The 115,343-nt window shown below is 60.9% G+C and carries 100 protein-coding genes and 8 pseudogenes (1 of these 108 running past the window's edge); 66 read left to right on the top strand and 42 right to left on the bottom strand.

The genetic code is table 11. From position 1 onward, the window contains the following. The 3 genes from AWB68_RS05130 to AWB68_RS05120 all read right to left on the bottom strand — a co-directional run. Positions 1 to 1,154, bottom strand: partial view of an MFS transporter gene (locus AWB68_RS05130; protein ID WP_087643273.1) — the 5' portion only. 184 nt of this gene lie to the left of the window's left edge; 1,154 of the gene's 1,338 nt are visible here — the first part of the coding sequence; its start codon is at positions 1,152 to 1,154; the stop codon falls past the left edge of the window. 156 nt (positions 1,155 to 1,310) lie between these two features. Next, entirely contained in the window at positions 1,311 to 3,065 is a 1,755-nt protein-coding gene (locus AWB68_RS05125) for a hydantoinase B/oxoprolinase family protein (protein WP_087643272.1), read from the bottom strand. Positions 3,066 to 3,077: 12 nt separating this feature from the next. After that, entirely contained in the window at positions 3,078 to 5,171 is a 2,094-nt protein-coding gene (locus tag AWB68_RS05120) for a hydantoinase/oxoprolinase family protein (protein WP_087643271.1), read from the bottom strand. A gap of 400 nt (positions 5,172 to 5,571) precedes the next feature. Here AWB68_RS05120 and AWB68_RS05115 point away from each other — a divergent pair, with 400 nt between their 5' ends. After that, positions 5,572 to 7,353: a Rieske 2Fe-2S domain-containing protein gene (locus tag AWB68_RS05115; RefSeq protein ID WP_200828635.1), complete on the top strand. Its 1,782-nt coding sequence runs from the start codon at positions 5,572 to 5,574 to the stop codon at positions 7,351 to 7,353. On the opposite strand, the gene AWB68_RS05110 is transcribed toward AWB68_RS05115, so the two are convergent. Continuing rightward, positions 7,332 to 8,015: a hypothetical protein gene (locus tag AWB68_RS05110; RefSeq protein ID WP_087643269.1), complete on the bottom strand. Its 684-nt coding sequence runs from the start codon at positions 8,013 to 8,015 to the stop codon at positions 7,332 to 7,334. The two genes, AWB68_RS05115 and AWB68_RS05110, sit on opposite strands and share 22 nt — an antisense overlap. A gap of 118 nt (positions 8,016 to 8,133) precedes the next feature. Further along, positions 8,134 to 9,054 (bottom strand): LysR family transcriptional regulator, encoded by a 921-nt coding sequence (locus AWB68_RS05105; protein ID WP_087643268.1) that lies wholly within the window; start codon positions 9,052 to 9,054, stop codon positions 8,134 to 8,136. Between the two features lie 113 nt (positions 9,055 to 9,167). Between AWB68_RS05105 and AWB68_RS05100 the strand changes: the two are divergent. From AWB68_RS05100 to AWB68_RS51055, 3 genes and pseudogenes are all read left to right on the top strand, one after another. Further along, positions 9,168 to 9,446, top strand: a pseudogene (locus tag AWB68_RS05100) (dioxygenase); the annotation flags it as partial. A 1-nt stretch (position 9,447) separates the two neighbouring features. After that, positions 9,448 to 9,782 (top strand): annotated as a pseudogene (locus AWB68_RS05095) (maleylacetate reductase); the annotation flags it as partial. A gap of 34 nt (positions 9,783 to 9,816) precedes the next feature. Continuing rightward, positions 9,817 to 9,930, top strand: coding sequence for a hypothetical protein (locus AWB68_RS51055; protein ID WP_327381920.1), 114 nt, complete (start codon positions 9,817 to 9,819; stop codon positions 9,928 to 9,930). 93 nt (positions 9,931 to 10,023) lie between these two features. On the opposite strand, the gene AWB68_RS05090 is transcribed toward AWB68_RS51055, so the two are convergent. Then, positions 10,024 to 10,959: a LysR substrate-binding domain-containing protein gene (locus tag AWB68_RS05090; RefSeq protein ID WP_087643267.1), complete on the bottom strand. Its 936-nt coding sequence runs from the start codon at positions 10,957 to 10,959 to the stop codon at positions 10,024 to 10,026. Positions 10,960 to 11,166: 207 nt separating this feature from the next. On the opposite strand from AWB68_RS05090, the gene AWB68_RS05085 reads away from it, so the two are divergent. Beyond that, a complete protein-coding gene (locus tag AWB68_RS05085; protein ID WP_087643266.1) occupies positions 11,167 to 12,633 on the top strand; it encodes a carboxylesterase family protein in 1,467 nt (488 codons plus the stop codon). A gap of 20 nt (positions 12,634 to 12,653) precedes the next feature. On the opposite strand, the pseudogene AWB68_RS05080 reads toward AWB68_RS05085, so the two are convergent. After that, positions 12,654 to 12,839, bottom strand: a pseudogene (locus AWB68_RS05080) (aldehyde dehydrogenase family protein); the annotation flags it as partial. A 285-nt stretch (positions 12,840 to 13,124) separates the two neighbouring features. Further along, positions 13,125 to 14,240, bottom strand: a complete 1,116-nt coding sequence (locus AWB68_RS05075) for a porin (RefSeq protein ID WP_087643265.1) — start codon at positions 14,238 to 14,240, stop codon at positions 13,125 to 13,127. 63 nt (positions 14,241 to 14,303) lie between these two features. Here AWB68_RS05075 and AWB68_RS46320 point away from each other — a divergent pair, with 63 nt between their 5' ends. Beyond that, positions 14,304 to 14,513, top strand: coding sequence for a hypothetical protein (locus AWB68_RS46320; protein ID WP_125482877.1), 210 nt, complete (start codon positions 14,304 to 14,306; stop codon positions 14,511 to 14,513). A 261-nt stretch (positions 14,514 to 14,774) separates the two neighbouring features. Here the strand turns inward: AWB68_RS46320 and AWB68_RS05070 are convergent, their stop codons facing one another. After that, on the bottom strand, positions 14,775 to 15,689 hold the full coding sequence (locus AWB68_RS05070; RefSeq protein ID WP_087643264.1) for a LysR family transcriptional regulator: 915 nt from the start codon (positions 15,687 to 15,689) through the stop codon (positions 14,775 to 14,777). A gap of 355 nt (positions 15,690 to 16,044) precedes the next feature. Between AWB68_RS05070 and AWB68_RS05065 the strand changes: the two genes are divergently transcribed. From AWB68_RS05065 to AWB68_RS04965, 21 genes are all read left to right on the top strand, one after another. Beyond that, positions 16,045 to 16,926 (top strand): transporter substrate-binding domain-containing protein, encoded by an 882-nt coding sequence (locus AWB68_RS05065; RefSeq protein WP_235028220.1) that lies wholly within the window; start codon positions 16,045 to 16,047, stop codon positions 16,924 to 16,926. A 328-nt stretch (positions 16,927 to 17,254) separates the two neighbouring features. Beyond that, positions 17,255 to 17,983 (top strand): amino acid ABC transporter permease, encoded by a 729-nt coding sequence (locus tag AWB68_RS05060; protein ID WP_087643262.1) that lies wholly within the window; start codon positions 17,255 to 17,257, stop codon positions 17,981 to 17,983. A gap of 9 nt (positions 17,984 to 17,992) precedes the next feature. Further along, on the top strand, positions 17,993 to 18,676 hold the full coding sequence (locus tag AWB68_RS05055) for an ABC transporter permease subunit (RefSeq protein ID WP_087643261.1): 684 nt from the start codon (positions 17,993 to 17,995) through the stop codon (positions 18,674 to 18,676). After that, complete coding sequence (locus tag AWB68_RS05050) at positions 18,673 to 19,407, top strand: amino acid ABC transporter ATP-binding protein (protein WP_087643260.1); 735 nt, start codon at positions 18,673 to 18,675, stop codon at positions 19,405 to 19,407. The genes AWB68_RS05055 and AWB68_RS05050 overlap by 4 nt, the downstream gene beginning before the upstream one ends. Before the next feature lie 426 nt (positions 19,408 to 19,833). Next, positions 19,834 to 21,030 (top strand): pyridoxal phosphate-dependent aminotransferase, encoded by a 1,197-nt coding sequence (locus AWB68_RS05045; RefSeq protein WP_087643259.1) that lies wholly within the window; start codon positions 19,834 to 19,836, stop codon positions 21,028 to 21,030. Positions 21,031 to 21,141: 111 nt separating this feature from the next. Beyond that, positions 21,142 to 21,927: an SDR family oxidoreductase gene (locus AWB68_RS05040; protein WP_087643258.1), complete on the top strand. Its 786-nt coding sequence runs from the start codon at positions 21,142 to 21,144 to the stop codon at positions 21,925 to 21,927. Positions 21,928 to 21,952: 25 nt separating this feature from the next. Continuing rightward, positions 21,953 to 22,648 carry an RraA family protein gene (locus AWB68_RS05035; protein ID WP_235028215.1) on the top strand — a complete coding sequence of 232 codons (696 nt, stop codon included), beginning with the start codon at positions 21,953 to 21,955 and terminating at the stop codon, positions 22,646 to 22,648. A gap of 326 nt (positions 22,649 to 22,974) precedes the next feature. Further along, positions 22,975 to 24,270 (top strand): flavin-containing monooxygenase, encoded by a 1,296-nt coding sequence (locus tag AWB68_RS05030; RefSeq protein WP_087643256.1) that lies wholly within the window; start codon positions 22,975 to 22,977, stop codon positions 24,268 to 24,270. A gap of 27 nt (positions 24,271 to 24,297) precedes the next feature. Beyond that, positions 24,298 to 25,023: an SDR family NAD(P)-dependent oxidoreductase gene (locus AWB68_RS05025; protein ID WP_087643255.1), complete on the top strand. Its 726-nt coding sequence runs from the start codon at positions 24,298 to 24,300 to the stop codon at positions 25,021 to 25,023. Positions 25,024 to 25,074: 51 nt separating this feature from the next. After that, positions 25,075 to 26,451: an MFS transporter gene (locus AWB68_RS05020; RefSeq protein WP_327381915.1), complete on the top strand. Its 1,377-nt coding sequence runs from the start codon at positions 25,075 to 25,077 to the stop codon at positions 26,449 to 26,451. Between the two features lie 106 nt (positions 26,452 to 26,557). After that, complete coding sequence (locus AWB68_RS05015) at positions 26,558 to 27,358, top strand: aspartate/glutamate racemase family protein (RefSeq protein ID WP_087643253.1); 801 nt, start codon at positions 26,558 to 26,560, stop codon at positions 27,356 to 27,358. 385 nt (positions 27,359 to 27,743) lie between these two features. Further along, on the top strand, positions 27,744 to 28,139 hold the full coding sequence (locus AWB68_RS05010) for a Rid family hydrolase (protein WP_087643252.1): 396 nt from the start codon (positions 27,744 to 27,746) through the stop codon (positions 28,137 to 28,139). 105 nt (positions 28,140 to 28,244) lie between these two features. Continuing rightward, complete coding sequence (locus tag AWB68_RS05005; protein ID WP_087643251.1) at positions 28,245 to 29,396, top strand: porin; 1,152 nt, start codon at positions 28,245 to 28,247, stop codon at positions 29,394 to 29,396. A gap of 75 nt (positions 29,397 to 29,471) precedes the next feature. Further along, positions 29,472 to 30,326 carry a substrate-binding periplasmic protein gene (locus tag AWB68_RS05000; RefSeq protein WP_087643250.1) on the top strand — a complete coding sequence of 285 codons (855 nt, stop codon included), beginning with the start codon at positions 29,472 to 29,474 and terminating at the stop codon, positions 30,324 to 30,326. Between the two features lie 151 nt (positions 30,327 to 30,477). Beyond that, the gene (locus AWB68_RS04995) at positions 30,478 to 31,299 is read left to right on the top strand and encodes an amino acid ABC transporter ATP-binding protein (protein WP_087643249.1); all 822 of its coding nucleotides are present in this window, start codon (positions 30,478 to 30,480) and stop codon (positions 31,297 to 31,299) included. A gap of 10 nt (positions 31,300 to 31,309) precedes the next feature. Beyond that, positions 31,310 to 31,981, top strand: coding sequence for an amino acid ABC transporter permease (locus AWB68_RS04990; RefSeq protein WP_087643248.1), 672 nt, complete (start codon positions 31,310 to 31,312; stop codon positions 31,979 to 31,981). Positions 31,982 to 31,992: 11 nt separating this feature from the next. Continuing rightward, positions 31,993 to 32,655 (top strand): amino acid ABC transporter permease, encoded by a 663-nt coding sequence (locus AWB68_RS04985; protein WP_200828633.1) that lies wholly within the window; start codon positions 31,993 to 31,995, stop codon positions 32,653 to 32,655. 79 nt (positions 32,656 to 32,734) lie between these two features. Continuing rightward, complete coding sequence (locus tag AWB68_RS04980) at positions 32,735 to 33,490, top strand: SDR family oxidoreductase (protein ID WP_087643246.1); 756 nt, start codon at positions 32,735 to 32,737, stop codon at positions 33,488 to 33,490. 285 nt (positions 33,491 to 33,775) lie between these two features. Beyond that, on the top strand, positions 33,776 to 34,747 hold the full coding sequence (locus AWB68_RS04975; RefSeq protein ID WP_087643245.1) for a LysR family transcriptional regulator: 972 nt from the start codon (positions 33,776 to 33,778) through the stop codon (positions 34,745 to 34,747). 403 nt (positions 34,748 to 35,150) lie between these two features. Beyond that, positions 35,151 to 36,164: a Gfo/Idh/MocA family protein gene (locus AWB68_RS04970; protein ID WP_087643244.1), complete on the top strand. Its 1,014-nt coding sequence runs from the start codon at positions 35,151 to 35,153 to the stop codon at positions 36,162 to 36,164. Next, positions 36,109 to 37,143, top strand: coding sequence for a hypothetical protein (locus tag AWB68_RS04965; RefSeq protein WP_125482875.1), 1,035 nt, complete (start codon positions 36,109 to 36,111; stop codon positions 37,141 to 37,143). The genes AWB68_RS04970 and AWB68_RS04965 overlap by 56 nt, the downstream gene beginning before the upstream one ends. 35 nt (positions 37,144 to 37,178) lie before the next feature. Here AWB68_RS04965 and AWB68_RS04960 read toward each other — a convergent pair whose 3' ends face one another. After that, positions 37,179 to 38,306: an aminotransferase class V-fold PLP-dependent enzyme gene (locus tag AWB68_RS04960; protein WP_087643242.1), complete on the bottom strand. Its 1,128-nt coding sequence runs from the start codon at positions 38,304 to 38,306 to the stop codon at positions 37,179 to 37,181. A 232-nt stretch (positions 38,307 to 38,538) separates the two neighbouring features. On the opposite strand from AWB68_RS04960, the gene AWB68_RS04955 reads away from it, so the two are divergent. Continuing rightward, on the top strand, positions 38,539 to 38,907 hold the full coding sequence (locus tag AWB68_RS04955; protein WP_374729553.1) for a site-specific integrase: 369 nt from the start codon (positions 38,539 to 38,541) through the stop codon (positions 38,905 to 38,907). 323 nt (positions 38,908 to 39,230) lie between these two features. Continuing rightward, on the top strand, positions 39,231 to 40,019 hold the full coding sequence (locus AWB68_RS04950) for a hypothetical protein (protein ID WP_087643298.1): 789 nt from the start codon (positions 39,231 to 39,233) through the stop codon (positions 40,017 to 40,019). A 288-nt stretch (positions 40,020 to 40,307) separates the two neighbouring features. Here AWB68_RS04950 and AWB68_RS04945 read toward each other — a convergent pair whose 3' ends face one another. The 6 genes and pseudogenes from AWB68_RS04945 to AWB68_RS04925 all read right to left on the bottom strand — a co-directional run bounded on the left by AWB68_RS04945 (position 40,308) and on the right by AWB68_RS04925 (position 46,340). Then, on the bottom strand, positions 40,308 to 41,561 hold the full coding sequence (locus tag AWB68_RS04945; protein WP_087643241.1) for an MFS transporter: 1,254 nt from the start codon (positions 41,559 to 41,561) through the stop codon (positions 40,308 to 40,310). A 91-nt stretch (positions 41,562 to 41,652) separates the two neighbouring features. Further along, entirely contained in the window at positions 41,653 to 42,753 is a 1,101-nt protein-coding gene (locus AWB68_RS04940) for a porin (RefSeq protein WP_087643240.1), read from the bottom strand. A gap of 23 nt (positions 42,754 to 42,776) precedes the next feature. Continuing rightward, positions 42,777 to 43,319: a hypothetical protein gene (locus tag AWB68_RS51980; protein ID WP_510183568.1), complete on the bottom strand. Its 543-nt coding sequence runs from the start codon at positions 43,317 to 43,319 to the stop codon at positions 42,777 to 42,779. Between the two features lie 69 nt (positions 43,320 to 43,388). Then, positions 43,389 to 44,392 (bottom strand): annotated as a pseudogene (locus tag AWB68_RS51975) (bifunctional 3-(3-hydroxy-phenyl)propionate/3-hydroxycinnamic acid hydroxylase); the annotation flags it as partial. A gap of 89 nt (positions 44,393 to 44,481) precedes the next feature. Beyond that, positions 44,482 to 45,432, bottom strand: coding sequence for a VOC family protein (locus AWB68_RS04930; protein WP_235028213.1), 951 nt, complete (start codon positions 45,430 to 45,432; stop codon positions 44,482 to 44,484). A 59-nt stretch (positions 45,433 to 45,491) separates the two neighbouring features. Beyond that, positions 45,492 to 46,340, bottom strand: a complete 849-nt coding sequence (locus AWB68_RS04925; protein WP_087643238.1) for a fumarylacetoacetate hydrolase family protein — start codon at positions 46,338 to 46,340, stop codon at positions 45,492 to 45,494. Positions 46,341 to 46,565: 225 nt separating this feature from the next. Here AWB68_RS04925 and AWB68_RS04920 point away from each other — a divergent pair, with 225 nt between their 5' ends. Then, positions 46,566 to 47,237 carry a TetR/AcrR family transcriptional regulator gene (locus AWB68_RS04920; protein WP_235028212.1) on the top strand — a complete coding sequence of 224 codons (672 nt, stop codon included), beginning with the start codon at positions 46,566 to 46,568 and terminating at the stop codon, positions 47,235 to 47,237. A gap of 340 nt (positions 47,238 to 47,577) precedes the next feature. On the opposite strand, the gene AWB68_RS04915 is transcribed toward AWB68_RS04920, so the two are convergent. After that, complete coding sequence (locus AWB68_RS04915; protein ID WP_087643236.1) at positions 47,578 to 48,768, bottom strand: MFS transporter; 1,191 nt, start codon at positions 48,766 to 48,768, stop codon at positions 47,578 to 47,580. Between the two features lie 111 nt (positions 48,769 to 48,879). Between AWB68_RS04915 and AWB68_RS04910 the strand changes: the two genes are divergently transcribed. Continuing rightward, complete coding sequence (locus AWB68_RS04910; protein WP_087643235.1) at positions 48,880 to 49,842, top strand: GlxA family transcriptional regulator; 963 nt, start codon at positions 48,880 to 48,882, stop codon at positions 49,840 to 49,842. 30 nt (positions 49,843 to 49,872) lie between these two features. Here AWB68_RS04910 and AWB68_RS04905 read toward each other — a convergent pair. Together AWB68_RS04905 and AWB68_RS04900 are read right to left on the bottom strand one after the other, a co-directional pair. Then, positions 49,873 to 51,192: pseudogene (locus AWB68_RS04905) on the bottom strand (aromatic acid/H+ symport family MFS transporter); the annotation flags it as partial. 104 nt (positions 51,193 to 51,296) lie between these two features. Continuing rightward, positions 51,297 to 52,427 (bottom strand): porin, encoded by a 1,131-nt coding sequence (locus AWB68_RS04900; protein WP_087643234.1) that lies wholly within the window; start codon positions 52,425 to 52,427, stop codon positions 51,297 to 51,299. 572 nt (positions 52,428 to 52,999) lie between these two features. On the opposite strand from AWB68_RS04900, the gene AWB68_RS04895 reads away from it, so the two are divergent. Further along, positions 53,000 to 53,557 (top strand): 4-hydroxylaminobenzoate lyase, encoded by a 558-nt coding sequence (locus tag AWB68_RS04895; RefSeq protein ID WP_087643233.1) that lies wholly within the window; start codon positions 53,000 to 53,002, stop codon positions 53,555 to 53,557. Between the two features lie 173 nt (positions 53,558 to 53,730). Here the strand turns inward: AWB68_RS04895 and AWB68_RS04890 are convergent, their stop codons facing one another. The 5 genes and pseudogenes from AWB68_RS04890 to AWB68_RS04870 form a co-directional block, all read right to left on the bottom strand. Then, on the bottom strand, positions 53,731 to 54,312 hold the full coding sequence (locus AWB68_RS04890; RefSeq protein WP_087643232.1) for an NADPH-dependent FMN reductase: 582 nt from the start codon (positions 54,310 to 54,312) through the stop codon (positions 53,731 to 53,733). A gap of 44 nt (positions 54,313 to 54,356) precedes the next feature. Then, a complete protein-coding gene (locus AWB68_RS04885) occupies positions 54,357 to 55,043 on the bottom strand; it encodes a nitroreductase (protein ID WP_087643231.1) in 687 nt (228 codons plus the stop codon). Between the two features lie 121 nt (positions 55,044 to 55,164). Further along, positions 55,165 to 56,136, bottom strand: coding sequence for a LysR family transcriptional regulator (locus AWB68_RS04880; RefSeq protein ID WP_087643230.1), 972 nt, complete (start codon positions 56,134 to 56,136; stop codon positions 55,165 to 55,167). 182 nt (positions 56,137 to 56,318) lie between these two features. Then, positions 56,319 to 56,579 (bottom strand): annotated as a pseudogene (locus AWB68_RS04875) (IS6 family transposase); the annotation flags it as partial. A 22-nt stretch (positions 56,580 to 56,601) separates the two neighbouring features. Further along, positions 56,602 to 57,444, bottom strand: coding sequence for a GAF domain-containing protein (locus AWB68_RS04870; protein WP_125482874.1), 843 nt, complete (start codon positions 57,442 to 57,444; stop codon positions 56,602 to 56,604). 652 nt (positions 57,445 to 58,096) lie between these two features. Between AWB68_RS04870 and AWB68_RS04865 the strand changes: the two genes are divergently transcribed. From AWB68_RS04865 to AWB68_RS04840, 6 genes are read left to right on the top strand one after another with little or no spacing between them, the layout of a single operon-like run. Next, positions 58,097 to 64,321, top strand: coding sequence for a type I polyketide synthase (locus AWB68_RS04865; RefSeq protein WP_160109972.1), 6,225 nt, complete (start codon positions 58,097 to 58,099; stop codon positions 64,319 to 64,321). Positions 64,322 to 64,323: 2 nt separating this feature from the next. Continuing rightward, on the top strand, positions 64,324 to 68,352 hold the full coding sequence (locus AWB68_RS04860; protein ID WP_087643226.1) for a non-ribosomal peptide synthetase: 4,029 nt from the start codon (positions 64,324 to 64,326) through the stop codon (positions 68,350 to 68,352). Further along, on the top strand, positions 68,349 to 69,677 hold the full coding sequence (locus AWB68_RS04855; RefSeq protein ID WP_087643225.1) for an NAD(P)-binding domain-containing protein: 1,329 nt from the start codon (positions 68,349 to 68,351) through the stop codon (positions 69,675 to 69,677). The genes AWB68_RS04860 and AWB68_RS04855 overlap by 4 nt, the downstream gene beginning before the upstream one ends. Next, entirely contained in the window at positions 69,658 to 71,190 is a 1,533-nt protein-coding gene (locus AWB68_RS04850; RefSeq protein WP_235028210.1) for an HlyD family secretion protein, read from the top strand. The genes AWB68_RS04855 and AWB68_RS04850 overlap by 20 nt, the downstream gene beginning before the upstream one ends. After that, on the top strand, positions 71,187 to 72,767 hold the full coding sequence (locus tag AWB68_RS04845) for a DHA2 family efflux MFS transporter permease subunit (protein WP_235028209.1): 1,581 nt from the start codon (positions 71,187 to 71,189) through the stop codon (positions 72,765 to 72,767). The genes AWB68_RS04850 and AWB68_RS04845 overlap by 4 nt, the downstream gene beginning before the upstream one ends. A gap of 47 nt (positions 72,768 to 72,814) precedes the next feature. Further along, a complete protein-coding gene (locus tag AWB68_RS04840) occupies positions 72,815 to 74,257 on the top strand; it encodes an efflux transporter outer membrane subunit (RefSeq protein ID WP_160109970.1) in 1,443 nt (480 codons plus the stop codon). A 25-nt stretch (positions 74,258 to 74,282) separates the two neighbouring features. Here AWB68_RS04840 and AWB68_RS04835 read toward each other — a convergent pair whose 3' ends face one another. After that, the gene (locus AWB68_RS04835) at positions 74,283 to 74,495 is read right to left on the bottom strand and encodes a YgaP family membrane protein (RefSeq protein ID WP_235028208.1); all 213 of its coding nucleotides are present in this window, start codon (positions 74,493 to 74,495) and stop codon (positions 74,283 to 74,285) included. Between the two features lie 108 nt (positions 74,496 to 74,603). On the opposite strand from AWB68_RS04835, the gene AWB68_RS04830 reads away from it, so the two are divergent. Further along, on the top strand, positions 74,604 to 75,143 hold the full coding sequence (locus tag AWB68_RS04830; RefSeq protein WP_087643221.1) for an RNA polymerase sigma factor: 540 nt from the start codon (positions 74,604 to 74,606) through the stop codon (positions 75,141 to 75,143). A 224-nt stretch (positions 75,144 to 75,367) separates the two neighbouring features. Beyond that, the gene (locus AWB68_RS04825) at positions 75,368 to 76,009 is read left to right on the top strand and encodes a 4'-phosphopantetheinyl transferase family protein (protein ID WP_160109969.1); all 642 of its coding nucleotides are present in this window, start codon (positions 75,368 to 75,370) and stop codon (positions 76,007 to 76,009) included. 103 nt (positions 76,010 to 76,112) lie between these two features. Here AWB68_RS04825 and AWB68_RS48125 read toward each other — a convergent pair whose 3' ends face one another. Together AWB68_RS48125 and AWB68_RS04820 are read right to left on the bottom strand one after the other, a co-directional pair. Beyond that, positions 76,113 to 76,271: a hypothetical protein gene (locus AWB68_RS48125; protein WP_160109968.1), complete on the bottom strand. Its 159-nt coding sequence runs from the start codon at positions 76,269 to 76,271 to the stop codon at positions 76,113 to 76,115. Between the two features lie 75 nt (positions 76,272 to 76,346). Next, complete coding sequence (locus AWB68_RS04820; RefSeq protein WP_087643219.1) at positions 76,347 to 76,541, bottom strand: hypothetical protein; 195 nt, start codon at positions 76,539 to 76,541, stop codon at positions 76,347 to 76,349. A gap of 104 nt (positions 76,542 to 76,645) precedes the next feature. On the opposite strand from AWB68_RS04820, the gene AWB68_RS04815 reads away from it, so the two are divergent. Continuing rightward, a complete protein-coding gene (locus AWB68_RS04815) occupies positions 76,646 to 76,909 on the top strand; it encodes a helix-turn-helix domain-containing protein (RefSeq protein WP_087643218.1) in 264 nt (87 codons plus the stop codon). Positions 76,910 to 76,911: 2 nt separating this feature from the next. Continuing rightward, positions 76,912 to 78,261 (top strand): type II toxin-antitoxin system HipA family toxin, encoded by a 1,350-nt coding sequence (locus AWB68_RS04810; protein ID WP_087643217.1) that lies wholly within the window; start codon positions 76,912 to 76,914, stop codon positions 78,259 to 78,261. Positions 78,262 to 78,405: 144 nt separating this feature from the next. Here the strand turns inward: AWB68_RS04810 and AWB68_RS04805 are convergent, their stop codons facing one another. The 6 genes from AWB68_RS04805 to AWB68_RS04780 are packed head-to-tail and all read right to left on the bottom strand — an operon-like array spanning position 78,406 to position 84,628. Then, positions 78,406 to 79,143, bottom strand: a complete 738-nt coding sequence (locus AWB68_RS04805) for an IclR family transcriptional regulator (RefSeq protein WP_087643216.1) — start codon at positions 79,141 to 79,143, stop codon at positions 78,406 to 78,408. Between the two features lie 41 nt (positions 79,144 to 79,184). Next, positions 79,185 to 80,339, bottom strand: a complete 1,155-nt coding sequence (locus AWB68_RS04800) for an acyl-CoA dehydrogenase family protein (protein ID WP_087643215.1) — start codon at positions 80,337 to 80,339, stop codon at positions 79,185 to 79,187. 48 nt (positions 80,340 to 80,387) lie between these two features. Beyond that, positions 80,388 to 81,164, bottom strand: a complete 777-nt coding sequence (locus AWB68_RS04795) for a citryl-CoA lyase (RefSeq protein WP_087643214.1) — start codon at positions 81,162 to 81,164, stop codon at positions 80,388 to 80,390. Positions 81,165 to 81,198: 34 nt separating this feature from the next. Continuing rightward, entirely contained in the window at positions 81,199 to 83,361 is a 2,163-nt protein-coding gene (locus AWB68_RS04790; protein WP_087643213.1) for an acetate--CoA ligase family protein, read from the bottom strand. Beyond that, entirely contained in the window at positions 83,358 to 83,864 is a 507-nt protein-coding gene (locus AWB68_RS04785) for a MaoC/PaaZ C-terminal domain-containing protein (protein ID WP_087643212.1), read from the bottom strand. Before AWB68_RS04785 ends, AWB68_RS04790 begins: the two co-directional genes overlap by 4 nt. An 11-nt stretch (positions 83,865 to 83,875) precedes the next feature. Further along, a complete protein-coding gene (locus AWB68_RS04780; protein WP_087643211.1) occupies positions 83,876 to 84,628 on the bottom strand; it encodes a beta-ketoacyl-ACP reductase in 753 nt (250 codons plus the stop codon). A gap of 226 nt (positions 84,629 to 84,854) precedes the next feature. Here AWB68_RS04780 and AWB68_RS04775 point away from each other — a divergent pair, with 226 nt between their 5' ends. The 6 genes from AWB68_RS04775 to AWB68_RS04750 all read left to right on the top strand — a co-directional run bounded on the left by AWB68_RS04775 (position 84,855) and on the right by AWB68_RS04750 (position 91,976). Beyond that, entirely contained in the window at positions 84,855 to 85,991 is a 1,137-nt protein-coding gene (locus tag AWB68_RS04775; RefSeq protein ID WP_087643210.1) for a CaiB/BaiF CoA transferase family protein, read from the top strand. A gap of 50 nt (positions 85,992 to 86,041) precedes the next feature. Next, positions 86,042 to 87,385, top strand: coding sequence for an MFS transporter (locus AWB68_RS04770; RefSeq protein WP_087643209.1), 1,344 nt, complete (start codon positions 86,042 to 86,044; stop codon positions 87,383 to 87,385). Positions 87,386 to 87,915: 530 nt separating this feature from the next. Beyond that, positions 87,916 to 88,956 carry an HAD family hydrolase gene (locus tag AWB68_RS04765; protein ID WP_200828632.1) on the top strand — a complete coding sequence of 347 codons (1,041 nt, stop codon included), beginning with the start codon at positions 87,916 to 87,918 and terminating at the stop codon, positions 88,954 to 88,956. Continuing rightward, positions 88,957 to 89,799, top strand: coding sequence for a hypothetical protein (locus tag AWB68_RS04760; protein ID WP_087643207.1), 843 nt, complete (start codon positions 88,957 to 88,959; stop codon positions 89,797 to 89,799). It abuts the gene before it with no gap. Positions 89,800 to 89,857: 58 nt separating this feature from the next. Further along, the gene (locus tag AWB68_RS04755) at positions 89,858 to 91,057 is read left to right on the top strand and encodes a DUF3300 domain-containing protein (RefSeq protein ID WP_374729552.1); all 1,200 of its coding nucleotides are present in this window, start codon (positions 89,858 to 89,860) and stop codon (positions 91,055 to 91,057) included. 25 nt (positions 91,058 to 91,082) lie between these two features. After that, positions 91,083 to 91,976 (top strand): DUF2950 domain-containing protein, encoded by an 894-nt coding sequence (locus AWB68_RS04750; RefSeq protein ID WP_087643205.1) that lies wholly within the window; start codon positions 91,083 to 91,085, stop codon positions 91,974 to 91,976. 22 nt (positions 91,977 to 91,998) lie between these two features. Here the strand turns inward: AWB68_RS04750 and AWB68_RS04745 are convergent, their stop codons facing one another. Continuing rightward, on the bottom strand, positions 91,999 to 92,820 hold the full coding sequence (locus tag AWB68_RS04745; RefSeq protein ID WP_125482873.1) for a bile acid:sodium symporter family protein: 822 nt from the start codon (positions 92,818 to 92,820) through the stop codon (positions 91,999 to 92,001). Positions 92,821 to 92,945: 125 nt separating this feature from the next. Further along, entirely contained in the window at positions 92,946 to 93,347 is a 402-nt protein-coding gene (locus AWB68_RS04740; protein WP_200828631.1) for a YidH family protein, read from the bottom strand. A gap of 516 nt (positions 93,348 to 93,863) precedes the next feature. Between AWB68_RS04740 and AWB68_RS04735 the strand changes: the two genes are divergently transcribed. Both AWB68_RS04735 and AWB68_RS04730 read left to right on the top strand, forming a co-directional pair. Then, the gene (locus tag AWB68_RS04735) at positions 93,864 to 95,300 is read left to right on the top strand and encodes an anaerobic sulfatase maturase (RefSeq protein WP_087643203.1); all 1,437 of its coding nucleotides are present in this window, start codon (positions 93,864 to 93,866) and stop codon (positions 95,298 to 95,300) included. Between the two features lie 155 nt (positions 95,301 to 95,455). Next, on the top strand, positions 95,456 to 96,946 hold the full coding sequence (locus AWB68_RS04730) for an arylsulfatase (RefSeq protein ID WP_087643202.1): 1,491 nt from the start codon (positions 95,456 to 95,458) through the stop codon (positions 96,944 to 96,946). 378 nt (positions 96,947 to 97,324) lie between these two features. On the opposite strand, the gene otsA is transcribed toward AWB68_RS04730, so the two are convergent. After that, positions 97,325 to 98,731 carry an alpha,alpha-trehalose-phosphate synthase (UDP-forming) gene (otsA, locus tag AWB68_RS04725; RefSeq protein WP_087643201.1) on the bottom strand — a complete coding sequence of 469 codons (1,407 nt, stop codon included), beginning with the start codon at positions 98,729 to 98,731 and terminating at the stop codon, positions 97,325 to 97,327. An 84-nt stretch (positions 98,732 to 98,815) separates the two neighbouring features. Continuing rightward, positions 98,816 to 99,052: a hypothetical protein gene (locus tag AWB68_RS04720; protein ID WP_200828630.1), complete on the bottom strand. Its 237-nt coding sequence runs from the start codon at positions 99,050 to 99,052 to the stop codon at positions 98,816 to 98,818. Between the two features lie 315 nt (positions 99,053 to 99,367). Here AWB68_RS04720 and AWB68_RS04715 point away from each other — a divergent pair, with 315 nt between their 5' ends. Continuing rightward, positions 99,368 to 100,552: an FIST signal transduction protein gene (locus AWB68_RS04715; protein ID WP_087643200.1), complete on the top strand. Its 1,185-nt coding sequence runs from the start codon at positions 99,368 to 99,370 to the stop codon at positions 100,550 to 100,552. Between the two features lie 143 nt (positions 100,553 to 100,695). Here AWB68_RS04715 and AWB68_RS04710 read toward each other — a convergent pair whose 3' ends face one another. Both AWB68_RS04710 and AWB68_RS04705 read right to left on the bottom strand, forming a co-directional pair. Then, complete coding sequence (locus AWB68_RS04710) at positions 100,696 to 101,337, bottom strand: DUF1109 domain-containing protein (protein WP_087643199.1); 642 nt, start codon at positions 101,335 to 101,337, stop codon at positions 100,696 to 100,698. Continuing rightward, the gene (locus tag AWB68_RS04705) at positions 101,337 to 101,906 is read right to left on the bottom strand and encodes a sigma-70 family RNA polymerase sigma factor (RefSeq protein WP_087643198.1); all 570 of its coding nucleotides are present in this window, start codon (positions 101,904 to 101,906) and stop codon (positions 101,337 to 101,339) included. The genes AWB68_RS04710 and AWB68_RS04705 overlap by 1 nt, the downstream gene beginning before the upstream one ends. A gap of 392 nt (positions 101,907 to 102,298) precedes the next feature. Between AWB68_RS04705 and AWB68_RS04700 the strand changes: the two genes are divergently transcribed. The 9 genes and pseudogenes from AWB68_RS04700 (at position 102,299) to AWB68_RS04660 (ending at position 108,655) form a co-directional block, all read left to right on the top strand. Further along, positions 102,299 to 102,574: a BufA1 family periplasmic bufferin-type metallophore gene (locus tag AWB68_RS04700; RefSeq protein WP_087643197.1), complete on the top strand. Its 276-nt coding sequence runs from the start codon at positions 102,299 to 102,301 to the stop codon at positions 102,572 to 102,574. Positions 102,575 to 102,594: 20 nt separating this feature from the next. Further along, positions 102,595 to 103,446, top strand: coding sequence for an MNIO family bufferin maturase (gene bufB, locus AWB68_RS04695; protein ID WP_200828629.1), 852 nt, complete (start codon positions 102,595 to 102,597; stop codon positions 103,444 to 103,446). After that, positions 103,443 to 104,213 (top strand): HvfC/BufC N-terminal domain-containing protein, encoded by a 771-nt coding sequence (locus tag AWB68_RS04690; RefSeq protein ID WP_087643195.1) that lies wholly within the window; start codon positions 103,443 to 103,445, stop codon positions 104,211 to 104,213. The genes bufB and AWB68_RS04690 overlap by 4 nt, the downstream gene beginning before the upstream one ends. 15 nt (positions 104,214 to 104,228) lie before the next feature. Beyond that, positions 104,229 to 104,702: a DoxX family protein gene (locus tag AWB68_RS04685; RefSeq protein ID WP_087643194.1), complete on the top strand. Its 474-nt coding sequence runs from the start codon at positions 104,229 to 104,231 to the stop codon at positions 104,700 to 104,702. A gap of 102 nt (positions 104,703 to 104,804) precedes the next feature. Beyond that, positions 104,805 to 105,191, top strand: coding sequence for a thioredoxin family protein (locus AWB68_RS04680; protein WP_087643193.1), 387 nt, complete (start codon positions 104,805 to 104,807; stop codon positions 105,189 to 105,191). Continuing rightward, positions 105,191 to 105,919 (top strand): cytochrome c biogenesis CcdA family protein, encoded by a 729-nt coding sequence (locus AWB68_RS04675; protein WP_087643192.1) that lies wholly within the window; start codon positions 105,191 to 105,193, stop codon positions 105,917 to 105,919. Before AWB68_RS04680 ends, AWB68_RS04675 begins: the two co-directional genes overlap by 1 nt. 142 nt (positions 105,920 to 106,061) lie before the next feature. Beyond that, a pseudogene (locus tag AWB68_RS04670) lies at positions 106,062 to 106,493 on the top strand (class I SAM-dependent methyltransferase); the annotation flags it as partial. A 168-nt stretch (positions 106,494 to 106,661) separates the two neighbouring features. Beyond that, complete coding sequence (locus tag AWB68_RS04665) at positions 106,662 to 107,063, top strand: hypothetical protein (RefSeq protein WP_087643295.1); 402 nt, start codon at positions 106,662 to 106,664, stop codon at positions 107,061 to 107,063. A gap of 320 nt (positions 107,064 to 107,383) precedes the next feature. Next, a complete protein-coding gene (locus AWB68_RS04660) occupies positions 107,384 to 108,655 on the top strand; it encodes a hypothetical protein (RefSeq protein ID WP_087643190.1) in 1,272 nt (423 codons plus the stop codon). A gap of 204 nt (positions 108,656 to 108,859) precedes the next feature. Here AWB68_RS04660 and AWB68_RS04655 read toward each other — a convergent pair whose 3' ends face one another. Then, positions 108,860 to 109,765, bottom strand: a complete 906-nt coding sequence (locus AWB68_RS04655) for a LysR family transcriptional regulator (protein ID WP_087643189.1) — start codon at positions 109,763 to 109,765, stop codon at positions 108,860 to 108,862. Between the two features lie 99 nt (positions 109,766 to 109,864). On the opposite strand from AWB68_RS04655, the gene AWB68_RS04650 reads away from it, so the two are divergent. From AWB68_RS04650 to AWB68_RS49290, 6 genes and pseudogenes are all read left to right on the top strand, one after another. Beyond that, positions 109,865 to 110,815 (top strand): ketopantoate reductase family protein, encoded by a 951-nt coding sequence (locus AWB68_RS04650; RefSeq protein ID WP_087643188.1) that lies wholly within the window; start codon positions 109,865 to 109,867, stop codon positions 110,813 to 110,815. Continuing rightward, positions 110,812 to 111,198: a VOC family protein gene (locus AWB68_RS04645; protein ID WP_087643187.1), complete on the top strand. Its 387-nt coding sequence runs from the start codon at positions 110,812 to 110,814 to the stop codon at positions 111,196 to 111,198. The genes AWB68_RS04650 and AWB68_RS04645 overlap by 4 nt, the downstream gene beginning before the upstream one ends. 1 nt (position 111,199) lies before the next feature. After that, entirely contained in the window at positions 111,200 to 111,658 is a 459-nt protein-coding gene (locus AWB68_RS04640) for a MaoC family dehydratase (RefSeq protein WP_087643186.1), read from the top strand. Then, a complete protein-coding gene (locus AWB68_RS04635) occupies positions 111,658 to 112,878 on the top strand; it encodes a CaiB/BaiF CoA transferase family protein (protein ID WP_087643185.1) in 1,221 nt (406 codons plus the stop codon). The genes AWB68_RS04640 and AWB68_RS04635 overlap by 1 nt, the downstream gene beginning before the upstream one ends. Continuing rightward, positions 112,878 to 113,711, top strand: a complete 834-nt coding sequence (gene aroE, locus AWB68_RS04630) for a shikimate dehydrogenase (protein ID WP_087643294.1) — start codon at positions 112,878 to 112,880, stop codon at positions 113,709 to 113,711. The genes AWB68_RS04635 and aroE overlap by 1 nt, the downstream gene beginning before the upstream one ends. Before the next feature lie 33 nt (positions 113,712 to 113,744). Next, positions 113,745 to 113,961, top strand: a pseudogene (locus AWB68_RS49290) (type II 3-dehydroquinate dehydratase); the annotation flags it as partial. On the opposite strand, the gene AWB68_RS04620 reads toward AWB68_RS49290, so the two are convergent. Next, positions 113,943 to 114,464, bottom strand: coding sequence for an SRPBCC family protein (locus AWB68_RS04620; protein ID WP_087643184.1), 522 nt, complete (start codon positions 114,462 to 114,464; stop codon positions 113,943 to 113,945). The pseudogene AWB68_RS49290 and the gene AWB68_RS04620 sit on opposite strands and share 19 nt — an antisense overlap. Continuing rightward, positions 114,442 to 114,762: an ArsR/SmtB family transcription factor gene (locus AWB68_RS04615; protein WP_087643183.1), complete on the bottom strand. Its 321-nt coding sequence runs from the start codon at positions 114,760 to 114,762 to the stop codon at positions 114,442 to 114,444. The genes AWB68_RS04620 and AWB68_RS04615 overlap by 23 nt, the downstream gene beginning before the upstream one ends. Positions 114,763 to 115,343 lie beyond the last annotated feature (581 nt).

Below are 115,343 nucleotides of genomic sequence, written 5' to 3'. Positions count from 1 at the left end.
CCGGTCGCGCGAATCGATGTGGGGTAGCTCTCGCCGATGAAGAACAACGCTGCGGCATACGGCCCGATCAGAAAGAAAAGGCCTGCGCTGTAGAGCGTGACGACGACCGGGAACTCGCTCGGGGCGAACAGCATCGCGAGAAACGAAAGTGCGCCGAGCGTCCATCCGGCCACGATGGTATTGCGCCGCCCAAAGCGATCGCCGATGAAGCCATGCGCGACATAGCCCGCGTATCCGACGACGTTCGACAGCACCAGTACGACCAGCGAACTCTGGAACGAGAGCGCGTGGACCTTGGTGATCACCGTCGTCCCGAGCACGCTGAAGACCTGAATCGTCGACCAGTTGAGCATGAAGCTCAGCCCGAGCACGATCGTGGTGCGCAGGGCGCGTCCACGAAACGCCGCGCCAATGCCGCCGCCGTGCTTCTCGTAATCGAGACCGTGCGCGCGTGCAAGGTCGCGTGCACCGGCATGGTCGCCCGCGCGGGCCGTCTCGACGATACGACGATGCAGCAGAAACTGCGGGCTCTCCTTGAGCCGGCGTGTCATGAAGAGAATCGCGATGGCCGGAAACGTCGCGAAGATGAAGCAGCCCCGCCACCCGACGAACGGCAGCATTACCGCGGTCAGCCCCGCCGCGACCAGCGCGCCGATCGGCCAGCCGCCCTGCACGAGACTGTAGAAAAGTCCTTTGCGGCGCTCCATGCGCGGATCGTCGAGCGCCGCGTACATCTCGTTGAGATAGGTCGCGTTGACCGTCTGCTCGGCATAACCCAGCCCCGCGAGAGACCGCACCAGCACCAGCACGCCCTGGCCCGCGTTTCCAGCCGCCGCCGTGAGTCCCGAACAAAGCGCGGCGCCCGCCACGGTCGTAATCATGCCGGTGCGCCGTCCGAACCGGTCGACGATAGGGCCGATCAGAAACGCCACAACGGCGGTTCCGATCGCGACGAGCGTCGCAATCTCGGCCTGCTGCGCTTCGCTCCACCCGTAATGTCGCCCTATCTCGGGCAGCAGCGTCCCGAACAGAATGAAGTCATACACGGCGAATACCCATGCAAGGAACGCTGTCCAGCTCGCGCGGCCGACATCCTTCGCGTCGACCGGTGGCGGCGTCCACAATGCTTGTGATACGGCTTCTTCTCGTTTCATCTTCGCTCTCCAGGAACGCCAGCGCATTCCATCATTGAGTCGGTTATGGATATCATTCGGATGGCTAACTATCAGGAACTGAAGACCGCCCGAAAAAATCGGGCTATCGAATCCTGAAGCGGCGAACCCGGAACCGCCCGGCTCGCCGCTCCCGACTCAACCGCGCGCTTTCGCGCGCAAGGCGTTCGTCGCCGTCTCGTCGAGCGCAAGCCCGGGGGTGATCACGACGCCGTAAGCGTCGCGCGCGTGCTGGATCGTGCAGAAATCATCGAGCACGTCATCGAGCACCTGCGTGGCCGGTCTGTCGAGCGGATCTCCGTAACCGCCGCCACAAGGCGCGTAATACGCCATCGCTTCGCCCGCTTGCAACGCGATATTGGAGAACTTCGCGGGCATCTGCCTGACAGCTCCGTTCTCACCGATGATTTCCACCTTGCCTACCTGGCCCTCATGTCCCCCAAACGCGCCCCACGGCACGTCGAGGTGACGTTCCGATTCGTGCGTGATCGTGCCGCCTTCGAGAAGACGCTGCGTCTTGACCACGCCGATGCCACCGCGATACCGTCCCGCGCCCGGCAAGACATCGTCGCGCAGTTCGTACCGGTCGCAGACCATCGGCAGATGCATGCCGAGATCCTCGATAGGATTATTGCGAGTGTTGGCCATCAGGTTGTCGATCGAATCCGGACCATCCGATGCCGGCCGCCCGCCGTATGCGCCTTCGTTGACCTCGAGGAACACCCAGTAGTCTCCTTCGCGGCGTATGCCCGAGTAGGCGGCGAACGAGAGCGTCGCCGAGTTGCCGGCCGTCGTGCGTCCGGGCAGGACCGGCGAGAGCGCCTTGATGATCAGGTCGATCATCCGGTTGCACTGGGTGAAGCGCGCTTCCGCCGCGGCCGGGTAGATCGGATTGAAAATCGAACCTTCTGGCGCCACGACGCTGATCGGCCGGAACGACCCTTCGTTCGGCGGCAGCTTGACGTCCATGAGCGCGCTGTCGGTGAGAATTGCGCGGAACGCGCAATAGCAAGCCGGTTTTGTCGAGCCCTCGAACGGGACGTTGAAGCCTGTCGGCACCTGGCCGGCCGAACCGGTCAGATCCACCTCGACGCTATTGCCGCGGACCTTCACGCAGACCTTGATGGGCAAGCGCTTGTCCCGGTTCAGGCCGTCGTCGTCGAGAAAGCCTTCCGCGCGATAGTCGCCATCCGGAATCTCGGCGATGCGGGCGCGCATCATCGTTTCCGTGTAGGCCATCAACTGGTTGGCGGCGCCGAATACGGTTTCCCGCCCGTATGATTCGAGCAGTTCCTGCATGCGCCGCGCGCCGAGTTGCGCCGAGGCGATCTGTGCGTCGATGTCGTCCTTCGTTTGACGCGCGGTTCGGCTGTTGTAGCCGATGAATTGCCACAGACCATCATTGCGCTTGCCGCATTCGTACAGCTTGACGCCCGCGAAGAGCATGCCTTCGGCGAACACGTCCGGGATGTCGATGATGAGACCCGGCGTCGCGGCGCCAATGTCGACGTGGTGAGCCGTGTTGGCCGCGAACCCCACCAGTTCGCCATGCCAGAACACAGGCACGACGATGCACAAGTCGGGGCTGTGACTCGCCCCGTAGTAGGGATGGTTGTGGATGACCACGTCACCCTCTTCCCACTTGCCGCCTTGCAGGCATCGCTGGATGCCGCGCAGATAAGCGGGGATGGAGCCGATGTGTAGCGGCGAGCCTTCCGACTCGGTTAGCGTGTTGAAATCGAGATCGAAGAGGCCAGCCCCGATGTCCTGCGATTCCCGGATGATCGAAGAGAACGACATGCGATAGAGCACATGACTCATCTCCTCCGCGATCGTGTGCAGCGCTCCGCTAATCACCTGCAAGGTGACCGGATCAACGCGTCCGTTTTCCATGATCTGCTCCTCTTATGCCGCTTGACGGTTGATATGGATGTTGCCATTCGCCACGACACGCGCGCGATAGCCCGGCGGCACGAGCGTCGTCGAATCGCGCTGGATCACGATCGCGGGGCCGTCCAGCGTATTGCCGGCGAGCAAGAGACTGCGGTCATAGCGAGGGGTGTCGTAGGTCTCTCCATCGTCGAATGTCGTGCGGCGCACGAACATGAGCGCACGGTCATCCGGGCGCACCGATCCCGACGGCAACGTCGGCCACTGGAGCGCGGGGGTTTTCGCCACACCGATCACGCGCACGGTGACGATCTCGACATCGACGTCATCGAATGCCCATCCGTAATCGCGCTTGTGCTGCGCGTGAAAGTTCGCCTTGATCTGCTCGACGTTCGCGAGGCGCACGGCGCCCTCTGGAATGTCCGCACGTAACTCGAACCCCTGTCCGTGATAGCGGCACTCCGCCACGCGCGTGTAGTGCTGACGGTAGCCAGGCACACCGTCAGCGTCGAGGCTCGCGCGGCATTGCGCAGTGAGCTCGTCGATCACGCCGTTGATCCTGTCGATCTCCTCCTGTGTCAGGTCCTTGAGCACCGAGAGCACCGAACGCGTGAACTCATATTGCATGTCGGTGACGAGCAGACCGATCGCGGCCGTGATGCCCGGTGCCGGCGGCACGATCACCTCCCGTGCGCTGACCGCTTCGGCGAGAGCGACGCCGTTCAGCGGTCCGGCACCGCCGAACGGAAGCAACGCGAAGCGGCGCGGATCGAAGCCCTTGGCAACCGAGTTCGCCCGTATCGCAAGCGACATGTTGGAATTGAGAATCCGAATGATGCCAAGCGCCGCTTCCTTCACGCTCATGCCGAGCGGGCGTGCAATCTTCTCCTCGATGGCTCGATGCGCAAGCTGAGGATCGATTTTTACGCCGCCGCCGAGGAACTGGTCCGGGTCGAGGCGTCCCAGCACCACCTGCGCATCCGTGACGGTCGGCTCGGTGCCGCCACGGCCGTAGCACGCGGGCCCCGGGTCGGCGCCCGCCGAGCGCGGACCCACGCGAAAGGCGCCGCCCTCGTCTATGTATGCGATCGACCCGCCGCCTGCGCCCATCGTCGCCATGTCGATCATGGGCGCGAGCACCGGGTAGGCGCCCACGTAGGTGTCGCGCGGGTTCATGATCTTGACCTGCCCGTCGGGAATCGTGCTGAAATCGGCTGACGTGCCACCGATGTCGACGGTGATCACATCGCGCACATCCGACATGGCGCCCGCCCAGCGCCCGCCCATCACGCCGCCCGCAAGCCCCGACATGAGAATGGACACGGGCCGTTGCGCACACATCTCGACTGTCGATACCCCGCCGTTCGACTGCATGATCCGCAGATGCGCATTGATGCCCGCGTCGCGCAGCTTGCTCTCGAGGTTGTTCAGATAGAGCGCGGTTTTCGGGCCGACGAATGCGTTCATCGCGGTCGTCGAAAAGCGCTCGTACTCGCGAATGACGTTCGCGACTTCTGACGAGCATGAAACATAGGCGTCGGGCAGCACCGACTGAACGAGCGCCTTGGCCCTGCGTTCATGCGCGTCGTTGAGAAACGAGTAGAGAAAGCACACGATCACCGAGCTGATGCCGCGCGCCTTGAACAGTTGGGCCGCCTCGAGCACTTCCTCTTCGACGAGTTCGGCAGCGACATCGCCATGCGGCGGCATGATTCGCTCGGTGATCGCGATCCTGTTGCGGCGCCTGACGAGCGGATGAGATTGCCAGGGTACGTCGAATTGCAACGAAAAGTTGTGGGGCCGCTTGTGTCGTCCGATATGCAGGATGTCGCGAAAGCCGCGCGTCGTCAGCATGCCGACTTCGGCGCCATTGTGTTCGATCGTGATGTTGGTGGCGACCGTCGTGCCATGCACGATCATCGTGATATCGGAAGGCTTGACGCCCGCTTGCTCGCAAATTTCCAGCACGCCGCGCAGCACGCCCACCGACTGGTCATGTGGCGTGCTCGCAACCTTGTGGACGAAAACCCTTGCACAATCATTCTTGTCCATCTTCTCGAGGACCAGATCGGTGAAGGTTCCGCCGACGTCGACTCCTATTCTTGCCATGGCCATTTCCTATTCGAACCTTGATGAGAGCGGCTCGGCCCCAACTTGGTCTGTCGAAGCCGAGGCGCATGTCCGTGCCGCCACGAAGTTAAAAATTGAGGCAACGTAGGAAATTTGACCGCCCAATATTCACATGTCTATTGAGATTTCGGGCTGTATTATTACCATGATAGGTAACAATAATCTCTTGCGATCTCGACTTAGTTTTGCCGAATGCGTTTCTCGTTGTACGTGTTGCCGATCATCGGCGCAGGGCCGGATAGCCCGTCACGATGACCGCAACCTTTGCACTGGTATACCGTCCCGCGCCTCTCGCGTTTTGCATGAGCGTATGCTTAAGTCTCCAGGGGACCGGACGTCCCTACGACGTCCGTGAAGGGACGAATGCCGGGGTATGCGCATGGATGCACCGAATAGCGAATTCGTGCTCGTGGGGAGCCTTGAAGAGCTGAAGGCGAAGGAACGACTCGTTGTGCAAGGTGGCCATGGTCCAATCCTCGTCATCTACAACCGTGGGCGCGTCTTCGCCCTCGACAATCGTTGTCCCCACATGGGCTTCCCGCTTGAGCGAGGCACTGTCGAGGACGGCATCGTGACCTGTCATTGGCACCACGCCCGCTTCGATCTGGAAAGCGGCTGCACCTTCGACCTCTGGGCGGACGATGTACCGAGCTACGCGGTCGAGCTACGCAAGGGCGCCATCTGGGTGGCGTCCACGTCCGGTCATTCCGATCCGGCGGCGCACTGGCATCAGCGGCTTGCGGACGGCCTGGCACACGACCTCGGGCTCGTCATTGCCAAGGCCGTGCATGGTCAACTCGCAGCCGAGGTGCCGGTTGCCGATATCGTGCGGCAGGTGGCGCTCTTCGGGGCGCAGAACCGTGACGGCTGGGGCGTCGGTCTCACGATACTAACGGCGCTCGCGAATCTGTTGCCCATGCTGCCAGAAGACGACGCCTATCTCGCGCTGTTCCAAGGCGCGCGCCGTGTTGCGGCGGACTGCCAGGGCGAGGCACCGCGGCGGGAACGTGCGCCGCTTGGAAGCAGGCCGGAGCCAGCCACGCTCAAGCGTTGGCTGCGCCTTTGGACAAACGTGCGCCATCGCGAGGCGGCCGAGCGCACCCTATTGACGGCGGTTGCCGCTGGTCTCTCACCAACGGTGCTCGCCGATACCTTACTTTCGGCCGGTACCGAGCGGGCGTTCGCCGACACCGGTCATTTGCTCGACTTCATCAACAAGGCTTTCGAGTGCCTTGACCTGATCGGCTGGGAGCACGCGTCAGCTTTGCTGCCTACCATCGTCGCTCAGATGGTCACCGTCCGTGGCGCCGAGGAATCGACCGCCTGGCGCCAGCCCGTTGACCTTGTCGCGCTGTGTGACGAAGCGACCAGCCAAATGGCGCAACTTTTCGCTGCCGGGCGCGGCTTGCGAGACTGGTCGAACCATGCGGCGCTCGCGCGGGAACTGCTCGGCGACGATCCAGCGAAGATCATTGACGCGCTGAAGGAGGCGATCCGCGCAGGCGCCGCTCCTGCTGACCTGGGACAAGCCCTCGCTTACGGAGCGGCGCTGCGCGTGGCCCGCTTCGGCAATGCCAACGAGCACGCTGACTGGGAGACGGCGCACCACGTTTTTACCCATGCCAACGCGGTCCACCAGATGCTCAGTCGGATCGGGACCGCGGGCATCGACGGTTACGTTCCAGCCGTGCGGAGCATCATGCACGGAGCCATGGCGCTCTACCTTGCCCGTTATCTGAACGTGCCGCCGGCCCGCATCCCGGGCGATGGCCACGATCAACTCGACGACCTTCCTACCGATGAGGAGACGATCCGCACCGCCTTGCTCGAGGCCTTCGACCAGCAGCGACAGGTTGATCTTGCGGCAAGGCTGGTGGCGCGGCATCTCACACTCGGTCATTCGCCACAAGCGCTGATGGCTACGCTTGCGCTTGCGGTGCTTCGCGAAGATGCGGGCTTCCATGCCTATCAGATGCTGGAGGCCGGCGTCCGGCAGTTTGCCGCGTGGGGCAATACTGGCGAGGGGCGGCATGTTCTCATTGCGGTCGTCCGCTATCTCGCGGCCCATTCACCGACTGAACGCGGGACCCTGCAAACGGCCGATATCGCGCAGCGCTTGATGCGAGGCGGCGAACTGCATCAGGGAACTGGAGTGTCTTGACGGCATGATGCCGGCCGACCGGACTTCGAATATGGACCCCTTGTCCTGCGTCGCCTTTGCTTGCGACGAACCGCGGAGTGCCAGGCCGGCGACGGGGCAATCGGACCGGACGAGCGCGGAGCCATGTTCATTCTGATCCTCCGATACCAATGCGGCAAAAGCGCCCCGATCAAACCGCCAACGATAGCCGCGGTGGGAAGCAGCCTGAACGGTGTCGAGGGTTCGAAAATGGCAGGCGCCGAACTCAGCAGCAATTCGAGCGTCACGTATTGCGCGACGAGGAACACACCGCTCATGCCGCCGCACTCCGCATAACGTAGCCAGCGGGGCACGTCCCCCGGCGTGGCAGCGCGGTTGTCCGTCACCCAGGCAATCGTGAAGGTCATCGCGAACGTCATGAACATCCACGGCAGACGCTGCAGCGACACTTCGAGCGCGGCTCGAAACGCGCCGGGCGTCGAAATGGTCTGAAACAGATTGCCGCTCGGATCGAAGACGAACCTGAACAGCAGCGAAACGAAGAACGCCGCGACGACCGCCACCGTGGCCGACGCGCCATATGAGGTCACGGGCCGCGTTCCGTCGCGACCGATATCCGCGAAGCCGAAGGCTGCCTTGGGATATAGGGCCGAGATCATCGCGATGGCGTAGATGATGGTCACCAGAACCCATGGAGGGTCGTGTAACGCCAACACGATCAATCTGGTTTCGGCAATACCCGGAATTTTCCGGATGTTTGGCACGACGGTGCAAAGGCAGTGGAAGACCGCGGCCGATACGTCAGCGAATACAGCTCCACTTCGCGGCAAGTTGGCGGCGTTCCGTCCACTCGATAAGGAACTCGGTGAACACCCGTATTTTCGCGGGCTGATAGCGCCGGCTTTGATAGGCAAGATTGATGGTGAGGCGAGGCAGGTTCCAATCCGTGAGGATAGGCACCAGACGTCCGGCGACGATGTCGTCATAAATAATGTAGAGCGGCTGAACCACGATGCCCAGGCCAGCGCGCCCGGCGGCACAGATGACTTGCCCTTCGTTGGAGTCCAGGACGCTGGTGATCGGAATGTCGCGGGTTTCCTCGTCGCGCTTGAAGTGCAGGATATAAGGATCGACCGCGAGGTTGTACACCAGCATCCGGTGTTGGCTCAGGTCCTCAGGCTTGAGGGGGCGGCCATGTTCGGTCAGGTAAGCGGGCGCGGCGGCGAGAATGCGAGCGGTTTCTGCCAGCTTGCGTACCGTAATTCCCGAATCTCCTTCATGCTCGCGCGTGCGAATCGCAATATCAATTCCCGCATCGATAAAATCAGGGTAGCGATTCGCTGCGACGACTTGCACCGACAAGCTCGGATACTTCCGGCTGAATTCGGTCAGAAATGGAGCGATGTGCAGCATTGCAAACGACACGGAACTGGTCACGCGCAAAACTCCACGTGGGCTCAATGTCGCCTCGGCTGCGGCGGCTTCGGCTTCGGCCATCTCCGAGAGGACTGCAACGCAGCTCCGGCGGTACGCCACTCCCGCATCAGTGAGCCATTGCCTGCGTGTGGTGCGCTCAATGAGGCGCGCTCCGAGACGCTCTTCCAGCGCGCTGAGTGTGCGGCTCGCCGCCGCATTGGACATGTCAAGCTGCTCGGCCGCCTTCGACAAACTGCCAAGTTCGGCCGTCAAAACAAACAACTCGATTTGAGTCCAGCGGTCCATTACGCGATTAATCTTCCAGGCGGAAATGTCATTTCACTATAGCGCATTTTTTTCCCGCTATGGGACAGATAAGCTCTTCACTCATGCGCACGCGCACTGCGGAGATGAATGCGATGCGCGATATCAACGAAGACACTATTACGCAAGCTGTAATCGCGTCGATGGACGACCAATGCGACAGCAGGCTACGCACGATCATTGCCAGCCTGGTGCAGCATCTTCATAGCTTCGCGTGTGAAGTCAAGCTCACCGAAGCAGAGTGGTTCAGGGCCATACAGTTTCTGACTGAGACCGGACACATCACGGACGACAAGCGACAGGAATTCATTCTGCTTTCCGACACGCTTCGTCTATCGATGCTGGTGATGGCGCAGAACAACAAGAAGCCGGCCCATGGCCGAAGACGGAATACGTGCGTTGGCGGCAGGATTGCGAGGATCAAGAGCGATTCCAAGAGCCTGTCAGCGCGCAGCGACTGTCTGTATGGCGCATGGATGTGCGGTAGCGTACCGGGTCATGTGGGAATGGCTTTGCATCACAAGCTTTGTCATACCCTCGGCGGAAGCTTCAATCTCCCGCATGCGGAAACGCATGCAATCGTGTTGCCTCACGCACTCGCCTATAACAGCGCTGCAGCCCCAGGCGCGATGTCGCGAATTGCCCGGGCACTCGGAAGCGAGAGTGCTGCGCTCGGTGTCTTCGAGCTCGGACGAGAACTCGATATTCCGTCCGGTTGTCCAGGCCGCAAGGGACGAGGCGCCAATGCCCGTTACGCTTGAGGATGGCATCGCGGCACTCGCCTGTGCCGAGGCCGCGACGCGCTCCGCGCAAGCCGGAGAGACCGTGGTGATCGCGCCGCACTTCATCGAGAACTGAATGACGGTTCCCCGGAGCGGACGACGTTTGGAACTCCGGGCACCGCATCCTGTGACGGCGTCTAAGCGGACGAGGTGGCCGATCCCCTGCAAGTTATCCCCGTGCGGGACCGCGGGCGTTCACCATGCCTTTCAATTGCTGCAAGAACATGGACGCCGCCCTGCTGAGCGGCTTGTCGCTGCGGGTGACAGCGACAAGCGGGCCGAGATAAAGCGGCAATTCACAGAGCACGGGTTGCAGTCGATACAGAGTGTGCAACTCGTCCGCAATGCATTGCGATGCAAGCACGAGCGTGTCGCTCTTGCTTGCGAGCCGAAACGTCAACGGCGAAACCTGCGACGACATGACATCCGTTCCAAACCTCAGGCCCATGTCGCGCACCGCGAACTCCAGTTGCTGCCTGATGATGTTCGGTTGTTCGGGCAAGACCCACGGGAAACTCAACAGGTCTTCGAGCGTGACCGGTTTCTGCGTGAGCGGGTGCCCCTGTCGAGCGACAAATAGGGGATGGTCATCGCGAAGCGGCTCTTGCGCATACTGATCGCCGCCAAAGCCACTCGCGAGACGCCCTATGACGATATCGACAAGGTCCTGATCAAGCCGTTCAAGAAGGGCTTCCATCGAGTCCTCACCGACGTTCAGGCGTATCCGGGGCGATCTTGTCCGGAATTCCACGACGCAATCAGCAAGGACTTCCCACCAGTTGAGCGGGAAGAATACGCCTATCGACAATGTTCCCATGTCGCCTGCGCGCAGCGCGTCGAGTTCCGCTTCGGCCCGTTGCACATCGCTGGCGATCAGGTAGCCATGGCGCACAAGCGCTTCTCCGGGAATCGTCGGACGCATTCCTGATGGCGTGCGCTCGAACAACTGTGCGCCCGTGATTGCTTCAACTTCTGCCAGTGCCTTCGATATCGCCGAGTGACTCACCGTGAGCGCCTCTGCCGCCTTCTGCAGATTGCCACATCGCGCTATTTCGAGGACCACCGAGATGTGGCGAAGCTTCAGACGCTGTTGCAAGGAACTCATAGTCGGCGGCTCATGAATTTTCTTCAAGGACGGTAGCGAAATTTTCCGTTTTGTTTCTGCAGCATGTACGTGAACATTGCTACCGACGCACGACCGGATAACCCGGCTGGAACTCCAAGCATATCAGGAGAAGCTGGGCGAAAGGATGTGCGCGAAGCCGTTCTCAATGCACCCGTGCAGCCACATGAAGACTAGCGAGATAAATCAATGACGAAGACAACCATCACACATTGCGCGCAAGGTGTTCTAAAGGGCGTGCTGGACGACGGCGTCCACACATTCTTCGATATTCCCTATGCTGTCGACGCGGGTCGGTTTTTGCCCGCGCTTGCGCCATCCACATGGCCCGGCGAACGCGACTGCACGCGGCCCGGACCAGTCTTTCCACAGTTGCCAAGCCGCCTCGACTTTGTGATGGGCCCGACGGCCAGAGGCGCGGAAATGTCGGAGGACGCCTTTCGTCTCAACGTCTTCACGCCCACCCTCTCCGGCAAACTTCCCGTCATATTCTGGATTCACGGAGGCGGCTTCCTGACGGGCGGAGGGTCGCTGCAGTGCTACTTCGGCGACCAGCTCTCGAGAAGCGGGCGCGCCGTCGTGGTGACCATGAACTATCGGCTTGGTCTGCTCGGCAATCTCTTCATGAAGGGGACTTCTCCCGGCAACCTCGCCGTTCGCGACCTCGAGATGGCCTTGCAGTGGGTCAAGGCGAACATCGGCAGTTTTGGTGGCAATCCGGAATCGATCGTGCTGGCCGGACAATCCGCGGGTGCGTGGTTCACGCAGTTGCTTGCTGCGATGAAGCGAACGAGTGTGCTGGTCAAGGGCGGCATCATGCTCAGCTATCCGGGTCTGCCACCGATGACGCCTGAAGCCGCTCAAGCGATGGCCGAGCAGTCTTGTGCGATGGCGGGGATAGACTCGTCCGGCGAAGCGCTGCGGACGATGCCCATGGAACGCATACTGGAATTGCAGACCTCGATGTTGCGCGCGCAAAGCGCATTTGCAGAGGTGCCCGTCCTGTTCCGTACCGTTTGCGATAACGAGGTTCCCGCTAACCCCGGCGCTCAGGCACGCGAGAATTTTGCTGGCAAGCCGCTGATGATCGGCTGGACCCGGGAAGAAATGGGCAGCTTCCTCGCGAGTCACCCTGCAATGACAAGTGCGACTGAAGAGCAGGCCTTGAAGAAATATGGCGAGGAATTCGGCGAACAAGGCAAGCCATCCTACACGCGGGCACTCAAGCGTCGGCTCGATGGCCGGCCCTACACAACCCTCGTCGATCTGGGTTCGGACAAGCTGTTCAAGCTTCCTGCGATCAAGTTTGCGACGGAGATGGAATCGGCCGGCAGCAAGGTCTTCGCATATCAGTTCGATTTCCAGTCGCCTCAGCCAGAGGTGGGAGCATGCCATTGCTTCGAGTTGCCGTTCGTGTTCGGCAACTTTGAAGACTGGGTCGATGCACCGATGCTGGACGGGATCGACCTGGCGGCTGCTCGCTCGCTATCGGCTTGCATCCAGGAGTACGTGCTGAACTTCGTCGAGTCGGGCAATCCGAATGGCGAACACTTACCGTATTGGCCGGCCTATGGCCGTTTGCAAGGGCATCGGACCATGCGCTTCGCGGATGTGATTGAGGCCGTTGCAAGCGATGCGGGAAGCGGAGCGCATTGAGAACGCTCGATGCTCGACGTGTCGCGCATGACTTCGGCCAGCAGCGTGGCCGAAGTGAGCGTCTCTTCCGAGGCCTTGGCAACGCCGCAGTTGCCCATCGCGAGCGCCGGGGCCACTTGCCATGTAAAAAGAAGCAGCGGCAGATTCCACGGCGAAATCACGCCGACGACACCCAGTGGCTTGCGCGTCACATAGTTATGCATGTCTGTGTCGACCGTCGACGTTTAGATAAACTCGCCGTGCACCCGGGCGGTGGAAAAACCAGAAATCAGGCGGTGGGTATAAGTGTCTGGAATACCGGCTAGCCCATGGTCAACCTCGGCCGCCGCCTGCGCCACTTTACGCAAGCACTCGAAGAACGATTCGCAGGGCGGCGTAAATTCCTTTGTTGGACCGCACCGAATAGCCCACTGTGCCGAACGAACCGCTCTGAGAGTATTGCGCTGCCTTCGCTCTTGTTGCCACGAGCGAGGGCAGTCTCCGCGCAAGGGCTAGAAAATATGCATGATGCTGATGCCCACCATCGTCTGAGCGTCCGAACTCGACGGGCTCGTCAGGGTCGAGTTGATGCGGGCGAGCGCGCCCTCGCCCGATGCCTTCTGCCAGACATAGGTCCCATACACTGCGGTGCGCTTCGAGAGGCGGTAAGTCAGCGTGGCATCCAGCTGGTTTGCGTGCGCGCTGTTGAGCACGTGATTGCCATTCATGTAGGTATAGGTCGTGGCGAGATTCCAGAACGGAGTGAAGTCGTAACTCGCGGTCGCGTCGACGGCATCGATCTGCGCTCCGGTCGCCGTATTGCGAGAGATCGTCCCCAGCACCGAGAATCGAACCGGCGCCAGCAGATATTTCGCGCCTATGCCGAGGTTCCGGATGCCATCATTGCCGTGGTTGATCGTTGGCGACTTCGCCTCCGTATACGCGGCACCCACGCCACCCGAACCGAACTCATAGTTGGCCGTGAAGCTCGAAGAACTCGAGTTCCCGAAACTGCTGGCGACGCCACCAAAGCCGTACATCGCTCCGAACGTCAAGCCGCTGAAATTCGCGCTCTTGAACTTGACCGCATTGTTGAGCGCCTCGCCATTGAGCCGGTCAAAATCGTAGGATCCGCCAATCACGTACGGCACCCCGAAGCTCGGGAACGGGCCCTGGTGAGCGCCCCAGAGGCCCTGGTAGTAGCCGCCTGAATACCCCAGCACTGTCATGTCGAACATGAAATCGCGCTGCTGACCCAAGGTCAAGGTGCCATACTGATCCGACAGACCAACATAGGATTCCCGGGAGAAAAGGCTACCGGGCGCACCAAGGATCGTCCCTGAAGTCATCGAAAACAGAGTGCCGAGGTAAAAGAGCGCCTGCAGACCACCACCCAGATCCTCTTTGCCCTGTATTGAAATCGTGTTTGGGCGCAATACGCCATTGGTTTCGGATACGCTCGAGTGCCCTCCTACGTTGCTCGTGTAGCCGATCCCGGCGCCAAGGAAACCCGACATAGAAACACTGCTTTGCGCGTATGCGCCGGACGAGCATCCCAGCAGTAGAACGCCCATCCCGCCCAGCAACTTCACATCCTTTCCGATTCCCACGCCGATCTCCTTCTCCATCCAGTCGTTTATGTTCAGTGCTCTTGCTCTCGATCACCATCCGAGGTTGGAGTCGATAGTCCTATGAACGCTGGAAAAACAATACGGATAAAAACGATCGGCTACTTGAAGAAAACTACATCCGGTTCATCCACGCCTTTTCATTTGCTTCGTGATACGGATTTACCGAGCGGACGCACGATCGTCGATGGCTTCTGCCAAATACAGCGGCTTGGCGGTAGCGGCCTTGCGACCCGGTATTCCACTCTGGAATATCAGAAGAAATTCTTTTGATTGTCTGAAATTCAGCTCGATCCATAGGCTGGGTAAGCGGATGGCACCAAAGAGTAACGCGCCCGAACTCAGGAGCTTTGAGTCGCTGCGGCGTCGAGCGCTATGCTGGGCGCTTCCGGTACAGGTGACTTCGCTTGTCTGCGCGACGGTATTCGTATAACCGAGTGGCACCTCGAACAACAAAGGTGGAAGTCCGTGAGGATGCGCGGGCAATGCGTTAAGCGTTTTTGGAAAACTCGCTAAAAGGCAGACCGGCCTGGATCACCGACCGGCGCCCCTATCCAGTATCCCCTCGTTCTGAAGTTCGCTAGCCTGCGCCTGCGCAGCTTCGAGTATCCGCAACGCTAACAAGCTGGCGGCTGGCTGGCGGCTATGGGCAGGACGCTCGACCAGGCCAACCTCCCTGAAGAAGGTGGCTTCTCCAAGACTAAAAGCAACAACGCCCTCCGGAAGCGACAGCGCCGATGTCAATGGAAGTAACGCCACTCCCGCGCCACGTCGAACGAGTTGAACAATCCCTTGAAGCTCATCAAGCTCTATCGCCTCCTTCACGGAAATCTTTGAGCGGCGCAGAAATTGATCGACGAGCCTCCCATCGAAGGCGTTTCGATCGTATCGGATGAAAGGCTCCGCTTCGAGCAACTCTCGCCACGTCGAGCGTTCATGCGTCTCGGGTGCCAGTAGAAAGAAGGGCTCGGATAACAGCAGTCTCCACTGTAGATCAGAAGGAAGCGTGAACCGGGGCTTGATTATCACCGCCATGTCAACCTCTCCGGAATCCACCTGCCCGAGCAGATTCAGGGAAACTCCGGGAACCAGCCTCACACGGCACTCCGGATTCTCAGCGCGGAAGATCGCAAGTGCGTCCGCGAGGAAAGACGCCTGCGCCGACGAGATGGCGCCCACCCGGATCAAGCCGGCACGGGAGCTGGCCGCGTTACGGCCCAGCTTCGCATAGGCAGCCATGATCTCGTCGGCTACGGCGAGCGCCTCGTAGCCGGCCGAATTTAGCAGCGCAGACCGGCCGCTCCGATCAAACAACGCGAGTCCAAGCTCCTCTTCAAGCCGATGGATTTGCGCACTAACGGCAGATTGCGTGAGCCCGATATTGGCGCCAGCGCTGGCGAACGATCCGTAGCGGACCACCGCCAAAAAAGTCTGAAGTTCCCGAAGCATGGCGATTGATCGAAAATAATGTTCACAAGGGCAAAAACATATCGTTTTTGGTGTTTGATTTTTCGCCATAGACTACATCTACCGCCTCATCTTGAGAAGTGAAGCAGGCTTCGGGAGTTGCAAGTCATGCCGTTCTTGCGGCCCGGCATCTGACGTCACTGGGTGGCTGCGCGAACCTACCAGTCCTACCATTGCGTAGTTTTTAACCGTCCACATAAAAACCGATAGGTGTGAACCCTATGTGACCGCGAACCGCGTTGCGGCGCATGCGCCGACCTGCTCGCCCACTTCAGAACAAGACTTTCAACTCGAGACTGTGTCAGGAGGAGAATTAACCATGCTTAAGAACCTTAAGATGTTCTCAGTGGTCGCTTTGCTTGCCATCGCCTGCAGTGCCATGGCTGACGATCTGGGCCCAACCCTACAGAAGATCAAGGACACCGGAATCATCTCACTTGGGGTGAGATATGACTCGCCTCCGTTCAACTACAACCTCGGTGGTAGTCAACAAGCGGGATATTCCTACGACATCAGCACGAAAATTGTTGACGCCATCAAACAGCAACTGAAGATTCCCGCGTTACAGGTCAAGGAATTGAGCGTTACCTCTCAGAACCGGATTGCGCTGCTCATGAACGGCACAATCGATCTCGAATGCGGTACGACTACCAACAACCTTGAGCGCGAGAAGCAGGTGGCATTTTCAACCACGATCTTCATCATCGGCACTCGCCTGCTTGTGAAGAAGGACAGCGGGATCAAGGAGTGGTCGGATTTGAAGGACCATAACGTGGTCGCAGCGGCGGGATCGACCGGCGAGCGTCTGCTGCGGGGCATGAACGACAAGGACAAGCTGGGTATGAACATCATAGGTGCCAAGGATGTTGGAGAGGCGTTCTTGATGTTGGAAACCGGCCGCGCCGCCGCGTACATGGACGATGACGCAATCCTGTATGCCGAGCGGGCCAAGGCGAAGTCACCCAAGGACTGGTTGGTCGTGGCCAGGCCTTTCACCCGGGAAGCTTATGGCTGCATGCTCCGAAAGAACGACGAGCCGTTCAAGAAGCTCGTAGACAACGTAATCTCCGGGATGATGAAAGACGGTACCGTCAACAGGCTCTATACGAAGTGGTTCCTGCAGCCGATACCGCCGCGAGGATTCAACGTCGATTTCCCCATGTCTTCCGATATGAAAGCGCTCATCGTCAATCCGAACGACAGAGCACTCGACGAGTGACCCGCTTGTATTGAACGCTCGCCCGGAAGGCGATTGCCTTCCGGGCCACCACGAACTCGTTGGAAAATCAGAGCGCACGCGTGACGCCAAATCAAATGGCCGAAACGAAGTGCAAGATCCACGCCTTTACATAGAGCGAATGTCGAAAGGCTGCGCAATGTTCACGTTCGGCGGAATGGGAATTCATACTGGAAATCGTTAAGACCGTGTGATCCACGCGGCCTTGGTCTCTCTGGATGGCAAGGGACCCGAGGCTCCATAGGAATTCCGACACCCGCATCTCATTGCCCGAACAACTGCGCAGCCGGGACGCGTTCATACAGATACCATGCCTTACCTCTTCCATTGGGGTGTATTTCTTGAAAGAGCCTCGTCCAGCGAGACGTACCTGGATTGGATAGTGTCCGGTCTGAAGGTAACAGTGGCGGTTGGACTGTGCTCCTGGATCATCGCTCTCTTTCTTGGCTCCGTACTCGGGGTGCTACGCACGCTACCGAACAAATGGGCATCCGGGTTCGCGGCCGCCTACGTCGAACTCTTCAGGAACGTTCCGTTACTGGTGCAGTTATTTATATGGTACTTCGTCGTCCCGGAACTGCTGCCAGGGGGACAAGCGATCAAAGAGATGAGTCCCGTCACTCAGCAATTCCTGGCCGGCGTCATCTGTTTGGGAACCTTCACGGCCGCCCGGATTTGCGAGCAAGTGCGATCCGGCATCGCCAGCCTGTCGCGCGGCCAAAGAAACGCAAGCTTCGCTCTGGGTTTGACTTCTCTACAAACGTATCGCTACGTGGTGCTGCCAATGGCATTTCGCATTATCGTGCCACCACTCACAACCGAGTTCGTCAACATATTTCAGAACTCCGCGGTAGCGTCAACCATCGGCCTTTTGGATCTGGCCGGTCAAGGGCGCCAGTTAGTCGATTATACGGCCCGTCCTTATGAGTCGTTTATCGCGGTAACGCTGTTGTACTGCCTCCTCAACGTGGCTGTGATGATGCTGATGCGCTGGATCGAACAACACACTCGAGTTCCCGGTTACCTCGGCAGCAAATAGGAGATGAACATGGCGTACGATTTCGATTTTAGCTTGATCAATCCAGCCAACATCAAAGTGCTTGGCGAAGGCATGCTGGTATCTCTCGAGATCACATTCACGGGCGTACTCGTGGGTATTGTATGGGGCTCCCTTCTTGCGATGATGCGGCTGTCGTCGATTCGCCCGCTAAGCTGGTTTGCAGAAGCATACGTGACCGTTTGCCGCTCCATTCCCCTGGTGATGGTGTTGCTGTGGTTCTTTTTGATTGTCCCGCAGTTGCTGCAGAAGACATTCAACCTGTCGCCTGCATCCGACCTGCGGATGACGTCCTCGCTGATCGCTTTCTCGCTGTTCGAGGCAGCGTACTGCTCCGAGATCATCCGCGCGGGAATTCAGGGCGTTGCACGTGGCCAGCTATTTGCCGCACAGGCACTGGGAATGCATTACGGACAGGTAATGCTTCTGGTCATCCTGCCCCAGGCCTTTCGAAACATGGTGCCGCTCCTACTGATGCAGGGGATCATCCTCTTCCAGGACACGTCGCTCGTCTACGTGAGCGCGCTAGCGGACTTCTTCGGCCGAGCCTACGACATCGGTGAGCGCGACGGGCGCACGGTGGACATGCTGCTATTCGCCGGCCTTGTCTATTTCGTGATTTGTTTCTTCGCTTCCCAATTCGTGAGGCGTCTCCATAAAAGGGCTTCCCTATGATCGAGATAAACAACGTATCCAAGCATTACGGAGCTTTCCGGGTACTGACCGATTGCACCGCCCAGGTCGCCAAGGGCGAGGTGGTCGTGGTATGCGGCCCGTCCGGGTCAGGCAAGTCCACGCTGATCAAGACCATCAATGGCCTGGAGCCGATACAAAAAGGTGACATCGTGGTGAACGGGACTTCCGTGTGCAGCCGAAAGACCAATCTTTCCAAGCTTCGCTCGAAGGTCGGAATGGTATTTCAGCACTTCGAGTTATTTCCGCATCTGACGATCACGGAGAATCTGACTCTCGGGCAGATCAAGGTGCTCGGCCGCAGCAAGGACGAGGCGACCGACAAGGGTCTCAAGCTGCTCGACCGCGTCGGCCTCAAGAGCCAGGCGGACAAGCACCCGGGTCAGCTGTCGGGTGGTCAGCAGCAGCGCGTCGCGATCGCGCGGGCGCTCTCGATGGATCCCGTGGCGATGCTGTTCGACGAGCCAACGTCCGCACTCGATCCGGAGATGATCAACGAGGTGCTCGATGTGATGGTCGAACTTGCCCGGGAGGGAATGACGATGATGTGCGTGACGCACGAGATGGGGTTCGCGAAGAAAGTTGCACACCGCGTGATCTTCATGGATGAAGGCAGGATATTGGAAGACACCCCGAAAGACGATTTTTTCGGCGACGTTGATAGACGGACGGATCGTGCGAAACAGTTCCTTTCGAGGATTCTTCACCACTAACCTGTCTTCGATGAACGCGTCACGCTAGCGCAAAAGGCTTCGACTTCTCATCAGCGTTTCAGGAATTCCCGTTTCTGCGCGGATTGGGGCACTTAGCTTCTTTCTTAGCGGCGAAGCAACCTTGCACGGGACGTGGTCTTAGTCGTGCTTCGGGATATCTTTATTTCATCCTCAGTGACCGTGACCGCCATAGTGTTACGGCCACGGCTTTGCACTGACAGCTTCAACTCATCGAAATAATTGGCGCCTGGCAACGATATATATTGATTTTATTTCTGATCGCACGTCCCTACCATGGTGATCACACAGCAGCTTAATCAGGAAATCCTATGTTCGCTTCAAGGCCGGATGGATGATCCTCATTACCGCATCCCTCCATTCAACTTGGTGACTCATCCCGAGTCTACGTTACGAAGCCGATCGTCTATGCTATCCCAACTTCTTGATGCAGTTAAACCGTCCCCGACGCTCTCCATTACCAAGCACGCAGCCGAAATGCGTCGAAGGGGAATCGACGTTGTCAGCCTTTCTCAGGGTGAACCAGACTTCCCTACGCCCGAGCATATCTGTGAGGCGGCGAAACGCGCCATTGACTCTGGTGCCACGCGCTACACCGATGTTGACGGCACCCTCGAGTTAAAGGAGGCCATCGTTCGAAAGTTCTGGCGTGACAACAGCCTTGCGTACGATGTCAGCGAAATCAGCGTTGGCACGGGCGGCAAGCAGGTCATCTTCAATGCGCTATTCGCTTCAGTCAATCCTGGTGACGAAGTCATCATTCCAGCGCCGTATTATGTCTCGTATCCGGACATGGTTCGGTTGACCGGCGCTGTGCCTGTCGAAGTCGAGTGCGGCGAAGCGCAGGGTTTCAAGATCACGACGGAGCAGCTTCGCGAAGCGATTACGCCTCGTACCAAATGGCTGATTCTCAACTCTCCGGGCAACCCCACGGGAGCGGGCTATTCGCGCGCAGAACTGAGTGCCCTGGCGGCAGAGCTCCTCAGGCATCCGCACGTCATGGTGATGACGGACGACATATACGAACACATTCGCTATGACGGGTGGCAGTTCTCGACCATTGGCTCGGAAGCGCCGGATCTGCGGGAGAGAATTCTCACCGTCAACGGAATGTCAAAGGCTTATTCAATGACGGGATGGCGCATCGGCTACGCCGGTGGCCCAAAGTCGCTTATCGAGGCGATGGCAACGATCCAGTCACAAAGCACCAGCAATCCCTGCTCCATCTCTCAAGCTGCGGCACAAGCCGCATTGGACAGCTCGATGGATTTCATCAAGGAACGCAATCACGCTTTCCAACGGAGGCGTGACGCCGCATTGAATACGTTGAACGCGATCGACGGCATGCGTTGTAGACGTCCAGAAGGAGCGTTCTATCTATTTCCGTCCTGCGAAGGTCTGATCGGCCGCGCAACGCCAGAAGGAAAAATCCTGCAGAACGATGTCGACCTTAGTCAATACCTGTTCGAGTACGCGCACGTTGCAGTGGTCCCTGGAAGCGCGTTCGGCGTAGGAGGACATTTCCGGATTTCCTTTGCTACGGCAGACGAGCGTCTGGCGTTGGGGTGCGATCGAATCAGTCGCGCCTGCGAGCGACTTGTATAAGCGAATCCAGCGAGCGCGCACCTTCACCTGAATGGAATCTGAACAACGGGACGTTCGGGTCGTCGGGCGCCTCATCTATCGAACCTGATATCGAAACTAAGTGAGATTTCCATGGATCTCGGTCTCAAGAATCGCGTGGCACTTGTCATGTCGGCCGGTGGTGGCCTGGGCTCAGCCATAGCGTTAGCGCTCGCCCGCGAAGGCGCGACGGTCGCCGTATCGGATCAGAACCGCGAAGCGCTGGAAAGCACCGTATCGCGCATTCGCGTGGCAGGAGGAAACGCCCATGGTATTCAGGCCGACCTTGCCGACCTCGAAAACGTCACGGCCATGGTCGCGGACGTCAGGAGTACCCTGGGCGACCCGGAAATCCTGGTCAACAATTCCGGCGGGCCGCCCCCCTCGCTGGCCTCAGGGGTAGCTCCCGAGCAGTGGCGAAATCAATTCGACTCGATGGTTTTATCACTGATGCATCTCACGGACCTGCTGCTGCCGGCGATGAAACAAAGAGGCTGGGGCCGCATCATCACGAGCGCCTCATCCGGCGTAGTCGCGCCAATACCCAACCTCGGCATGTCGAATACGTTGCGCCTGGCCCTGGTCGGATGGTCGAAGACGCTGGCCAACGAGGTTGCTGCCGATGGCATCTGCGTCAACGTTGTTCTGCCAGGGCGAATCGCTACGGGCCGCATCCGTTCACTTGACGAGGCGCGCGCAAGCCGCGAAGGCAAGACATACGACGAAGTCGTTGCCGCGAGTACGGCGTCGATTCCTGTGAAGCGTTACGGCAAACCCGAAGAATATGCCGACGCAGTGGCATTCCTGGCCAGCGAACGCGCTGCTTTCATTACGGGCTCCGTTGTACGTGTCGACGGCGGCATGATCCCCAGCATTTAAACAACCCTCTTTCAAGGAGCAGATGATGGATGCAATTCCTGTAGTGCGAAGCGCGGCGGATCGTGAAGCAATTCGCCAACGATTCCTGTTAGTAGACACATCGAACGTCGCAGACGTGCTTGACACGCTCGGCTTGTTCCACCAGGGGCTCTCGTCGGTCTTTACCCCATATCCCCCTTCGAGTGGCAAGCTGGCAGGCTGGGCATACACGATTCGCGGCCAGATGTCCCCATATCAGCTCGGAGGAGACCCGGACAAGATGGAAGCCTGCGCTGGGGTGTCGGCAGGCAGCGTCACGGTCTGGAGCGGCGACGGGGAAGGCGTCTGCTATTTTGGCGAACTCATCGCCATTGGAATGAAGGAACGAGGTTGCGTCGGATCGATAGTCGACGGCGGCATTCGCGATATCCGTTGGATTGCCGAGCAGAAATTTCCGGTGTTCGCCCGCTATCGCACTCCCGTGCAATCCATCGCCCGCTGGAAAGTCAATGGATGGCAAATACCGATAAGCGTGCGCGGCGCCACTTCCCAGTGGGTAAAGGTGTGCCCAGGCGACTTCATGCTCGGCGATGAAGATGGTGTCCTGGTCATTCCAAACGAGGTGGTCGATACCGTGCTGGTTGAAGCGGAACGCCTGACGGATCAGGAGCGCAGTATTCGCGAGGAATTGCAACAAGGCCTCAGTCTGGCCGAGGCGCTGGCGAAGTACGGACACGTCTGATCAAAATGATCTGCCCCGCACGGATGGGACCGCACTGACAGGCCGCTTTCGTGCGGACCGTAAGTTGTCAGACTCTCGCAGGTACGCTTACGCATCTCCCACATCCGTTGTGCAGCGCGACGACCGTTGCATGACGGTCGTCCATTGCCAGCGCTCTGCGAATGGCGGAAAACACTTGCAAATAGCTTTCATATAGACGTTTGCTATGGGAGCCACCAACCGCGCAATCTTCACGCGGGATTTTGGTATTTCGATACTGCCATCACGTTGACATGGACTGGTTTGGCGCATTTCGCGACCACAGTCGGACAGATGGAGATATCGAGATGTCGAATCAAGCACGTTATTGCGTAATTGGGGCAGGCGCAGCCGGTCTGGCGGCTGTGAAGACATTGTCGGAGCAGGGCTTCGCCGTGGACTGCTTCGAAAAGAGCGACCGGATTGGCGGCCACTGGCACGTCGATTACGACGCCTTGCATCTCATCACGCCGAAGAGCAGTTCGTTCTTCGACGGCTTCCCCATGCCGGACTCGTATCCGATGTATCCGAGCCGCGAGCAAGTCGCGGCCTACATGGTCAGCTACGCCGAAAAGTACGGGTTGACCCGGATGATCCGGCTGAACACCGCGGTCGAGCGCATCGAGCCGCTGGGCGAGCGAGGCCGTGACGGTTGGCGCGTGTCGCTGTCGGATGGCTCGCAGCATCTTTACAACGGAGTCGTCGTCGCGAACGGGCATCTGTGGGACCAGAACATTCCCGCAGTTGGCAAGGGCTTCACGGGCCGTTCGGTCCACTCGGGGTCGTACAGGAACACGAGCGAAATCGAAGGTCGCGTGCTGGTCGTGGGCTTCGGCAACTCCGGCTGTGATCTCGCCGTCGATGCAGCGCAAAGCCGGTTCGACGTCACGATTGCAATGCGCTGCGGCCAGGTGTTCCAGCCCAAGACGTTCTTCGGCCGCCCGCGTGCGGAGTTGCCGTTCCTGAACGCGATGCCGCCTGAGATGGCGAACATGGTCGCCTCGACACTGATCAACACCGTGCTCGGCTCGCACGAAAACTATCCGGGCATGCCGGCACCGGAGACCTACGACCTCGAGAAGCAGCCGCCGGTGGTGAACTCGCTGCTGCTTTACTGGATCCAGCACGGCCGCATCAAGGTGGCACCGGGATTGCGTGCCATCGAGGGCAAGCGCGTATTCTTCACCGACGGCACGGATGCCGAGTACGACACGATCCTGTGGGCAACCGGCTTCAAGACGACGCTGCCGTTCATCGACAAGTCACTGCTCGAATGGCGCGACGGCGTGCCACTGCGCACCGCTGCGATGACGCTCCCGACGTCGCTCGAATCCCTCTACTTCGTCGGCCTGGCGGCGCCCCGTGGCGCACAGTGGCCGGTGTATTGCGCGCAAAGCCGTCTGGTGGGGCGCCTGCTCGCCATGCGTGAGCGCGGCACGAAGGATCTGGCACAGCGCTTCAGCCAGATGCAAACCCCGGATTCGCGCATCGACATCGTGCGCCGTTTCTGGCAGGCAAACCTCGACGAGAGCAATCAGCAACTCGATACGCTGGCCCACAAGGCCATAGCTGCGCAGGAAGTGGAACCTGACCTCGCAATCTGATCACGACTAGACCTGAGAGATATCGAAATGACGACTTTGAAACAACGCTCACCCGAGAAGAGCGTAATCGTGACGGGAGCGAACTCGGGTATGGGCCGCGCGACTGCGCTGAAGTTTGCCAATGAAGGCTGGCATGTCCTGGCGGTTGACGTGGCGCACTCCGCGCACGAGGCCGACGAAAACATCACCACGGTCATCGCCGACATCAGCGACGAAGCGGTCCTGAGCGCGGCGGTCGAAAAAGCCCTGACGGGCAAGCCGCGGCTCGCCGCGGTCGTGAATGCAGCGGGCGTGTTCCCGACCTCGTCGCTCCAGAGCTATGACGCGAACGTCTACCGACGCATCTTCGACATCAACGTGCTCGGCACCCTGAACGTGGCGCGTGTCGGGGCGAAGCATATTGGCCCGGAGCACGGCGGCACGATGGTGTTCTTTGCATCGGTCGACGCATTTGCGGCGTCGCGCAACCAGTTGCTCTACAGCGCGTCGAAGGCGGCCGTCGTGTCGATCACACGTTCGCTGGCGATCGAGTTGGCCGAGAGCCGCATCACGGTGAATGCGATTGCCCCCGGCTGGGTAGATACTGAGGGCACGCGCAAGGGCGGACGCATCGAAGCAGCCATTCCTGGCATCCCGCTCAAACGCGCAGCTTCCGTCGAGGAGATCGCTGGATGGGCATGGAACCTTGCTCACGAGCCGTCCTACATGACCGGCGAAACTGTCTGTATTGCCGGCGGCGTCTTCATGCGTTGAGCACCCGCCATACCGAGACGTGCGGCCGGTCGGCGACCGTGCTGCACCGGCATGGACCGATGGAGGAGATTCAAGATGACTACCAAAAGCATGACACCGCGCGACCTGCATGAATTCGACGCGCCACCGAGCGATCATCACACGTCTACGGCTTCGCTTCGCCGTGCTGTCGTGGGCGTGACTTGCGGCAACATGATCGAATGGTTCGACTTCGCGCTCTACTCGTCGCTTGCCACGACGATTGGCAGGGTGTTCTTCCAAAACGAGGACCGTGCCACCCAATTGCTTTCGATCTACGCGACCTTTGCGGCAGGTTTCCTGATTCGACCCATCGGCAGCTTTGTCTTTGGACCGATCGGCGATCGCTATGGCCGCCGGGTCGCGTTGACTTTGAGCATCGCGTTGATGTCGGTCGCGACCTTCTGTATCGCCATCCTGCCGGGATATGAACGCATCGGCATGGCTGCCCCGATTCTCCTGCTTTGCATTCGCCTGCTTCAAGGCCTTTCGACCGGCGGCGAATACGGCGGCTCGTGCACGTTCATCGCCGAGCATTCGCCCGACAAGAAGCGCACCTTCATGACAAGCTGGCTGGAGTTCGGAAACATATCCGGCTTCCTTCTCGGCGGAGCGCTCGTCAATCTGCTTACGTTCTCTCTGGGTACGGCGAGCATGGAAGCCTGGGGTTGGCGCATTCCGTTCGTGGTCGCCGGTCTCGCGGGTCTCGTCGCGCTTTATCTCCGGCTTAACGTCGATGAGTCGCCGGTCTTCAAGCAAATGCAAGAAAACGAGAAGCATCAGAAAGGACTCGCCAAGAGCAAAAGCATCGTGCAGCTTCTTATCGAGGAGTGGCCGCAGCTTCTCAAATGCGCGGGACTCACCGCAGTTTTCAATATCACCTACTACGTGGCGCTTGGTTATATTCCGGGCTACCTTTCCGATGTGGTCGGGCATCCCGTGCAGTTCGGCAATCTTCTGGCAATGATCGCCACGCTCGTCATGCTCGCCTTCATTCCCGTTGCGGGATGGCTGGGCGATCGTGTAGGCGCTAAAAAGATGATCGGCCTGGGCTGCGCGGTGATCATTGTCGGCGCGATTCCCGCATTCAAGTTGTTGAGCAGTCCCAGCGTGGCAATTGTCTTCGCCGGACTGATGATGCTGGTTCTTGCCCAACTGCTTTTCGAGGGCGTCATGCCGGCGACGCTCGCCTCGCTGTTCCGTGCTCCCGTTCGATACAGCGGCCTTGCCATCAGCTACAACGTATCGGTCTCCTTGCTTGGAGGAACCGCGCCGCTGATCAATACCTGGCTCATCCACCGGACAGGCAATCCGATTATCCCGGCGTGGTATCTGATGGGCGGCGCAGTGCTCGGCCTGATTGCGCTCAAGTTTGTCAAGGATATGACGGGCAAGCCGCTTCCGATGTAATTCCCCTCGCGCAGATCATCCTGCGCGATTCGAACGCAGAGTGCGGGTATCGGTGCAAACCGGTGCCCTGATTCTGCGTGCCACTCGATAAAAATGGAGTTCAGTGATGCGCATATGCTGGGTTCATCCGACGGCGAAAGTGCCCGAGATGGAGCAACTGTGGAGCACCCTCGAAAGAACGATGAATCCAGTGCTCGCGGCCGGGAACGAAATCGAATATCGATTCTGTGACGGCAGCGCCAATTTCACACGGTCTTCGTATGCGGAGCACATGAACTCCGTGCTGATGATGGATCAGGCGATCCGCGCGGAGCAGGACGGTTTCGATGGGGTATTCCTCGGCTGCTGGAACGATCCCCTTTGGGAGACGAGAGAAGTCCTCGGCATCCCGGTGGCGTCAGTCGGTGAACAATCGATGCTGGCGGCGATGGCGATGGGACATCGGTTTGCGGTCGTCACCGTTTCACGGAAGACTGCGATCGCGATCGAACGAGATGTGCTGGCGTATGGCTTCGGTGAACGCGCCATAGCACGTCCGGTGCGGTCGATATCGCCGGAGTCGGACGGCGGCCTGTTGATGAGCGCAGTGACGGACCCCGCAAGGGAATTCATCCACCGTTTCGAGCAGGCCGCACTAACCTGTATCGCCGACGGTGCAGATGTGATCCTGGTGGGTTGCGCCTACTTCGGCCCGCTGCTGAGACGCGTCGGCTACACGCACGTGGCGGATACGGGTGTACCCGTCGTGGATTCGACGACCGTTGCCATCAAGTATCTCGAAGCGATGATCGGAATTGCGCGCGCGACAAGCCTGACCAAATCGATGGGACCGACCTTCAAGACACCAGATCGTGACAAGGTAGAGCGCGCGCGTCAGGCCGTTGCTGGTGCGCATGCGTGGTTCTGAAGCTGGATCGTTCGATGGCAAGGTTCAGGTAGTCGGTTAGCCAGGAGAATCGTTCGGGGCGGGTGTCGTTGAAGAGAGCCGAGGCGTTGCGCCTCGGCTTTTTTTTGCACTTGTTGCGAGATTTTCCGAGTCCCGATGCTTCACGTGAGATGTCAAATCGCCTCTGGAAACCTTCCATAGCCAATGCCTTTGGGTGGTACCGGCAACCCTATCCTTCACGCCGCATTTTGGCCTTCCGATACTGCATTCAACGTAAAGACAGCGAAGTAAAGAACCCGGCTCACGAGTTGCTTTGCACCATCCACAAAGCACCCGTATGACTGCATGACCACCGTGCGGAAATCGCTCTGCGATCGAAGTCTCATTAATTGAGGATTATCAAAGTATGAATTCAAAAGCCACTGCCCGCCAAAAGATCTCGTCAGGCGGCGCCTATGAGAGCGTCTTCGGTTATTCCCGCGCCGTGAGAGTGGGGCCGCACCTGCACATCTCCGGCACCTGCGCTCCGCCGGCACACGAGAAGAGCGATGCCTACGCGCAGACGCGGGCAATCATCGAAGTGATCCAGAAGGTGCTCGTGGAAGCGGACATGCGCTTTGAAGATGTGGTTCGTACAGTCGTCTACGTCCGCGACATCAATGATGCGGAGGCGGTCGCAAAGGCGCATCTCGAGACGTTCGATTTGATTCGTCCGGCCAGCACGTTGATTCAAGTCGATTCGATGCTTCGTCAGTGGCAGCGCGTGGAGATCGAAACCTTTGCGATCAGGGAAGAAGCCTGAAGGAAGGCCGCCGACCGGTCGATGCAGCGTCATGGAACAGAAATATGCAGACCGGGCTTGATGTTTCCGTCCGGGCGACTTTCGACATTGTTTGGAGATTGGGTAATGAATATCAAAAGAAAGCTTACGGTCGTCGCGGTGTCCGCGCTTGCATGCGGAGCAGCGCACGCACAGTCATCGTCGGTCACCCTGTACGGCGTCATCGACGTAGGGCTCGACTTCACGAATAACAGCGGCGGCAAGCAGCTCTATCACATGCAGGACGGAACCTACGACGGAATCTATGGAAGCCGCTGGGGCCTCAAAGGCGAAGAGGATCTCGGTGGCGGACTCAAGGCGATCTTCAAGCTGGAGAACGGCTTTAATGTGGTGAACGGTACGCTCGCGCAGGGCGGACGCGAATTCGGCAGACAGGCCTGGGTCGGCGTGTCCGACGCCCGGCTGGGTACGGTCACGCTGGGCCGTCAGTACGACTCCGTGGTTGACTACTTCCAGTCCGTCACCATGACGGGCAACTGGGGTGGCCTGGCATGGCATGCCAACGACATCGACAACAGCGCAAACTCGTTTCGGGTCAACAACGCGGTCAAGTACGCGAGTCCGGACATTCATGGACTGACGTTCGGCGGTTTGATGGCATTGACGAACGCGAATACGGAAGGGACGAGCAAGATCGGACTGTGGAGTGGCGGCGCAGGCTACACGGCCGGCAACTTGAACATCGGTGCGGCATACCTGTTTGCGAAGTCTCCCGGCACGTTCCTTTCGGAAGGAAGCTATCAACCGAATACGACAGGGGCAGCGGTAGGCGCAACCGGCGTATTCAGCTACGTAGGACAGCCCTCGAACGAGCAGGTCGTCGCCGTTGGCGGGACCTACAAGCTCGGCGACGCCATGTTGGGTCTCGACTACTCCAACGTGAAGTTCGACCGTGCCAACGGTTCTACCGCAACCGTGAAGTTCAATACGTACGAAGCGTGGGGACAGTACCGGTTCAATCCGGCGACCACGCTTGCGCTCGGATATGAATTCACGGATGGCGACATCGGCTACTCGTCCGCCGCGCCGAAGTACCACCAGATCAACTTGATGGCCGACTATCAATTGAGCAAGCGCACGGAGGTCTATCTGTCGGCGGCTTACCAGATCGCGGCGGGCGCGTCACAACCTGCCGACATCTTCGAAGGGGTCACTGGAACGGCCTCCTCCACCAACCACCAGGTTGCCCTCCGCGTAGGCATGGTTCAGAAGTTCTAAGCGCGCCACTTTCTCACATCGATCGCCATTGCAGCCACTCGTCGAGTCGCTTGCAGTTTCACATCCGGAGCATCTATGAACATCTCGACCCTTCGACTCAGTCGCGCACCCATGCGCATCATCATCGCAACTGCTGTTGCCTGCGGCTCTCTGGCAATACAGGCCGGCGCGCATGCAGAAGTGCAAGTGGGCAACACATGGCAGAAAGTGCGGGAGACCGGCGTTCTGCGGTGCGGAGCCGGAATTACCCCGCCGTACGTCACGCGCGACGCCAAGACCCAGCAGTACGGTGGCCTGTTCACCGAGTTGTGTCGCGGGTTCGCGCGAGACGTCCTGCACGTCAAGCCGGAGTTCGTCGACACGAGCTGGCCGAACATGATCGCGGGCGTGCAGTCGAACAAGTGGGATCTCGCCATGTCGTTGAGCTATACCGAGGAGCGAGCCAAGGCAATCAAGTTCTCGGCCCCGGTCGTGTATTCGAGCGTGACGTTCGTCTACAACAAGAACAACCCGAAACTCAAGACGCCGCCCAAGACGGTTGAAGATCTCGACAAGCCGGACCTCTCCGTGGCGGTCATGTCGGGTTCGATCGCTGACAAGGCGGTGGGCGCCGGAATGAAGACGACCAACGTCATGCGGCTTCCGGGCACCGACGAGACGCGGCTCGCTCTGATGTCGAAGCGCACCGACTTCATGGCCGATGACAGTGCGACGAACCTGATTGTGGTAGCGGCTCACCCTGAAACATTGTCGGTGTTCCAGCCCAAGCCCGAACTCGTTCCGCAACCCGCCTGCTTCGGGATGAATAAAGCCATATCCGACGCCGACATCGACGTACTGAACAAGTACATCGAAGAACAGAGAAAAAATGGCTCGATTGACAAGCTCACCAAGCAGGCCGTTGATGCAACCGTCGCGTCGGATAAGTAACGCGTCGGGAAGCGGCGTCGTCCCGAAACGCGGGCGGCGCCAGATACGGTAACGCAATAGTTGCGCTGGATTGACTGGAAGTTGCGCGGACAGATGCCAATCTCCGTTGCAGCCAGTTTCGACGGCAAGACACCAAAGTTGGAATGCCACCATGAATGTTCAAACCTGCATCGAACTCGACCCGGCCAGTGTCGCGTGTGAGACGACGGGCGAGCCGGCGTTTGTCGAGTTCCGCGACGTCTATAAGTCATACGGCGAGAATCTCGTCGTGATGAACGGCATGACGCTCGACATGCGCGCCGATGACCGGCTGGTCATCATCGGCCCAAGCGGTAGCGGGAAGAGCTCACTCCTGCGCGTGATGATGGGGCTCGAAGGCATTCAGGGTGGCGAAATCCGCTTCCAGGGTGAGCGCTACATCTACAGTCCTGATCGGAGCAAACCCAGCCGGCTCGAGAAGAAGACGCAAAAGCAGATCGGGATGGTGTTTCAGCACTACACGCTCTTCCCTCACCTCTCCGTGCTGGGCAACCTGATTCTCGCGCCCGTAAAAGTAGGCGGGTTGTCACGCAGGGAGGCGACCGAGCGGGCCCGCAAGTATCTCGCGAGACTCGGGCTCGAAAGCAAGCTGCATGCGTATCCGAGCCAGCTTTCGGGAGGACAGAAGCAGCGTGTCGCCATTGCGCGTGCGTTGATGCTCGAGCCGAAGCTGATGCTCTTTGACGAGGTCACATCGGCGCTCGATCCCGAGATGGTCGTGGAAGTACAAAGCGTGATGATGCAGCTCGCCGAGCAGAAGATGGCGATGATCATCGTGACGCACGACATGCACTTTGCAAGGGATATCGGTACGCGGGTCGTGTTCTGTGCAAACGGCTCGATCGTGGAACAGGGGCCGCCGAATGACCTGTTCCGTCAGCCGAAGGAAGCTCGCACGCGCGAGTTTCTCGAAAAAGTCCTGCATCTCGACTGAGGAGTTCACCGTGGACTATCACTTCGATTTCGACTTCCTCCATGGCAAGCTCGGCCTTCTGTTGAGCGGACTGAAGATCACCCTTGAATTGACCGTCGCTTCCAACTTGATGGGCCTGACGCTTGGCTTTCTCCTGTGTCTCGTCACGATGAGCAGGTGGCGATTCGTCAGATGGCCCGCGCAAATGTTCATCGAGTTCTTTCGGTGTACACCGGCCCTGTTGCAGATCGTCTGGTTCTTCTATTGCATCCCGATGATGTTCGACTTCTTCATCGCGCCGGTGCCGCTCGGGATCCTGGCTCTGGGCCTCAATGTCACGGCGTTCAATGCGGAAGCGTATCGCGCCGGCGTGCAGGCCGTTCCGAAGGAACATCTGGACGCGTGTGTCGCACTTGGGCTTCGTCCCTGGCAGCGGACGTTCTATGTCGTCTTGCCGCAGGCGCTGCGCGTGGCTGCACCGGTCCTGATGACCAACGGCATCGGAGCGCTTCAGCAAAGTGCGCTGGTCGCGATCGTCGCTGTCGGGGACCTCATGTACGTGGGCAGCCAACTGGCGACGGAATCGTACCGGCCGCTCGAAACATACAGCCTCGTTGCTCTGATCTACTTCGCCCTTTCGATTCCGGCTTCACAGATCGTACGGATGGTCGAGCGTCGGCACGATCTGTCAATTCAGCGCTGAGGAGAATGCAGATGTCCCACATCAACGTGGTCTATCCCTACATCGCCGTCCTCCTGCGTGGACTCGGCATGACCCTGGCGTTCACGGTCGGGTGCGCAATCGTCGGAAGCCTTGGGGGCTTTGTTCTCAGCTTGCTGAGGATGTCGTCGAATCGCCTCGTCAAGGCAGCGACGGGTTTTTATGTCGAGTTCTTCCGAGGGACACCGCTGCTGATTCAACTGTTCTGGATGTTCTTTTGTCTGCCGGTCGTTTTCAACGTTTCGATCGCGCCGGCCGTTTCAGTTTTGCTTTCATTGACGCTTTATATGGTCGCCATTACGAGCGAAACATTTCGCGGCGCATTGAGATCGATCGCCTCCGAGCAGCACGATGCATCGATGGCACTCGGCCTCACTCCGAGAGTCAAGATTCTGTATGTGATCTTTCCTCAAGGCCTGCTGCGGGCGACGCCGCCGCTGCTTTCCAACGTGATCAGTCTCTTCAAGGAGAGCGCGCTCATCTCGAGTGTAGGTATTGCGGACCTGATGTTCGTCGGTCAGAACATCTCGAACAACACCGCTCGTCCGCTGGAGTTTCTCACCGCAGTCGGCGTGATCTACTTTCTCGTTGCGTTTCCGCTTACGCGGCTGGTCGGTGTGGTCGAGAGCCGCCTGCTGCGTCGTTACGCCTATTGACGCGCGAACGATTGCGAGGCGATCGGCGCACGCGCTGTCGGATGGATTTTGTTACAAGCAACCACTTCATCGAGGAATCATGAGTCGAATCACCAACAGTTTGCCGTACCAGTCCGCTGTCGTCACTGGCGCATCGAGCGGTATCGGACGCGCCGTTACCCGAAGGCTCGTGGGCGAAGGACTGCGGGTTCACGCGATCGATCGCGATGCCGAACAACTGAAAAGCCTGGCGCGCGAATGCGATGTCGAGACAACCGTCATCGATCTTCAGGACACGACCAGACTCGCTGAGCTGTTCATGCGGGAGGAGATCGACGTCGTGGTGAACAACGCGGGCGTGTTGCCCGGCACGGGAAAATTTGGAGAGCGACCGGAGACGGATATCGATTTGATGCTCGACATCAATCTGCGTGCGCCGTTGCATATCGCGCACATGGCCCTGCAGGGGATGCTGGAGCGAAAGCGAGGCCATTTGTTTTTTGTCGGATCGAGCGCCGGGCGGTATCCGCATCCGAACTGCGCGGGTTACAGCGCCACGAAAGCGGGCATCAGCATGTTCTGCGATGCCTTGCGCTGCGATCTGCTCGGCAGCGGAGTCCGTGTGACGGAGATCGCACCGGGACGCGTACAAACGCACTTCTACCGGACGGCGCTTGGCGACACGACAGCGAAGGAGAAACTCTACGACGGTTATCGCTCGATTCAGCCGGAACATATCGCGGAACTCATAGGCCGGGCGATGACACTGCCTGACTATGTCGATGTCTCTCGTATCGAGGTGTTCCCCACGGATCAGGCGGCCGGCGGATCCCAGATCGTGTCATACGAGCAATAGGGCATTTTATCGAGGGCGCCCAAGCGGGCTACGCGGAGCCGTGCCTTCATTTTGCGAAGTGAAGCTCTTTCGCGGCAGCCGCTCCGCAAGCATCGCTCGTTAATCGAGCCGCTATTTTGGCAGGGACTACAATGGCTGGATCATCCGGGCTTCCATGAGCTCGCGGCAGGTTGCGCCGATGAGGCCGTCGCGTGCTTACGACGCACGGACTTGCACGCCGTATCGAAACCGGACAACGCGACGGACGGAATTCATCCTGCGGCTTCTTCAACGACCAAGACAGCGATGACGCTTCAGCAGCTCCATTACTTTCTCGCCGCTATCGAACACGGCACGCTTTCCAAGGCAGCGGAGCTGCTGAACGTGGCGCAGCCGACGCTTTCTGACCAGATCATCCGGCTGGAAGAGTCGATGGGAACCACGCTGTTCATTCGCACGAACCGGAAGCTCATGCTGACCGAAGCGGGTCGGCGGCTTCAGCCATTCGCCCAAGCGACCATCACTGCATCGAGACAAGGCTACGAGGCGGTCCAGTCGGTTCGGGAACTGAAGGGCGGCGTCGCGAGCTTTGGCACATTCGGAACGGCGCACCACTACTTTCTCACGGACCTGATCAAGGAGTTTCGAACCCGTTTCCCGGAGATGAAGGTGAAGATCGTGGGGAACAACTCGTCTGAGATTGCCGAGGCGGTGAGCCGCGGCGAACTCGAGGCGGGGCTCGTCATGATTCCGCTGAACGAGCGCAATCTCGCGGTCAGCGAGCCGGTGTGGTCGGCACGCGTGGGCTATATCAGCGCGGAGCCGAGCAGGGTCGAACGGCCGAAAACCATCGAGGAGATAGCGGACGCGCCTCTCATTTTGACGGAGGCCCGCTGGAATACTTCCGATTCCATTCGAACGACGCTCACGGCCCGGGCGGAGAAAGCCGGGGTGATCCTCAATCCGATCATCGAAGTGGATCATCAGCAGACGGGGTTCGAGCTGGCTGCACAAGGCGTGGGCGACGTCATTGCGTCACAACCGATCCTTCATCAATTGGGGTACGCAGATCGTCTTGGATGGACGCCGCTTGATCCGCCGCTTTACGAGGTCTTTGCGTTCATTCATCGCTACGACGCCCCGTTGTCAGCATCGACGCGTGTGCTGATTCAAATGATGCGTGACCATCTCGCGCGCATTCAAAGACGATATGCGCACCTCGATTCGGATACGCATTCGGCCGAAAGACACGGTGACGATACGCGCGACATCCCCTGATGTTGTGTTCGCGCTCATCGTACTGAGATCACTAACAGATTTTTCGTGACCTGGTCCGTATGTCGGCAGAGACCGACCAGCGCCAGGCGATCCGGCATGAGCGAATGGCCGTTAGACTTTAAGAGCGGGTCGTCTCCTGCCCTACGCGAACCGGTCAATGGCAAGCACTCCGCCGGTTCAACGTCGGGCCGGGTTCAGCCAGAAGACGATTTTCGACCGCAATTTCACTCGGTCATCCGGACGTCGGCTTCGACCAGCAAACTTGTATCGGCGATCGCAATCACCGAGTGTAAACTGGCACGATCGGACGCTTCTGGTCCTTCCCGGGCTCATGGACTTGCCGACTCACACGGTTGTTCAGCCCGCTCTACTCCTCAGATACTGAATCGGAAAAGGGAAAGTCATGGCAAGGGATGAAATTGTCTGGGGGATCCTGGGCGCCGCGAAGATCAACGACAAGGTTGTCATGGCCATGCACAGCGCACCAAAGTGTCGGGTGAAGGGCATCGCGTCGCGATCTCAGGAGAAAGCTCGGGCAGCCGCAGCCAAATATGGTTTGACTGTCGCATACGACAGTTACGAGGGGCTCCTGGCGGACCCGGAAATCGATGCGGTATATATTCCGCTACCCAATCACATCCACGTGGAATGGACGATCAAATCGGTCGAGGCGGGCAAGCACGTCCTGTGTGAGAAGCCCATCGGGCTGGACGCCCAACAGGTTGAACGACTCATTGCTGCGCGCGACAGGAACGGTCGATGCATACAGGAAGCCTTCATGGTTCGCACGCATCCGCAATGGTTGAAGGTGCGGAGCTTGATTGACGAAGGGGTGATTGGCGAATTGCGGGCGGTGTCCGGCGGTTTCACTTATAACAACACAAACCCGCACGATATCCGCAACCAGAGCGGACTGGGTGGCGGCGGTCTGCTCGATATTGGTTGTTATCCCATCACGATGTCACGCTTCGTTACCAGGTCCGAGCCAGGACGAGTGGTTGCCCTGATGGAGCAGGATCCGATATTCGAAGTGGACCGGCTTGGCTCTGTGCTGATGGATTTCGACGGTGTGCAGGCGAGTTTCTTTTACTCGACTCAGATCCATAACTATCAGCGGATGCAATTTCACGGAACCAAGGGGCGGATCGAGGTCGAGATTCCCTTCAATGCGCCAAGCGATCGACCGACGCGTCTGTTGGTGAGTGAAAACACAAGCACCGGTATCGGGTCTGATCGCTGGCTGGAACTTCCGGTATGCGATCAATACGGCATCGCAGCCGCCGCGTTCGCGGAGGCAATATTGAGTGGAAGCCCGCAGGCTATTCCGCTAGAAGATGCGCGTGCAAATATGCGCGTGATCGATGCCGTGTTCCGCTCGGCTCGATCCGGCGCGTGGGAAAGAATCCTGGAAAGTTAAGGAGCTACGCAGAAGCACGATCGCCTTCCGTAAAATCATTGAAGCACATAGGGAGTCATCCAATATGACCGCCTTCCTGAACAACTTTGATCCGTTTCGTCACGACGTCCTTTACGGGCTGCAGGGGTCGCGCGAAACCTACGTTTTTGCGTATATCGAGAAAATCTACCAGGCCCAGCCGCCCGAAGCGAAGGCGCGCTTCGGCGCGATGGAAGAAGGCGACCAATTCCCGGACGACTTTGCTAGCGAAGTCTATACCGCGATCGAGAAGCAAGGCACATACATCAATAGCTACAATGAGCCCATCACAAGTGGGGACTTTTCCCAGATCGACCGTATAACGCTAGCCCGTCCTACCGAGCCGCGCATCCTGCATTACCATCAGTTGCTAAGCCAGACCCGGTATGCCGTTCAACGGGTCGGCGCCGCGACGCTCCGCTCGCTTGCAAAAGGTGACGACCGTCTGGCGTCGGCTACCGGTACGGCGACACTTTCCGCGCAGCAGCTTGCCGCGCTGCGCCTGCACCTTGCCGTGCGCCGCGCCTGCAAGTTCGGCATCGAGTACATTTCGCGCCAGCGCGAGGTGATCGTCCACTACATCCTCGACGGCATCAAGTCGGAGGACGTCGTCAACAAGACGAGCTACGGCGTGATGGGCGGCACGAAGGGTTTGCCCATTACCACATCCGAGATCCGGTACATGTTCCGCAACTGGTTCGACCTCAAGAATCAGGCGATCGAGCGCAAGATCATCTTCTACAACGACCAGGCCGAGGTGCGCGCGCCTTGGTACGATGCGCCCACCCTGTGGCTGCCGTACGCGCAGCATCGCGTCGACAAATACACGCGGGCGAACCCGAGGCTCGGATTGACCGAGGACAACCATGTGGAGGCTTTCCGCCGGCTCTCCGCGCAAGGCCGGGCGAGCGACGCGCTGCAGCATTTCTTCGTGCTGCCTACGGCCGGTGGGCTGACCTGACCCCCTGTATTCGCAAGTATTTCCGGAAAAGCGCTCTAAAGAATACTGTCCAACGCCTTAGCGAGCCTGGCGACCGCGCCTTCGACGTCATGCAGTTTGTCCAGGCCGAACAATCCGATGCGGAAGGTCTTGAAATCTTCAGGCTCGTCGCATTGAAGGGGAACGCCGGGCGCGATCTGCAAGCCGGCGTCGGCGAATTTCTTCCCGGATCGTATGCCGTCGTCGTCCGTGTAGCTGACCACGACGCCCGGAGCCTGAAAACCTTCGGCCGCCACGCTTTTGAAACCTGCACCAGTCAAGAGTGCGCGAATGCGCTTGCCGAGTTCAAGCTGCTCTGCTCTCACTTTGTCGAAGCCGTATGCCTCGGTTTCCTTCATGACGTCGCGCAGCGTCGCGAGACTGTCCGTGGGCATCGTGGCGTGGTACGCGAACCCACCGTTCTCGTAGGCCTCCATGATCTGTAGCCATTTGCGAAGATCGCAAGCGAAGCTGGTGCTGGTTGTCAAGTCGATTCTTTCGCGGGCGAGAGGGCTGAGCATGACCAGTGCGCAGCAGGGTGACGCGCTCCATCCCTTTTGCGGTGCGCTGATCAGGACATCGATGCCACTGGCCTGCATGTCCACCCAGACCGTACCGGAGGCAATGCAATCCAGTACAAACATGCCGCCGACGGCATGAACGGCGTCAGACACTGCGCGCAAATAGGCATCAGGCAGCAGCATCCCGGATGCGGTTTCGACATGTGGCGCAAAGACCAGATCCGGCTTGTTTTCCTTGATCGCCGCGACCACTTCTTCGATCGGAGGTGGTGCGTATGCGGCCTGCCTTCCTTCTTCGACCGGACGCGCCTTCAACACTACTGACTCAGACGGAATGCCGCCCATGTCGAAAATCTGCGACCAGCGGAAACTGAACCAGCCATTGCGGATGACCAGACACTTCCTGTTCGTCGCGAACTGCCGGGCGACGGCTTCCATGCCGAAAGTCCCGCTGCCGGGGACGACAACGGCCGACTTCGCGGTGTAGACTTTTTTCAGGGCGCCGGAAATATCGCGTACGACGCCTTGAAAGAGTTGCGACATATGATTGATTGACCGGTCGGTGTAAACGACTGAATATTCGAGAAGTCCCTCGCGGTCGACATCGGGAAGTAAGCCTGGCACGATCGCCTCCTGTAATAGACGAATAAAACGAATCGAAAACAGATTCTAACGAAAGCCACCCGCGACGGCATCGGCCGGGACGCCGCCGGTACCCATCCAACGAGTGTCGGCATGGACCCGCCGTCGGGCCACGCCGGTAGGGATGCTCCAGTGGCAAGAATCGGCACGATTGTGAACCTTCACTCGTGCGTGTTTCAAAATGAAACTCCCGTCTTTCTTGTGTGAGTGCGCCATGAAGACCGAACAACCCGGTGAGGCCTGGAACAAAGTCAGGCTGGTCGGCCAGAAGCCACAGTTCAGGCTCAAAGATCCTTGGGCCATCCGGATCCACCTCCAGAACGCTCATGCTGTCCGCGATCTTGCCTTGTTTAACCTCGCAATCGACAGCAAACTGCGCGGCTGTGACCTTGTCAGTCTGCGAGTTCGCGATGTCACCCACGTCAATCAGGTCTTGCTGCGGGCACAGGTCGTTCAGCGAAGACGCAGCGCCCCCGTACAGTTTGAACTAACTGAGCCAACCTGGTTTGATGCGAGTATCGCCACGACCCGACTCGATGGATTTCTGCCCGACGACGATCAGAGCATGCGCGACACCGCTTGAAAATTCGACCGATTAACCGCGTGCGCGCCGGCGATTACGCCAGCGTTGTCTCACCAGCCCTGTCGGCGCGCGATTGGCCGTACCCGACCCCCATGTGCCCTTCGACCCGACGCGATCGCTACGCCAGCTTCCAAAGCGGAACAGCCATTCGAGCAGACGTCTTGGCCGGGAGGTTCTCGGCCTGCCGCCGGGATTGCTGAGCTGACGAAGAACGGATCAAGCCGGTGCCTACGGCCGCTGCCGCGCGGTCGAGTTGACCGTGCAAGGCTTTGCGATAGACTGCCTTGATCCTGGAGGGGTTTGTCGTGGCTGATCTTAAAACCATGTTGGTCCGTTCGAACGCCGCTTGCGCCCTGGTTTGCATGTCGCTGCTGGCGCACGCCGGGACGTCGGCAGACTCAGCCACTGCTACCCATGCGACTGAGCCTGACATTTCCGCTTCTGCAGATGCCCTGTCGAGGCGGCCTTTCGTGGGCGACGACCCGGTTGCCATCAGAGACGCCTTGGCGGAGCAGAGCTTCAATGCCAACTCGCCTTCGTTGAGCGATCGCATCCGGAATCTGATCCACGTCCCTGTCCCCAAGACGCCAAGCGATCGCGACTCGACGAAAGCCAGTCTCGACCGCGACCTGGCTTTCGTCGTACCGGCGTCCTACGGGATACGATATCGGTCAAAGACGCACGTGTTGACGGTAAACGTAGATCTGTCCGATGACGACAATCCGGGCGTGATCATGCTCAAGAAGACCATAACCGGACCGCGCGGTCGAAAGCTTGTGGTGGCGCCGGAGGCGAAGGCCAAGGGGTACATCCAGCATATCGATCTGATTGAGCTCAAGTCCGGCGAAGGGAACAAAACCACGGTTCACGGACGCGTGACACTCTCGCAGGCGGCGTTCTCCGAAGCGAATGGAGACTTCGCGATTGTGCTGATGTGCAGCATGGCGCCGCCTTACCTGACCGACCGACGCGAACATAGCGATCCCAGCAACGACGAGCCCACCGACATCACAACAAGAACCTCGACGCTGTATGCCAACATCCACGCCATCTGGCTGGTGAGCCCGCAGCGGGGTATCGTGCTATCGAAGAAGCTGCATCTGTCGAAGTGAAGAGCCCCATCCCGTGAATCGACTCGCAGGTGTGCCAACGACCGCACTCAAAGTCCAACGGCCGCTTGCTCACGCATGGTCGGCTGCCATTTCTCGGCCAAGGCGCCGGGCAGCCGATGCCCGGCGCTTGGCAGCTTCGCGCCGAATGCGGCCATTGCTTAGGATGCGGCGGTCACGTTGCTCGCGCGGAGCATCAGGCCGGCTTTCGGTCCGCCGTCCGGGATCCCGGGCGGCCTGAGGGCGTTCAGAGTTATCCGATCCGCCGGCCAGTCTCAACCCATCGCGCCATCAGTCCAATGCGACGGCAGGCGTCTGCACGCGGGTCCGGGAGGGCGCCGTTTCCTTCAGACTCAACGCGACAACGAATCCGATGGCGAGCGCGGCCAGCCCAAGATGCATGATGTACTGAATGCCGAAATGCTTCGCGATATAACCCGCGAGCGCCGGCGCGAGCCCGCCTCCGAACACTTCGCCAATACCGACTACCAGGCCCGAAGCCGTCGACATCAGCTTCGCCGGCACCGATTCCGCGCTCAACGGTCCCACCGTCAGTGTGATCATGCTGAAAACGAAAAGCAGCGTGAGAGTGAGGTAGATGAAAAGCAACGTCGGGTCCGCACCGGTCCGCATGAGAAGGAACAGGAAGACGGCCGCTCCGACCACCGAGAAGATCATGACCGGCTTTCTGCCCAGTCTATCGGAAAGAGCCGGCATGACGAGGGTGCCAAGCGTGCCGCCGAAGCCAATCGCCGAAAGCACATAGCCCATCTGCTGCATGCTCAGGTGCAGGTAGTCGATCAGGTAGCTGGGGAAAAGCGCGCTCAATACGACGAGGCAAGTCAGCCAGCACAGCATGCCGACGATGTTCAACGATATGTTCCGGTAGCGAAAGACATCGGTCCACTTGTGGGGGGCGGCGTCGTGCGTCGCCGTGTGGAATGCAGCAGCCGCTGGTTGAGTATTGCGCAGCACCTTCAACATCAAGAAAGCAACCAGCAACCATGGAATCGACACGACCGCGAAGATCCAGTGCCACGGCAATACCTTGAGCAGTTGCGTCACGAGGATCGGCGCGATGCCCAAGCCAAACAGTGGCAGCGCCATCTGCTGAATGCCGATGTTGCGACCGTGACGCGTCGGCTTTGATGCATCAAGAGTCGCAATAATGCTCGCAGGCGTGTACGCGCCCTCGGCAAAGCCCATCACCGCGCGAATCAGGATCAGCGAGCCGACGCCTGTTGCAAGGCCGCTCAAGCCCGCTAACAGCGAAAACACGATGATCGCCGGAATGATCACCTTGCGGTGGCCGACGCGGTCGGACAGGTTGCCCATGAACATCGCCGAAACTCCCCACGCGACGGCCAGCGCACCCGTGATGTGGCCAAGGTCCTGATAGTCGAGATGCAAATCTTTCATCATGATGGGAAAGAGCGGCATGATCATGAAGCGATCGATACCAACCAGTCCAAAACCCAGCGACAGCAAGGCCACGGCCTTCCACTCATAGGCGGTATCCCACCTGGAACCGGTGTTGTGTTCCATGCTTGTAAACTCCAGATTGATAAGCGGCGTCGCCAGGGCGACAGTCCCGCGTGCGCGATGGATTCGCGCGTGCGTTGGGAAGGGCTACGGTCTAGAAAGCGGTCTGCAAGCCGAGGCGGCCGATGAACTGATGCGGGGTGCTCGATTGACCCGCGCCGTTGATCCAGGCGTTGTGTCCGCCTTCGACGTCGCCGCCCGTCCACTGGTAGACCGCTTCGGCGTACAACGTGGTGCGCTTGGAGAGGAGGTACTGAGCGGCGCTCGTGACTTGCTGTGCCCTGTTGTGGCTCAACTGCGCGTTGCCCTTCATGTACTGATAGTTGGCGCCGAGCCGGATGTCCGGCATGAACGTATACAACCCGCCGGCCTGAACCGCCTGCACGACGCCCCCCGTTAGCGTATTGCGCGTGTTGGTGTAGAGCGCGTTGAGATACAGATCGCCGATGGTCTGACTGAGCCCGCCTCCGAAGTTGCGAATCCCGTCGTGACCGTTGTTTAACGCCGCGTACTTGGTTTCGTTATACGCGGCCGCCATGCCGAAGCCGCCGATCGCGTAGTTCACGCCGAAGCCCGTCGTGTTGTTTGCGGAAAACGAGCCGGGCGTATTGCCGAAACCATACAACGCACCGAGCCTCAGGCCTGCGAAGGTCGCGGATACAACCTTGACCGAGTTCGAAACGCGCGATGTGCCGCCGGTCTGGTCGAAGTCGAACGAGCCGGTTGGATTCTGTGGAATGCCGAGTGCCGCGAACGGCCCTTGTCGCATGTTGTAGAGGCCGCCATAGGTGAAGGCTCCATCCAGTCTCGCGGGCGGGAAGAAAAGGAAGTCCGCCATCAGGTTGTACTGCTGGCCGAACGTGATGCGCCCGACATCGTCCTTCGACAGACCGACAAAAGCCTGTCGGTTGAAGTCGGCGTTCGGTCCCGGGATTCCCGCGCCGCTATTTACCGAAAACTGGGACGCCAACTCGAACAGGGTTTTATAACCTCCGCCCAGGTCCTCGACACCGCGGATGCCCCAAATGCTGGGCGTCCAGATCGAGTCCTCGGCTTTGAAATTGTGACTGCCTTTTTCGTTGCTCACATAGCTCACGCCGACGTCGAGAAGACCGAACAGCGTCACGCTGCTTTGCGCTTGAGCGTGCGGGATTAGCGCGTATGCCGCCGCCAGCCCGCATAGTGTCTTCCTCATGTTCTCCTCCGTTGTTGGGTTCTTCAGGAAACGGCCGCTTCCGCGCGTTCAGCGATCGGAAGCCGCGACACGAGATCGGCCAGTAACGCCGGCAGGTCCTCAAGCTTCTTCACTCCGCCGAAGATGTAGTAGTCGGGCCGCACGACGATGGCTTTAACGCCGTGCTCATCGAAGAATTGCTTGTACTTGCCACTGACATCGAGCAGCACTCGATCCTTGACGGCTTTGTCCTCGTCGGTGGTTACGCCGACCGAATGCCCGCCGATGGCCGCAAGCGCCGCTTTGCCCTGCGCGTCGAGATACTGATTCGGATGTGCGTCGAGTGCGATGACGTGAAAGCCGTTCGGCACTGCATCGTCGTAGCGGGATTCAACGCCCAGGTTCTTCACTTGACCATGTACGCTGAGAAGTCCGGCAACACTCTCGCTGGCGAACGACGAGTCCTTGCAGATCAACCCATCGGTCAAGCCCGGGAATGGCGGCAGCGGCGGCACTTGACCAGAGAGATACGCTTCGTCGCGACGAGCCGCCTCGTCCTTGTCGGAGATGCAGACGACCTGACCCATCGCGATCGACGCATCGATCACCGCGCGCACTTGCGGACGACGCTCAGGCGTATAGCCTTCAAGCACACGATCCGATGACATGCCCTTGAGGATCAAATCGAAGCGCCAGGCGAGATTCCATGCATCGCGGATGCCGGAGCACATGCCCTGGCCCATGAACGGCGGCATTTGATGGGCAGCGTCTCCCGCGAGCACCACGCGGCGGTTATGCCAGTCCCTCGCAATCAGCGAGCGGAACTTGTAGACGGCATAACGCACCAGCGTCGCGTTTTCAGGCGTGACCCAAGGCGACAGCAGTTCCCACACCTTCTCGGGCTTCTGCAGTTCTTCGATCGTTTCGTGCGGCAGGCGCATGAATTCCCAGCGACGGAAGCCGGGGCCGCCCGGCACCATTGTCGTCGGCCGAGTCGGGTTGCACCACTGGCCGATATCGGGCACGTCGAGTGTCACGCCATCGTTCGGCTTCAGATCGATGACGAGCCAGTCTTCCTGGAAGCCGAGATCGTCAAACTCGATGTTCTGCGACTTGCGGACAAAGCTGTTTGCGCATCCGCCCCGACGACGTAGCGTGCGCGCACCGTCTGTGTCTCACCGGTCTGATCCCAGTTCGCGCCGTTCATTGCGCCGCGACGCAGAGTCAATTCGCAGCAGTCGGACAACTGTTGCAATCGGGTCGCCTCCCAGCCCTGTTGCACGGAAACATTTGGCAGCGACTTGGCCTTCTTGTCGAGCAGCGCTTCAAGCGACGGCTGATTGAAGAGGTAGCCCACCGGGCCGTCGCTGATCGATTCCGCCGACCAGTCGATCTCGACAAGCGTCTTCCAGTCCGCGTTGAACCACTGATATTTGGATGACGGTTGCGAGATGCGCTCGACGTCCTCTCCAATATCCATCGCATGAAACACGCGACGGATCTCGTGGTCGTGAAATACGGCACGCGGAAGCGGATAAAGCGATGGCCAGCGGTCGAATACCGCAACGTTATAGCCGCGCTCTCCAAGAAGGATCGAGAGAGATTGTCCGACCGGTCCGTAACCGACAATCGCGACGTCGAGGATGTTTTGATCTGTCATTTCAGTTCACCTGCTGAAAAATGAGCGAGTTGTGCCCTGGCGCCGGATGAACCGGCAGCCATCGAATCAATGCAAAGGGTTTGAAGCGGTCAGTCTTCGGAAACGACGCCGGCTTCGGTGTTGTGGATGAAGTCGTCGGGGACCGGCGGCCCCCACAGGTACAACGAGTCTTCCGGCGCGAAGTCGCCGGCGGGCCACACTTGCCCGGCCGACACGAAATCGATGTCGGCGGAGTACTCGCAGAACGAGCCCCACGGGTCCTGCACGTAGTGGAAGTAGTTCGAACCCAGGACGTGCCTGCCGGTACCCCAGCCCTTTGTGAAACCGGCAGCGGCCATTTGCGACGCGCCTTGACCGACGAGGTTCATGTTATCGACATCCCACGCCGCGTGGTGCCAGCCGCGCGCACTGCTCTTGGCGAACGCGACCAGATGATGGTCGCTGCCGTGCGGCGCATGCGTGAATGCGATGATGTCGAGCGACTTGTCCGACAAACGCAGGCCGAGTGCCTTGCCGTAGAAATCGAGCGCACCAAGGACATCAGGCGAGAACAGCAACACATGAGAGAGACGTTTCGGACGAACGGTCTTTGCTGCTGAACGCATGTGCGCACCGCGCTCGTCCGCATGGCTCGACGCGACAACGCACGGCTCCTTGGTGACCGGCGTCGTCTTCGGACCGATCTTTACCTGGATCAAGTTGCCGTCCGGATCCCGAAACCAGAAACCAGAGGCATCGCCTCGATCGTGAGGCGCGGCCAGTTCGGCGCCCGCCGTCGTCACCTGATCGAGGATCGCTGCGAAATCCTGTTCGAAGCAGCTGAACGTCAGATACGCCAGCGACTTTCTCGACGCGGGGAAGATGCGCGCCCAACGATGACCATCGGCCGCACGCAAGTCGAGTTCCGCGGCTGCTGCTGCCACATCGAGACCGAACGCGCCGAAGAAGCGCTCGGCATCGGCTAGTGAGGGAACGTCGAGTGCGAAGTGATCGATCGAATGAACACTCGCGCATGCAGATGCTACTACCGGGTCGATCATGACCATGTGTCTCCTTTTCGATAGGCGCCGGCTCTTCGTCCGGTTTCGCCGATGGGAAATTACCGAGTTGCTTCGTCAGCGATCACGTTGCGCAGGGTGCCAATCTTCTCGACCGTCACTTCGCAAACGTCGCCCGCTTTCATCAAGAGGCGCGGCGTGCGCGCCCAGCCGATGCCCGACGGCGTGCCGGACACGATCACGTCGCCCGGTTCGAGCGTGATGGCTTCGCTGATGACGCTGATGAGCGTCGCGACGTCGAACACCATGTCGTCGGTGCTCGCCGACTGAACCACTTCGCCGTTCACGCGCGTTTCCAGCAGCAGGCCTTTCGCCCCGGCGGGCAATTCATCGGCGGTCACGAGGTCGGGACCGAATGCGCCCGTGCCATCGAAATTCTTGCCAACGGTCCACTGCGGCGTCTTGAACTGATACTCGCGCACTGAGCCGTCGTTGAAGAGCGCATAGCCCGCGACGTGCGAGAGTGCGTCTTCTTTCGATATGTGGCGACCGCCCGTTCCCAGCACGACCGCGACCTCGCCTTCGTAATCGAGCCCTTCGGAGTCGGTCACGCTCGGACGGATCATCGGCTGCTCGTGCGCAACCAGACTCGTGTTGACACGCAGGAACAAGGTCGGGTAGTCGGGCTGCTCGTACTTGCTTTCTTTGGTGTGGTCGGCGTAGTTCAGGCCCACGCAAATGATCTTCGGCGGCTTTTGCAGCGGCGGAAGGTACTTCAGTCCGGCCGCTTGAACCTTTACCTCCGTGATGTTGGTACTCGCGTACTCGTCCAGACGGACGCCACGCGCGAGAAGCGACTCGAGCGTCTCATCGCCGATAACGCGCACGTGATCGCCTTCCCGAACGCCGAGGGTTGCCTTGCCATCCTTTTCGAAACTAACGAAGCGCATATCTATCTCCTGTAGGCCCCCGAGACGAAACGCCTCAAGGTGTACTCGATCTCGTGTTGACGAAGTTGTCATTTTCAATTCTAGCCATATTGACGATCTCGTCAATATGAATTCGCATAGGACAAACCCGCAGAGCGTATGCGCTGCTAAAATCACGGCAGATCAATGGGATAGCCAATGGACGCGACAGAATCGACCGAGAACCATCGAACCCGCGTCGGTGCGTTGCGCCGTGAGAAGACGCGCATTCGTCTGATTGAAAGCGCGCTGGGCGTTTTTGCAGACAAGGGGGCGGACGCCCCGACGATCGATGACTTCATCGCAGCAGCGGGGGTTGCCCGCGGGACGTTCTACAACTACTTCCGCACGACTGCGGAACTGCTGTCGGCAGTGGCGGGCGAAAGCAGCGACGAAGTGCTCGCGGTCATCGATCCGCTCGTGCGTGCGATCGATGATCCGGCGCAACGGGTGGTGGTTGGCTCGCGGCTTTATATGGGGATGGCGGCACGGTATCCGCTATGGGGAGCGTTCATCACGCGCGTTGGCACGAAGCGCGGTTCACGAGGCCGCCTGCTGGATGAGTACCTCACCCGCGATCTGCAGGCAGGCCTTGATGCAGGACGATTCGGCGCCGTGGATGTGGTCGTCGCGCGCGATATTGCTCTTGGCTCGATCATGTACGGCATCGAAACGCTCTTGTCCGGCGAGGCCCCCGCCGACTATGCCGAGCAATCCATGTACGCGCTCATGCGCGCGTTCGGTATCGGAGCGAGGGAAGCCCGCAAGCTGGCCTACGCGCCAATCGCCAATCCTCCTGCGCCGCGGGGCACCATCTTTGAACGGGTCGATGCATTGGTAGAAGGAGACGCTGGCCTGCATCGTAACGCGACGAGTTAGGGCGCCAGCATTTTAGAGCGGCCGTCGCCGAGCGCTCGAAAGAGAAAGCGAAAAGCTCCTCGAATTGTCTCGTACGTGACCACGACACCACGTTCGCGCAACAACTCCTCGATCGGAAATACCAGCGAACCGCGCAGCTGATGACGACGGCAGGAAGCGGTGGCCGTGATAAAGAGATTCCGTTTTCTTCATCGCTTTATTTTCCCGCCGCCTGCCCGTCAACCTGACAGAGCCCCAAGTGGCGACACCCATGGTCCATCGCGCTCGTCTGCACGGCCCCGCTCCATGGGCGCGACGTCTAAACAGACGACGCTATTTCAGAGCGCCAGTGCTTGGTCAATCAGACCGGCTCGGTCTCGCGATGGGTCGTCGCGGGGTACCGTGTGCACGACAGATCGATGCGATGTTGCGCGGCTTCGGCAAGCAAGAATGCGATCGCAATCAGCGCGGCCGCAACGATACTCAGGTACTGCCCGCCGATCGACTGGAGCACTGCACCGCCAAGCACGCCGGAGCAGGCAAGTCCGAAGTATGTCGCGGTATTGTTCAGCGCCAGCAGCAGAGGTGCCACGCCTGGCGCGAGTTGCACCAGCCGGTGTTGTTGCGGGACGATGAGCCCCCAGCCGCATATGCCCCAGATCGCGAGCGCAACTGCCGCGCTGATTGCATGGGCGGATGTCCACGGCAACGCACAGAAATTGATGATGGCAAGCCATAGCATTGCGTTGATGATGTTGCGGCTTTCGAAGCGGTCGACAAGGCGGCCGGACAAAAGATTCCCGGCCGTCGCCGCGACGCCCCACAACAAGAACATCGCGGCGAGAATGCGCGCGTCGCCGTGCGTTACACGCTGCAGCACCACGCCCGCATACGTGTACACCATGAGGAACCCGCCGAAGGCGAATAACGAAGTAAGCAGGGTGAGCGCTATCCGTACATCGCGGACCGGCGCAAGCCGATCTCGCAACGTGACGGATGCAGGACGGGGAACGGATGGCAGCATCGTCCAGACACCGATCATGGCCACCATCCCGAGCAGAGTGACGAACCAGAGCGTCGTTCTCCAGCTTCCGAATCCGCCGATGAACGTGCCGATCGGCGACCCGAGAGCCGTGGCCCCCGTCAGTCCGGCTGTTACTGCCGCTAACGCACGGCCGCGTTTTTCCGGCGGTGCAAGCGCAGAGGCAACGCCCAATGCGGTAGGCGAGAACAGCGCTGCGCCGAATCCTGACAGAGCCCGGCTAAACAAAACCCAGTGCAAGTCCGTGGCGACCGCGCTCATCATGTTGCCGGCGACGAAAATGCCGAGCGCGGAAACCAGCAGAAGCTTGCGCGGCAAGCCGCCCGCCAAAGCCGCCATGACAGGGGCAGCGATCGCGTACGTCAATGCGTAAAAGGTGACCATCAGCCCCGCGAGGCTCACGGATGTATTCAATGACGCGGCGACGCCCGGAAGAATACCGGCCACGACGAAGTTGTCGGTCCCCATTGCGAACATGCCCACGGCCAGTATCAGTAGTCGACGATCCATATGAAAGCTCTTGAGATAAGCGGTTTGAGGGGATGGCTAGAGAGTAATCGTCGTTGACCGTGTCTCAAATGTCATTTATACAAGCGATTCAGGACATGACCTGGGCAAACCATGCACACGATTGGCTTCGTTGTATTCCCGAATTTCTATCTAATGGGCTTCGCGGCAATTACCGCTTTTGAACTGGCGAACGTCGTGCTCGGAGAGCCGACATACGAAGTGACGCTCCTGTCTGAAGAGGGAGGGCTCGTATTGTCCTCGGCAGGTATTCGTGTAGAAACGCAGCCCTTCTCCGACGCCGCATTGGACACCGTCATGTTGGGCTCGGGCGTCGAGATCGACATTGTCTCTGACGCATTGACTGCCTTCGTCAAGCGCGCTCTGATAACGTCGAGGCGGATCGTGGCACCCTGCACAGGCGCGTTTATCCTGGCCGCAGCGGGGATTCTGGACGGTCGCCGAGCCACGACGCACTGGCGCTTCGCACACGATCTACAGCGCCGTTTTCCGACCATAGCCGTCGAAGAGGATCAGATTTTCATCGTCGACGGACCGATCTGGACTTCGGCAGGCATGACAGCCACGATCGACATGGCGCTCGCCATGATCGAGAAGGATCATGGCCAGGACGTTTCACGCGCTGTAGCCCGCAAGCTTGTCGTTTATCATCGCCGCGCCGGCGGGCAATCGCAGTTCTCCACCTTGCTTGACCGCGATCCGAAATCCGACCGGATCCAGAAGGCGATCGACCATGCGAACGCCAATTTGCGCAATGCATTGACCGTCGAGGAACTGGCCGAGGTCGCCGGCTTGAGCCCACGTCAGTTCAGTCGCGCTTTCAGTGCTGAAACCGGGCAATCCCCTGCCAAAGCCGTCGAGCATTTGCGCGTGGAAGCGGCGCGGCTGTTGCTGGAAAAAGGGCGCTTATCTTTGGACGTGATCGCGGACGAAGTCGGCTTCTCGGATCGGGAGCGAATGAGGCGGGCGTTCCTGCGGACCATCGGGCAACCGCCCCAGGCCGTCCGGCGCTTGAGCAGGGAGATCCGTGCGACGACGGGAGACGCTCAACAATGACCGCATGGATCCGGAACTCCCCTTTTCCACGGAGGCCATGACAAACAGCGTCGCGGCGGCGACAAATGCCGGTATGGACATCATCGTGAGGATAGCAGCCATGTTGTAGCCTGCCGCCAGAAGCGTTCCGCCGCCAACGGCGCCGAGAATGCCGCCCAAGCGCCCGATGCCAAGCATCCAGGCCACGCCAGACGCACGGCCGTCCGTCGGATAGAACAGCGCCGCGAGCGCCAGCATCGACATCTGTGCACCGGTCATGCAGACGCCAGCGATGAAGGTCAGAAACGCCAGCGACAGTCCGCTGTCTATCCTCTGCCCCATGGCCCAGACGGCGACGCCCAATAGCAGAAATGCCAACGCGACGACTCGGCAGGGATTAAAGCGGTCCATCAACCAGCCACAGCCCAATGCGCCCAGAACCCCGCCAGCCGGAAACAGAGCGGTCACGAGCGCGGCCTGGCGCAGCGTGAACCCGGCATCGCGAACAAGTGTCGGCATCCAGCTTGTCAGCGTGTAGTAGACGAGAAGCCCCATAAAGTATGCGAGCCAAAGCAACAGCGTGCCGGGTCGGTATTGCGCCGAGAGAATAAGCGCGACCGGCGCGCGCCGCGTTCCCTCGACGTGCTCCGAGACAACGAACCGCGACGCCATGATGGCCGGCTTATCGGCGATTCGTCGAAGTACCCGGCGAATTGTCTCGGCGGGCCAGTTCCTGACTACCATGAAGCAGATCGACTCGGGCAACGCCAGGAGGCCGAGCGCCAGCACAATCGGAACGATGCCGCCGACAACGAAGATCGCGCGCCAGCCAAAGTCAGGTATCAATGCCGCCGATACCAGACCACCCGCAGACGCGCCGAACGTGAACCCGCAGAACATGATGTTCAAAAGAAGAGCGCGTCGCTTCGCGGGCACATATTCGGACAGCAGCGTTGTCGAGTTGGGCAGCGCCGCGCCAAGACCGATTCCGGTAAGGAAGCGCAATACGGTGAGTTGCCCGATGTCGGACGCAAAAACACACGCCGCGGTCCATACGCCGAAGAAAAGTACCGAGCCCATCAACACCTTGCGTCTGCCGATCCTGTCGGCGCAAGGCCCCGCCAACAATGCGCCGATTGCCAGCCCGACCAGGGCTGCGCTCATCACCGGCCCGAGAGCAACGGTCGATATCGTCCACTCCCTGGCGACCGCTGGCGCGACGAAGCCGATGGCGGCCGTGTCGAATCCGTCGGCGGCAACAATCAAGAAGCAGATGAAGAGGATCAGCCACTGGTAACGCGAAAAGGGATGTTCGTCGATGAACTTCTGGACGTCGAGTGTCCCCGACGCATCCATATCAAGTGCGCTCATAACAACTCCGGATTTGAAGCATGAGAAAAAAGGAATTGGTGGAACTTTGTCCAACTGCACTCATGGCAAGCGCGATGCGCTTGTCACGGGATGACGGCGGGCGGCTAGAACAAATGACGCACCCCAATCATCGCGCCGAGCTGTCCCATGCCCGCTGCAGGGGTGGTTCCTCCGCCACCGGCGCTCACGGAAAAGCGCGCATGGGCGCTGTTCCACAGGTAGGCGCCGTTCAGATAGACCGCCGTCGCCTTCGATAGAAAATAGGTGGCGCGCAACGTCACCATCGTCGCTCGCGCATCCTGTTCCCGGACAATGATCCGGAACGCCTCGCCATCGAGTACAAAACTCGGCGTCACGTAATACTGGGCACCGATGAAGAACAGATTCGAACGCACGTCGGGCGCTGCGGCAGAAGCCGTCTCGACATCGCGTCCGATCCATCCGGCGCCTACCTTCAGTCCCGCGAACTTGACGTAACCGTTCGCAAGAATACGAGCGTCCTTGTCGCCAGACGTCAAAGGAAACGGTGCCACGCCATCGAAGAAATTGGCGGCCGCGTTAGTTCCTCCGCGCTGCTCGTCGTAGGCGGTAGCGAAACCGAAACGAGTCGCGTCGTACCTGATCATCGTGCTCCAGTCACGGCATTGACCAAACTGCCCCGGAACCTGGCCCGCGCATAGGCCTTGCCCAGGGGAGTTCCCCGTCCCGGCCGAGTCGCGCCCGAAGGAATACGACGCGCCCAGCGTCAGACCTTTGTACGTGCCCTTGTAGACGACGGTGTTGTCGCTGCGGGCGTTTGGCAGGTAGTTGTCAAGTGCACCAATCCCGTGGATATCCGGGCCAAGTATGTCTGCATCCGACAGCGCCCAGTAGACCATGTTGTACTGCCGCCCCAAGGTCAACGCGCCCCAGGGTCCCTCAAGGCCAACCCAGGCCTGCCGGCCAAAGAGACGGCCACCCTGCCCGAGATCCCCTCCGCGCGGATTGAAACCGCTCTCCAATGTGAAGATAGCCTTGAGCGCACCACCAAGATCTTCCGAGCCTCGCAAGCCCCAGCGCGACGGCAACTCGCCGCTCACCCCTGGCATCCGAACTACACCATCACCGATGGCATTTGCATGCGAGACGTATTCCACGCCTGTATCGATCAGGCCGTACAGCGTGACGCTGCTCTGCGCGAACACTGATCCGCTCAACATGCTCAAGCCAAACGCTACGATCCTTCCAAGCTTCATGACCTCTCCGAGATTGTTGTAATAAGCTTCGGATAACGAGTTAAATACGTAGACTCGACTCATGGAGGCCGAGCTTATGGGTGCAAATAAGAAACGACAACGAGGCTAAGTACGCAGTGTGCCGGTCCGGCAAACCCATTCGACATGTCCCAGGAAAACTAAAATTCTTCCGGCTCGCGCAGCGAGAGTTTTATAGACCATAAAAGCGCCGGCTTATAGCTTCCTCTACGCGAAAAGCATCCGTGGATGATTCGACACGATCATCATGAAGTCGCAGTGAAATGTCTTCATAGAGGTATTGCAGGTCATGCGATACGTGCGTGCGCCGCTCTGAACACGCCGCCTGAATTAGCGGAACACCGCGGCGCGTTGGCCGCGGAACCCGACTTGCATGCTGTGCATTGTCAAATTGAAAAGTTGTCGCTTCTTTGATCAATGTCGATATGGCATCTTACTAAGCAGGCAACTGCCAAGAGACGCATGAAGCATTCGAGGAGTGCCAAGCCCGTTTGCGCGCCGCCGAAAGGCAGCCTGCAAAGAGAAATTTCCCTACATACCGAATGAGGACCTGAATGTCACAAGCCCAAGCTTTGAGCAGCAAGGACGATCTGATCGCGCGATGCCTTCCATTCCTTGAGGAGGTCAAGGACATGACCACGGGGACCGAAGTTGAAGAATGGCTCAACAGCAAGTACGGCACGGATAGCGAGTTTTACAAGGATTTGGCCCGCTTGATCAGGATTGGTGTCGAGGACGAAGGCTGGGCTGCCAACATAGAGATTACCGGGCGCGAGTATCGCCGGGCTCGGCTCGTCGAGCCTTCTGAAAAGACGTTCGGGTTCAGCATCACTGCCGTCTACATGAATAGCGCCGGAAACGATCAGAACAATCCCGAGGGCAGCTTCCGTGGCGACTACCACGCTCACCCGTACGGTGAATTCAACATGGTGGTGTCGCTCAATGACGGCGCGGCGCTCGCGGGGCCAAACGGCTGGTGTTATGGAGGCTGGACGGCCCCTGCACCGGGAAGCCATCACTATCCGGAAGCCAAGGGCGGTGCAATCATTGCGCTTTTCTTCCTGCCAGCCGGTCGCATTTCGTACACCGTCAAGGCGCCGGATGCGAGATAGCCATCCGATCCGGCGGCACTGAATCGCGTAGCGATATCTTCTTGATGTTCATGCCGAAGCCACGTTTGGCCCTCGGCTTTCTGACCGACGAGTGCATGGCACTCGTCCAGTAACGCCGAATCATGCCATCGAGGCGCTCGTGATCGAGATCACGAGCGCCGACTATCCCTGCCCTACCTGCTGGACAGTTGCCGTGTGACGCCGACCAGACCAGCCCCGACCGCGCGGACTTCAGCGTCTGCCTTTGCGTCGGCGAGGTTGCCATCTTTTGTGAAGGCCAGGTGGGCGGCGCCAAGGGAGAAGCCTTGCGGGATAACGATGGCGCCCAACTTTTCCAGCACACCCCGCATGCCCAGCATCGAACGAAGGCCACCCATCGGTCCCGGCGATGCCGAGACCACGGCGGCCACCTTCCTCGCGAAAAGTAGAACGCCGGGCTCGCCGCTTTCGCGAGGTCGGCTGATCCAGTCGATCGCGTTCTTGAGCGACGCCGTATATCCTCCATTGTGCTCGGGGGATGCGATCAGGAGCGCCTCATGCTCGGCAAACAATCGCTGCAGTTCTCTCACGCGTTCAGGAACGCCGCGCTCCATTTCGAAGTCCCCTTCATAAAGCGGCAACTGATAGTCGGCCAGTGAGATGAACGTCACCTCGCCTCCGTCGTCATGCGCACCACGCGCCGCTACGTTCAAGAGTTTTCGATTCAAGGAGTCGCGGCGAGCGCTTCCGCATAGAGCAAGAATTTTGATGGTCATATCGTTAAAGTAAAAACAGCGGTGACAAAGAAAATCGCGCTGGTCTATTCGTCGTCGAATCCAGCGAATCTTGCGAATTGCTCGACCGACTCACGCGGCATCCCGAGCTGGTTCACAACGGAATCCTCTTGCGCGTAACCCAGCGACATTCCACACACGACGTCGTAACCGGGTTCGATCCGGAGACGCTCCGCGATGACGCCTCGATAGCGCGCGAACGACACCTGCGCGCACGTATCGAGACCGCGCGCGCGAGCCGCGATCATGACTGTCTGCAGGAACAGACCATAGTCGAGCCAGCTATGCTTTTTCAGGCGGGCATCGATCGTGAAAATCATGCCGATCGGCGCTCCGAAGAAATCGAAGTTGCGGGCGGTCGCCCGGAGACGGGCGGCAACGTCCGTCTTATCGATGCCAAGCGCTCCGTAATACCGCGCACCAAACTCCTCCTGCCTCGGCCGGCAGGCATCGGGCAACGGATCCGGCATGTGTTGCAGCGGCGGATGCGTTTCAGCCGTGTGAGCACGCGCGAGCGCATCACTGAGTTGCCGTTTGCAGCGGCCACTCAGCACGTGAACATGCCACGGCTGAGTGTTGGAGTTGCTGGGGGCGGTACGGGCGACATCGAGAATGTCGACGATGTCTTCTTTAGCGATGGCATCTGGACGAAAAGCGCGAACGGCTTTCCGCGACCGGATAACAGCGTCGACGATATAGGCATCCGAATGCATGTGAGGACCGGTCTCCACGGCGTCAAGAATATCTGTGTACATGGCATGCCCATGATGGCACAGGAAAAACGCGGTCCATAGTGAAGAAACTGCAAGGTGAACTTGCAGCAGACAGGATCGACTAGCCTCGAACTTGTTTCGCGACGTCGACAATCTGCGCCCGCAACCATTGAAGCGCGGGATCCTGCTCATTGCGCGCGTGCCACACCGCCCGCACCGACGACATTGGGGCGGCATAGGGGATGGGCCGGGCGCGCAACTCGCCGTAGCGCTCGAATTCGCGCCCCAGCGGAGAAGGCACGATGGCGAGCATGTCGCTATGTCGAAGCAACGCGGGAATCGCCAGGGAATGGGCGACGGAAACACGGAGTCGGGGGGAGGCAGGAGAACCGGCAAAGGCGTCCTCAAGCGCTTGTCGGTCGAACATCTCCGATTGCCGTGCGAGACCTCGCTCGACGATAAAGCCACCGACGGCCCCTTCCTCCTGACCGCCCAGGGAGACGGACACAAGGGGATAGTTCACCAGGTCCTCCCGCGTGACGTCCCGCTCGCCAATGGGATGTTCCCGGTGCATCACCAGAACTTCCGTCTGCTTCCAGACAAGCATCGACTGAAACCGCGCCGGCACCTCAGCGAAAATGCCAACCGCGATGTCAATTCTGCCAATGTCGATTTGTCCAGCAAGATCGAGCCTCGTGGATGGCCTTATCACCAGATTGACCATTGGCGCTTCCGCGCTCAACCTCTGGCTCAGCCGGCCGAGCAACAGCATCGTTATATAGTCGTTCGCTGCCACTACAAAATCGCGGCTTGCAACGTTCGGCAAGAACGGCTCATCCCCGAGGGCGTTCTGGATCTGCTGCAGCGCATTGCGCAGCGGCATGGCCATGGCCACTGCGCGAGCGGTAGGTTCCATCCCTTTCGCCGTGCGTACGAAGAGGTCGTCCTCGAGCACATCGCGTAACCGCCCGAGCGCGTGACTGATGGCCGACTGGCTGAGATTCAGTCGCTTACCTGCGAGAAGCAGATTGCGGTCTTCAAATACCGCATCGAATACGCGCAAAAGGTTGAGGTCGATCCTCGCGAGGTTCATCCCTTTTTCCCGCTCAGGTTACGTTCCGCTCATTCTACCCTTGAGCACCACCGCGACTTTCGACATCTGCATCCAGGCCCGCGATGCTGTCGTCCGGGTAAATCGGGTGGACACGGACTACGTGCGTAGCTCAAAGGTAACTATCCTTATCAGATAACTTTTTCGCCAGCGCCGGCAACAGTCTAACTATGCCATGTGGCGAAGCGTTCCTTCAGCATGGCACGATGACGTGCTGCGTTCATTTGACGTCCGGGTAACGCGAAGTGCCGCCGGATCGGGCTGAAGCTTGAGAGAAACGCCTGCATGCGACGCGCATCGCGAAAACCGCACATCTGGCGTTCGCGCCGGTGGGTCGGCTGGTGGCTGTTCTCGGCACGGTTGTTCACCCGTGTAGCCGCTTTGACGAAAACGTGCTTCACATGAGGGAGTTCGGGAATGTCAGCAGCATTCCGCTCGACCCACGCGTCATGAAATCTTTTTCCCGCACGCATCCTTCTGCTTCATATGCTCACTGACCTGGGAGATGATTTCCGAAGCGGCATTGATCACTTCTGCACGGCTAAGACCGACCTTGATCATTTCCCGATAAAACGATCTGGCAAGTGTCTTGGCCAGGCGCGCGGGCGAATGGATCGCGAAAGAAGACAAATCAGCCAACGAGGAATGCGCTTCACGCGCTACGGCCAGTTGCGCAAACTGCGAGTCGAGCAAGTTTTCCAGCTCGATGCGTCGCAGTGATTGGCCCACGAACCATGATGCGGCGCGCACGAGCTGCATGTCGTTTGCATTGAAGAGCGGATTCATTTCGCTGCGCAAGTTGATTGCACCGATCGTCTTGTTCTCCACGCGGATAGGCGTGGCAATCATGCATCCGGCGTAGTCTGCATTCGCCCGTTCGGAGGAACACAAACCGCACGCGGACGAATACTCCTCGATGATCGGCTTGCCAACGGAAATGGTTTGTCGAGCCATGACGCTTGCCTTGTCGATGCACTGAGAGCATACCTGCCGGTGGCCGCAATACAGCTTGAGCTTGAATTTCGACAGTTCGTCACTATCCAAAAGCAACAGCAAGCACGTCGGTGCATTGAATATTCCAGCGGTCATCGCCGCCAATTGCACAACTTGTTTGTCAAACGCGGAAGCCGGCGGTTGAACGTCCGCCGGATACTTCGCGCAAGCATACCTATCGAATTCGGACTTCCCGGGAATAGGGTCGTCGCGGAGCTCCCGGTCTTCGGCTTTGCAATTCTCACTGCGCGTTTCCATCGCTCGCCCCGAACAGCGTTGGATCTTCGATAACTTCATTGACTTGTTCCACCGATAGGTACGTTGCGAAGTTTCAGTTACCGATTCGTTTCTCGTGCCTGCCACCGTGGTGCGACCCTTTTCCCTGGCAAAGGTGAAGGTGGTCGACAGGATCGCTTGCTCGGGTCGCCGGTTTGGAAGGCGTGGTCTCCTCGTGCCTGCCTGGTATTTAGAGTACCCCAACCGGGGAGGAAGCCGTTAGGACGATTTCGCTGCCGAGTATGACGATCTTGCGTCGTTTCCATCGGCGATGCCCGCCTGAGTTTCGGATCTGTATTCCCGCGCACATATCCGTAGCGCAAACGCATGATCCTCCTACCGATTGGCAGGATCGTCATAACGAGCCTCACTTTATATACGTTACGCTTCACTCAACATGGCGGACCTGGCAAATGGCGTCCGGCTACCCAATTGAAGAGGAGATAGCAATGGAAACAATTATGGATACCTACAGAAGTCGTCCTATCCACTCGCTGCAGGACATTGTCATAGGCATCTTGACAGGACAAGCCCGGCAATGACCCGGCCATCGTCGCCGGGTCTCGCGGACGCAAGCCCAAAGCTTCCAGCCCCAGGCTCAGGCGCCGACTGCACTGTTCGATACCGCTCACATGGTTTGCCGAAGAAGGGAGTAGTCGTGATTGGATCTACCTTGCTCGACGTTTTCACAAACAATACGACGCCGGACACGTCCGCTTCCTATACGTACTTGCGCGATGGCGAGGTCGTCGACCGCACGCTGACCCATTATGAGTTGCTTCAGCGGGCCAAAGGGCTGGCTGGATGGCTGCAGCAGCAGGGCATGTCGGGCAAGCGCGCGCTATTGGTGTTCCCCACCGGCCTGGAGTTCGTGGAGGCGTTTCTCGCGTGCCTGATCGCGAACGTGACAACCGTCCCGGTGTCGCCGGTTCCGTTGACCGGCGATACGCACAAGACGAAGCGGATATTGGCCCTCATGGACGACTGTCAGCCGTCACTCGTGCTCGGCGTATCCAGGACCATCGGCAATGCGAGCGCATTCGTGGAGCAAAACCCTCAATGGAGGGATCTGGCATGGCTGGAACTGGACAAGTTCAAAGGCTGGGACGCATGTCCCGGCTCTGTCATCGACATGCCTTCGCCCGCTGCCATCGCGGTGCTTCAATACACCTCCGGTTCGACGGGCAAGCCCAAGGGCGTGATGCTGTCCCACCGGAACATCTTGCATAACCTGACACAGTGGGACCACGGGCTGGGCCACGACAACGCCAGTCGAATCATCTCCTGGGTGCCGCATTTCCACGACCTGGGCCTTCTGTATGGAATCTTGTTCCCGATGTACCGGTCGATTTCGGCGTGCCTGCTGCCCGGTGTCGCCGTCGCCCAGATGCCGCTGCGTTGGCTGAAGGCGATATCGGATTTCAAGGGCACGCACAGCATGGGCCCCAACTTCATGTACGCGCTCTGCTGCCAGAAGGTCTCCGACACAGATTGCGAAGGCCTGGATCTGTCGTCCTGGCGCATGGCGCTCAACGCCGCTGAGCCGATCAGCACCGAAACCGTGGCCCGCTTCAACCAGAAGTTCGGCCGCCATGGCTTCCACCCTGAAGCAATGACCGCCGGGTACGGTCTCGCGGAAGCGACCTGCTTCGTCACGTGCCAGACCTGGGACGCGCCTTTGCGCGCGCTGTCGCTCTCGGCCAGGGCGCTGCTGCGCAATGAAGTCCGCCTTGCCGGGCCGGGCGAGGCGCCGGCCGGCCTCGTGGCCTGCGGTCAGGCGTTGAATGGCACTTCGCTGAAGATCGTCGATCCCGCGCGCCTGACCGAGTGCGCCCCCCACGAGATCGGGGAGATCTGGGTCCACAGCGAGAGCGTTTCCAGCGGCTATTGGAACAGGCCAGACGACACCGCACAGGCGTTCGGCGCGACTTTAGCCGGCGACCGGGACGGCCCGCAATACCTCCGAACCGGAGACCTCGGATTCGTCCACGAGGGCGATGTCTTCACAACGGGCCGAATCAAGGACCTCATCATCGTCCACGGGGATAACTACTACCCGCAGGATGCGGAACGCGAGATCGAGTGCGCCCACCCCGGCTTCGCGCCAGGCGGTTGCGCGGTGTTCCCGGTCACGCGCGATGCGGAGGAACGGGTCGTCGTCGTCCAGGAACTCACGCGTGCGCATCGCGGCGGCCCCTACGACGAGATGTTCGACGCGATCCGTCGCGCAGTCGGCGCCGCGTTCGACCTGCCCGTGGAAACTGCGGTGTTGATACAGCCCGGCACCACGGCCAGGACGTCCAGCGGCAAGATCCAGCGCAGCCAGACGAAGCGGGCGTTTCTCGATGACAGCCTGCGGGTCGTCGCGAAGTGGGAAGCTGGCCGCGACGCCAAGCCAACCGTTCCGTCCTCGACGGCTCCGGGCCCCTCGTGTGCGGCCGACGTGGAAGCTTTCCTCACGCGACGCATCGCGGAAATCTCGCAGATATCCCAGGCGAGCGTCCGCTCCGATCGCCCGTTCTCGGAATACGGGCTCGGCTCGATCGAATCGACCAGCCTGGCGACCGAACTCGCCGCCCGGTTCGGCATAGAGGTATATCCCACCGAGTTCTATGACCATCCCAACGTCCGGCAACTCGCCCGGCACCTGAGCCGCAGGATCGAGGGCAGCAGTGCGCGGGGGCAGAACGTCGGCCCGGCGACTTGCGACCCGGATACCGTCGTGGTCGTCGGCATGGCGTGCCGCTTTCCGGGTGCGAACAGCCTTGCCGCGTACTGGAGCTTGCTGTCGGAAGGCCGCAGCGGCGTCACCTCGCGCCGGTATGAGGACGGCACGGTACGCCATGGCGGATTCCTGGACGGCCTGAACGAGTTCGACAACGCGTTCTTCTCGATCACAAACCGCGAAGCCGCCTGCATGGACCCGCAGCAACGGATCGCCCTGCAGGTTGCATGGCATGCGCTGGAAGACGCAGGCATGAAGCCCGATGCCATCGCCGGCAGTGACACGGGCGTCTTCTTCGGCGCGTCCGCCTTCGACTATGGCCTGCTGCAATTGACGCATGGCGAACTCGACGCCTACAGCAGCCAGGGCTCGGTGCTGGCGGTCATCGCCAACCGGATTGCCTACCAGCTCGACTTGCACGGGCCATCGTTCGTCGTGGACACCGCCTGCTCGTCGGCGCTCACCGCGGTCCATCTCGCCTGCCGGAGTCTGAGGGACGCCGAATGCCGCACGGCCATCGTGGGGGCCGTCAACGTCCTTCTGGCGAGCGAATGGGACCACGGGCTGATCAAGGCCGGCATGCTGTCGCCCGACGGCCAATGCAAGACCTTCGACGCATCGGCGAACGGCTACGTGCGCAGCGAAGGTTGCGGCGCGCTGGTGCTGAAGCGTTACCAGGATGCCGTCGCCGACGGCGACCGGATCTACGGCGCGATCCTCGGCAGCGCGGTGAACCAGGACGGCCGCAGCAACGGCCTGACCGCGCCGAGCGGCAGCGCGCAGGAGGCGCTCGTGCTGGGCGCGCTCGCGAAAGCGAAGGTCGATCCCGCCGAGCTCCAGTACGTCGAGGCACACGGCACGGGCACCCCCCTTGGCGACCCGATCGAATGCCGCGCCCTGTCGCGCGTCCTTGCGCACGGTTCGAGCGAGAGGGAGCGCGTGTGCCATCTGGGTTCCGCCAAAGCCAACGTTGGACACCTCGAAGCGGCCGCCGGCATGGCGGGGATCATCAAGACGCTGCTGGCACTGCACCACGGGCAGATCCCGTTGCAGCGAAACCTGTCGCAACTCAATCCGCTGATCGACCTCGGAGGCCGGATCGCGATTCCGCGTGCCGGCGTAGACTGGTCTCGCGAACCCGGAGCGCGGCGTCACGCATCGGTCAGCGCCTTCGGCTTCTCCGGCACGAACGCCTGTGTCGTGCTGGGCGATGCGGACGATGCGACAGCCGGCAGCCATCAAAGAGCCGTGGCGGACCGCGCGCCGGTGCCTTCGCGCGCCCTGCCGTTTGTCATGAGCGCACGCGACAAGCCGGCGTTGCGTCGTCTGGCCGCCCGCCATGTTGCGCATCTGGAGACGCTTCCGGAGCACGACTGGCCTGCTTTCCTGTACACGAGCACATGCCGCCGCGCGCTGCAGGACACCCGCTTCGCCGTGGCGGCGGACAGCGCAGCCTCGCTCGCGGCGAAGCTGCGGGCCGTGGCCGGGGGCTCGGACCTGCACGTCACCGAGCAGGCCGGCCGCGGTGTGCCGCGGATTGCCTTCGTCTACTCCGGACAAGGCATTCCGTTGAAAGACGCCGGACGAGCATTGTTCGAGCGGCTGCCGGCCTTCCGCGAGGCATTGGGACGGTGCGACGCGATCCTCGCGCCCCGGCTTGGTTTCGAGCTTGAGACGCTGCTGTACGGCAACCGGCCCGACATCGACCTCACCCGCCCTTCGCTCGCGCAGCCGGTGCACTTTGCACTGCAATATGCGCTCGGCCAGACGCTATCGTCGCTCGGCATCCGGGCTGACGTGACGCTCGGCCATAGCCTCGGTGAATACGCCGCGCTCGTGACCTGCGGAGCGATGAGTATCGAATCCGCGTTGCGCCTGGTCGCGGCGCGCGGAGACCTGTGCGAGAACCGGGTCGGGCCCGGCGCGATGGCCGCCATCTTCGCCGACGAGGAAACCGTCAGCCGCGCGATCCTGCAAAGCGGCCACACGGTCGATCTGGCGGCCATCAACGGCCAGCACCACTGTGTGGTGGCCGGTTCGATCGAAGCGGTGTCGCAGTTCTGCGCCTACCTTGCCGAGCATCACTCGATCGAGCACCGCAAGCTTCGCGTCGAGCGAGCGCACCACTCGCGCATGATGGACCCGATCATGCCGGCCCTGATGCGTGCTGCCGAAGCGCTGGAGTTGCAGGCCCCGGCCAGCGGATTCATCTCCAACGTGACCGGCGGCTTGTGGACGCCGGGCAAGCAACTCAGCGGCCACTATTTCGCGCGCCACCTGCGCGAACCGGTCCGCTTCGCCGACTCGCTGCAGGCACTGGCCGGCGCGGATGTCGCGCTGGCCATCGAGATCGGCACCAGGCCCGTGCTGTGCGGCATCGCCGAAGCGTGTCAGGACGGAGCGGGTCCGCGCTGGCTGCCCCTGCTGCGCCACAACGGGCACGATGAAGAAGACTTGGTTGAATGCCTGCTGCAGATCGCCGGCGCCGGGCACGCGCTCGACTGGCAGCCCCTCTTCGCTGAAGACCAGCGCAGGGTCGTGTCCTTGCCGGGTTACGAATTCGAGAGAGTCCCGCACTGGTTCCGGCAGCGCTCGGCGATCGCGCCTTCGGCCGGTCTGCCGAACGCCGCGCGCCCGGCCTGGGAGGAGATCGTTCGATGTGGTGAAGAGGCATTGCGCAGCTTCAAGGCGGTCGAGTCGTCGGCTCTGGCGGAGTTCGACGCCGTCTGGAAGCGCCTGGAGGAGGCCTGCACGCCGGCCATGGCGGCCGCACTGGCGGAACTGGGCGCGTTCCGCCAGGCCGGCGAGACGGTGTCCGCACAGGAGATCGTCGCGCGCCTCGGGCTCAAGGCGAATCGTCTGCCGCTCGTCGGGCAGTGGCTGGCGGCGCTCGGCCATGCCGGTCTTCTGCAGTCCGCGGGCGATGGGCTGTACCGCAACCCCGCGCCGTTCGACGCCAAGCATCTGAAGGAGCAGGTTACTGGCCTTCTCTCGGGAATCCGGACGAGCAGCGACTACAAGCCGCTCGTCGATTACGTGAAGGAGTGCGCCATCAGCCAGGTCGCGCTCCTCACGGGCGAGACGAATCCGCTGGATCTGCTGTTCCCGGACGGCGAATCGCGGGTCGCAGACGCGTTGTACCAGCTCAATCCGGTGTCCCGGATGCAGAACCATATCGCGGTCGAGGTGCTCCGGGTGCTGGTGGGCCGCCATACGGCCATCGAGCATCGCCCGATGCGCATTCTGGAGCTGGGCGCCGGCACCGGCGGCACCAGCGCGGCGCTGCTCAAAGTGCTGCCTGCCGCGGGCGTGACCTACCGCTTCACCGACGTCTCGCATTTCTTCACGGACCGTGCGAAAGCACGCTTTGCCGGCTTGCCGTTCATCGAATACGGCTTGTTCGACATCAACAAGGGGTTGGCCGAACAAGGCTACGAGCCGGCCTCCTTCGACCTGATCCTGGCGGCGAACGTCATTCATACCGCGAAGTACGTCGACAGGACGTTGCACCAGTTGCGCGAACTCCTCGTGCCAGGCGGTGCGGTGATGCTCATCGAGGGAACTGTCAACACGCCGATCCAGATGCTGACCCTCGCGCACATCGAGAGCTTCGGCCATTACCAGGACCGTCGCAGGGCGCGCAACCTGCCCTTCATGTCGGCCGACGAATGGCGCGCCTGCCTGCTGGATGCCGGCTTCGAACGCTGTGGTGCGGTGCCCGGCGCGGGCCACTCGTCGCGGGCGTGGCCACAACACGTCCTGTTGGCTGGCAGCCCGGAACAGGATGCCGCGCCGGCCCGGGACGCCGTCACAGAGAAGGCGTTTGCGTCCGTCGCGCCGCTGCCCCCGCCCCCGCCGCCGGCAGCCGCGGCGCCCGATGCGCCCGATGCGCCCGTGGACTGCGGCGTCGCCACCGCGGATGCGCTGAGCCAGCTACTGGGCAAACTGATTCACGTCGATGCAGCGCGCCTCGATCCCCAGGCCACGTTCATGGAATTGGGCGTTGATTCGATCGTCCTGATGGAGTTCACGCACGCCGTCAGCCGGCAACATGGCGTGAAGCTGACGGTGCCGCAGATCTTCGAGCACTACCCCAGTCTCGACAAACTGTCGCGCTTCCTCGACGCCGGCGAGACGCCTGCGTCGAGCGTCGATGCGGCGGAGGAGGTCTGATCATGGACCGACAAAACGTCGCTTGCCTCTTGAGGGATGACGCCGAGCGCGGAGCCTATCCGCTGACGTCGATGCAGCAGGCCTACTGGATCGGCGAGCAGAATGGCTATCGCCTCGGCACCGCGGCCTGCCTGTATCGCGGCTACCGTGCCGCGACGCTCGACCTGGGAAGGCTCGAGCAGGCTCTGCTACAACTAATGGCAACGCACCCTGCCCTGAGGACGCGCATTCTCCCGGACGGCACGCAATGCATCGCGCAGATGCCCGCGCGCTGTCAGGTCCCGGTGCGCGATATCCGGCACCTCGGCGTTGTGGAGCAGGAGGCGCTCGCGGCCGGCTGGAAGGAGGCACTCGACGAGCATCTTGCGAACATGGCCGACGGCTGCCAGTTCGTCTGTCTCGTCGACCGTGTGCACGACGGCTACCGTCTTCATTTCCTGTTCCGGCTGCTCACGCTGGACGGACGGTCGCTCGCCTTGTTCTTCCACGACCTGACGCGTCTCTACCGGGGCGATGCGCCGCACGACGCGCCGGCGGCCGACTATCGCGAGTACGTCGAGCAGCAGCACGCGGCGAGGCTCGAGCCCGCCTACCGGCGTTCGCTCGACTACTGGACCGGGCGGCTCGCCACGCTGCCCCCGGCGCCGGACCTGCCGATACGCGACCACGAGGACATTCCCCGCCAATCGACCTTCCGCCGCCTCCAGGTCCGGCTGGAGCCGGCGGACGTCCAGCAGATCACGCTGCGGGCCAGGATGCTCGGCGCGACGCTCAACGCGATGCTGTGCGCCTTGTTCGCAGACGTGCTGCGGCGCTGGTCGCGCAGTCCGTCGTTCACGCTGAACCTGCTGATATCCGGACGCCCGGCCGACGACGCCCGCTTCGACCGCACCATCGGTAACTTCAGCAATACCTTGCTGCTGGAAGTGCCGCTGGCGGAAGGCGGTTTTCGCGAGCGGGTGACGGCCTTGCAGAAGCAACTGTTCCGCGAGATCGAGCACCGTCACGTGTCCGGCGTCGACGTGATCCGGCAGATGAACCGGCCGGCGTCGGTGCTGCCCGCCATGCCCGTGGTGTTCGCCAGCACGCTCGGCCTGGAACGGGGCGGCTCGATGGCCACACCGTCCGAACTGGGCTGGCTGTCCGTCGAGGGCAGCATGCACACCCCGCAGGTCTGGCTGGATCATCAGGCTTACATGGAGGAAGGCCGGATGTTCCTGAACTGGGACTATGTCGACGGCGTCTTCCTGCCCGGTGTGATCGAGGACATGTTTGCCACCTACCGGGATGGTCTGCGGCAGATCCTGCAGTGCGACGATCCGGCTTCCTTCTCGCCCAGGTTGCAGCCGCTCTCGCTCGGGGCCTGCCGCGCGGCGAACGACACGGCGCGACCGTTGCCCGATGGCCTGCTGCACGACTTCTTCATCGAGGCATGTCGCAAGCATCCAACGCAGACGGCCATCATCGCGCCCGGCATGCGCATCGGCTACGGCGAGCTGCTGTGCCGGACCACGGCTCTGGCGAGCGAACTGCGCCGCTGGGGCGCGGGCTGCAACGACCTGGTCGCGATCGTCGCGCGCCGGGGCTGGCGGCAGGTGGCGGCGGCGATGGCCACCGTGCAGGCCGGCGCGGCGTATCTTCCGGTGGCCTATGACCTGCCGCCGGCGCGCATGCAATGGCTGATCGACCAGCCCGGCGTGAAGGTCGTGCTGTGCGCGCGGGATGTCATGGCGACCGTGCGCGCGCCCGAGGGCGTGCAACTGCGGGCGCTCGAGGACGCCCTGCCGGACGACGCGCCGGCCACGCCTGTCGCGCTGGCCAACGTTCAGGGCCCCGATGACCTCGCCTACGTCATCTTCACGTCCGGTTCGACCGGCCAGCCCAAGGGCGTGGCCATCACGCATCGCGGAGCGGTCAACACCCTTCAGGATGTCATCGCGCGCTTCGGCCTGGACATCGACGACCGCGTCCTCGGAATCTCCGCGTTCAATTTCGATCTGTCCGTCTATGACATCTTCGCCACGCTCGGTTGCGGCGCGACCCTGGTACTGCCGCCTCACAGCAGCAGTCCGTCGCCCGCTGACTGGGCGCAATGTGTCGAGCAGCACGGCGTCACCGTCTGGAACAGCGTGCCTGCTCTGCTCGAAATGCAACTCGAATTCTCGCTCGCGCGGGCGCTGGAAGTCTTCTCCAGCCTGCGGCTCTTCATGCTGAGCGGCGACTGGATACCGGTGTCCTTGCCGGGCCGCGTAGCGCGTGTCGCGCCGCACGCGGCCATCGTCGGCCTCGGCGGTGCAACCGAAGCGTCGATCTGGTCGAACTATTTCGCGATTGACGATGTAGACCCGAGATGGCGGAGCATTCCCTACGGCTGGCCGCTCTCCAACCAGAGCTTCCACGTGCTGGACGATGCATTGCAGCCGCGGCCGGCCTGGGCCGTCGGCCACCTGTACATCGGCGGCATCGGGCTGGCGCAGGGCTATTACAAGGATTCGGAACGAACCCGCAAGTCCTTCGTCACGCACCCCGGCTCCGGCGAGCGCCTCTACCGCACCGGCGACCTCGGCCGCTATCAGGCCGATGGCCGTCTCGAATTCCTCGGTCGCAGCGACACGCAAGTCAAGATCCACGGTCACCGCATCGAATTGGGCGAGATCGATGCGATGCTCGAGCGATGCCCTGGCGTGCGCAGCGCAGCGTCGCTCGTGAGGATCGTCGGCGAACACAAGCGGCCGCAGCTGCTGGCGTTCTTCGTGCGCGATCCGCGCGCGCCGGAGGAGGAAGCAGCCACCGAAGCCTCGATACGCCAGCACCTCGGCGACCTGCTGCCCCACTACATGGTGCCGGGCCTGCTGGCCGAGATCGACCAGATGCCCGTGACCGCCAACGGGAAGATCGATCGTGCCGCACTTCAAGAGCGGGCCTCCGCCCTGCAGCACGCGAGCAAGGTAAGTGTCCTGCCTCGCAACGAGACGGAGACTGCCCTGTCGTCGCTATGGGAAGACCTGCTCGATATCGAACAGCCGGGCGTCCACGACGACTTCTTCGCCCTCGGCGGCAGTTCGCTGATGGCGGTGAGGCTGCTGAACGCGATCGAGTCCACTTTTGGGCAAACCCTGTCGCTTGCGTCCTTGCTGCGCCAGGGCACGATCGCCACGCAGGCCCGACTGATCGCCGAACTCGCCGCGCGGGCACCCTCGCCGAAGCCCGGCAAGGCCCTGGCCCGCGACGCAGTGGTGATCATCCGTCGCGCGGCGCAACGCGCGCAACCGCCGAACGTTCTGGTCGCGGTTCATCCGGTCGGCGGCAACGTGCTGTGCTACAGGGAACTGCTCGAATTCGTGCCGCCGGACACGGACATCATCGGCATCCAGTCGCGTGGCGACGGTGACGCCCGCACGGTGGCGGACATGGCCGCCAGCTATGTGCGCGAACTGGCGCCGCATTTGCCTGCGGCAGCACGGGTTCATCTGTTTGGATGGTCGATGGGCGGCGTCATCGCACACGAGATGGCCGGCCTGCTGGAAAGCGCCGGCGTGGTTCCGGCGGGCTTGACCATGATCGACAGCTGGGTCGGCGAACCTGCGCTGGCGGAGGGCACGGCCCTTACCGGCGCCGACCTCCTGAAGAACTTCGCGAGAGATCTGCTGCAGACACAACAGCTCTCGCACGATCTCGAGGCGCTGGCCGCGCTGCCGTTTTCCGAAGGGATCTCGGCGCTGCGCGCGTTGCTGGACGAAAGCGGGACCACCGGATTGTCCGTCGCCGATCTGGAGGAACTGCTGGCCGAGCACAAGGCGAACTTCGATGCGCTGATCCAGCACCGGCCCAGGACCACCGGCGTCGTGCCGCTTCAATTCCAGGCCATGAAGCGATCGGATTTCCCGTTCCTCGTGCCATTTTCCGTCCCTGCCGACAGCTTCGGTGCCCCACGGCAGGTTCACCTCGACGAAACACATTTTTCGATCGCCCGCGGCGACAGCCTGCGCCGGATCACGGCGCACGTCCTTGGAAGTGGGAGCTTCGCATGACCGTGTCCTCCAAATCCGCTAACACCATTGACACGCTCGTCGTCGGCGCGGGACAAGCGGGGCTCGCCACCAGCTACCATCTTCGGCAGCGCGGCGTCGAGCACCTCGTGATCGAAAGCGCCAGCCGGCCCGCCCACCGGTGGATGGACCACCGGTGGGACTCCTTCACGCTGGTGACGCCCAACTGGACCATCCGGATTCCCGGTGCGGAATACGACGGCGACGATCCGGACGGATTCATGCCGCGCCTGGAGGTCGCCGCCCGCTTCCAGGAATACGTGCAGAAGTACCGCCTGCCGGTCCGCTACAACACGCGAGCCGTGTCGGTCCGGGCGGACCCGGGGACCGGCTTCGAGATAGGCACGAGCGCCGGCGTGTTTCGGGCGAAGCATCTGGTGATGGCTACCGGCCTCTTCCAGGTGCCGCGCATACCGTCCTTCGCGGGCCGGATTGCCCCTCGCGTGCGGCAACTGCATTCCAGCGAATACCGGAATCCCGGTATGCTGGGTCGCGGCGCGGTGCTCGTCGTCGGCAGTTCCCAGTCAGGCTGCCAGATTGCCGACGAGATCCACGGCAGCGGCCGCCAGGTGTTCCTGTGCGTCGGCAAGTCCGGCCGCGCGCCGCGCCGGTATCGCGGCAAGGACAGCTCGGAATGGCTCGACCTGCTCGGCCTGTCGGACCAGACGGTCGACCGGTTGCCCTCGCCCCGGCTGAAATTCGCGGGGAGTCCGCACATCGTCGGGCGCTCGGACGGCACGAAAATCAACCTCCACCGATTCCATCGCGACGGCATGACCCTGCTCGGCCGGTTGACGGACGTCAGCAACAACACGCTCCGGCTCGCGCCCGACCTGCACCGGAACCTGGCGATCGCCGACGACTTCGAGAAGGCGTTTCTGCAAAGGATCGACGACTACATCGAGTCCCATCGGCTGGCGTGCGAGCCAGAGGTCGTACCGCAATGGCGAGACGCGTACGCATGCGAGTTGCTCGCCGACCTCGACATCGATCGGCACGGGATCGAAACGGTGGTCTGGGCAACGGGGTACCGGTTCGACTTCAGTTTGGTGGAGTTTCCGATCTTCGACGAGGACGGCTATCCCATCCAGAAACGCGGGGTCACGGAGCAACCGGGGTTGTACTTCGTCGGCCTGCCGTGGTTGTACAAGCAGCGCTCGGGTCTTCTGAGCGGCGTCGGCGACGACGCTGCTCACGTCGTCTCCCATCTGCTGGCCCTCGCGTCATCTGCCGGCATTCGCGATCGGCATAGCGACTCGCGCTGCGTGTCATCCATCGAACGAGCTTGTGGAGGCCAAGATGGCTGAGAACCAGGCGCCGACAGCGCTCGCCCTCCCGTCCACCGCGCCCACCGCGTCCACTTCGCCGCCCACCGCGCGAGGGGCCTCGCGAAAGAAGCGCTGGATCATCGGTCTGATCCTCATCGCGGCGGCGCTCGTCGCGGGGCGGATGTGGTGGCACAGCCACAACTACGAAGAGACGGAAAACGCTTATCTCGACGGCGATGTCACGCTCGTTTCGCCGCGCGTCGCCGGTACGGTGCGCGAGGTGTTCGTCCGCGACAACGAACGAGTGAAAGCCGGCGACCTGCTGCTGAACCTCGACGAGGCGGACCAGGAGATCAAAGTCCAGCAGGTGCTGGCGGAACTGGGCGAGATCGACGCTCACGTCAAGCAGATCGACGCTCAGGTGCGGCAGGCGGGCGCCGAGTCCGCGTCGGCCCAGGCTCAGGTGGAACGAGCCGAGGCGCAGGCGCGCCGCGCACGCGCGGACGCTTCGCGCTATTCGTCGGTGTATGCCGACGACATGAAGGCGGTTTCGAAGCAGGAACTGGACGGCGCGATCGCCGCGAGCGAGATGGCCGCTTCGGAACTGCGGGCGCAGAAGGATCAGGCGTCCGCCGCTCAGGCAAAGCAATCCTCGCTCGCCGCTTCCAGATCGACGCTGCTCGCGCACAAGGACGTATTGCTCGCCCATTTGCAGGAAGCCCGCCTCAACCTGGGCTATAACAAGATCTACGCGCCTGTGAGCGGCCGGATCGGGAAGAAAAACGTGGAGGTCGGATCGCGAATCCAGCCCGGCCAGCAAGTGCTTGCCATCGTGCAGGACAGCGTCTGGGTCAATGCGAACTTCAAGGAGACCCAGCTTGCCGGCCTCGCTCAGGGACAACGGGTTCAGGTCCGCATCGATGCCGTTCCCGGACACACCTTCGTCGGCCGTATCGAAAGTTTTTCCCCCGCTTCAGGCGCGCATTTCGCATTGCTTCCGCCGGACAACGCCACCGGCAATTTCACCAAGATCGTCCAGCGCGTACCGGTCAAGATCGTCCTGGAGCCAGCTTCCATCGGGGCCTTCAAGGACCGCCTGATGCCGGGCATGTCTGCCCTGGTGGAGATCGACCTGCGGCAGGCCCGCGAGGGCGCTTCCATCAGGACTGCGCAGTCCGCGGCAGAGCAGCAGGCGCCGCGTGCCCCGGTCCGGGGCAACGCGCCTGCTGCGAAATCCGCCGCGCCAGTGGTTGCAGCCACGCGGGCCGAGACCGCCGACGAGATGGAAAAGCGGGTGCTCGAATCGGGCTGGTCCCGCCCGGCCAGCAGGACCGCCGCCCGCGCGCCCACGGTCGTGGCAACGAGCGCCGCGAGCGCGGACGAGATCGAAAAACGGGTGCTCGCATCGGGATGGGACCGTCCGGCCAACGCGAGCGCCGCTCGCGTGGCCGAGCCAGCGCGGGATGCGGCGCGGCCACGGATCGAGCAGCGCGAATACGTCCGCGCGGACACCCCGGCGATGCAACACCGCTTGCGCAGGGGTGGCCTGTGAAGAACGACTTCATCGGCAGCCCGTCTCCAGCGCCGGAAGCCGCGGACGCAGCACTTCGGCGGACCTGGATCGCGGTCGCGGCCGCGATACTCGGGGTCTTCATGTCCATCCTGGACATCCAGATCACGAACGCCTCCTTGAAGGAAATCTTCGGGTCCTTGTCCGCGACGCAGGACGAGGGCTCGTGGATGTCCACCGCCTATCTGGCGGCTGAAGTGACAGTGATTCCGCTGACGACTTTTTTCATGACCGTTTTCGGCCTGCGCAACTACATGCTGGCCAATTCGGTGCTCTTCGTGATCTTCTCGACCTTGTGCGGTTTTGCATGGAACCTCGAGAGCATGATCGTGTTCCGCATGCTCCAGGGCCTGGCCGGCGGCGGCCTGATCCCGATGGCGATGACGCTGCTGTTGACGCGGCTGCCGGCGGAGAAACGCACGACGGGCCTCGCCTGGATGATGCTCTCCACCACGCTCGCGCCGGCGTTTGGCCCGACGATCGGCGGCATCCTGACGGGCCTGTACGGCTGGCCCTCGATCTTCTTCATCAATTGGGTGCCGGGCATCCTGATGGTGCTCGGTCTCTCGTATGGGCTGGACCGGGGCGTGCGCAAACCGGAAATCCTCCGGCAGGCGGATTGGCTGGCCATCGCGACCATGGGCACGGGGCTCGTATCGCTCATCATCTTCCTGGAGGAAGGCAATACCCGCGACTGGTTCGACTCACGGTTCGTCCAGTTCTTCTTTGTATCGGCTGTGGTGAACCTGAGCCTATGGATCTTCCTCATGCTCTCCCGGAAGAACCCCTTCGTGAACCTCGGGCTGTTCGGACGCCGCAATTTCGGTGTCTCTTCCATCGTTGGCGCCACGACCGGCATGGCCCTCTACGGCTCCACGTTCCTGTTGCCGCTGTTCCTCGCGCAGATCGCCGGCTACAACTCGCGGCAGATCGGCCTGGTGATCATGTGGATGGGGCTGCCCCAACTGGTGATGATGCCGATCGCCGCCAAGTTCTCCAAGGTCTACGACAACCGGATCATCTGCTCGCTCGGCCTGCTGCTCTTCGCCATGTCGTCGTTCATGAACACCGGCATGACAGCGGACACGATGCACGATCAGTTGCTCGCCTCGCAGATCCTGAGAGGCCTGGGCCAGCCGATGATCGTGTTGACCTTGTCCAATTTCGCCACGGTACGGATGGAAATGCACAACATGTCTTCCGCCTCCAGCCTGTTCAACATGTCGAGAATCCTCGGAGGCGCGGTCGGTACGGCGATTCTCGCGACCCTGCTCACGCTGCGCGAGAAATACCATTCGGTGCGCCTGGGCGAATCGGTATCCGCATTCTCCGATGGCGTCCTGGCCCGGATCGACCTGTTGTCGTCCGTTCTTTCGCGCGACGACGCGGACGCTGCCGGCACTGGCAGCCAGGCATTAGCGGCGATATCGAACATCGTCAGGCGGGAATCGTTTGTCATGGCTTACAACGACTGCTTCTTCGTGCTGAGCGTCGTGCTGATTGCTTCGGTCGCGGTCCTCTGGCTGTCGGACCGGGTCGTTCCGGGGGTGGGCAAATGATGGCAAGCAAGAAAAAAAGGCGCTGGCTTCCTCTCTGCTTTGTCCTGATGCTGCAGGCCGGCTGCACGACCGGCCCGTTGACGCCGCTGCAGGGACCCGTCGATACGCCTCCGCGCTTCAAGGGCGGCGACCCGGCCGCCGCCCGCATACAAGGGGAATGGTGGAAGGTCTACCACGACGACGTCCTGAATAACCTCGTCGAGACAACGCTGCACAACAACCCCAACCTCGATGTCGCATTCGCCAGGTTGCGGGCGGCGCGCGAGGCGGTCAAGGGAACGTCGGCCAGCTACCTGCCACGCATCGACGCCGACGCGGGGTTCGGCTATTCGCGCACGTCGCCCTATACCCCGTTCGGCGAGGCGCTCGGTCAGCAGTCCATCAAGGGCAACACGTATTCGGTCGAGGCCACGGTGGCCTGGGAACCGGACATCTGGGGGCGCGTGGCCAATGCCGTCGAAGTGGCCGACACCAAGGTCGTGCTCGCGAAGATAGAGGTCGACTCGTACATGCTCATCCTTTGCGCCGAGGTGGTCCAGTTCTATTGGCAAATGCGCTCGGCTGAATCGGACCTTGCGATCCTGCAGGCTTTCCAGCAGTCGCGCGCGGAAACCGAGCAGGTGCTGGCATCGAAGTTCAAGGGCGGCCTGATCGGAGAACTGGAACTGGCCAGAGCGCGCGCCGATGTGGCGAACGCCGCGGCCGAACTGGAGGATGCGCAGAAGCGCCGCGAACTGAACGAGCACAGCCTGGCGACCCTGACCGGGCGCCCGATCGCGGATTTCTCGGTGCCGCCTGCCTCTGATGCACAGCAAAAGTTCCTGCCGCCTGCGCCGCCGAGGATGGCACCCGGCCTGCCGGCCGACATCCTGGCGCGCCGCCCCGACCTCGCTGCGACTACCCAGAACATCCGGGCTGCCATCGCAGACCGGAACATCGCCGAAACGGCGTTCTATCCCTCCATCAAGCTGACGGGCAATTTCGGTTTCGCATCGATGGAACTCCGCACGCTTCTGCAAGGAAAGCAGTTGTCGTTCGGGCCCATCGCCATTTCGCTGCCCATCTTCGATGGCGGCAGGAACAAGGCGAATCTGGCTGCGGCGGATGCGCGCTACCAGGAGGCCATCGCGGCGCACAAGAGCAAGCTGCTCCTGGCGCTCAAGGAAGTCGACGATGCGTTGACGGAAGTCACCTCGAACGAAGCGGCGCTCGAGCAGCGGCAAAAGGCCCTCGACGCCGCCCGTCGTGTCGAGGCAGTCGCCAGGTTTCGCTTCGACAAGGGCCTGGGCAGTTACTTTGACGTGATGGACGCGCAACGCACGATTCTCTCCATCGAAAGGGCCATGCTGCAGAGCCGCGCGCAATCGCTCGCCGCGAGCGTTCAATTGGTGCGGGCCGTCGGTGGCGGCTGGAAAGCGGACGAGGCCGTCACCTCCGCGCAGTCGTACCGCGCGGCCGTACCGATGACGGACACAGGCCTCGCGAGGTGATCCCCGGAGGCCTGCGCGCACTCATTCACGTCCTCGGCCTGCGACCGGCCATGGCACACATCGGACAGAATCCGACGAAGCCCATTGCCACGAACGAGGCACCTGAGGCGACGAGCAGCCATTTGAGCCACGGCTCCATCGGAACGAGGAACGCGCCGATCAGGACAGCAAGGCCCAGGACGGTCCGCAGCGTGCGTTCCCACTGTGGCAGGTTTTTCTGAAAAAACAGGGTAGACATGCAAGTTCCTTTCTGGTTGATTCGGGTTGAAGGAGGAAGCCCACATATGGAAAGAGTCGTCGCGAAGCCAAAAGGATTCAAACATCGTGCGAGTTTGCGAGGTGCGGCATGAAGATCGATCAGGAAGTCGTCGAAGCGGCCTGCAACGGCGACTCGTCGGCACTCGAAAAACTGCTGACGCGCTCGCGACCGGACCTGAAGCGCTTTGCGCGAAGGGTTTGCGCTACCAGCGAAGATGCCGAGGATGCCGTCCAGATTGCCTTGTGGAAGCTGCACATGCACATCGGCACCCTTCGCACGGTTTCGGCATTTGCGGTCTGGATCTTTCGCATCGTTGAACGCGAATGCTTCCGCGCGTTCAAGGCGGGGAGAAACACGGAGCCGATGGACGAGCAGATGGAAGCATCGATGCCGGCCGCGGACGCGCGGGATGAACTGCGCCAGGATCTCATCGCGGCCATCGCCACGCTGCCGCCGGCGTACAGCGAGATCCTGATCCTGCGCGACGTCAACGAATGGACCGCTCCCGAGGCGGCTGCTTACCTTGGAATCACGGTGGAGGCTGCCAAGAGCCGCCTCCATCGGGCGCGCAGCCTGATGCGCGAGCGATTGTCGGCGGGGCAATATTGTGTAAGCGATGCTGGGTGACGCAGTAGTGCATCTGCGACTTCGCTCAGGGCAAACGATGCAGAGTGCGGCCGGTGGGTCCGGGTCAAACAGGGGTGTACTTGCATCCATGTCGTCGAGCTAACCATTCGATCCATTTCAAACGTGGCCGCTTCCGGGGAAATAGCATGCTGACGTCCTGCTCGTCGTTAGTCACTCGTCTTGCGCCCTGCATGGCAGGACACACACAGGTATGGAGAGCATCGTTGCAGAACCATCCATCGGCGGTCGAACTGGATCGATTGGCAAGCTCCGAACACGCGAAAGCACAACGGTTTGTCCTTGAGGTGCACCGGCGGCGTTACCTGGCGGCCCGCGTAGCGTTACGAGGAATCCTGGCGATGGAGACAGGGATGGCGCCGGGCGATATCGTCATTGGTTACGGTCCATTCGGAAAGCCAATGATCGATGCCAGGTTCGGCATATATTTCAACGTCAGCCACTGCAATGATGTCGCGCTTGTTGCGGTCTCCCGCAAGGGTGAAGTCGGCGTCGACATCGAGTGTCCGCGAGCGATTGCCGACGCGTTGGAAATTGCTCGCGTCCATTTTTCTCCGTCGGAACGCGAACAACTGTCGAATATTCGGAACGGCGATCTGAACGACACCTTTCTCAGAGGTTGGACTCGAAAGGAGGCGTGCCTCAAGGCCACCGGGTCCGGCCTGGCGTTAGCAAGCTCGGCCTTGGAAACAGGACTATGTACCGAACGCCGGACGGTTTCTTTCGCCCCGCTGCACCTGCCGCATGTGGTCGAAGTGCAATCCTTCGTTGGGCCCGATTCCGAAATATATTCGGTCGCATCGTTGCTGCAAGCGGCCCGGCTGAACCCAGTACGCAGGGCACGTTGACCTTGTATTTCCTGGTTACGTCAGCCCGCGACTTCAGCGTCGCATCGGGATGAGGAAGTCCCTCACATCTTGAATTTGTCGCGATCCGCAGCGGGTGGGTTGATCAGGCTAGTGGCCCCAGCGCCTGGGCGAACCGGTGCGCGGCCTCCAGGCCGAAGCGGGTCGGCTGTATTTTTGCGTCACGATGATGCTCGACTTCAAAACCCATCCGCCAGGCCGCGATGCGCTTACCGTAGCAGATCAGCGTGTCTAGCGATTGCATGACGAATACGATGGCAGGCAGGACCTGCTGGTAAAGTGCTTCGGCCTGGTCCGTATCCCCGTTGTGGAAGGCACATTAGATGCGCTGCTGCCAGTCAAAGCAATCGGGCGCGACAATCATGCCGGCGCAGCCTGCGCGGAGATTGTCGAGCAGTTCCATTCCGCCGCGGCCGTTAAGCACAGGCATCAGATCGCCAACCATGTCTATCGTGTCGGCAAGCGTGACCGACAGCCCCTCGCCCTTGAGCACACGAAAGTTTGTGCCTGCCATGCGATAGCCGTATAGCGGATAAATCAAGAATATCTGTATATCGGCTAAATTGACTTTATCCGAATACCGGCTAAAATGAATATAGCCGAATAACGGATAAACTCATGTCTGCCGCTCTCTCTACTCAACCGCTCGTGACCGCGCCCCAACTCGGTCAGTTGCTCGTTGCATCACGCAAGCGGCGCAAGCTCACGCAGGCGGAAGTAGCGCAGCGCGTCGGCTTGAGTCAGAACCGCATCTCGTACCTGGAAAGGAACCCGGGCGAGCTCAGCTTCAGGCAGTTGCTCAGCTGGTGCTCAGCCATCGGGCTTGAATTGCGCCTCGGGGAACGGGACGCGGTCGAGTTGAAAAACGTCCCGGAGTGGTGAGTATGGGCCGCCGCTCGCACAGCCAAACCCTTTCCCTTTGGGCCAACGGCGATTTCGTCGGGCGTTGGACCATCAGTGCCAATGGGGAGTCCGAGTTGCAGTACGATGCGGCCTGGCGCGAATCAGCGCGTGGCCGCCCGATATCCCTGTCCCTGCCATACAACCTCCACAACGAGCCGCTGAAGGGAGACAGTGTCTCCCACTACTTCGACGGCCTGCTGCCCGATAGCGAGACTATTCGAAAGCGGGTGGCGGCGCGGTTCAAGACGGGTTCCATCGAAGCATTCGACCTCCTGGCCGCCATTGGTCGCGACTGCGTAGGGGCCTTACAGCTCTTGCCGGACGAGGCTGTACCGGAGGGGATAGACAAGATCGAGGGTATCGTCGTTGACGAAGAGGCAATCGAGCGGCACCTGCTCGAAGTCGTCAGTCCGGACCGTTTCGCTGCGGCGAGGGACCCCGATGACGACTTCCGCATCTCGCTGGCCGGCGCGCAAGAGAAGGACGCCTTTCTGTGGTCGGAAGGGCAATGGATGAAGCCGCGCGGCACGACGCCGACGACGCACATCTTCAAGCTGCCTATCGGCATGGTGGGCGGGCGCAAGGCTGACTTCACCACCTCGGTTGACAACGAGTGGCTGTGCCTGCGGCTGTTCAAGGAGTACGGGCTGCCCACGGCAGAGGCGCGCATTGAGACGTTTGGCTCACAACGGGTGCTCGTCGTTGAGCGTTTCGACCGGGTGCGCTCGCGCAGTGGAAAGAAGCTGTTTCGGCTTATCCAGGAGGATTTCTGCCAGGCAACCGGCACATCGCCCCTGCTCAAGTACGAGAATGAGGGTGGCCCGGGCCTCAAGCAGATCTTCACGCTCTTGCAGCAGTCGCAGCAGGCGGCAGAAGACATGCGCACGCTCATGGCCTCACAAATCATTTTCTGGATGATTCGGGCGCCGGACGGCCATGCCAAAAATTTTAGTATCCAATTGCTTGCCGGCGACGCGGGACGCTTCAAGCTGACCCCGATGTATGACGTGATGTCCGCCTACCCGGTCATCGGCGACGGGCCGAGTCAGTGGGCAGGCCAGGAAATCAAACTGGCAATGGCCTTGCTCGGGAAGAATAAGCACTATCAGGTGCATAAAATCGAGCGGCGGCATTTCAACAGCACGGCCAGGAAGGTCGGTTATGGCGACAATGCGGAGCCGCTCCTGCAGGAGATTATCGCCCGCACGCCCGAGGTCGTAGAGAAAGTCCGCGCCGAACTGCCCGCAGGGTTCTCCGAGCAGGTGGCAGACAAGGTACTGGGTGGCCTGCTGGCGGCGGCGCGTGCGCTGGAGAGCATGCCTGCAAGCTAATGCATCGAACCCTGGATGGCTGACTCGAACGAATCGGCCTTTGCCTTTTCCCGCAACGGGACTAGACATCATGTATGAACCTGCCGCACCTCAAGGTACGCGGATGACCTTTGCGGCATTCGCAGGCGGGCACAAACACGACACTCAACGGCCGAAGAAATCCGCGCGTGCCTCGAGGAGAATTTCCACGTGCTTGTCGAAATTTGCCTGGAAGCGGTGAGCCGGACCGACGAGCGAAAAGCTGACCAGTTGATCGTTGATTTTCCCGGCAATCGCCAACGCGAAGATTCCCATGCCACCCTCTTCGTTGGCGACAAAATAGTGCGCGCTTATGCCCTTTTCGATTTCACGCCGAAGCGCGTCGCGATCCGTGATTGTCGTTGCAGTCGTGGCCTCGAGCGGCAGGGAGTCGATGAACGCGCTGCGCATGCTGTCGGGCATCGATCCCAGCAGTGCCTTGCCCAGCGCGGTATTGTGCAGATCAACCATCGTACCGGGACGCAGAACGTAACGCAGCGCTTCAGGGCTCTCCTGACATGCGAAGATCTTGACACGGGAGCCGTCGAGCAGACCGCACATCGAAGTCTCGCCGGAGCGGCTCGTCAACATCTGCAGCGCTTCCGAAGCCACCAGGTTCATGGGATCGAATGACATGATCCGTTGCGCCAGGTCGCCGAGCTTCGAGGTCGGGTAGAACGCCCGCCCCTTTGGCGTACGCATCACATAGCCTGCCTCACGCATTGTGTGGAGCAGATCGGAACAACTGCTGTCGGCGAGTTCGAGGCGCCTCGCGAGTTCCGAATTGCTAAGCGGGCGCCCTTCCTGGGCGAAGACTTCAAGCGCCTGTAGTACGCGGTTGGCTGCGGGAACGACTTGCGGCATGCTCGTGGACTCGTTCTTTGGTTAGCGTAATCTGGACCGTGTCAGCGCAAGGCGGAAAGGCCGAGAGAACTTTGAGCGATCAGCATCGCCTGAATCTGGTTCGTGCCTTCGGCGATGCTCAAGTGTCGGGCGTCGCGATAGTAACGCTCGACCGGGAACAGCGAGGTATAGCCGGCACCACCGTGGACTTGCAAAGACAATTCGGCAACCCGCAATACAGAGTCGGTCGCATGACGCTTGGCCATCGAGCAGAGCATCTGGCTATCGGGCAGTTTGCGGTCGAGCGCATCTGCGGCGCGATAGCACAAGAGGCGAGACGTTTCCACCATGCTCATCATGTCCGCGATCATCTGCTGGACAAGCTGGAAGGACCCGATCGGCTTGCCGAATTGCACGCGCTCCTGCGCATACTTTACCGCCGCTTCGCAGGCGACCTCCGCGATTCCAAGGGCTGAAAATGCTACCACACAGCGTCCGATATTCAGATACTTCTTCGCCAGCGCGAACCCGTTGCCAAGTTCACCCACCAGGTTGCCTGCCGGCAAGACGACATCGTCGAACAGCAACTCGCCCAGCGGACAGCTATGCATGCCCATCTTCGGCAAGGAGGTCGTCGAGAATCCCGATGTGCGGCTCTCGAACAAGAGGCATGACACGCCGCTGCGCCCCTGAGCATCCTGCGTGCGGACGAACACAACGCCAACGTCGCAAAACGGCCCGTTGCTGATGTATAGCTTCCGGCCGTTGACTCGCCATCCATCGGAAGTGGCGTCCGCTCGGGTCTGCACGTTCGCCGCATCGGAGCCGATATCCGGTTCGCTCAGCGCGAAGGACGCGATCGCGTCTCCTTGCAGAATCCTCGGCAGATAAGTGTCCTTCAGCGCCTCGCTGCCGCCGTCCGCGAGCACCGACGCCGCGAGGTTGCTCGTGCTCGTCACGCTGCGAAGCGACGGCCACACCCGCGCCACTTCCGCGATCAGCGTGCCGTAGGTCACCATTGACAGACCGAAGCCGCCCTGCGCTTCGGGCAGCAGACCGCCCAGGAGCCCATACTCGCGCATTGCGCGGATCACGTCCCGGGGCACGGGTGTGCCCTGCGCTTCATAGCGGTCCACCAGAGGAGCGACCTCCGTCACAAGGTAGCGCCGCAGTGCGTCGCGCAGTTCGACCTGAAAACTATCGAGTGAAAATTCCACGTTGTCTCCGTTATGTTTTGAGCGGCGCGCTCATGCGCGCCGCATTGGTCAGGCCTTGGACGCAGCCTCGGCCTCGGCCTCGAGCACGAGATCCCACATGTCCGTCGCCGTCGGCGTCATGACTTCTTCCAGAATATGCGCAGCGAGGCCCGCAGCGCGTCCCACCAGCGCCAGCCCGCGTGCGGCCCGCGGATCGAGGCCGAGGTCGGCAGCGACTGCGCCCATGGCTCCCGCGCCATTGATAGGCAGTTTGCGATCGAACTCGACGCGATTGATTGTTTCGATCGCATCGAGCAACCGCCAGCCGCTACGGTAGTACCCGGTTTCCTGAGAGATCTTGCGCAGCGCCGGTACCCGCGGATCGCCGTCGACGTGAATCGGATGACCCACACCATGGATACGGCGCTTTTCCGCCTTGTAGCGAGCAAGTAGATCTCTGGCGCGCGCGTCGAATTCGAACTGCGGCGCGTTGGCAGCAAGGCCCTCACTCTCGATCTGCAGCATCGATGCGACGTTCTGCGTCACGCCGAGGTAACGATCGCCTGCACCCAGCAGGCCGGCTGCCACTGCGCCCTGTAGCGACTCGGGAGCGCCGAGAATCGTGAGGCGGCTGGCCATCGAACTCGGCGTGAAGCCGTGATCCGTCGAGGTCACGAGGAGCACATTGATCATGCGCTTGAAGTTGGCATCGGGCGTCTTGCCAAGCATGCACAGACAGACCATGTCGACGAAATCGGTATTCGGGATAATTTCCGTGGAAAGGTTCTTGCCGCGCACGAAGATGTCCTGCACGGTTGCATAGCCAATCTGGGTTTGAATCGTCACGTCGTTTTCCTTGATTTGAATTGAATGAGCCGTATTAGAGAGCGTTTGCGTCAGCGCCTTGGGCCAACACCATCAGAGCATCGAGTGCAATCGCACCCTCTCCGAGCGCGCCGACCCATACCGGGTTGATGTCGAGTTGATCAATTGCGCCATGCGCTCGCTCGACGAACTCCGAGACTTGCACCAGCAAAGCCGCGAGCGCTTCGACATCAGCCGGAGGCTGACCACGCACCGCGCCGAGCAGATCCGAATGACGCAATTCAGCGATCATCCGACGCGCGTCGGCGTGGTCGACGGGAATGACGCGGTGGGAAACATCCTTGAGCACTTCGACCAATATGCCGCCCAGCCCGACGGTCAGAACCGGACCAAAAGCCTCGTCCCGATGCACGCCGACGAGCATCTCCCGGCCGCCTGGGGGCAACATTCGCTCGACGAGCACGCCTTCGACGATTGCGTCCGGTCGGTAGCGCCCGGCGTTAGCCACGATTTCGTCGTAGGCCGTGCGCGCATCCGCTGCCGTCTCCAGGTTCAGACGCACGCCGCCGGCTTCGGTCTTGTGCGCGATGTCGGGGCTCACGACTTTCATCACACACGGAAACCCGATGCGTGTTGCCGTCTCGGCTGCAGCCGCCGCACTCATCGTCAGTTCGCCCGAGGGGACAACGATGCCGTGACGGCCCAGCAGGCGCTTGGCATCCACTTCCGTCAACGCAGGGGTGGCCCCGACCATCTGGCCTTGCCCGACTTCGGCGCCCCCGGAAACACCGGTGTCGCCATGCGCAGCCGGAGTCTGTGCGGCACACGCTGATATCTGACCCGCACGCCAGTCGTGTACCTTCTTGAGTGCGCGCACGGCCTCAGTCACGGAAAGAAAAGGCTGAAGACCGTTCGACTCCAGCATCTGGAACCCCTTGCCCATGCGACGGCTCATCCAGACGGGCACCACCACGGCTTTCGACGTGCGGCTCGCCTCGACGATGGCGGACGCCATCGCACCCGTAATGTCGCCATAGTCCATCGGAATCGGAAACAGCACCGCGCCGACATTCGGCTCTTCACACAGGGTGCGCAGGCAGGCGCTCGTCATGGCGGAGTCGCGCATGATGTCTGCGGTGGTGTCCACTGGATTCGCGACGCTGGCAAACGCCGGCAACACCTCGCGCAGCGCAGCCGTCGTCTGCTCGTGCAGCGATGCCATTGGCAACTGGGCCGCGCCGACAGCATCGGCGGCCAGCGCGCACGCGCCTCCCGAAAAGCTCAAGACACACACGCCATCACCGCCCAACGTGCGTGCGCGCAGGCACAGCTTCGACACGGCCGCCAGTTCGCTCAGATCGTCGACTTCGATTGCGCCATATTGGCGAAACACCGCGCTATTGACCGCCGCCGACCCGGCAATGGAAGCCGTGTGCGACTGCGCGGCGCGCACCCCCAACTCGGAGCGTCCGACCTTCAGGATCACCACCGGCTTTGCGTTCTCGCGAGCGAGCTTGAGCGCATCGATCAGTTTGCGGCCGTCCTTGATGCCCTCCATCAAGACCGCAATCACGCTGATACGCGGATCCGTTGCCATATGCGCGATGAAATCAGGCACGCCCAGATCGACCTCGTTGCCGGCCGAGAACCAAAGGCCCACACCCTCGCCGTAGCTCAAACTCTGCAATACGTTGCGCCCGAGACCGCCGCCCTGGGTGGCGAGCCCAATGGCTCCGCCGTTGAGATCGTCCTTGAACGCCGGGGAAAACGTCAGCCCGATCCGGTCACGCACGTTCACAAATCCCGGGCAGTTGGGACCGTACACGCGAAGTCCGGTAGCACGGCACAGGTCTGCAATTTCGGCTTCGAGCGCCTTGCCTGCCTCATCCGCTTCCGCGAATCCGGAGCTCATCACGATCGCGAACGGGATGCCGCGCGCCGCGCACTGACGAAGCGCTTCCATCACCCGCGACGCGTTGACGATCACGAGCGCGACGTCGATGTCACCCGCTGGGACAGCATCGATCGACGGCCAGCACGGCCGCCCGCAGATCGAAAGGCCTGACGGATTCACCAGATGGACGTCGCCCGCAAAGCGTGAATGCTCGAGGACGTTCATGACCAGCCGGTGGCCCTGGCTTCCTTCGCGGGACGACGCGCCCACGATGACGACACTGCGGGGCTCGACAAGCCTTTCGAGACTGGGGAACACACTCATGCGACTGCTCCTTCCTTGCGCAGAATCATCCGGAAGTCGGCCTGCGCGACCACCTCGCCGCGCTGGTTAATGGCTTCCCGGCGGAACGTCACATCACCCCGGTCGACCTTCCCGGTATCCTTCTTCTCAAGTACGGTCACGCGGACAAAAATTGTGTCTCCGATTAGTGTCGGGCGGGGAAACCGGCATGCGATGTCACGCATCGCGACGATCGATGGTTCGATTGCACGATAGCCATCGGCCTGCGTCGTCAGGCCCGAGAGGATCGACAACACAAGCAACCCGTGCGCGATGCGCTCGCCATAGGGTGTCGATCTGGCGTATTCGCGGTCGGTATGGATGCGGTTGAAGTCACCCGACAAGCCACTGAATGCGACCACATCGGCCTCGGTAACGGTACGTCCGCGCGACTCGAACGTCAGGCCTTCGTACAGCGTGTCCCAGTTGTGAACGGCAAGGCGCAGCGGCTGCACCTGGGGTTGAGAGGCAATGGCGGTTTGCATGGATTAACTCCTTACGATGAGTAGCGGCCGCCGGTTACGTGCAGCGTTTCGCCGGTGATGTATCCCGCCCTGTCCGACGCGAGCCACGTGACGGCGTCCGCGATGTCCTCAGGGGTGCCGAGCCGCGGCAGCGGATTGCGCGCAAGCGCCGCGTCGCGCAACCGCTCGTAAGTGGGCAGCGCCTTGACGAGTTCCGTCTCGACGAACCCGGGTGCGATGGCATTCACGGTGATGTTGTACTTGCCCTGCTCCAGCGCCAGCGCGCTTGTGAACCCGAGCAAGCCGGCCTTTGCGGCCGAATAGTTCGCCTGGCCGGGGTTCCCGAAGTGCGCGCGCGACGAAATGTTGATGATGCGTCCCCAGCGCTGTTCCATCATCGACGGCAGTGCGGCCTTCGTGCACAGGTACGAGCCCTTCAGCACGGTATTGACGACCGCATCCCAATCTTCAGTGGGCATCTTCGTCAGATATTTGTCGCGCGTAAAGCCGGCGTTGTTGACAAGAATGTCGACCTTGCCAAACGCCGCCACGGTTTGCTCGACGAGGCGAGCGACGTCGCCTTCGTTACAGACGTCCGCAGCGACGCCGATAGCTTCGAAGCCCGCGTCGCTCAATTCCGCCTGCGTTGCCGCTACGAGTTCGCCGTTGATGTCGGTGACGACAATCTTCGCGCCTTCCCGGCCGAGCGCATGCAGCGCCGCCTTTCCGATGCCTCGCCCCGATCCCGTCACGATTGCGACGCGTCCGTTCAGTCCCAGATCCATGAATGCCTCCTCCGTTAATCGATGTGAGCCGTGCAGATGCCGGTTCACTCGTTTTCAATATTTCGACCTACCGTAGTAGTGTACGTTATATCGAAATATCTCGCAATAATTTCGACCTGTCGTTATAGTCCACCATATACCGTAATTTCCACCGCGCTCGATTCGCAACGCTTGAATGAGCCGGACAGGCACGCCGCAGTTTCAGTTTTAGTATGAGGAGATAGAAATGGGACCACTTGCTGGCCTGAAGATCGTCGAACTGGGGGGCATCGGCCCCGGACCGATGGCCGCGATGCTGCTTGCGGATATGGGGGCCGAGGTATTGCGCATCGACCGGGCGGAGCCGGTGGATTTAGGGGTCAAGCGCCCCTTGCGATATAACCTGCTGCTGCGCAACCGAAAAGCCGTTGCCCTCGACCTGAAAGATCCCGCTGCGATCAGGCAGGCGCTTGAGCTGATCGACCATGCCGATGCCTTGATCGAAGGTTTTCGTCCGGGTGTAACAGAGCGCCTCGGTCTCGGGCCTGAAATCTGCCTCGAGCGCAATCCGCGGCTCGTCTATGGGCGCATCACCGGTTGGGGGCAAACGGGTCCGCTTGCCCACGCGGCTGGACACGACATCAATTACATCTCCCTGAGCGGTGCGCTAAACGCCATTGGACTCGCTGGGCAATCTCCCACCGTCCCGCTGGCGCTGCTTGGCGACTTCGGCGGGGGCGCCCTTTATCTCGCCATGGGCATGCTTGCGGCGTTGCTGGAGACTGGCAAGTCGGGCAAAGGCCAGGTCGTCGACGCTGCAATCGTCGATGGGACGACGTCAATGGCGACGTTCTTCTACGGCATGGTGGCCGCCGGCAAGTGGCACGCAGAGCGCGGCCACAATGTTCTCGATTCGGGTGCGTATTTCTATAACGTCTATGAATGCGCGGACGGCAAGTGGATCTCAGTCGGACCGATCGAGGCGCGCTTTCACGCCGAGTTGCTGGAGCGCATGGGTATCGACCCGGCGCAGATCGGCGCACAGCATGACCCGCGAACCTGGAGCCGGTCTCGCGAAGTGTTCGCGCAGGTGTTTCGTACACGCAGCCGTGAGGCCTGGTGCGAACTGCTCGAAGGCACCGACGTGTGCTTCGCGCCCGTGCTCTCCTTTGAAGAGGCGCCGCATCACCCGCACATGAAGGAGCGTGGTGTCTTCGTCGACGTCGACGGCGTCGTGCAGCCAGCCCCTGCGCCACGCTTCAGCCGCACCCGTCCACCCATGCCGACCCCGCCGCAAGCACCGGCGACCGAAGGCATCGACAAAATTATCGCCGAATGGCTGCATTCCGACGCCACCGACTGCCGACACGGACGCTTCGAGTGACACCCGTTTTGCGCACCTCATCACAACACTAATAGATTCAGGAGACAACGATGGACACGACACTCGCGCCTCACGCAAACGAGGCGCTTGCCTACACGCCGGAAGAAACGACCCGGACCTACCGCAAAATTGGTTGGCGAATCATGCCGTTTCTGCTGCTTTGCTATATCGTCAGCTTCCTTGATCGAGTCAATCTTAGCTTTGCGAAATTGCAGTTCATGCAGGACCTCGGCTTTAGTGATGCGGTATATGGCTTTGGCGCCGGCATTTTCTATCTGAGCTATGTGATCTTCGAAGTACCGAGCAATCTCTATATGCAGCGCGTCGGTGCGCGCGCCACGCTGATGCGAATCATGGTGCTGTGGGGAGCAATCACGGCCTTCATGTTCCTGGTGACCACGCCGACTCAGCTCTACATCGCACGATTCGCGCTGGGAGCCGCAGAGGCTGGATTCTTCCCGGGCGTCATCCTGTACCTGACGTACTGGTTTCCGTCGGCCTATCGCGCGCGGATGATGTCGATCTTTCTGATGGGCATCCCGGTTTCAGGTCTTCTCGGCGGACCGATCGCGGGTTGGATCATGCACGATCTCGCAGGCCTGTTCGGGCTCAAGGGGTGGCAGTTGCTGTTCGTGCTGGAGGGGTTGCCTGCGGTAGCGCTCGGCGTGGCTGCCTGGTTCGTGCTGGGCGAAAACGTCAAGGCGGTGCAATGGCTGTCGCCGCGCGAAAAAGCCATCGTGACGTCCCAGATGGACCTCGAGCAGCGGCAGCCCGTGGTCCATGCGCGAACCTGGATGAGCGAAGTGCTCAACGATCCGCGTATGTATGCCGCAATTCTCGGCTACTTCGCAATCACCTGTGCGACCGTTGCCATCAGCTTCTGGGTGCCGACGATCATCAAGACCCTCGAAGTCGACGACGTACGCGTGATTGGATGGTTGTCCGCTCTGCCCTATCTGGCTGCGACGATCGGATTGTGGGCCATTGGCCGTCATTCTGATCGTACGCAGGAGCGGCGCTGGCATACGGCGCTTTCATTGATCGCTTCTGCTATTGGTTTCATGCTGCTGGGCCAGGTCAGCCACAGCTTGCCGCTGACGCTGGCGATGCTTGCGGTCGCGGCTACTGGCCTCTACGGGGCGATACCCGTATTCTGGACCATCCCCACCACATACCTGTCGCGTACCGCAGCGCCTGGGGGCATCGCGTTGATCAGCAGCATCGGATGTCTGGGCGCGTTTTCGAGTACCGCGATCATCGGCGCCGTGAAGAGTCTGACCGGGAGTCTCAACATGGCGATGGGTGCAGTCGGCCTCATCATGGTCGCGGCTGCCGTCATTTTGCTGATTGCATTTCCACGGTCCCTGTTGTCAAAACCGCGTGAGAACGCCTGATCGTCCCCCGCAAATCGCAGAAACCAGAGCGTCACCGCAGTCTTTTCCAGTACGAGCAGGTGACGCACACGCTCGGGACCATTGATGGTTCTCCTACGAGCTACTTCGGGCGCGAGGTCTTCATCGTGGGTTTGGCCGATGGCGGAGATACCTTGCTGGTATTCCCGACCCTGCCGTCGTGACTTGTCGCTCGCACGCTTGACGGCCCTCCGCTCGAACACCGCTTTTGCGGATTCATTTTATATCGTTATCCTAGTTACAAAAAATGCAACGAATCAATTTTAGCTTGTGGATTAGATTCATGAATCACAAAGCGCATTGAAATAGCATTGCAGAACAATCTCCGCTATTGGACCAAAGTCTCATTGAAAAGCCATAGCGGCTGCACCACAATCTTCCGAGCACTTATCAGACGCGTGCCGACCCTGGTATTGAACAGGATTCATCTAAGGCGAATCAACGCGCCTGATAACGCGATCTCCTCGCCGTCCATCGCGTATTCAGGCGGAATCGCTGAGGAGGAAAGGAAAATGATCCGATTGATGGACGTCGCGTGTCGGCTGTCCGCGTGTCTCGCGCTCGCATGCGCACTGGCGGCGTGCGGTTCCGTGCCTGCGGGCCGGGACGCCGGGCAGCCCGGCGCCGTCGCTGTCGATCCTCTTCCTTCATGGAACGACACGGCTCAAAAGAAAGCCATCGTCGACTTCGTTCGAAAGACGACGACTGCCGGCTCGGCCGACTTCGTGCCGCCGCCCGAGCGGATTGCCGTCTTCGACGACGATGGCACGCTATGGATAGAACAGCCTGCGTACGTGCAGTTCGTGTTTGCACTCCAGCGGCTTCAGGCGCTGGCGCCCCAGCATCCTGAATGGCGCAGCCAGGAGCCCTATCGCTCGGCGCTCGCCGGCAACATGGCCGGTGTGTTCGCGAAGAACGGCGAAGCGAACGCGATGAAGCTGATCATGGCGACCCACGCGGGAATGAGCTCCGATCAATTCGCCGTGCAGGCGCGCGACTGGCTGGCCTCCGCGCGCGACAAGCGCTTCGGCAGGACGTATCCCGAACTCGTCTATCAACCGATGCTGGAAGTTTTGAGCTATATGCGGGCAAATGGCTTCAAGACATTCATCGTGTCAGGCGGCGGTGTCGAATTCATGCGCGGATTCGCAGAGCGGGCGTATGGTATCCCGCCTGAACAAGTCATCGGCAGCAGCATCAAGTACCAGTACACCGAAGTCGCTGGCCAACCGACGCTCATGCGCATCGGAAAGGTGGAAAACGTGGACGACGGTCCGGGCAAGCCGATCACGATCCAGAGGGTCATCGGCAGGAGGCCCGTCGCGGCGTTTGGCAATTCGGACGGCGACCTGCAAATGCTCAGATGGACGACGAGCGGAAAGGGCGCCCGGCTCGGCGTGATCATTCACCATACGGATGCAGCGCGAGAGTATGCATACGACCGCACCTCGAAAGTCGGAAGACTCGACAAGGCTCTCGACGCGGCGCCGGGCAACGGCTGGATCGTCGTCGACATGAAGCGGGACTGGAACCGGATGTTCCCGGGAAACTGAATGATCCGGCACGCCTGGCTAACGGATGACGTCATCTTCGGTGAGGGTGCGGACATGAAAGCGAGATCACGGCGACGCATGGCGGCATGGGCGGTCGGTGCATCGCTGACTACAGTCGCGACAACGGCGCCCGCTGAAGTGCAGCAGACGTCGTCCAGCCCGGACGGTTGGCAGTTCTCGCTGACGCCCTACTTTTGGCTCGCGGGTCAGAGCGGCAATGTCCGCATCGGGCAAGTAATTCCCGGTCAGAACGTGGATGCCCACTTCTCCAATATCTGGCGAGACCTCGATTTCGGCGTGATGGCGACCTTCGAAGCGCGCAAAGATCGCTGGGCGATCATCGTCGACGGGTTTTACGTCAACGTATCGACCACGTCAGACCCGATACTCGGCGGGCGGTTGGGTACGGCACGCCTGCAACTGGACAATGGAATCGTTCAGGCGGTCGGCGCTTACCGTATTCTGCCGAGCGATAAAACGCCCGTGGATCTCATAGCCGGCCTGCGCTACACGAATCTCAACGCGAAGCTTTCCTTTTCTCCCAGTCCCGTTTTGCCGGCCGGTGACCAACGAAGCACGAATGTCGACTGGGTCGACGGTCTGGTGGGCGTGCGTGCTTTCTATCGATTCGCGGACAAATGGTCGGTCATGGGCTACGCGGATGTCGGGACAGGAGGGGCCAAGTATTCGTGGCAGTTGATCGCGTCGGTGTCGTGGGATGTCTCCAGGACGATTGGCATGACCGCCGGATATCGGATCCTCGCGCAGGACTACAATACCTCGTCGTTTTACTACAATATCAGAACCGCCGGTCCGTTTGCCGGCGTGCACATCAAGTTCTAAAAGCGGTGGCAATGCGTGCATGAGTGGGTGTGAACTGGCGGCCTGGGAGGGCTCGATCGTGAAATCATCCGGACTATCCGCTCAAATCGCGCTCGTGCTTTGCGCGGCGCTTGTCGTGCCGCTCGCTACGGGTATCGCGTTACCGGGCATTGCCCACGCGCAAGCCGCAGTCAAGGTCTCGAATCAGAAACTCGATTCACTGACAGCACCCATCGCCCTTTATCCCGATCCCTTGCTCGCGCAGGTGCTGATGGCCGCGACGTATCCCAAGGAGCTGGAATCGGCCGCGGCGTGGTCGAAGGCTCACGCATCGATGACCGGCGACGAAGCCGTGAAGGCGGTCGCGTCGCAGCCGTGGGACCCGAGCGTGCAGTCGCTCGTTGCGTTTCCGCAGGTGCTTGCCACCATGGCGTCGAAGCCCGATTGGGTCAAGCAGATCGGCGATGCGTTTCTCGCGCAATCCAACGACGTGATGGATTCCGTCCAGCGGCTGCGCAAGCAGGCGCACGAGGCGGGGAACCTCAAATCGGGCGATCAGCAGAAAGTCGTGATCGAGCAGAGCACCATCCAGATTCAACCGGCGAATCCCCAAGTCGTGTACGTGCCCACCTACAACCCTGCGTTCGTGTACGGACCGTGGCTCTATCCTGCGTATCCGCCCGTCTACATTCCGCCTCCGCCCGGTTATGCCATCGCTACCGGCTTCGCTGCAGGTCTTGCCTTCGGCGCCGGTATCGCGGTGACGAACGCACTATGGGGCGGCTTCAACTGGAACAGTCACGAAGTGAACGTCAACGTCAATCACTACAACAACATCAACGTCAACAACAGGCTCAGCGCGAGCGGCGGCACGACGAACTGGAACCGCAACGCAAACCTCAGCAGCGCGCAACACAACGCGTATCGCGGATATGACACGTCGCGCAGCCAGGCGATGGCGACCTTCGACAGCCGCACCGGGGAGAACATGAGCGGATCGGCGAGCCAGCGCTTGCAGGGCATTGACAAGGGCGGGTTCAGCGCGAGCGACTTGCAGAGCCACGCGGACTACGCGAATCGCGACAGCGCGTTGCGCGACGCCGGCGATGGCGACGGCGCGCGTCAGGACATGCAGCGCGGAGAGGACAGCCGCAGCTCGCTCGCCAGCAACTTTGGCGGCGGCGGATTCGGTGGCGACCGTTTCGGCGGCGGCGGAGGACGGTTCGGCGGCGGTGGATTCGGCGGCGGCGGCGGATTCGGCGGCCGCTTTCGCCGTTAGCACGTGAGCGCGACTGGAGACTCAGATGACCCGTTCTTTCCTGACCCGCACGCTGTTCTCCGCGTGGCTCCTGGTTGCGGGCGTGCCGGGCGCCCGCGCGCAAGCCGTCTTTCCGACGCCGGAAGCCGGCGCCAGCGCATTCGTCGACGCGCTCGCCAGCAGCGACGACGCCGCGATGCAACGCGTGCTCGGCAGCGATTTCCGGCGCTTCATTCCGGCTCACGACGTCAGTCAGGACGATGTGTATCGATTTCTCGGCGCGTGGTCGCAGAGCCATGAGATCGTGACCGAGCCCTCGTCCGGACAGAATCCGGCGGTCGCGCATGTCGCGGTCGGCACGAACGGGTGGACGCTGCCCATTCCGCTCGTGAAGACGCAGCGCGGCTGGCGCTTCGATCCGGGCGCCGGCCGGGACGAACTGCTGACGCGGCGTATCGGTCGCAACGAGCGCGCGGCAATGCGGACGTCGCTCGCGTATCTCGATGCGCAGCACGACTATCGCGGGCTCACGCACCACTATGCGCAGCGCCTCGTGAGCAGGCCGGGACAGCGAGATGGGCTCTACTGGCCCGCCACCCAGGGCGAAGCACCGAGCCCGCTAGGACCCCTCGCGATCGCGATGCAACAAGGCAACGGTGCGCCTGCGGGCGGCTACCACGGCTATCACTATCGGATTCTCACGACGCAAGGCGTGCACGCGAATGGCGGCCGCAAGAGCTACGAGCGCGACGGCGTGCTCGTCGACGGATGCTCACTCGTGGCATGGCCAGTCTCGTACGGCGCGACGGGTGTGATGACATTCCTCGTCAACGACGAAGGCCAGCTTTACCAGAAAAACCTCGGACCACAAACCGCGCGCATTGCGTCACGGCTCGGGTCATTCGATCCCGACGGCTCGTGGTCACCTGTGAAGCCTTGAGTGGCTTGCTTGCCATGGCAAGCTATCGTCGTCGCCAGGTCAGATAAAGGCTCGAAACGATGAAAGCAGTGACGAAGTACGCAACAACCAGTACGGCTGTTCTTACGCCGTCAAACTCCGTTGCGACGATCAGCGCAATGCCGACGTGCCGGGTTGCGCAGGCGATCGCCAGCGCGGTTCGGTCACTTGGGTTGGGTCCGCCGAGAAGCTGACCGATGAATAACGCAAAAACCATCAGTCCCACGAGCGCGAGCACGCCTTGCCAGCTCAGACCCACCAGGTGCTCCCTATGTACGACTAGCAGGATGATGCCGGACGCTGCCAGGACAATACCGGCAATCTTGATCAGCCGGTCCGACAGCCGTTCCGACCAGGCCGGGAGAATGAGGCGAAGCGCCATGCCGATCATAATCGGCAGCAGAATGGTTTTAGCAATGTCCGATACGACAGCGCTTACGGGTAGGTCGACCCTAACGTCAAAGTAGGCGCCCAACAACGCCACCCACAGCGGCACGGCGACAATGGCGACGAGCGAGGATGTGATCAGCAAGCTAAAGATGTATGGCTGGCTCTTCAGTTTCTTGAGCCGTCTGGGAAGCAGTGGGGCTCCCGCCGACACTGCGAGCACCAGCATCGCCGCTTTGACCCCTCGCTCGATGGGCATGATCAGCACAAGTCCGAACGCGACCAGGGGAACCAGCAGATACATTGCTGCAAGGGAACGTAGTAATAGCGCGGGGCGCCGCCATAGATAGGTCAGCTCGGAAGGTGAAGTCCCCGCACCGACGCACGCGATAAGCACGACAATGGAGACCTTCAGCAGGATCATCAGGGCTTCAGTCACGACACTGGCACCTTTTCCAAGCGGTACAGCGACCACGTGATCCGGAATGCGATCTATCCGATACGTCCATTGAACCACGATCTGGCCTGGCAAGGCCACTTCTGCACCCGGGGTCTCGCGTGCGCTCAGAGCAACCTTATGATGATGCTGAGAAAGAGAAAGCTGCCCGAAAAAGCCATGATCAACGCAACTAAAAAAGTGGGCCGCCAGACGCTCACTGGCTGATAGTCACGCAGACTGACGATCATTCGCCAGTACTCGATCGTTCCCAGCACCATCGAGACCGTGCCCAATCCCGTGAGAAAAAGCCCGATGGTCCGAGGACTATGCGGATGGGCCAGATGAACGCCCGCTTCTCTAAATCCCTCGAGTACCTTGTAGATTGTGAAGCCAAAACTGATCATCGAAAGCGCAGTGCGGGTCCACGCCATCAAGGTACGGTCGGCCGCCATCAGCGTGCGTGTCGTCGCGAGATCAGTCCGCTCCTCCGCCAGTTGGTTCGACGAGCGCGCTTCCACATTAGCCACACCGTTCTCCGGATGGTTCGTCGGCCCCGGGTTGCAACAGCAAATTCCCGGTATTGTCACGAACGGAAATCAAGGCGCCCGCACGCGTCAACGTTAATCTAGTTCATGGAGCGCACGATTGCGAGAATCTCCCGCCCGGAAGGCGTGGCTCATGCGTGCGTAGTCAGTCGGATGAACGCTTGCACGAGCATGCGCGGAGTTCCTTCGATTCGGTCGCGAGCACAGTTATGTATTTGCTTCCATAAGGATGGCTGCGGCGCGGCTACTCGATGCCTCGCTCGCTGGAATGGCATGAGGACGGGTCTCGTGATCTGGAACCGCCAAGTTCGCGTAACGCTCTTGAATCGGAAATCACGAAATTACGTTTGCTTTCCAGACGCTGACTGCCTTAAATACCAATCACGTTTGTGTATACGACCGTTCCCTTCGGATACGACCCTTCTGACGCGTTGAGGCGCCCGGACGGTGTCGTCGGGCAATATTTTGGCACTCTGACGATCAGAGAGGACCTCGGCGATGGAAGCCACGTTGTTGTCTCACGCTTCAACATCGAGTATCGACGATGCCCAAACGGCCAAAAGCCCGATATCGGATGCGCCGCCATGCTTCCATCTGCTGGCCAAGCCAAGCGGCTCGACCTGCAACATCGACTGCAAATACTGCTTTTTCCTGTCGAAAGAGGCGCTGTATCCAAATGAAAAGCACCGGATGTCGCAGGCGACGCTGGAAGCATACATTCGCCAGTTGCTGGAGTCGCATCGCACGCCAGAGGTTACCGTAGCGTGGCAAGGCGGAGAGCCCACGCTAATGAAGGTCGAATTCTTCAGGCACGCGGTCGAACTAGTCGAAAAGTACCGCAGGCCGGGACAGTCCGTGAAACACACGTTTCAGACCAACGGCATTCTTCTCGACGACGAATGGTGCGAGTTCTTCAAGCAATATCACTTTCTCGTGGGGCTAAGTGTCGATGGTCCGCGTGAACTTCACGACACCTTTCGCGTCGATCGTCGTGCGCAGGGTACCTTCGATCTGGTCATGGGCGGGTGGAATCTACTACGCAAGCATGGCGTTGAGTTCAACATCCTGTGCACGGTCAACTCCGCCAACCAGCACTACGGCCGCTCGATATATCGCTTCTTTCGCGATGAACTCGGCGCACGGTGGATCCAGTTTATCCCGATCATCGAGCGCGCAACGGAACAGACGATCCAGCTCGCGAATCGGGGCTGGAGCGAACGGGCGGGCCACAAGCGCGTTTTGTATACACAGACCGGCAATCTTGTCACTGAACGTTCAGTCGGCGCGAAGCAATATGGTCTCTTCCTTATGGATGTCTTCGAGGAGTGGGTGCGCCACGACGTCGGACGCGTCTTTGTGCAATTGTTCGACGTGACGCTAGAGGCCTTCTTCGGTCGCCATCTGTTGTGCATCCACGCCCCGACCTGTGGCCTCGGCCCCGCCCTCGAGTACAACGGCGATCTATATTCATGCGACCACTTTGTCGAACCCGGATATCTGCTAGGCAATATTCACGAAACGCACATGCTCAAGCTCATGGCATCGCCCGAACAGCGCAAGTTTGGACTGGACAAGCGCGACTCACTTACGGCCCAGTGCAGGAGTTGCGAAGTGAGGGCGCTGTGTAACGGCGGATGTCCGAAGGACCGCTTCGCGCTTTCACGGGACGGCGAGACAGGGCAAAACTATTTGTGCTCCGGTCTCGAGTTGTTCTTCACCCAATCGCGCCCTGCGATGGAGACGATGGCGAAACTCCTTCGTGATGGCCGGCCGCCATCTGACGTGATGGCGATGACCGCAATCGAAGATAAACGGCGCGGTCCTTATGCACCCTGTCCATGCGGCAGTGGCAGGAAATTCAAATTCTGCCACGGTAATAACGCATCGCGTCGTCCGTTTGACCCGGCGAGCGGTGAGGAGCGGAGCGCCTCATGATGGGAACGTGGTGCCCAAAGACGTCGGTGGTCGTGACATCCTGCACGGAGCAGGAACCGGCGAGCGACACGCTGGCTCACTTCGGTGATTGATGCAGCCTCTTCGCCCGGCTTGCCCAATGACCCGGGCGTCATCTTAAAGGAGTGGAAACAATCATGGCGACAAAGCAACCGAATATCCTGATTCTTTGGGGCGATGATATCGGATGGTGGAACATCAGCTTCAACAGCCGTGGGCAGATGGGTTATCGCACGCCCAATATTGATCGCATTGCAAATGAGGGCGTGGCGTTCACAGATTACTATGCACAGCAGAGTTGTACGGCTGGACGCGCAGCATTCATTACCGGGCAGAATCCGATCCGGACAGGACTGACCAAGGTCGGTATGCCGGGCGCCGACGTTGGCCTGTCGGCCGAAGACCCCACGATCGCCGAGATGCTCAGGCCGCTGGGTTATGTCACCGGGCAGTTCGGCAAGAACCATCTGGGCGACAAGGATGAATTCTTGCCTACCATGCATGGATTTGACGAGTTCTTTGGCAACCTGTATCACCTGAATGCGGAAGAAGAGCCCGAGGATCCGGATTATCCCAAGGATCCGGCGTTCAAGAAACGTTTCGGTCCGAGGGGCGTGCTCCATTGCTGGTCCGACGGCAAAGGCGCTCAGAAGATCGAAGATACCGGTGCGCTCACCAGGAAGCGCATGGAAACGATCGACGACGAGACGACCGCCCATGCCTCCGCTTTCATCGACAAGGCGCATAAGGACGGGAAACCGTTCTTCCTCTGGTACAACACGACGGCGATGCATTTCCGGACCCACTGTGCAGAAAAGCACAAGGGCAAGAGCGGACAGGGCGAATATAACGACGTCATGGTCGCGCACGACGAGAACATCGGCAGGATGCTGGCAAAGCTTGAGGAATTGGGAATTGCCGACGATACCATCGTCATGTACTCGACTGATAACGGCCCTCACTTCAATAGCTGGCCAGACGCTGGCATTACCCCATTCCGGTCTGAAAAGAATACGAATTGGGAAGGGGGCTGGCGCGTTCCAGCGTTCGTTCGGTGGCCGGGGAAAATTCCTGCTGGCACGGTTCTTAACGGGATCGTCACGCACCAGGACTGGATGACCACCTTAGTCGCGGCAGCTGGCGAGCCGGATGTGAAGGAAAAGCTGCTTAAGGGACATAAAGCTGGCGAGAAAACGTACAAGGTTCACCTGGACGGTTTCAACATGCTCCCCTATCTGACCGGGGAAGTGAAAGAAAGCCCGCGCGATTCGTTCTTCTATATCAGCGACGACGGCGACGTGATGGCAATCCGTGTGCGTGACTGGAAAATGGTACTGCTGGAACAGCGTGCCAAGCAGTTGGCGTGCTGGGCGGAACCCTTCGTTCGGCTGCGGATTCCAAAGATGTTCAATCTTCGGCGGGATCCGTTCGAGCGCGCCGATGAGAACTCAAACACATACTACGACTGGATGATATCGCACGCTTATCTCCTATACGGGATGCAAGCGGTTGTAGGATCACAGATCGAAGCGTTCAAGGCCTTTCCGCCGCGCCAGAAACCGGCTTCGTTCAACCTCGACGCCGTGCTGCGGCAACTGGACGATGCGGGCGGCGGTGCCCACCATTGATCTGACATGCATTGGGAGAGGATTAGCCTGGCGATCAGCCCGGATGGCTGAGGATTGGATCTGCCTCTAGAAGCCATTCGGGAGCTGTCGTCCCGGAAACGCTCGCTTTTGAGCATCGCACAATAACCTACGGCACTGCGGGCCTGGGTGCAGCGCATCTGCCGTGGGTGATCGTGCGGAACTACCACGACCCATACGACGATCCGAACGCCCGCACTCCTGGCGCGATAGCTAAAGGTTGAAGCGAAGTGCGCTGTGCCGATACGTCGATACGCCGAGACCCTGCACGTCAGCGACCCCGCTTAATGCACTTGAAATAGAGGCACGACGCTGCGTGACGCTTGATCTGAGGTCCGTTGGCCCGAAGATTCATCCAACTCAACTCATCTGCGCCAAAACCGGCTCCACCTCTGCAAGCGCCTTCAAAAAGGTCCTGGACCACCAGTGAACGTCCTGCTCGCGCACCCGGTTCAAGAGTGCCGAATGTCGATCGATGCGCTCAGCGAGCGGCATGACTAATGCCCGTTGAATGGCGTCTGCTGTGCCTTGTGTATCGTAAGGGTTGACGAGCAGCGCTTCCTTCAACTGCTCGGCGGCACCGGCGAAACGCGAAAGCACCAGCATGCCCGGATCAGCTGGGTCCTGAGCAGCGATGAACTCCTTGGCCACCAGGTTCATGCCATCTCGCAACGGTGTCACCAACGCGACGCGACTGGCGCGATAGAGCCCCGGTAACCGCTTGCGAGCCACATTGCGATGGATGTATCGAACCGGCATCCAGTCCAGTTCCCCGAAGTCGCCATTGATCGCTCCGCACAGGCTGTCCATCTCGCGGCGCAGATCATCGTATGCGCCGACATCCTCGCGGCTCGGCGACGCGATCTGGATCAGCGTCGCGCTGTCGCGATTTTCCGGGTAGCGCTCCAGCAATTGCCGGAAAGCGTGAATCCTGTGCGGCAGCCCTTTCGAGTAATCGAGTCGATCCACGCCGAGAAGTAAGCGCCGTCGCGAGTATTCTTCACGCATGCGCGCAAACATGTCGCGCCCTTCCTTGGCTTGAGCGAGGCGGACAAACTCGTCAACATCGATGCCGATCGGATAGGCCCCGACCTGTAGTGTGCGGTCGAACGCGCGGAGGTGATTGGGGCCCAGGCAGACAGCTCGAGCCTCCGATTCGACGTAGTGTGTGAAGTGCGTGACATCGGACTCCGCCTGAAAACCGACGAGATCGTAAGCAAAGAGCGAGCGCATCAGCCATTCGTGCTCGGGAATCGCCGCCATGATCAGCGGCGGTGGCATCGGAATGTGCAGGAAAAAACCGATACGATTGTTGCAGCCCGCCGAACGCAACTCGGCAGCCAGCGGGATCAGGTGATAGTCGTGTACCCAGATGATGTCGTCCGGCTTCAACAGTGTCAGCAATTTGCGCGCGAACAACTGGTTCACCCGCCGGTAACCTTTTGCGAAGCGCGTATCGAAATTCGCGAGGTCCAGGCGGTAGTGACACACTGGCCACAGAACGCCGTTGGAATAGCCCAGGTAATAGGTGTCGTGATCCTCAGGGCTCAGGTCGAACGTCGCCAGCGTCACATTCCCTGTCGTGTGAACGTGAAGATCGTTCTGGTCGACCGTACCCCCGTCGACCATTTCGCGAAGTTTGCCGCTCCAGCCGAACCATACGCCGCCAGTCTGTTCAAGGCTTTCCCGGAGGGCCACCGCGAGGCCTCCTGCCGCAGTTTTGCGAGGATCGGAAGTGCGGTTTGATACGACCACCAGACGGCTCATGACAGGCTCGGAGTTGGCATTCGGACCGATAGTCTCGCACGTTAGCATCAATCGGCCGCGCTTCCCGTCCGGCGGTCGGTCTGACTACGGTCGGTCCTCGATCAACGGTGGCTCGATCGGTCCAGCGAACAGCCCCCCATCGAAGAACGCGTCGTCAAGTTCCATGATGGAGTCGTCTCCCATCAGAATTACGACGTATTCGCCCTTTCCATTGCCAGGTACCTCGGAGATTTCCGCGATGGTTTGTTGGGGCGATCGGTCGTCGACGAAGCGCAACCAGTAGTAACCCGGGGTGGTTGGCCGTGTGTCTGTCCATTTCATATGAAGCACTCGCGGCATTGTTTGACGGGGACCATGCCTACTACATTAACGCTTCTATCCCGGAACGCCAATCCGTGATGACTGCTGTCGCCCGGTCCGGGCCGCGGCAAGGGCCTGGGAGGCTTTGCGCACGGCCGCCAGTCTCTCGGCTGCGGGTTCTGTCGCAAATCGAACGGGTCGGAGTGCTACCATCGTTTTGTTTTCGAGTGCGAGCCCACAATGAGTACGCCTTGAAACACCGATTGGTTGCCCATAGCCGCCATTTCGACGGCGAAGTCGTCACGGGCGCATTGTTGTCTTCGACAGGTTTGTACCATGAACCGCGATTCGTTTATCCATGCTCACGCTGCTCACGCCGATTGGCGGGTCGCGCTCGCCGACTGTCAGCGGCAACTTCAAACCCGGATGGCGGCCAGTGCGGCAGAGCAACGTGTCTCCGCACCGTTCACGCTCGGCTGGTGTTACCTGAGCGACTATTACGCATCCGCGTCCGAGGCCATCCTCGATGAACTGCACCACGCTTACCCCGGCATCGCCTGGGTTGGTACGATCGGCGTCGGCGTGGCCGCCAGCGGGGTCGAATATATCGACGAACCGGCCCTGGCGCTGATGGTCGCGCCGCTGCCGCGAGAGTCGTTTCGGCTCTTCTCGGGCCAGCAGCCCCTGCCTGCGCCATCCTCCGGGTTCGTCGCCCATACTGCGCTGGTCCATGCCGAAGGCACCACGCCAGACTTGCAAGAATTGCTGCAGGAACTGAGTGCCCGCACGGCTACAGGCTATCTTTTCGGCGGCCTGTCCTCGGCGCGAAACCGGCCGCTCCACCTCGCGGACGGCGTGTTCACTGGCGGGTTGTCCGGCGTGCTGTTCGGGCCCGAGGTCGGTCTGATCTCACGTGTGACGCAAGGCTGCCAGCCTGCCGGGCCGGTGCGTACCATCACCCGGGCCGAACGCAATCTGGTGGTCACGCTGGACGGCAAGCCCGCTCTCGATTGCGTGTTGCAGGATCTTGGGCTCGACGATGGCCTGTCATTCGATGAGTTGTCTCAGGCCCTGTCGACCACGCTGGTGGGCTTGAGCACCGGTGCCGAGGATGTGCCGACGTGGCCCGGACAGTTCGGCGCGGATACGTTCGTGCGGCACCTCGTCGGCGTCGATCCGAGGCACCGGATATTGGCGATTGCGGACCAGGTCGAGCCAGGCATGCATCTGGCGTTTTGCACGCGCAATGCCGAGGCCGCCCGACGAGATCTGGTGCGTATTGCGACGGAAATCCGGGCAGAACTGGAAGGCAGCACGACAACGCACCCGTCTGGGGCCCTGTATGTCAGTTGCTCGGGCCGCGGCGGGCCGCATTTTGGAGCGCGGCATGCGGAACTGCAGACGGTCCGGGATGCCTTGGGCGAGGTGCCGCTGGTGGGCTTCTTCGCCGGCGGCGAGATCGCACGGAGTCACCTTTACGGCTACACGGGGGTACTGACGGTTTTCACAAGCCAGGACTAGGTAGTCCGTACCGAGCAGTATCTCGGCGAGCTACCGGCAGACACGATCGATCGGCGGGGTATCGGGTAGCCGTGCTCGACAATAGCGATCCCGACCGTCTTTGATTATCGCGCCACGGTGCGCGCTCTCACGTCCTCATCTCTTCACCATCTCAGCAGGCGCGGCCCGAGCAAGGCGCCGATAACTGTCGGTACGAGCATGCCGAGCACGTACCAGATGCCCCAAAAAGGGATGCCCATCTCCGGGCAGTGCAGACAGTAAGCGAGCGTGGCTGTCGATCCGGCCAGGAGGCCGCCGATGGCACCCGTCATCGCGAGACGGGTCGGCGCCAGTCCTTTGAGCGCCCAGAATACGGCCATGAACCCTGGGACGGACAGCATCGCGATGTTGAACGGACACACGCGCCAGGTCTTGCCGAGCGCCATCGCGATTCGTTCGTCAGCGGGTGCCGACGCCAGCACATAGAGCGTGGCGACCCACACCGCCGCTACTGGCACGCCGATCAACAGCCAGCCGCCGCCCGGCGCCACGCCGGGCCTCGCGAGCCGAGTCGACGTGACGAGCGCGCCGATCATCAGCAGCAACGGCAGCGCGATCTTTGCCCAGAAGATCGGTGTGGCGGCCACGGCGACGAGATCCGGGCGAACGCCAAGGATCACGGCAACGAGAAGCGTCGCCCCGGCCGCGCCGATCAACATCGCGACGCCGAATCGTTTGGCGAGCGTATGCCGGTCCACTGGCGTGACGCCGTTGGCCAACATTGATATGAAGTCATCCGTTTTCATCATCTTCCTCGAATCTTTGCAGCCAGGGCCTTCAGTCCGCGATGCACGCCGATCTTGACCGCCGATTCCGACAGCCCGGTCAAGCGTGCCGTCTCCGAAACGGAGAGGCCCTCCAGCTTCACATGCACGATCGGCAGACGCTGGCGCTCGGGCAACTGTTCCAGCAGCTTGCCCAGATCGCGCTTCGCCTGTGCAGGTTCGAGATCGGGCGCGGCGAACAGTTCGAACGCGTCGTCGAGCGGATCGTTGAGCGCGTCGTGACGAGCGCGCGCCCGAAAATAGTCCGTCAGCTTGTAACGGGCGATCGCATGCACCCACGCGGTAAGCGGTTCCTGCGGGCGGTACGTCTGACGGCCGTTGTGCACCGCAAGCAATACTTCCTGCACGAGATCCTCCACATCGCCAGGCTGGCTGTGCAGGCGTCGCCTGAGAAAGCCACGAAGATGCGCGCCCAGTTCAGACAGGAATCGCCGGTACGCCACCGCGTCGCCATCGCCCCCTTTGAGGAACAACGCGCGAAGGTGCGCCTCCTTATCCTGCAACGTCGCGTCAACGGTAGTTCGATCCATCGGGCGGTTTGGTTACACGAAGGGTGATTTATTTTTTGGCGAATTCTACGCTGCTATGACGACGTGCAAAAAGTCCGACGGCAGTCGCGGAATCACCGTGTACCTCATCATGCGCAAAAATTTTGTTCGACGCGTGTAACCGTGCATTCGCACCGGGCGAATTAGCTCTCGGACGCCCGATCAAGCTGATGCCTCCATATGTGTTCTGGCAGTGGAAGGCAAAAACCCTGAACGACCGGTCGATCTGAACACTACGAAAAAATCTTGTAGTGGCTGTAACCCGGAATCGTGAATTGTCGAATTACCTTCCGGATCGCAAGCACAACGCCTTACCTCGTCACCCTTGTGCGTGCTCCACCCTACCCTGAAACGAAGTCTCTGGAGAAATCGTCATGACCAACCTTAAACTCGCTGCCGCCGCTCTCGCACTCGCTTCGCTCGCTACCGGCGCTTTCGCACAGGCACAACCCGCGGCTGGTGCAATGGAAAAATGCTATGGCGTTGCCATGGCCGGCCACAACGACTGCAAGGCTGGCGCGGGCACCACTTGCGCAGGCACATCGAAGATGGATTATCAGGGCAATTCGTGGAAGAACGTGCCGACCGGAACCTGCACCACGATCAAGACGCCGCACGGCACGGGCTCACTCACGCCGATGCAATCGTAATTCCACCGGGCGCGCCGATCATGAAGACGCTACCTGACATGGGCGCCGGTCTGGGCCTCAAACCTGATCACTACCAGGCCGCTCACGAATGCGCAGCAGAGGGTCTGTGGTTCGAGGTCCATCCGGAAAACTACATGGTCGGCGGCGGCCCGCGGCTTGCCTGGCTCGAGGCGATCCGCAGCCGGCATCCCATTTCGCTGCATGGCGTGTCGCTGTCGCTGGCGGCCGACTGCCCGCCCGATACGGCTCATCTGCAACGGCTCAGGACACTCGCGGATCGCGTCGAACCTGCGCTGATTTCCGAGCACCTCGCGTGGTCCGCATGGCGGGCCCAGTATCACCCCGACCTGCTGCCTTTTCCGCGCACCGGCGTCGCGCTCGCGCGGATCGCCAGCAACATCGCGCAGACGCAGGACGTACTCGGCCGGCGCATCGCAATCGAAAACCCGTCGCACTATCTGCGACTCGACGGCCACGAATGGAGCGAACTCGACTTCCTTCGCGAACTCAGCCGTAGAACAGGATGCGGGTTGCTGCTCGACGTGAACAACGTATACGTCAGCGCCCATAACCTCGGCTTCGACGCCAGTTCGTACCTCGACGCCTTTCCAGCGGATGCCGTCATGGAAATCCATCTTGCCGGGCACAGTACCGATGCAGCGGGCGAGCGCCCATTGCTGATCGATTCGCACGATGCACCGATCGTCCCTGAAGTCTGGTCGTTGTATGAGCGGTTGATCGAAACAATCGGCGCGCGGCCCACGCTGATCGAACGCGACGATCACATTCCGCCGTTCCACGCAATGCTCGCGGAACGCAACGTCGCTCAAACCACGCTTGATGCCGTTCACGTTTGCGGAGTCGCGCAATGACCACGTCGCTTGGTCACTTTCAGGACGCGTTCGTCGACGCGCTTTATGACACCCGCGCACATCATGCAGTCGTTGCGTCGCTCGTCGCGCAGCCGGGATTTTCCGTGTACCGGAATACCGTCGTGAAGGGCTGCGTCGATGCATTGCACGCAAACTTTCCCACTGTCGAGCGCCTTGTCGGCACGGAGTGGTTTCGCGCAGCCGCCGCACGTTACGTGCGCCAGTCTCCGCCGACGGATACACGGCTGCTTCACTACGGCGCGGACTTTCCTGCGTTCCTCGACGCATTCGAGCACGCACGACGACTGCCGTATCTCGGCAACGTCGCACGGATCGATCTGGCATGGACCGACGTGCACACCGCCGCCGACGAGCCCGGCTTCGACGTGGCATCGATCGCCAGTCTTGCATCGGAGGTACTCGGACAAATGGTCTTCCCGTTACGGAGGGCCGTGCGCTGGCTATGGTTCCCGCAACAACCGGTGTACACGATCTGGCGTTGCAACCGCGAAGCGACCGACATGCCGGCGGAACTCGACTGGTCCGGCGAAGGCGTGTTGCTCACGCGTCCGGCAGGCCGTGTGATGTGGCAACCCATCAGCGCTGGCGGCTGCGTGTTCCTGGGTGCATGCGCGGCATCGCAGACGCTCGATGAAGCGGCCCATGCCGCGCTCGATGCCGAGCCGTCCCTTGATTTCACGCAACTGCTCGGCAGCCTGATTACGGCGGGCGCATTTCGCTCGACCACCTCTTCTACGCAACGCTGATCGAAGGAGACTTACATGGAAGCGACCCGAACCACTGCGCCGAGCGCGCGAACGACCTTGCGGGACCGCTGGAATCGCGCAGCCGCCATGCTTGACGCACTGGTCAGCAGTTCGTTGCTGTCGCTGGTCGCGCGGTTCGCCATCGCAGCGATCTTTTTCCTCTCCGGAAGAACCAAGGTCAGCGGACTGCTGACCATCACGCCGGGCGCGTACGAGCTTTTTCGCACGGAGTACAAGCTGCCACTCGTGCCACCGGAGATCGCCGTGCATATGGCTGCTTATGCCGAGCATCTGTTCCCGATACTGCTGGTGCTCGGACTGTTCTCGCGCTTTTCGGCGTTCGCCTTGCTCGGCATGACGACGGTGATCGAAGTGTTCGTCTATCCCGACGCGTGGCCGACGCATCTTTCGTGGGCGGGACTGCTGCTGATCATCATTGGCCGCGGTGCGGGCAAGCTGTCTCTGGACCACTGGTTCGGCATCAAGTGACATGAGCGGCATCGACAGCGGAATCCACGGCGAAAGCCTACGATCCGTATATGGCGATGCCGTACCGGCTTCGCCCGCCTCTAACCGGATGATGGAGTTCCAATGAAAGCACTTAGGGTCAAACAAGGAATGGCGTGGCTGTTGCTCGCGATGGCGTCGAGCGCGTGGGCGGATCAGAAGCCCTACGACAAGGCGCAGTTCGATCGCGATATAGCCGAGGGCAAACCGACGATCGTATATCTGCACGCCACGTGGTGCCCAACCTGCCGCGTTCAGAAGCCCATCGTCGACCGTCTTTCCGACGACCCGCAACTGAAGCAAGTCACTATCTTCGTCGCCGATTTTGACAAGGAGACAGCGCTCAAGAAGGCGCTGAAGGTCAATCAGCAATCGACGTTCGTGGTGTTCAAAAAGGGGCATGAAGTCGCGCGCTCGACAGGCCAGACGCAGGAACCCGCGATCCGGGAAACATTCGACAAGGCACTCTGATGGACTTCGGCGCCAGCACTTATGCCATCGGCTTCGCGGCAGGCGCGGCGTCCAGTTTGTCGCCGTGTGTGTTGCCGCTGCTGCCGATCCTGGCCGCGTCCGCGCTCTCCACGCATCGGTTCGGCCCGGTGGCGCTCGCGGCAGGACTCGGCGTGTCGTTCGCGGCCGTCGGCATTTTCTTCGCGACCCTCGGCGCGTCGCTCGGACTGGACGCGGAGACGTTCCGGCGCGCGGCGGCTGTGCTGATGATCGCGTTCGGGCTGATGATGCTTGTTCCGCGATTGCAGGAAGTGTTCGCGCAAATGACATCGCGTTTGAGCGGCGCCGGCACGAATGTGCTTGGCCGTGTTAGCGGCGAAGGACTCGCCGGGCAGTTCTGCATCGGACTGCTGCTGGGGCTGGTCTGGAGTCCGTGCGTCGGACCCACGCTCGGCGCGGCGACCACGCTGGCCTCGCAAGGAACGCACCTCGGTCATATCGCGTTACTGATGATCCTGTTCGGGCTCGGAGCCGGGCTGCCGCTGATGATACTCGGCGGTGTGTCGAGGGCATCGCTCGAACGCGTTCGAGGGGCACTTTTTTCGTTTGGCAAGATCGCGAAGGTGACGCTTGGAACCGTGTTCGCGGTGCTCGGGGTGCTGGTGCTCACGGGCCTTGACCGACAGATCGAAGCGGCCGTGCTCGCTGTCAGCCCGATGTGGCTGACGGCATTCACAACCTCCTTCTGAGCGACCAAAATGTCGTGATGACAGTTCGGAGCGCTCCTGGAGTTTTAACGACATGAGGAAGTGAATTTTTTGCACAATCGCTGAAAACTGCAGGCTCCAAGCTTGTCGAGGTGCTGCCTTTTTTTGGAGTAGTTCAAAACCAATGCGAGCGCGCGAATCGGCCAATGAGGCCGGTGTCTCGGATCGCGTGAAGTTCGAGATCGCCGCGGCGAAGGACTTTCCCGGCAACGACTATGATCTGGTCGCGTTTTTCGATTGTCTGCACGATATGGGGGATCCCGTCGGCGCGGCGGCGCACGTCGCGAGATCATTGAAACCAGACGGTACGTGGATGATCGTCGAACCATTTGCAAACGACAGGCTGGAGGACAATCTCAACGCGGTCGGGCGAGTTTTCTATTCGGCATCGACAATGATCTGTACGGCGGCTTCGCTTTCTCAGGAAGGCCAGATGGCACTGGGTGCTCAAGCCGGTGAAGCACGCTTGCGCGAGGTCGTGACAAAAGGCGGCTTTACCGGATTTCGGCGCGCGCATGAAACGGCCTTCAATCTGGTGCTTGAGGCTCGCCCTTGAGCTGGCGAACTGTCATCGCTCGGGCAGGCGTGGTAAAGAGCGATGTCTGTCATGTGAACCTTTTCGAAGCCGCTGCCTGAATTGTAAGGCCGGCACAGGCCTGAAAGAGCTTCAAGGCAACGCCAGGTTGTGCCGCCAGTGGACATGAGCATCGATGGGGAATACATGATGTCAAGTGATTGGACGCATCGCATCAGGCTGTTTATCCAACGTTTCTGGCAACCGACCAGCGCATGCATGACATGCATGCCGGGGAGTTGGGGCAATATCATGAGCCTTGCCCACTGGACGATTGCCATGCAAACGGGTTTCGCCACCGGAATTCTGGCAGTACTCTTGACCTTCACGCCAGCGGCCAAGCTCTACGCGAATCGATACGGCAATGCGGTGGTCGTCGGCTGCCTGACAATGCTTGGCGACGCCTACTCGCACGCGAATCACTACGGTATCCCCTTTGCGGAAGCGGGCCTGACGGGTGTGATATCGGGTTTGCTGACACTGGCGGGCTCATATGTCTTCGAAGACCGCGCACGACGCCTTCGTGCGGGATGGGCGCGGATGTTCGGATAGTCCATCTGCTGATCCGGTTGCGATGCTGTGGCGAACGCCTTGCGGAGCGTTCTCGACGCCGAGCTTTTCCACCGACGGCGGTGCGAACTGATGCGTGTGCCATGGCCACCGGAGCAGGCAAGGATCTCCGGACCGACGACATCTGTTTTGCCAAGGTTGTCCGGCATTCAGTTTTTCGCCTAGGTTATACCCGGAAGCACTATCCTGAGCCCTTAAAGACATGCTAAAAAGAGTCGATATGCCGGAAGCGCGACTGAAAGTCCGGTCCGGAGATTGGAGAATCCAACGCGGTCTTTCGCACGAAATTTCGAGGTGAAAGTATGGAAAAAAAAGTGCCCGTCGCGCTGGCCGCTGCGCTGATGTCTTTTGTCGGCGCGCTGCATCCAGAATCCGCCCGTGCCGCTGATGCTAAGGCCTCGGCCTTCGAAGATTCGACCGTCGACGCATCTCTCGATCCCGGCGAAGAACGCGTTTCCGCCAAATCTGACAATCAGGCACGCCTGGCAGAGCTGCGCTACGCGTATTTCATCGGCTATAACGCGCGCGCCAAGGAAGACTCGAAATCCTATGCGGCCTTGGGTGACGAGGTGAAGCATCGGCAAAAGCAGCTTGCTGCGCCAGCCGTGCCCGCATCGCCGAAGCCGGTTGCCGAGCGGGTTGCACCTCCAAGGCGGGTCGTAGCGCAAGCCGCGTCGCTGAGGCAACTATCCGCGCCGGTCGCTCCGGCGAAGCAGGTACCCGCGCCGGTCACATCGCCGAAGCGGGTTGCTGCTGCGCGAGCCACGCCGTCCACCCAGGTCGTTGCGCAGGCCGAGCCTGTGCCGCTGAAGCACGGTCCCGTGCAAGTTGCGTCTATGCCGCCGAGGCGGGTCGCTGCGCCGGTCGCGTCTTTGAAACAGGCTTCTGTGCAGGTTGCCCCGCCTAAGCGCGCTGAAGCGCAACCTGTGCCTCTGAAGCAGGTTTCTACGCGGACCACGCCGCCGAAGCTGTTTGCCACCGAGTCCGAGCCTCCGATACTGATTCCGACCCGAGCCGTGACGGCCTTGCCGGAAGCAAAGTTGGACAATGATGACGACGAGCAGGTGACGCAGAGGCGCGATTTCCAGAACGCTCAGCGGTCGGTGCCGCAATATCGGCACGCCGATGAGGAACCGCAATACGCCGTGGATCAAGAAACTCAAGCGGCGCCGCCGGCTCAAGCAGCGCAGAACCGGAAACCTCGGCATTATCAGAAGCAGCCCGAGCAATACGCGGCTGCGCCGGCCTATAACCAGATGTCAACAGAGTCTCAGGAGCCAGGTGGGTACGCCGGGCGGGAATACGCGCCGCCGCCCCCGCCGCCTCGCACCGTTCGGGATAACCAGTACGCGCCCGCTCCGTATCCGCCCGCTCGGTACCGACCGGGTGACGCGCAGTCCGCCTACGTACCTCGGCCGCCCACTCAAGCGGCGGCACAGCAGGTCATCATAATGGCCCGCCCGCCTGCCTATCCGGCCTATGACGAGATGTACACGCCGCCTGAATTGCGGCGGCGGTATCCCGCCGCTTACGGCAATTCGGGGCAGCCAGCCGGGTATCAGGGATGGGAGTAGGCCACTCACTGGCATGTGCCGTCGGGCGCGCTGACTCACGTAGGCAACGGGCCGTTACAGGTGTCCCGTTTCCACGATGGAAGCTGAATGCGCGTGCCGGACACGTGCATTGGCACTACCCGAGCATGCCGTCAAAGCGCAACAGATGGCCCGACAACGGCGAGCCGAACATAAAGGAGTTCGCTTTGCGCAAGGGCGTGGCAGTCAACGCAAGCTGCTGAACAACTGAGCGACCAATTCGCGCAGCCAGCGATTGCCCGCTTCGTGGTGATACCTGGCGTGCCAATGCTGGCGCACGGCAAAGCCGTCCACGGGTATCGGACAGGGATGGATCGACAGGTCATTGACCTTCGCCAGCGTCTGGCCGATGTGCCGCGGCAGCGTCGCAATCAGGTCGGTTGTCTGGATGATCGCACCCAGCCCGAGAAACCCCGGCAACTCCAATACGACATCCCGCTTGATCTGCTCGCGCAAGAGCGCCTTCTCCAGCAATTGGGCGCCCGTCCCTGCCGCGATCGCAACGTGTCCCTCGGCGCGGTACTGCTTCACCGAGAGGCGTGTGCGCAGGCGCGGGTGGTGCCGATTCGCCAGACATATCCAGTCCTGCGAATACAACTGCTGCTGATAAATCCCGCCGCCGAGCCACGGCACATGGCCGATTGCCAGGTCGGCCTCGCCTGACTCCAGCGCCCGTTCGGTGTTTCCGTCGATTCTCGCTACCTCCAGACGGATGCCTGGCGCCTGCGCACGGATGTGCGCCAGCATTCGAGGCAGAAGCGTGACGTGGCTCGCATCGGTCATGCAGATGCGGAATTGTCGCTTTGCGGTGGCGGGATCGAAAGCGATCTCCCACGCAGCGAAACGCCGCAACGATTCCAAAATCTCGCGGCACGGCCCGATCAACGCGTCGGCCTGCGGCGTGGGCGCCATGCCGCCGGGCGTCCGTATGAACAAGGGGTCCTGCAGGAATTCGCGAAGACGCCCGAGCCAGATACTGACCGTCGGCTGGCTCTGCCCGAGTTGCTCCGCCACTCGCGTGACGCTGCGGGTGTCGTACAGCAGGTCGAAAAGCTGCAGCAGCTTCAGGTCGGGTAGCTCGCTGGTCGTCATGGCCGTTATTCGATTTACGCAATGATCCTATTGTAGTCATTGCATTGCCACGGTGAGCAGCCGCTTTTATCTTTGCGTCAACACATCGAGGAGACGCACATGAGGATCGCATTCGTCGGGGCCGGCGCGCTGGGCTGCGCCATCGGTTCGACACTGACTCAAGAGGGTCACGAGACCTGGTTGATCGACCGCTACGCGGAGCATGTCGAAGCGATGTGTCGCGATGGCCTGCAAGTCGACGATTCCGAGGGCTCCCGGCGGGTCAAGGTCCGTGCGACGACGCAAGCCGCCGAAGTCGGCCCCGTGGATCTCGTGATCGTGCTGGTCAAGTCCTTCCACACCGATTCCGCGATGCGCAGCGCGCTCGATCTGATCGGGCCGGACACGGTCGTGCTGTCGTTGCAGAACGGCCTCGGGCATGAAGACGTCCTCAGCGAGATCGTCGGCCGTGAACGCGTGCTGGCGGGCAAGACGTACGTCGGCGGCGTGCTGCGCGGACCGGGCCATATTCAGTCCGGCGTGAAAGGAAAGCTCACCATCATCGGTGAACTCGATGGCCGAATCACAGGCCGCGTGCAGGCGATCGCCGAAGCCTTCAATGCGGCGGGCCTGACGACGACCGTGAGCGACAACATCCTCGGCACGATGTGGGACAAGTTGCTGATCAACGTCGCGACGGGCGCAGTGACCGGCATCACCCGTCTCACGTACGGGCAACTTTACGGGGAGCCGATCCTCAGGCAAACCGCGCTGGCCGCCGTAGCCGAAGCGATGGCTGCCGCAAAGGCGGCCGGCATCAGGCTGTCCATGACGAATGCGGAGCAGGCGTGGACGCTAGCGGCGGAGGGTCTTTCGCCCGAGTTCAAAACCTCGATGCTGCAGAGCCTTGAGAAAGGTTCGGTCACGGAGATCGATTTCATCAACGGCGCGGTCGTGCGCTGGGGTCAACGGCTCGGCGTGCCGACTCCGGTCAATGCGACGCTGGTTGCGTGCATCAAGGGCATCGAGCGCGCCATGACCGATAGACAGAACGAGGAGACAAACCCATGAACAAGGCTTATCTGGAGCACGTCGCCATCTGGGTGAAAGACATCCATTGGCACATCCGCTTCTTCGAAGACGTGCTCGGCATGACGATGCGCGAAGTGGACGGCACCGTCGACGAACCCCGGCAGTACTGGACCCTCGGCGGTCTGCAATTTATTCACAAGCCTGACTACGAGGGTCCTGAAGGACGGCTCGCACATCTGGGCGTGATGTGCGAAGACCTCGAAGCAGCGCTCGCCGCAGCGCTTCGCTATGACGTCACCGAAATGCCGCAGGGACGCAACTGGATTTGCCTGCCGGACGGGCTTGCCGTCGAACTGATCCAGGCACAGCCCGCCTCGTGCGTCGCGCAGGCGCTTTCGATCAACCCGCGTGCGGAGGCATGACATGACGATCATCGATAAATACTGGGACGACGCCAGCGAAGGCGACGAGTGCGTGAGCCCGACCTACACAGTCACCAAGGAACGCATCCTGGCATACGCCGACCTCACCGGCGACCACACACCGGTGCACGTGGATGAGGACTACGCGGACGCGAGCCACTTCGGTTCGATCGTCGCACACGGTCTCTTTGGCTTGTCCATCGCCGACGGTCTCAAGACACAAAGCGCATACCGCTTCCTGCCGGGCATGTCGCTCGGCTGGACATGGGATTTCAATCTGCCGATCAAGGTGAACGACGTACTGCACGTGAAATTCCGCGTCGGCTCGATGCGCGCGAGCAAGAGCCGTCCCGACTGGGGCATCGTCGTGCTGCCCTCCGAGCTGATAAACCAGCACGGCCAGGTCGTCCAGCATGGCGAGCATCGTCTGATGGTGCCGCGCCGACCGGGAGCATTCTGATGCAAGCACGTCCTCTCGAAGGAATTCGCGTCGTCGACTATAGCCACTTCCTCGCCGGCCCGTATGTCGGGCGTTGTCTTGCGGCGCTCGGCGCCGAAGTCATCAAGGTCGAACGTCCCGGCAGCGGCGACGCGGGCCGTCAGCACGCCACCGTGCTCGACGATGAGCAGAGCGCCTACTTCCTGCAACTCAACATGGGCAAGCGCGGCGTCAGCGTCAATATGCGCGACCCGCGCGGCAAGGAGTTCATGCAGCGGCTGTGCGACTCGGCGGATGTGTTCGTCGAGAACTATCGGCCGGGTGCACTGAAGAAGCTCGGGCTCGGTTACGACGAACTGTCCGCGCGCAATCCGGGTCTCGTCTACTGCTCGATCTCGGCATACGGCCACACTGGACCCGATGCGCATCGCGCCGGCTTCGGCCTGATCGCCGAAGCGAAGAGCGGGATCATGCAAATGATCGGCATGCCGGGTGAGCCGCCGCCCTTGATGCGCATCTCCCTCGGCGACATGTACACAGGCATTCACGCGGTCGCGGCGGTCAACGCTGCGCTGCTCGGCCGGATAAAGAGCGGCCGGGGCCAGCATATCGACATGGCGCTGTACGACACGCTCGTTTCGATGCACGAATACGCGGTGCAGTGCTATACGACGCAGGGGATCGTCCCTGAGCAGACCGGTCATGACATGCCGACATCGACGCTCTACGGCGTGTTCCGTGCGTCCGATGGCGACCTCGTGATCGCGGCACAAGTGGACGAAGCGTGGAAGCGTTTCGCTGCTTTGGTCGAGACGCAGGGCGGCCCGGCGGGATTCGGCACGGACACGCGGTTTCATACCCTCAACGGGCGCAATGCGAATCGACTGGACATTCTGTCGGTGGTGAAGCCCTGGGTTGCAGCGCGTCCGGTTGCGCAGGTGCTCGAACTGCTCGACAGCATCGACGTGCCTTGCGCCAAGGTGCAGCGCATCGACGAAGTGCTCGCCGATCCACAGATCATCGCGCGGGGCATGGTGGTCGAGCAGGAGCATCCGCGCTTCGGAACCTTGCGCCTGCCGAACCTGCCGTTCCGCTTCTCCGACTGCGACACGACCATCCGCGAAGTCGGCCCGGACCTCGGCCAGCACAACGCGGAAGTCGCGCAGTCGCTGGGATTCGATGCGGCCGAAATCGACGCGATGCAAACCGACGGTGTGCTGTACTCGAAAGTGAGGCCATGATGAGCGACCTGTACGCAGTGATCGGCAACCCGATCGGACACACGAAATCTCCACTGATTCATGGCCTCTTTGCAGAAGAGACACAGCAGGACATGTCGTACACGGCGATCGAAGGTCCACTGGAGCCGCAGGACGCGTTCGCTGAGACCGTGCGCGCTTTCATGGCCAACGGCGGCAAAGGAATGAACGTGACCGCGCCGTTCAAGCTGAAGGCGTTCGCGATGGCCGACGAACGCAGCGAGCGCGCCGAACTCGCGGGCGCCGTCAACGCGATGAAATTCGACGGCGCCCTCATCATCGCCGAGAACTTCGACGGGATCGGGCTCGTTCGCGACATTGAAGTGAATCTCGGTTTGCCGATGGCTGGCAAGCGGGTGCTGATGCTTGGCGCAGGCGGCGCCGCGCGCGGGGCGTTGCTGCCGTTCCTGGCGGCGGGGCCGGCGGAAATGGTCCTCGTCAATCGCGATGTCGGGAAAGCGAAGGCGCTCGCAGCCAAGATCAGCGGACGCGGTCCCCTGCTCGCTTGCGCCTACGGCGATCTCGAAGCGATGGGACGCTTCGATCTGGTGGTCAACGCGACCTCGGCCAGTCTCACCGGCGAACTGCCATCGGTTCCGCCAAGCGTCTTCAGCCCGGAAGGGGCTGCCTACGAACTCGCTTACGGTAAGCGATTGACGCCTTTCCTGCGGCTCGCACGCAATGCGGGCGTACGAACCATCGCGGACGGCGTGGGCATGCTGGTGGAACAGGCCGCGGAAGCCTTCGACTGGTGGCGCGGCGTGCGGCCCGAGACGCGGACCGTGATCAATCGGCTTACCGTGCCGTTGGACTAAGCGTGCAATGGAGCTGTGAATGAAAAAATCCTGATGCTTCTCGGTATCAACCACAGTATGTTCGGTAAGCGCGACCCGGTGCAGGGGCACGATCACGCTGGCCGAAATCGATGCCCGCCTGGAGGCTCTTGGCGCCGAGCTTGGCGTGCAGGCGGAGTCGTACCAAAAGAAGAACGAGGGCGCCATGTGCGAGCGGATTCACCGAGCCTTCGAAGACCGATGCGACGCCGTTCAGGTCCGTTCCGCGTCCGCGTCGCGGGCAATCAGGAATTCGTCTAGCTGCCCGAACGTCTCCGGCATCGCCTCGTCCATCCCCTCGATGGCGACGTCGAGCGCTTCCTTCGACGGATAGAGCTCGCGCATCACCAGCAGCGTCTTGCCATCCTTCTCCTCGAACGTCACCGTCGTGACGGCACCGTCCTTGCTTTCCTCGTTGGTCCAGACGAGGCGGGCATTCGGCACCACTTCGAGGTACCTGCCGAAGAACGCCATGGGCGCCGTGGCCTTGGGGTGAGCGAACTCCAGGCGGTAGCTGCCGCCGACACGCACATCCTGTTCGCATGAAAGCAGTGTCGCGCCACTCGACTTCGGCACCCACCACCGTTTGAACAGCTCGGGCGTGGTCCACGCTTCGAACACGAGCCGCGCCGGGGCGTCGAAGGTTCGCGTGATGACCACCTCGCGTTCGGACTTCCGTTCCGACTTCGTCCGGTTGCTAAGGGGGGTGGGCTCATTCTCTCTTCTTGCGACCATCAAGTTTCTCCTTGCGTTTAAGTTCCTCGACGACCGTGTCCAGCGCGTCGAAGCGCGCGGCCCACAGCCGGCGGTAGTTCTCGATCCAGGCCAACTCTTCCTCGAAACGGCGCGAGCCAAGCTTGCAGGTCCGCACGCGTCCCACCTTCTCCGTGGTGACGAACTGCGCCTGTTCCAGTACGCCGATGTGCTTCCTCATGCCCGTCAGGGTCATGTGGAATCGCTCGGCGAGTCGCGTGACGGACGCGTCGGCGCGCATCAACTGCTCCGGTACGCCGCGTCGGGTGGGGTCCGACAACGCGGCGGCTCGTTATGCAGTGGGCGGTCGGATCGCAGTCGGACAAGCAACTTGCCATTGGTCTGTTCAAGGCGTATGGGTCGGAACCTTCACTGTCGAAATCCGACGCCATTGTGCGCGTGCAGCATGACATGTTAAGCGGGAAGATGCGGCGCGTTAAGTGCGGACACTGCGCGGTGCTGAACGGGCAGCTCCGAGCGCTCGCGATCAGCGGCTCCTGGGGCTAACCAGTTCCCGCGACGAACTACCGAAATCGACGTTATCTGTCAAAAACATGATGCCGGATATGAATCCGCGCGCCCAGCGACCAGAGAAGGAAAAAGGTCTCGCTGGAGCGCGCTGTGAGCTACGATTAAGAGCGACGAGTCCAGCGACGTGAAAGCAATCAAACGATCACTCGGGAGCCGTATGAGCAATGACATCTTAGCAACCTGTGGGCTCGGTCTTGGTCGCTCTGCGGCAACAAATATCGCCATAATTTCAGATCTCGGTACGACAAGCAACGAGCTTCACGCAGAAGAACCCTCGGCGAACTTTATTGAGCTAGCCGACCGACATCGTAAGTCAGAAGCGGCTCATTC

This window comes from Caballeronia choica, assembly GCF_001544535.1.
GTDB lineage: Bacteria > Pseudomonadota > Gammaproteobacteria > Burkholderiales > Burkholderiaceae > Caballeronia > Caballeronia choica.
Note: the sequence above shows the minus strand (reverse complement) of the source record. Positions and strands in the feature narration are given on the sequence as shown.

What these genes read in the sequence shown, in the direction of transcription:
- AWB68_RS05125 (WP_087643272.1), bottom strand. Translation starts at nt 3,065, where the DNA reads ATGGAAAACGGACGCGTTGATCCGGTCACCTTGCAGGTGATTAGCGGA.
- AWB68_RS05120 (WP_087643271.1), bottom strand. Translation starts at nt 5,171, where the DNA reads ATGGCAAGAATAGGAGTCGACGTCGGCGGAACCTTCACCGATCTGGTC.
- AWB68_RS05115 (WP_200828635.1), top strand. Translation starts at nt 5,572, where the DNA reads ATGGATGCACCGAATAGCGAATTCGTGCTCGTGGGGAGCCTTGAAGAG.
- AWB68_RS05105 (WP_087643268.1), bottom strand. Translation starts at nt 9,054, where the DNA reads ATGGACCGCTGGACTCAAATCGAGTTGTTTGTTTTGACGGCCGAACTT.
- AWB68_RS51055 (WP_327381920.1), top strand. Translation starts at nt 9,817, where the DNA reads ATGCCCGTTACGCTTGAGGATGGCATCGCGGCACTCGCCTGTGCCGAG.
- AWB68_RS05090 (WP_087643267.1), bottom strand. Translation starts at nt 10,959, where the DNA reads ATGAGTTCCTTGCAACAGCGTCTGAAGCTTCGCCACATCTCGGTGGTC.
- AWB68_RS05085 (WP_087643266.1), top strand. Translation starts at nt 11,167, where the DNA reads ATGACGAAGACAACCATCACACATTGCGCGCAAGGTGTTCTAAAGGGC.
- AWB68_RS05075 (WP_087643265.1), bottom strand. Translation starts at nt 14,240, where the DNA reads ATGGAGAAGGAGATCGGCGTGGGAATCGGAAAGGATGTGAAGTTGCTG.
- AWB68_RS46320 (WP_125482877.1), top strand. Translation starts at nt 14,304, where the DNA reads ATGAACGCTGGAAAAACAATACGGATAAAAACGATCGGCTACTTGAAG.
- AWB68_RS05070 (WP_087643264.1), bottom strand. Translation starts at nt 15,689, where the DNA reads ATGCTTCGGGAACTTCAGACTTTTTTGGCGGTGGTCCGCTACGGATCG.
- AWB68_RS05065 (WP_235028220.1), top strand. Translation starts at nt 16,045, where the DNA reads ATGTTCTCAGTGGTCGCTTTGCTTGCCATCGCCTGCAGTGCCATGGCT.
- AWB68_RS05060 (WP_087643262.1), top strand. Translation starts at nt 17,255, where the DNA reads ATGCCTTACCTCTTCCATTGGGGTGTATTTCTTGAAAGAGCCTCGTCC.
- AWB68_RS05055 (WP_087643261.1), top strand. Translation starts at nt 17,993, where the DNA reads ATGGCGTACGATTTCGATTTTAGCTTGATCAATCCAGCCAACATCAAA.
- AWB68_RS05050 (WP_087643260.1), top strand. Translation starts at nt 18,673, where the DNA reads ATGATCGAGATAAACAACGTATCCAAGCATTACGGAGCTTTCCGGGTA.
- AWB68_RS05045 (WP_087643259.1), top strand. Translation starts at nt 19,834, where the DNA reads ATGCTATCCCAACTTCTTGATGCAGTTAAACCGTCCCCGACGCTCTCC.
- AWB68_RS05040 (WP_087643258.1), top strand. Translation starts at nt 21,142, where the DNA reads ATGGATCTCGGTCTCAAGAATCGCGTGGCACTTGTCATGTCGGCCGGT.
- AWB68_RS05035 (WP_235028215.1), top strand. Translation starts at nt 21,953, where the DNA reads ATGGATGCAATTCCTGTAGTGCGAAGCGCGGCGGATCGTGAAGCAATT.
- AWB68_RS05030 (WP_087643256.1), top strand. Translation starts at nt 22,975, where the DNA reads ATGTCGAATCAAGCACGTTATTGCGTAATTGGGGCAGGCGCAGCCGGT.
- AWB68_RS05025 (WP_087643255.1), top strand. Translation starts at nt 24,298, where the DNA reads ATGACGACTTTGAAACAACGCTCACCCGAGAAGAGCGTAATCGTGACG.
- AWB68_RS05020 (WP_327381915.1), top strand. Translation starts at nt 25,075, where the DNA reads ATGGACCGATGGAGGAGATTCAAGATGACTACCAAAAGCATGACACCG.
- AWB68_RS05015 (WP_087643253.1), top strand. Translation starts at nt 26,558, where the DNA reads ATGCGCATATGCTGGGTTCATCCGACGGCGAAAGTGCCCGAGATGGAG.
- AWB68_RS05010 (WP_087643252.1), top strand. Translation starts at nt 27,744, where the DNA reads ATGAATTCAAAAGCCACTGCCCGCCAAAAGATCTCGTCAGGCGGCGCC.
- AWB68_RS05005 (WP_087643251.1), top strand. Translation starts at nt 28,245, where the DNA reads ATGAATATCAAAAGAAAGCTTACGGTCGTCGCGGTGTCCGCGCTTGCA.
- AWB68_RS05000 (WP_087643250.1), top strand. Translation starts at nt 29,472, where the DNA reads ATGAACATCTCGACCCTTCGACTCAGTCGCGCACCCATGCGCATCATC.
- AWB68_RS04995 (WP_087643249.1), top strand. Translation starts at nt 30,478, where the DNA reads ATGAATGTTCAAACCTGCATCGAACTCGACCCGGCCAGTGTCGCGTGT.
- AWB68_RS04985 (WP_200828633.1), top strand. Translation starts at nt 31,993, where the DNA reads ATGTCCCACATCAACGTGGTCTATCCCTACATCGCCGTCCTCCTGCGT.
- AWB68_RS04980 (WP_087643246.1), top strand. Translation starts at nt 32,735, where the DNA reads ATGAGTCGAATCACCAACAGTTTGCCGTACCAGTCCGCTGTCGTCACT.
- AWB68_RS04975 (WP_087643245.1), top strand. Translation starts at nt 33,776, where the DNA reads ATGACGCTTCAGCAGCTCCATTACTTTCTCGCCGCTATCGAACACGGC.
- AWB68_RS04970 (WP_087643244.1), top strand. Translation starts at nt 35,151, where the DNA reads ATGGCAAGGGATGAAATTGTCTGGGGGATCCTGGGCGCCGCGAAGATC.
- AWB68_RS04965 (WP_125482875.1), top strand. Translation starts at nt 36,109, where the DNA reads ATGCCGTGTTCCGCTCGGCTCGATCCGGCGCGTGGGAAAGAATCCTGG.
- AWB68_RS04955 (WP_374729553.1), top strand. Translation starts at nt 38,539, where the DNA reads ATGAAGACCGAACAACCCGGTGAGGCCTGGAACAAAGTCAGGCTGGTC.
- AWB68_RS04950 (WP_087643298.1), top strand. Translation starts at nt 39,231, where the DNA reads ATGTTGGTCCGTTCGAACGCCGCTTGCGCCCTGGTTTGCATGTCGCTG.
- AWB68_RS04945 (WP_087643241.1), bottom strand. Translation starts at nt 41,561, where the DNA reads ATGGAACACAACACCGGTTCCAGGTGGGATACCGCCTATGAGTGGAAG.
- AWB68_RS04940 (WP_087643240.1), bottom strand. Translation starts at nt 42,753, where the DNA reads ATGAGGAAGACACTATGCGGGCTGGCGGCGGCATACGCGCTAATCCCG.
- AWB68_RS51980 (WP_510183568.1), bottom strand. Translation starts at nt 43,319, where the DNA reads ATGGGTCAGGTCGTCTGCATCTCCGACAAGGACGAGGCGGCTCGTCGC.
- AWB68_RS04930 (WP_235028213.1), bottom strand. Translation starts at nt 45,432, where the DNA reads ATGATCGACCCGGTAGTAGCATCTGCATGCGCGAGTGTTCATTCGATC.
- AWB68_RS04925 (WP_087643238.1), bottom strand. Translation starts at nt 46,340, where the DNA reads ATGCGCTTCGTTAGTTTCGAAAAGGATGGCAAGGCAACCCTCGGCGTT.
- AWB68_RS04915 (WP_087643236.1), bottom strand. Translation starts at nt 48,768, where the DNA reads ATGGATCGTCGACTACTGATACTGGCCGTGGGCATGTTCGCAATGGGG.
- AWB68_RS04910 (WP_087643235.1), top strand. Translation starts at nt 48,880, where the DNA reads ATGCACACGATTGGCTTCGTTGTATTCCCGAATTTCTATCTAATGGGC.
- AWB68_RS04900 (WP_087643234.1), bottom strand. Translation starts at nt 52,427, where the DNA reads ATGAAGCTTGGAAGGATCGTAGCGTTTGGCTTGAGCATGTTGAGCGGA.
- AWB68_RS04895 (WP_087643233.1), top strand. Translation starts at nt 53,000, where the DNA reads ATGTCACAAGCCCAAGCTTTGAGCAGCAAGGACGATCTGATCGCGCGA.
- AWB68_RS04890 (WP_087643232.1), bottom strand. Translation starts at nt 54,312, where the DNA reads ATGACCATCAAAATTCTTGCTCTATGCGGAAGCGCTCGCCGCGACTCC.
- AWB68_RS04885 (WP_087643231.1), bottom strand. Translation starts at nt 55,043, where the DNA reads ATGCATTCGGATGCCTATATCGTCGACGCTGTTATCCGGTCGCGGAAA.
- AWB68_RS04880 (WP_087643230.1), bottom strand. Translation starts at nt 56,136, where the DNA reads ATGAACCTCGCGAGGATCGACCTCAACCTTTTGCGCGTATTCGATGCG.
- AWB68_RS04870 (WP_125482874.1), bottom strand. Translation starts at nt 57,444, where the DNA reads ATGAAGTTATCGAAGATCCAACGCTGTTCGGGGCGAGCGATGGAAACG.
- AWB68_RS04860 (WP_087643226.1), top strand. Translation starts at nt 64,324, where the DNA reads ATGGACCGACAAAACGTCGCTTGCCTCTTGAGGGATGACGCCGAGCGC.
- AWB68_RS04855 (WP_087643225.1), top strand. Translation starts at nt 68,349, where the DNA reads ATGACCGTGTCCTCCAAATCCGCTAACACCATTGACACGCTCGTCGTC.
- AWB68_RS04840 (WP_160109970.1), top strand. Translation starts at nt 72,815, where the DNA reads ATGCTGCAGGCCGGCTGCACGACCGGCCCGTTGACGCCGCTGCAGGGA.
- AWB68_RS04835 (WP_235028208.1), bottom strand. Translation starts at nt 74,495, where the DNA reads ATGTCTACCCTGTTTTTTCAGAAAAACCTGCCACAGTGGGAACGCACG.
- AWB68_RS04830 (WP_087643221.1), top strand. Translation starts at nt 74,604, where the DNA reads ATGAAGATCGATCAGGAAGTCGTCGAAGCGGCCTGCAACGGCGACTCG.
- AWB68_RS48125 (WP_160109968.1), bottom strand. Translation starts at nt 76,271, where the DNA reads ATGCAATCGCTAGACACGCTGATCTGCTACGGTAAGCGCATCGCGGCC.
- AWB68_RS04820 (WP_087643219.1), bottom strand. Translation starts at nt 76,541, where the DNA reads ATGGCAGGCACAAACTTTCGTGTGCTCAAGGGCGAGGGGCTGTCGGTC.
- AWB68_RS04815 (WP_087643218.1), top strand. Translation starts at nt 76,646, where the DNA reads ATGTCTGCCGCTCTCTCTACTCAACCGCTCGTGACCGCGCCCCAACTC.
- AWB68_RS04810 (WP_087643217.1), top strand. Translation starts at nt 76,912, where the DNA reads ATGGGCCGCCGCTCGCACAGCCAAACCCTTTCCCTTTGGGCCAACGGC.
- AWB68_RS04805 (WP_087643216.1), bottom strand. Translation starts at nt 79,143, where the DNA reads ATGCCGCAAGTCGTTCCCGCAGCCAACCGCGTACTACAGGCGCTTGAA.
- AWB68_RS04790 (WP_087643213.1), bottom strand. Translation starts at nt 83,361, where the DNA reads ATGAGTGTGTTCCCCAGTCTCGAAAGGCTTGTCGAGCCCCGCAGTGTC.
- AWB68_RS04785 (WP_087643212.1), bottom strand. Translation starts at nt 83,864, where the DNA reads ATGCAAACCGCCATTGCCTCTCAACCCCAGGTGCAGCCGCTGCGCCTT.
- AWB68_RS04780 (WP_087643211.1), bottom strand. Translation starts at nt 84,628, where the DNA reads ATGGATCTGGGACTGAACGGACGCGTCGCAATCGTGACGGGATCGGGG.
- AWB68_RS04775 (WP_087643210.1), top strand. Translation starts at nt 84,855, where the DNA reads ATGGGACCACTTGCTGGCCTGAAGATCGTCGAACTGGGGGGCATCGGC.
- AWB68_RS04770 (WP_087643209.1), top strand. Translation starts at nt 86,042, where the DNA reads ATGGACACGACACTCGCGCCTCACGCAAACGAGGCGCTTGCCTACACG.
- AWB68_RS04765 (WP_200828632.1), top strand. Translation starts at nt 87,916, where the DNA reads ATGATCCGATTGATGGACGTCGCGTGTCGGCTGTCCGCGTGTCTCGCG.
- AWB68_RS04760 (WP_087643207.1), top strand. Translation starts at nt 88,957, where the DNA reads ATGATCCGGCACGCCTGGCTAACGGATGACGTCATCTTCGGTGAGGGT.
- AWB68_RS04750 (WP_087643205.1), top strand. Translation starts at nt 91,083, where the DNA reads ATGACCCGTTCTTTCCTGACCCGCACGCTGTTCTCCGCGTGGCTCCTG.
- AWB68_RS04735 (WP_087643203.1), top strand. Translation starts at nt 93,864, where the DNA reads ATGGAAGCCACGTTGTTGTCTCACGCTTCAACATCGAGTATCGACGAT.
- AWB68_RS04730 (WP_087643202.1), top strand. Translation starts at nt 95,456, where the DNA reads ATGGCGACAAAGCAACCGAATATCCTGATTCTTTGGGGCGATGATATC.
- otsA (WP_087643201.1), bottom strand. Translation starts at nt 98,731, where the DNA reads ATGAGCCGTCTGGTGGTCGTATCAAACCGCACTTCCGATCCTCGCAAA.
- AWB68_RS04720 (WP_200828630.1), bottom strand. Translation starts at nt 99,052, where the DNA reads ATGAAATGGACAGACACACGGCCAACCACCCCGGGTTACTACTGGTTG.
- AWB68_RS04715 (WP_087643200.1), top strand. Translation starts at nt 99,368, where the DNA reads ATGAACCGCGATTCGTTTATCCATGCTCACGCTGCTCACGCCGATTGG.
- AWB68_RS04710 (WP_087643199.1), bottom strand. Translation starts at nt 101,337, where the DNA reads ATGAAAACGGATGACTTCATATCAATGTTGGCCAACGGCGTCACGCCA.
- AWB68_RS04705 (WP_087643198.1), bottom strand. Translation starts at nt 101,906, where the DNA reads ATGGATCGAACTACCGTTGACGCGACGTTGCAGGATAAGGAGGCGCAC.
- AWB68_RS04700 (WP_087643197.1), top strand. Translation starts at nt 102,299, where the DNA reads ATGACCAACCTTAAACTCGCTGCCGCCGCTCTCGCACTCGCTTCGCTC.
- bufB (WP_200828629.1), top strand. Translation starts at nt 102,595, where the DNA reads ATGAAGACGCTACCTGACATGGGCGCCGGTCTGGGCCTCAAACCTGAT.
- AWB68_RS04690 (WP_087643195.1), top strand. Translation starts at nt 103,443, where the DNA reads ATGACCACGTCGCTTGGTCACTTTCAGGACGCGTTCGTCGACGCGCTT.
- AWB68_RS04685 (WP_087643194.1), top strand. Translation starts at nt 104,229, where the DNA reads ATGGAAGCGACCCGAACCACTGCGCCGAGCGCGCGAACGACCTTGCGG.
- AWB68_RS04680 (WP_087643193.1), top strand. Translation starts at nt 104,805, where the DNA reads ATGAAAGCACTTAGGGTCAAACAAGGAATGGCGTGGCTGTTGCTCGCG.
- AWB68_RS04675 (WP_087643192.1), top strand. Translation starts at nt 105,191, where the DNA reads ATGGACTTCGGCGCCAGCACTTATGCCATCGGCTTCGCGGCAGGCGCG.
- AWB68_RS04665 (WP_087643295.1), top strand. Translation starts at nt 106,662, where the DNA reads ATGTCAAGTGATTGGACGCATCGCATCAGGCTGTTTATCCAACGTTTC.
- AWB68_RS04660 (WP_087643190.1), top strand. Translation starts at nt 107,384, where the DNA reads ATGGAAAAAAAAGTGCCCGTCGCGCTGGCCGCTGCGCTGATGTCTTTT.
- AWB68_RS04655 (WP_087643189.1), bottom strand. Translation starts at nt 109,765, where the DNA reads ATGACGACCAGCGAGCTACCCGACCTGAAGCTGCTGCAGCTTTTCGAC.
- AWB68_RS04650 (WP_087643188.1), top strand. Translation starts at nt 109,865, where the DNA reads ATGAGGATCGCATTCGTCGGGGCCGGCGCGCTGGGCTGCGCCATCGGT.
- AWB68_RS04645 (WP_087643187.1), top strand. Translation starts at nt 110,812, where the DNA reads ATGAACAAGGCTTATCTGGAGCACGTCGCCATCTGGGTGAAAGACATC.
- AWB68_RS04640 (WP_087643186.1), top strand. Translation starts at nt 111,200, where the DNA reads ATGACGATCATCGATAAATACTGGGACGACGCCAGCGAAGGCGACGAG.
- AWB68_RS04635 (WP_087643185.1), top strand. Translation starts at nt 111,658, where the DNA reads ATGCAAGCACGTCCTCTCGAAGGAATTCGCGTCGTCGACTATAGCCAC.
- aroE (WP_087643294.1), top strand. Translation starts at nt 112,878, where the DNA reads ATGAGCGACCTGTACGCAGTGATCGGCAACCCGATCGGACACACGAAA.
- AWB68_RS04620 (WP_087643184.1), bottom strand. Translation starts at nt 114,464, where the DNA reads ATGGTCGCAAGAAGAGAGAATGAGCCCACCCCCCTTAGCAACCGGACG.